Genomic DNA, 95,660 nt, shown 5'->3' with positions numbered 1-95,660 from the left:
GCAAATCCGCCGCATAATCAAACCAACCAGATGAGCCACATCCTCTCTTAGATCAGAGCGCCATCTGTCCCAAAATCCCTGACGACGGACAATCTTCAAAAACCTGGGCCCCTTTCCGAGCCAGCGCCACTGCTCCAGCGTCCGCGGCGACATGTGCCACCGCTCCGCCAGCTGATCTTGTGTCAACTTGGGCATACCAACCTCAATTGCTCACTGCGGCACGAGGAAGTTCGGTCCGCTTCTGTTGAACAAAGTGAGGGTTCGGATCTCTAAAATCTGTGGCCGCCGCCGAAAAAGGCGTGACACATGCCAGGTCTAAGTCATTGATATTATGTGACTTGAATCAGAAAGGTGTGACCCATCCGCAAAATGCGTAACCTTGCCACCCAAATCGCAGGGAGTCAGCGGCTGCAAACGACCCGAAAGCTGACGTTAATCCAAAATGCTTGGAAGACGGCTTCGAGCCCAAAGCAGACTACGTCAGTCGGGATCAAGTCACCGTAGTTCGGCACGTAGTTTCCGAAGGGCTGCGAACGTGAAATTCGTTGGCGGCTAATATGTTAAAACTAAAAACACCGTTGAGACTCACGGGCGAAACGGATGCAAGAAAACTCGCCGATTTAATGAAATTGTTTCGGCTCTTTGTTCGCATAGAAAATCCTAATAAAGCGGGTTCAGAAATTGCGGGCGTGTTCAAATTTTAAATTGGCACGCCGCCGAATTATTTGGGATGATCAATGGTAAGCGGCGCTACTTGCGGCGCGCAATTGATAACGAAGGCGAAGAGCTATCAGCCGTGTTCAAAAAATATCGCATCAAGCAGGCGGAACTGAAATTACTCGCAAAATTTATGAAACGGCGCGGTACTGTAGGTCTGGATAGCTTCGCGTAGTATCAGGCCACGCTAAAAGAGCTTGCAGCCGAGGAAAAACAACGGCGGGTTAGGTCGCTCAATGACCGGGTTGAGAGTTCACACCTTCCGTCCCGAAGACGAAAGCACGTTATGCAACGCTTCAGGCGGATGCGACATTTAAAGAAGTTCGACTTCTTAAATTCCTAAGAATACAACCAATTGAACCGGGAAAGATCGCTCGATGGCAGGCACACCTTCAAGTTGACACGCATCGCCGCTCTTGCTGAGTGGTGCGAACTTCGTACGGCATAAAATGCGGCGTCACCGGCGTGACAAAAAGGGCTCGAGTTTTTCTGATAAAGCCAAACACCGCCGCAATAAATACAGTTCTAATGGCATAATTGAAGCGGGTACGTATTTTCGGGCAGCGCGATTATTGAAGCCTCTATATTAACCAAGCATTAATGAGTGGTTTTTTATCGTAAAAAATAAACCCTCCAAATGGCCAGTGGGCCGCCGCATTTTTGACATATTCAAATCACACATTTTATAGAGATGAGTTCGGTTAAAAATGAACTTAATTTCAGATCCTTAGAGGGATTCTGAATCAGTGCCCTAGTAAATGTTTCCGTAGTTGCAATACCTGCAATTACGAGCCGTTCCCCAATAGAAATGATCTAATGACAGCTTTCCGCCGCTAAAGGAGGTTAATAAATGCCTGTGAATTTTGCGAAATTAGCAAGCTCTATCGTTTCTCCTACATTCGGTGTGTGGAAAGGTGCTCGACGTCTTGCCAGCGACGAGAGTGGCGCGCTTTCTATATTCGCCCTATTTATGTTTGTGGTTATCGTCGCCTTTGTGGGAATTGGTATCGATTTCATGCGCTATGAGAGCGAACGTGCAAATTTGCAGTACACGTTGGATCGCTCTGTTTTGGCTGCGGCGGACCTTGATCAAAAAGCCGAGCCAGAATCTGTTGTTCGTTCGTACTTAGAAAAGGCGGGCCTTCTGCAAAATCTGACCAGCATCGATGTAGTCAACGACACTGGTTACCGCGAGGTGTCGGCGACAGCCCAATCTGAGATGCAGACCCAATTCATGCACCTTTCTGGTGTTGATACATTGATCGCACCCGCGGCAAGTACGGCAGAGGAAAGCGTCGGTTTGGCCGAGATCTCAATTGCCATGGACGTTTCGACCTCGATTGACCTGCCAGCACTGCAAGCTGCCACAAAAAGCATCATTACAAAGATTGGAACGAAAAACGGGACTTGGAGCAACGAGGTTTCATTTTCCCTTATTCCATATTCCAGCCAGGTTAACGCTGGCGCGGATTTGCTGAAATACTACAATGTCGACCGTTTCCATGGCCACTCGCACTGCGTAAACTTTATCGACAATGAATTCAGCAAGCCTGATCTTTCTCTGACCAGAGTGCTGGAACAAACGGCTCATTTCGACCCTTACACCAAGACAAAAGAGCCAATTGGACATCCCGTCTGCCCAATCCGCCCTGGATCAGCGATCTTGCCGTTCCAAAACAACAAAACCGTGCTTCATGATTACGTTGACGGCCTCTCCAAGCTCGCAACCCCAGTGGTGGACGAGGACTCGGGCCTGGACAATGGCGCGAATTGGGGCCTTATCCTGCTGGATCCCGGTACACAACCGGTCATCAATAAACTTGCCACCCCCGTAGCCAAAGGTGGTGACGGCATCGTTCCGGAAACATTCTACGACCGCCCTCTGCCTTACAACAGCAACGTTTTAAAGGTTCTGATCCTGGTGTCCGACGGGGACAATACCGACCAGCACATGCTCAACCCGTCGATGCGCACGACCATGTCGGATATTTGGTACAACGAGGATGCCGATCGCTTCTCGGTCTTCCAGTCCAATGGCAGCCCCATGTACTGGTGGCCGCACGACAATAGCTGGCAAGATCACGCCTACGGCGAAGGAAACTCGCGCTGCACGACCAAAGGCAGTAAAACGGAATGCGTGGAAGAGTTCGAACCCGGCAGCGCGGTACAATTGTCCTACGTTGAGCTGCTGAACCTCGTGTCTTTGGAACATATCGAAGACGAGATCTTCACCCAGTCCCCAAGTGCCTATGGTCAATGGGAAGCCAGCGCGTTCAGCAAGAAAAATGCAGTCGCCAAGGATCAGCGCACCAAGCACGTATGCAAGGCCGCCAAGGATGAAGGGGTGATTGTCTTTAGTGTCAGCGTAAACGCCCCGGCGAACGGGGAAAAGGTACTGCAAGATTGCGCAAGCTCGGCCAGCCATTATTATAAAGCGTCGGCTCCGGAGCTTACAGATGCCTTTACCTCGATCGCGTCCTCGGTTCGTATGTTGAGGTTGACACAATGATGCGCCGGATGTTCTCCGCTCTAACTGAGCTTCGCCGCAAGGAAGACGGCAATGTGACTGTCGAGTTTGTTATCATTTTCCCTGCCGTGTTTTTTCTGGTTCTTTCGGGATTGGAGCTTGGCTTAGTAACATTGAAACACGCGCAACTTGAGCGGGCTGTCGACATGACCGTTCGCGACATTAGGCTGAACACCGGCATTAACCCACAGCATGAAGATATTAAGGCGCTTATCTGCAGCCGAGCCAGTTATATCAGCAATTGTGAAAACAGCTTGCGTCTGGAAATGATCCGTCAAGATCCTTTTGCGTCCATAACAGTACCGACCATCCCTGACTGCACTGACTTGTCCGACGAAGTGCGCCCTGTGCGGACTTTCCAAAACGGCCTTGAGAACGAGTTGATGGTTCTTCGGGCCTGCGCCAAGATCAATCCCACGTTCCCGACATCCGCTATGGGCAAGGCAATAGTTAACGAAGAAGGTCAATACGCTTTGACCGCTACAACCGTTTTCGTACAGGAGCCTAACTAGTATGAGGATTAACCGACTTCCGATACACTTTTCAAAACGATTCCTCGGCCCGGAAAACGGCTCGATTTCCGTCGAAGCCGTTCTTGTCATCCCATTCCTCTTTTGGGCGATCATGGCGGGTTATACATTTTTCGACGCCTATAGGCAGAATGCCTCGAACATCAAAGCAGCACATACGATCGGTGACCTAATTTCTCGGGAAACTCGGGAGATCAATGGCGAATACATTGATTCGATGGTGGAAATGTTCAAATTGATGGTGGCAAATGATACGGATTTGAAAATTCGAATTTCGTTAGTTCTTTATGATGCAGCCAACGACAATCATTCGGTGAACTGGTCTGCAATTCGCGGCGAATATGTTGAAAAGTTAACGGACGACGATATCGGTCAATATAAAGATCTTCTTCCCCCGATGTCGGATCAGAATACGCTTATTCTGGTTGAAACCTCCAACACGCTTGTCCCGGTCTTTAGAGTAGGCTTAGACAATATCGAACTGAAAAACTTCATTTTCACTCGACCGCGCTTCGCAAACAATATTAAAGCGAACGTCTAAGTGCCTGAGCCCGGCACGGAGGGTTCCCCGTAAAGGCTGGCTGCAAATACGATTGCTCCGCTATTGCGGTACTTGTGATATTTGGATTGTTCTTTTCGGAAGTACTTTAGTTGAGGTTGGAAATGGGATTTCGTAGCCGTCTTCCGTGAATAAGCGATCACCCTTCTAGCGCTGTCAAGCCAGCCCCGAGATCATCCTTTTGGCAGAGATGCTGCAATTCCTTTTCCAATTGTCGCTTCGAAAAGTGGTAGACCCATCGCACCAACGGGGAATGGAATTGAAACACGAAACCGTCCAAGATCGATGGGCCGAGTTCGGCTGGATGTTTGCCTCAAATATCGACAAAGCGAGTCCCGAAATGGCGAGCATTCTCGGAATTGAAATGGCGCGTGGATGAGGTTTCTTGAAGGTCAATGGCAAGAGGCACGGCCTCTGGCGGGTCGTTACTCAGGAGGGCGAAGTGAAGGAAGCAGTCGTAACCAAACACCGAAAAGAGCAGGCCGCAAATAGATTCCTCAAGAAATTGATGAAGCGGCGCGGTAACGCGAAAAATACCGTCAAAGATCGTTTCGCGTCACAATTGGCCGAAATCAGAGAGCTTGGTGTGACCATAAAACAGCAGAATGGCAGGTGGCTCAACAGCCGTATCGAGAATTTGCACCTGCCGTTGCAACGAGACTGTTTTGAGGAGAGCGGTCACCTGGATAGGCGAACGGTAGGCAAATGTTTTTGTTTGCTTCATGCGTAAAGCAGTCGTTCACGCCGCATGCAGCCAATGTCTGCTTCGAGCCCAAAGCGGACAATTAGTCCCGCGTGAGTTTCGTTTTGGTGACCCCCAAAATCGTGATACTGCCACCCAAATAGTGGATCAGATTCAATCCAACGGGAGACCGGTATTTTCCAAAATAGCGTCTAAACCCTTGCTCTGGGGCCTCTAACTTTACGTTCAGCCGTTACTTGCAAATTCGCCTTCCGACTCTACACCCGGGGTTTGATCTATCCCCTCCGATTCTCCATCGGCCTCCTGGCCGTCGGCGTAAATGCTTCCGCCGTCCGAAGTGCCAAGTGTGGCTTTTACCAATTCTTCATCGGGATTGGAGGCGCGGACGGCGCCAAGGACGCGGTCTTGCTGTTCCTCCGCGATGATTGTGTCGTCAGAAAAGTCGCCTTTGTAGTGCCCCAACAGGCTGGCTTCCGCGTCATGCACCGCCTCCGCAGCCGCCAACTGATCTTCTGTCGGCTGCCCTATCTTGTTTCCGTCCTCGTCTGTTGTTACGTCGTGCGCATCTTTCACCGCTTGTGCGGTTTCCAAGTCTTCAGGCGCAATCGTACTGGGGGTGGCCGCCTCATCGGCAAGAACTTGTTCAGCTTCCTCCAGCGTCATTGGAGCCGTGTCCAAATAGTCATACGCCGCAGCAATTTCCTTCACTTCTTCTGGGCTCAAGTCGTAGTCTTCACCCATGACATGTTTGAAGTTCGCGTCGGCTACTGCAAGACCTGCAGCCAGGCTTACCGGCCCTGTACCCTTCGCATACTGTCCGTTCGCTATATGAGCGAGTTTTGCATTTATACTGGAGTTAATAGCACCATTCAGTTTGCCAAGGTTGCGCGGGTCAAGGGTACCATCATCAAGTAGTTTTGTTTTTCTGTTTGGTGGACTAAGGGACTGCCTAACACTCGTTTTTTTTGCTTGCGTTGTGGTCGTCCGCGCCTTGTTACCTTTGAATAGGCCTTTGATGCCGTTTTGCTTTAGATTGCGGCCTAAAGCCTGAAAGTCTTTCTTCATAGCCCGACCTAAACGACCGCCGCTCTTTGACTTATGACTTTTGCTGGCAGACTTCGAGTTTGTCCCGTTCAGAGATTTGTCAGAACCCCATCCCCTTTTGGCACCTTTTTCACCGCTTTTGCCGCCCTTTCCGCCACCGTTATCCCCTTTTCCGCCGCCGTTACCTCCACCTTTGCCGTTGCCATTTTTTGCGTATGCGTAATCGGTGGCGAGAACGGTCACGACTGGCGCGACTACAAATGCAGACAGTACGATTGCGGAGACGCTCACTTTAAGGAAGTTCAACACGGTAGAAATCCTTTCGTTTAAAGAAATACCGGTCAGCGGTGGCGAACGAATGCCACCCTTAAAAATGTTGCTCAAACAGGGCCAGAATGAGGCAGCTATTCGACTTTCAGGAGTTGTTATTTTTAATGGAATATTAACAGCTTGACCTCTACCTCCCAAAGAATCACTTGAGAAAATAAAATTGTTAACAATAGCAGTAGTTTTAAGGTTTTTGTCTCCAGCAGAGATCAAAAAAAGCCGCTGAAACGGAATTAATAGGGGCGTTAATACCCGGTTAATGTGAGGTCTGAAAAATATAAAATAGTTTTTACGAGTTGACTATGGTTAAGCAAAGCAAAAGGGAGCTATTCCCGCCTTTAAACGACGCCGAGGTCGAAACATTTGGCCCGGACAAGAATAGCTCCCTAAAGCCTATGATAAGAAAAGCTATATTTGCTGCCCCAATATTGTTGTATTTTCTTCTACTGGCCCTTTTTTTAAATAGAGCGTCTGCCGATAGCTGTGTGTCGATCCTGCAGTAGATGAAGGCTTTTGCCCTGAGATGGGCAATGAGGGTCCGCGCTATCAGACGAGACAGCGAAAGACAGTTCTGTTAGTCCACTCCGCCTGCTGAGCAATCATTCAATTGGTTCTCGAGCTCTGCGCCGCAGCAAACGGCAGCTTCGTCCGCACAGCCGGCATTCGCTCCTTGTCGTGAACTTCGAATGTCCGCACCGAGCCCATTTTGTACCTTTACAGGGGTAGGATTGTGCGACGGCTTGGTTAAAGAGCTACCGTTCAATACATAAATTAGACATAAACAGCATATTCAACATAAATTAAATCGCATTATTTTATTCTGATAATCAGATGTAGTGGTGGAGGCTTCAATTCGGAGATAGGTAGTATGCACGCAAAACGTTTGGATCGAATTCTGTTTGACGATTTTTTTGATGCCGTCGATGAATTTGTTTGGGAGCATGTTGATACTCCCAACGGACCCCAACCGGGTACATCTGCAGATGGCCCGGCATTGCATGCACTCCCTCAGCCAACCGCCCTTGACAGTCATGCTGGTGAGACCTCCGACGTATTTGTCGATGATTACCAAGTGTTAAACACGGGCGACCCGGCCGGCGGATTTAATGTCGAAGGCAGAAAGGGCCTTGATCCAATTATTGAATTTATCTTGGAGCAGGCTGACGCCTCCAACGGGCTTGAACCGGTTGCGCCGGCAGATGGCCAGGCGTTGCGCGCACTCCTTCAGCCCAATGCCTTCGAAAACCAAACCAGCGTAAGCTCCGACGCAACCTTTGTTGACTACCAAGAGTTCAACATGGGCAATCCCTTCGGCGGCGGCGGCGGCGGCGGTGGTGGTGGTGGTCGACCGGGCGGCGGCGATGATGGCGGTGGTGACGGAGGCGGCGGTGGCAGCACTGTGGAAGCTACCTATACTTCGGGCACTCTCGATACCGGGTTCGACGATACTATCACCGTAGATACCAATCGCGGCACTAGTGATCCGTTTAATTTTCAGATCGAATTTGTAGGAAACGGGTCAGATTGGAACACTTCGATCGCGACAACCATACAAGGCTATGTCGAAGCGGCAGCGGAATTTCTTTCTTCGGTCATTGCATATGGCTTTACGGACGATGACAACGGCTTGAAATCAGATGGTACGGAGTTTGTGCTTGATGACCTCTATGTCGAAGTCAAACTTGAAACCGGTGCGCTGGGTGGAGAGGTTGCATCGGCAAATATTTACGCAGCAAACGACTGGGACGGCAATGGCACGGCTGAAACACCGGCTGGCGCCACCCTTACCATCGACCTTGCCGATGCGGCCTCTCTCGATGCACTCGGCGTGCTTGATGACACGATACTTCACGAGATGATCCACGCGCTGGGATTTGGTACCCTTTGGGATGTTGCGGGCAACGATTTGACAACTAAGTCGAAGGGCAATCTTGTATACACTGGGACAGAAGCTACGACTTTGTATGGAGATAATATTCCGGTGGAAGGCGGTGGCGGGCGCGGCACTTCCGGAGGTCATTGGGACGAGGCAGCCCTGGATGCCGAGCTAATGACCGGGATCGTTGAACAGACCGACACCATGTATCTGGCAGACTTTTCGCTCGCGTCTCTAGAAGACCTTGGGATCTATGAACTCGCTGCCGGGTGGGAAGGCGAACTGGCTGCTCTGAATAGCTCAAACGCTACGGGCGACGGAATCGATCTGATGGCCTGGTACGACGGTTTTCTTACAGCTTGAACAGCATCAAGCTAATTCACAGCGGTGCCAGTTAGTTCTGGCGCTTCTGTTTTCTTGGAAGCCAAGTTCGCAGCACATTGCGATAGCCAAAGCTGGTTAGTATACAGCCCCTTATCCGTTTAGCTGCGTAAATGTTACTAATGGTTGCTTTGTCCGCACAGCGGTCACTCGCGACATTTCGGCGAATGACCGCACCGAGCCCTGAGCGGTCATTACCGTGCCAGTTGAATGCTGCGGATGCATTCGGCAGCTGCGCCTCCAGAGCAGACCCCAGATTATTCTGACTAAACTCCCGGTAATTGATCTGTACTCCAATCTCAAATCCCGGTGGTTTAGCCAAGTCTGAAGTATGCCTTTGAGAAAATTCCAAAGCCTCAAGTCAAATTGGTTTTCTTGATATCAATCAGTTATATTCGAATGTGATCACTTGGATGCGGCGGGGGGAGACAGGTGAACAGTTCTATTCCTGATGACGCGATGGCGAGGCTCCCATTTTGGGTAACCCCTCCGGGGGAGACAGATGGTTTTCTGATCGTTGTTGGATTGGTTCTAGTAATAGTGCTGCTGGGTTTTGGCGCACTCTACTTCACAGTACAGGCCATTCCAGACCGGATGGCAGCAGGTGCTCATAAGGTCCAAATGCAGTTGGTCGGTGTACTTGGGTTAATCTCTCTATTCACCCTGAATAACGCTTTCTGGATCGCAGCTATTCTGATCGCCGCCGTGCCGTTGCATGAGATCTTTCCACTCAAGACCGAAGTAGACGTCTCGGAGAGCGACGATGCTTGAGCTAGTCTTCTCTGCACTGATCACAATCGTTCCAGACTATCTTTATCGCCGCTACAAGCAAGGCAAGCGGTGGGGTCACGAAATAACCCTGTTCAATGTCTGGTACGAATTGCGGTGGGGTTTGACAGCCTGTGCAATACTGGCTGTGACGCTGATTACGTTGATCTTCTATTTCCACCCCTCAACGCGGAATGTCTCTGCGGCGTTTCGCACAGTTACCATTCTGTCGGATCGCGCGGGGCGGGTCGCGGAAGTCTACGTTGCCAATAATGACGACGTGAATGCTGGTGATTCCATTTTCCGATTGGACACCACAAGGCAGGAGGCAGCAGCGGAAACGGCTCAGCGTCGTATCGAAGAGATTGAGGCGGCTCTGGGCCTGATCGCAACAGAAGTCGCGAGCGCCACCGCAAGGGTTGAGGCGACGGAAGCTGAACTTGCTCAGGCTACGAGCGATTTGGAGCGACGTCTGGATCTTGCGGAACGAAACAAAACCGTTGTTAGTGAACAAGAACTGGAACGCTTGCAAACAGCAGTGACCGGCGCAGAAAGTCAGCGCGCAGCCGCTATTGCCTCGCTAGACGGTGCCAAATTGCGCCAAACTACTCTTCTCCCTGCACAGCTTGAAACTGCGCGTGCGGTTTTGAGAGAGGCTGAGGCCGAGATATCAAAATCCACCGTATTTGCCGAAGTGGACGGGACGGTAACGCAGTTCCTCCTAAAGCCGGGTGATATCGTTAATCCAATACTACGCCCTGCTGGGATCTTGGTGCCGGAGGTCACGGGACAAGGGCGTTTTATCGCGGCTTTTGGTCAGATTTCCGCCAGTGTGCTCAAGCCGGGTATGCTGGTGGAAATTACCTGCGCGTCTAAACCGTTGACCATAATCCCGATGTTTGTGGATGACGTGCAGGAGGCGATTGCTGCCGGGCAGTTTCGACCGGGTGATGCGCTGCTGGATCAGCAGGATCGAGCGCGACCCGGTACAGTGACAGCGTTCCTGGCCCCTATTTTTCCAAAGCATCTTGATAGCATCCCGCCCGGTAGTGCGTGCGTTGGCGTTGCTTATACGAGCCGAGCAAAGGAAATCGACGCTGGTGAGATCACAGGCCTGTCAGCCTTCATTGCAAGGATTGTGGATGGCATGGGTATAGCAAATGCAATTGTCTTGCGGGCACAGGCCATTCTGCTTCCTGTTAAGACATTGGTATTCAATTAGGCCCCCAACTGGCAGAGAGGTAGAGTTTCGCCATGGGTTGCGACGCCAGCTACATTTGCACGTTTTTGTCGGTTTTCCTTTGGGACCTGATTTATCTGTCACCGGTGCTTGTATTCTTGTTGGTCTTGGTGTGCATGCTGGGGATATCAATTGGTCGGATCGAAGGCTGGTCGACCGGACCGAGCGTTTATCATGCTTTCATAAACGCAACTACAGTTGGCTACGGAGACCTTAGGCCGGAGAAACCCGCAAGCCGGGCTTTGGCGGTTATCAACGCATTTGTTGGGCTTATCTTTGCAGGCATTGTCGTAGGTATAGGTGTACATGCTGTCGAGATCTCGATGAATGTCGAATTTTGATTTGTGTAGGTTTCAAAAAAGAGAATGACCGATTTTTCCGCATGGCAGTCGTTCGGGCCATGATCGCTATGCGGCTGCTTTTGCCCAATTCGGTCGATGCTGCTGCAAAAACTACAAAGCACCGACCAAGTGTGTTGTTGCCACTTATTGAAGTGCGGCGAGGCTTCTTGCTCTGTTTGGAGAAAGGTCCAGCGTCGCCTGATAAGCGACCGCAGCTTCATTGGGTTTTCCAAGCTCCATCAGCATGTCCCCGAGAAGTTCTCGTGCCGGAAGGACGTGGCCGGGTGTGACCGGGCTTTTGCCAATCTTATCCTCGAGATCAGCCGCGGCTGCCTGCTTAGCAACTGCGGCCTCAGAGGCCCCACCCGCCAGTTCAATCCAGGCTTCCACCGACATGATCTGTGCTTCGGTCAACTGCGCCCAATAGCCCTGCCCACGCTCCTCCATCACAGCGTGCAAAGACTTGAGCTCGGCAAGCGCGCTCTGCGCTGTATCGACATCACCACTACGGGCCGCGCCGATACCGATCGCGAACCACCGCATGGCTACAGTTTGTGGAAATTTTTCCCATGGAATGACCGGGTGCATCTCAGGCGACAGTGCCGCCGCGACGTCCCATTGACCCTGCTCAAGAGGCAGCCGAACGGGTGCAGCCGCTAACGCATAAGCGCTTCCGAAACTGGCCTGATGATTTTGAATTGCGAGCATTTCGTCGACCAGCCCTGCAGCTTCGTCTGTATTCCCAAGTTGTAGGTGGCCGTAAACCATATAGTCGATCGCATGCGCATAATGGCTTTGTACCACGTCTTTTGATTGCTCAAGAGCTGCTTCAGCGGACCGGCTGTTCAGATCAATTGATTTTTCCCATTCTCCTGTTCGTGTAAAGATATGAGCGGGCATATGCAGCGCATGTGGAGCGCTTGGAGCCGTTTTATCGTAAATCTCGGCGTACGGCCTGCCTCGCTCCTTGAGTGGCGGATTGTCATAGGCGTGGATCGCGTAGTGAATGACGCCAGGATGTTCTGGTGCCTTTTGATGAAGCGCGTCGAGCGTATCACCCACCTGCGACTTTACTTTGGTTCCGTCTGCCCCTCGCGGCGCCGTTGCAAGGCGCGCCAGCGCCGCAAACGCCGCGGCGTCCAAGTCGTCTGCATGTTGGTCCGCAGCTGCCACCTGTTTCTCCGCCCACGATTTAAGCTGAGCGCGGTAGCCTTCCTGGCTTGAGGCGTAGAAGGCAACAGCGGCGTCGATCAATGCTTGTTCAACGGCGCTTTCGGAGGACATTGACGCGAGTCTTTCCGCTGCAGCAGACCCTCTCTCTGTTTCGGCTTCACTGGGAGTGCCCGGCCAAAGAGGGTGAAAGTTCGACATCGCGATGCCCCACTGTGCAATGGCACAAGTTGGATCCGCAGACGCTGCTTTGTCGAACGCTTCTTCGGCTTGAATGTACATCATGTTGTGAATGAGATTCAGACCTTCGTTGAAAGCTTGGTCCGCTTTTGGGTTGCATGTCGTCTGGAAATTAGCCTCCGCTGAGACTGCGGGCGCGAAAACAAAAAACGAGCTAATACAGGCGACAAAAGTATTGCGGGCTTTGGTATGCAAATGCTGCATCTATCGTCTCCATATTAAATATTGTCCGAAATTGTTTGAGCGTATGGCTCCGCGGCATCATACACAAAATTGTGCGATATGTCCGAACTGTCATCTAAGCGGCGATGCGCTCTGTTCGATCGAATATTTTCTTACGCGGCGTGTCCGCGTTATCCGCTGAGCAGTCGTTCAAGCAAAGCAAACGTGCCGCAGCGCAGCTAAGGGCAGCTTAGTCCGCATTGCAGCCGTTGGCCACGCTTTGGTAGATGTCCGCTTCGAGCCCTGAGCGGACATTGATACGTTGAAGCAACTAGCTGTCGCCGATAGAGTTTCATAGAAAGGTTTGCTGCTATGTACACCCTGATTGACACTGTGGTTGTGGGCGGAGGTCAAGCTGGTCTTTCCGTTAGCTGGCACTTAAAGCAGGCTGGTCATGATCACGTTGTTTTGGACCGCGGGCAGATTGGCGATACATGGCGTAAAGGCCACCGCAGAGCGATCTTCAACACGTCACCGGACAAGCAATTTCTGCGTGAGTTTAAGTCCCGCTCCGAATCCGTTGCGGTCATTCGGCTTGACCTGACGCAAGCATTCAAGACAAGCGGCAAAGCAAGGGCCGATCACAGGAAAAATCAGGCGGGGATACCTGCCTTTGCAAGCCCTGCAAGGTAAAGTTCCATTTGATCGTCCCGCTTCAGATAGAACAGCTTATTTTTTGCGAATGACCGCGAGAATTTCGGCTCTTCCACCATTAGGTTACGCACCATCTTGGCCAGATCTTTGTCCCGCCCGAGATTGGCAAGCGCCACGACTGCATGCGCGGTGGCCCAGTATTGGCAATTTGGCACATCGCGAGCCCGCTCTGCCCAGTCCAGAGCTTTCTCGAACTGGTGATCGAAAAGCAGAGTCAGCGCGCCATAGCTCAGAAAGGCCCAAAGCTGTGGATGGTTAGGGCTCATCTCCACGGCTTTCTCGAAATTGGCAATCGCCTCTTCGTATCGTCCCTCATAGGAAAGTGAGTCTCCCAATCCGCAATATGCTGGAGCCAGCGTCGGGTTCAATTTGATTGCAGTTTCATTCTCAGCCAGCGCGCTGCGGTATTCCCGGCGGGCCAGTTGGACTCTGCCCATCAGCATGTAGAGCAGCGCATTCTGGTTATCCATTGAAACGGCGGTGCGTGCGGCAGCCAGCGCTTCGTCCATAAGGGCAGAATCCGGTTCCGTGTCCCAATACACCATCCCGAGAATCGTGGCATAGGCCCACCAGGCATGTGCCTCGGGAAAACTGGGGTCCAGTTCGCGGCTTTGGAGAAACAACCTCTGAGCTTCACGGTTGCTTACGGCAGTAAACTTGTAAAAATGTGCAAGCCCAAGATGATAGCAGTCCCAGGCATGGGGGTTTCGGCGCGGCGTATCTTCTAACTTGCGCCGGATCGCATTTCCGACCTCGGGCTCCAGTCTGCCAACAATTTTTTCCGTGATCTCGTCCTGAACATCGAAGATGTCTTCCAACTGACGGTCATATTTTTCCGCCCACACGTGGTTGCCAGTCGATGCGTCAATCAGCTGAACCGTGACTCGAATGCGCGCGCCCGCTTTCCTGACCGAGCCTTCGACAACGTAGTCGGCGTCCACGTCATCGGCGAGCTGCCGAACATTCGGGGATTTTCCCTTGTAGGCAAAGGTCGTGTTGCGCGCGACGACCTCGAGCCAGTGGTGTTTCGACAGAGCCGTAATTATGTCTTCGGACAACCCGTCCGAAAAATATTCCTGCTCAGGGTCGCCTGAAATGCTGTCAAATGGTAATACGGCGATCGCAGTTCCGTCAGGGGACCCGGGCGGTTCAGAATCATAAAGCGGATCTACAGACTCGGCGTCCCCCCACCACCAGACTGGCACCGGTCGATCAATGTTCTTAAGCTCACGGTTTTCTCCGCCTTGGAAAGCGCAAGCCGTTTTGCTGTCCAGGCATTCATAGGCGGAGCCGGAGATGAGAACCTGCCCGGCTTCGGCAAGCGCTTCCAAACGAGCGGCGACGTTAACGCCGTTACCAAATACATCATCCTCCTCGAAAACGACTTCACCTGTGTGTATCCCAATTCTCAACTTCAGTGTATTCTCGCTGGCCAAAGAGTTCTGAATGGCGACAGCACAGGTCACAGCGTCAGAGACTGATGGAAACTCGACTATCCAACCATCCCCCATGCATTTCACTAAATTGCCGCGATGCGCGACTACAGAAGGGTCAAAAAGCCCAGATCGAAGCTCTCGCAACGCGCTGAGCGTTCCGCTTTGATCCGAGTTCATAAGGCGGGAATACCCAACCAGATCGGCTGCTAGTATGGCGGTCAGCCTGCGTTTCAGAGGTCATCCTCCTCCGAGCAAAGTGCAATTATCAAAGATTATCATGCGCAGGCTTGGAAAGAAACCGAAGGGCGACTTCGTCCGCAAGACGGCCGCCGGATGAGTAAAGTTGCAGCGAAGGCATGAGCAAGGCCATTGGATGTCACAGTCGTGCCGAAGCGCAACAGCAGCGCTACTGGCCCACGCGTAACAAGCTGAATTGGAAGGACTGAGAGCTTCCCCAAGGAGTATGGTGTGTGTGCTTCCGATGCGTGACCAGGGAAAAACGATCGCCTAATACCTCACATAGCCCCTCTGGATCATAGCGAACGATCGGCAAACCGCTGCACTTCTTCGGACCGTCGAGCGCAAACGTTGCGATAATCGCATGGCCACCTGGGAGAAGGCAGCGGTACAACTGGTCCCGGTAGGCGGAACGGTCGTCCGCATCGACAAGGAAATGAAATACGGCGCGATCGTGCCATAGATCATAGCTTCTCTCCGGGCTCCAGGTTGTGACATCGGCTGCGATCCATTCAATCTGCTCGCCTACGGCGCCAAGTTGTCCACGAGATCGATCAAGCGCAGCTTTGGATACATCGAGCACAGAAACGTCGCTCAGTCCTCTTTCGATCAGGCGTTCTGCGAAGTGTGAAGTGCCTCCGCCTATGTCTATCACAGAGGAGGCATTATCGACGCCGACCACGTCGCAGAGCTCCAATGAGATCGAGGGATCATCCTGATGCCAACTCAGCTGGGTATCGTCTTTCTCGCGGTAGACCTCCTCCCAGTGGCTCACTCTCTCGTCTGCCATGGTGTCTCCACTTGATCCCGTCAGGTGGCGATCATGTAACTTTAGGTCAATGACTGCAATGTCCGCAGAGCGCTCATTCGGGGAAAATCGATCAATGTCTGCTATGCGGACAAAGCGGTCTGTGGTTCTCCAATCAAATCGGCCGACCTTGGGTTTACAGTACACGGTTGTGGAGAGTGAGAAGGATTAGTTGTCTTCACTTCCGGAAGTATAGTGTCTCAATTGGCACCCTTATTGCAAGCTGAGCAGGACGTTATGGCTCACGAGCGTCCAGATACCCTCCGGTTAAGCCCTTTTGAGTGTCAGATGGTATCGTCCCAAAATTAGGTTGTTGGTTGTTCGGGTGCATCACCCAGAGCCAGCAGCAAAAGAATAGCCAAAAGGGGTGATCCAACCAGACCGATCAGGAACCAGATCAAACCAGACCGGTTGCGCCGCCCTGCCATCGTGATCGGCAGGATATAAAGCCAGATCACGACAACCAGCAAGATGAGCATAAAAATCAACTGGATAACTGGTGCGTCCATGAAATTTTGCCTTTCGTATCTTGACGCCATGTTTAAAACGGCTGATCCGGTTAGATAGACAATGGCCCGAAAGCGTTTTCGGGTATTAATTTAGCCCAACATGGGTCCCGGGCGTCCCAACCCTCTCCCTTTGGGTTCCTTGGCTATCAGACAGTGCCGTCCAAATGTTTGGTGTTTTCCGGGTCAAGGTAGCAAGGTCGGCAAAACGGATAAAGTGGGTGTTCAAGGAACCTTTTAAAGTGCCTTTTCAATGAACTTTGAAAAAAGCTCACCCTGCGAATTGATCCTAAGTTTCGCGTAAATGTTGCGTCTGTGGATGCGGACTGTGCCTGGAGAGATGCCGAGAATTGTGCCGACAGCTTCTGCCGAATGGCCCTTCAACGTGAACTCAACGACTTCGCGTTCTCGTGGTGTCAGAACGCCATCGCCAAATGCCTGGAAAGCAAGATCGACGCGACGACTAACGCCATTCGCTGCGGCGCCGCGGGCCAGTGTTGGAAAGTCACTCCAATGTTTGCAACAGGCTGCCCGAACGAGCGGCCATAGAGCGTGCAAATGACGAATTTCCTTGGCTGAAAAAGGCTTCACTGATCGCATGAGCGAGACCACAACCATCCCAGTGCTCGGGATATCGATAAAGTAGCCAATCTCCTCTGCTAACCCAGTCCTTTTGTAATAGCTGCGATAGTATTCGCCCTGATAGAATCTGTCCGGTGCGATATCGCGCATGCGGTACAGACCCGGTGTTATCGGTTTTGTCGCGGCCAAAAAAAATGGATCAAGTACGTAGGGCCCTGCTTGGTAATCCTCAACAAAAATACGCCGTTTGCTTTTGGGAAAATCGTCGTGAAGGTCTATAGGCGCTTCGGTTCCGACATGGCCAAACACCACCGTAAAATCGAATGGTGCGACCTGCCGCAAGCCATCTGCCAAAGCACATGGAAATTCTGGGGTTCCGATCTTCTCCACGACCCTGCCGGCCTCTTCCATCCAATCGTACACGCGCCGCTCCAGATTTTCGAAAAGCACCTCTATACCCCAATTGTGGTATATACAGTTATTCCGAGTTATTGTTACTTTTTCCTTGTTTGAGTGGTATGCCAACAAATGCCAAAAAATCAAGCAAAAGGAAAACGGCAGTATATGAGCTTTGACATGAGCGTCACCATGCAGACGATTGCGGAACTCCGAGGAGTGACCAAGACCTTCGGGAATGTGGTCGCCGCCAAAGACCTGAATCTTTCCATTGGGAAAGGAGAGTTCCTGTCGTTCTTAGGCCCATCTGGTTGCGGCAAAACCACTGCGCTTAGAATGTTGGCAGGTTTCGAGAAGCCAACCGAAGGTCAGGTGTTGCTCGATGGAGAAGTCGTCAACGACTTGGATGCGCACCATCGCCCAGTCAACATGGTGTTTCAGCACTATGCTCTTTTTCCTCACCTAAGCGTGTTCGACAACATCGCGTACGGCCTGCGCCAGCAACGACCACGCGTAGACAAACAAACAATCGCGACAAAGGTTGAGCAAGCGCTGGAAACTGTCCGTCTTGGTGGGTTTGGCCCACGTCGCATCTGGGAGATGTCTGGTGGTCAGCAGCAACGCGTCGCTTTGGCGCGTGCGATCGTAAACGAGCCCAAGCTTTTGCTGCTTGATGAACCAATGGCTGCTCTGGATCGAAAGCTTCGAAAAGAAATGCAGTTTGAACTGCAGAACCTGCAACGACAACTGGGAATAACTTTTGTCCTCGTCACGCACGACCAAGAAGAAGCGCTTTCAATGTCCGACCGAATTTGTGTGATGGAAGGCGGCAGTATTGTGCAGGTTGGCAGCCCACGCGAACTCTATGACATGCCCCGCAGCCGCTACGTGGCTGGATTTGTAGGCACCTCAAATTTCTTTGATGCAACTGTGACTGACTCAGCAGCCGACCAAATCACTGTGCGTTTAGCGAGTGGCCAAAAGGTGCGCGGAACTCCGGAGATTCCAATAGATGCAGGGCAGGAAGTGTGCGTTAGTATCCGTCCTGAACAGATCACGCTGACCCGCGCGCTACCCACAGCTGAAATCGCTCTGCCAGTTACCATTCAAAATCGGATCTTCCTTGGGGAGCACACAGAATACCTTGCGCGCAACGAAGCACTGGGTGATTTCCACGTACTTGTGCCAAGGCAAGCGGAATTGAACGAGGGGACGTTCAATGCAGGAGAGCAGGCCTTTGTTTCATGGGGCGAAGGCGCACTGCTGATCCTGGAAAAATAACAAATCCCGCAATCCAACAACAGAGAGGTTCACAATGACCAAGGATAATGGGACTATTTCCAAGCAAAAGTTCATGGAAGAGCTTCGCCGGTACCAAAAGGGTTCGGTTACACGGCGACATTTCTTAGGCGTGACAGGTCTTGGGATGGCAACGGCCGTTCTGGGCACGGCCATTCCTGGGTTGCGTCCACGCCCGGCATTTGCTGCCGGGGACATTGGCGACCGAGTGATCCTCGCCACATGGCCGAACTACCATGACGAGATGAACTTCGAAGCCTTCACGGAAGCCACTGGCGCCCATGTTCAGGTCAATGTTTTTGGCTCGAACGAAGAGATGTTGGCAAAACTACAGGCTGGAGGGTCTGGCTGGGACGTTTTCGTTCCAACCAACTACACGATCACTACGTATGTGGGTGAAGATCTGATCATCCCGCTCGATACGTCCAAACTGCCAAACTACGACGCAGGTTCATTCGAACAGCGCTTTTCCGATGCCGGTTCTGTCGATGGCCAGCTTTACGCGGTGCCAAAAAACTGGGGCACGACTGGCTTTGCAGTGAACACCAGCAAGCTTGACGGCGCTCCGACTCCAACCACATGGAAAGAGTTCTGGGACCTTACTATGGAAGGTTACTCAGGCCGGACAATGGTGCATGATTACCAACTCACCACCATCGGTAATGCCCTGAAATACTTCGGCTACTCCTTCAACTCGGTCGATGAGAAGGAACTGGCGGATGCCGAGAAATTGTTGCTGGATGCCAAACCGCATCTGTTTGCAATCTCGTCGGATTATCAGCCACCGATGCGTAACGGTGACGCCTGGATGACAATGTGCTGGACAGGTGACGGCAAGCAGATGAATGTCGACATGCCTGAAATCGCCTACGTTCTGGGAACTGAGGGCGGTGAGCTCTGGTCCGACTACTACGCTATTCCTAAGGGCGCACCCCATATGGATGCCGCTTATGCCTTGATCGACTTCCTGCTGAACCCGGAAGTTAATGCGAAAGAAGTCCTCGCTCACGGCTATCCATCGGCTGATGCTCGCACCAATGCGTTGCTGCCGAAGGAACTACTGGAAGATCCGATCCTTTATCCGGCAGCTGACCTTCTGAATGCACTCGAGTTCGGCGCGGCGGCTACACTAACCGATCCAAACCGTGCCGAGTTGCTCGCCCGCTTCAAGTCGGCCTAAGCGGCAAGGCCGCCAATATCGGAAAAGACGAGGACAAAATGACCGAACGAGGCAGAAAAGCACTGTTGCTGGCTCCAGCAGGAATATGGCTTTTGGTAATGCTAGCCCTTCCTCTGCTGGTCGTCTTCGTCTTTTCCTTTGGCGAACGGGGTGCCGCCGGAGGCTACGTTCCAGCGTTCACGTTGGAACAATATGCCAACCTTCCTGCGCGATGGACGGCGTTTAAGAACACTTTGATCCTTGCACCTCTGGGGACTATCGCTGCGTTGGTAATTGCCTACCCGCTCGCCTACTTTCTTGCGGTGCGTTGTTCACCAAAGTGGAGAACTTCGCTGTTGATCCTAGTGATCGTGCCGTTCTGGACATCGATCCTGATCCGGTCATACGCTTGGATTTTCATCCTTGGGGGGCGTGGCTTGCCCGCTTTACTGGAGTCGATCGGCATCGATGATATCCGCCTGATAAATACGCCGTTCGCTGTGCTTGTCGGGATTGTCTATGGGTATCTACCTCTGATGGTTTTCCCGATTTTTGTAAGCTTAGACAAACTGGATAAACGCCTTCTGGAAGCATCGGCTGATCTCGGCTCTACCCCATGGCGTACGTTCCGTCAGGTGACACTTCCTTTGTCGGTACCTGGTATCGCAACTGGCTGCATGCTGGTCTTCATCTTGCTGATGGGCGAGTTTCTGATCCCAGCGATCTTGGGCGGCGGAAAGGTCTTTTTCGTCGGAAATGCGCTGGTGGACCTGTTCCTGCAGTCTCGGAACTGGGCGTACGGATCGGCGGTCGCAATGACTCTGGTTGTCGTAATGCTTGTCACTGTCTCAATTTACATGAAATTCATCTCGCGCCTGGGTGGCCAGCGCGAAGATGTCTCGCTGATGTGAGGGTCCGATGCGCTTATACGCGATTTGCGTCTACCTTTTTCTCTATATTCCAATCGGCATCATCGCGCTTTTCAGCTTTAATGCCGGACGACACGCAAGCCAGTTCATGGGGTTCTCGACCCAATGGTATGGTAAAGCGCTGAACAACCCATTTGTAATGGACGCGCTCGAGACCAGTCTGCTTGCGGCATTCATAACTGCTTGCCTCGCATCCACTCTCGGAACCATGGCGGCCATCGCTTTACAAGGGGTTAAGGGATGGCTCCGAACTTTGTTTGATGCGATGATTTATATTGCAATAATGATACCCGGTATCGTCATCGGCATCGCGACACTCATTGCCCTGGTCACCGTATTCGGCTGGCTAAACCCGCTTCTTGCAAGCCTATGGCCCGATGGAGCAAATCCCCCGCAACTTTCCATGGGGATGCCCACGCTTGTCGCCGCACACACCATGTTCACAATGGCGCTGGTCATAATCATCGTACGTGCAAGGCTATCGGGTATGGACCGCGCGCTCATGGAAGCTTCGGCTGACCTCTTTGCGACGCCCTGGGGCACCTTTCGACAGGTGACCCTGCCGTTGATAGCACCGGCAATTTTGGCAGGCTTCCTGCTCAGCTTCACTTTCTCATTTGATGATTTCATCATCGCGTTCTTCGTAGCTGGCTCAGAAACAACCCTGCCAATCTACATATTCTCATCCATCCGGCGCGGCGTAACACCCGAGATCAATGCCATCGGCACTATGGTTATGGGCGCGTCGCTCTTGTTGCTCGTAGCAGCGCAGCTGCTTTTGCGCCGAGGCGCCTCAAAATCGAATAATTAAATAAAGGAGCCAAGTGACATGCGGCTTGCAGGTAAGGTCGCGCTCGTGACGGGCGCGGGATCAGGAATTGGTCGGGCGGGTTCAATGGCAATGGCACAAGAGGGTGCGCATGTTGTGGTAACCGATCGCGATGCAACCCTTGCTGAAGCCACTGTGGCCGCGATCGTAGCGCAGGGAAATCAAGCATCTGCCATACAGCTTGATGTGACCGATGACGATGCCCTTACCAGAACCATAGACGAAGCAGTTAAAAACTTCGGTCGGCTTGACGTGTTGCACTCTCACGCTGGGTTGCAGATCGAAGGAACGCTGGAAGAAGTGGAACCAGATGGAATGGATGCTTCTTGGGCATTGAATGTCCGCGCTCACTTCATTGCCGCGCGTGCAGCCGTCGCCCATATGAAATCACAAGGTGGAGGCAGCGTGATCGTCACGGCCTCCAATTCTGGGGTTCAATATGACCGGGGTATGATCGCCTATGCGACTACAAAGCACGCTGCTGTTGCGATGGTCCGGCAGATGGCAGCCGACTACGCTGTCCATGCAATCCGTTTCAATACCCTATGTCCAGGATTTGTAGACACCCCTTTCAATGCAGGCTTCGAAAAGCAGATGGGAGGCCGTGCCAAACTGGAAAGCTACATCGAGCAGGCGATCCCCATGAGTCGATGGGCGACAGTTGAAGAGATTGGCCATGGGATCGTCTATTTAGCTTCAGATGAATCCGCTTTTATGACGGGGCAAGCCCTGGTTATCGATGGCGGTGAATGCATTTAGTGATGGGTTAGACCGCTCAAGAGAATGTCTATCGCCGCAATTCATTTTGGCGAGCACATTTAAGTCCGCTTTGGGCTCGAAGCGGAAGATTAACGAGAGATTCCGAAAGTCTGCTTGGGAGCGGCGAGCGGACGATCCCGCCCGCCTAAAAGGTTAAAGATCGATGCGTTCGGCAATACTAAGCGCGTCTTCAAGCTCGACGCCAAGGTAACGCACCGTACTGTCCACTTTGCTGTGACCGAGCAGAAGTTGAACGGCACGTAGGTTTCCGGTCTTTCTGTATATCAAAGCTGCTTTGGTGCGCCTAAGCGAATGCGTGCCGTAGCTGGACGGATCGAGACCAATCGCTGACACCCATTCCCGGACAAGCCTAGCGTATTGCCGGGTCGAAAGATGCGGCAAAGCATGCATACGACTTGGAAACAGATACCGTTGTCCATGCATATATTGAGAAGAGACCCATTGCGACACGACTTCACGTGTATTCTCCGTCACTTCAAATTGCACTGGCTTCGCAGTTTTACGTTGAACAACGGATACCCGATCGCGAACAGAATTGCCGACGGCGAGATCGTTAACCCTCAGGCGGACGAGATCGCACCCGCGCAACTTGCTGTCGATGGCAAGATTGAACAATGCTAGGTCTCTCAGCTTGTTTGCAAGTTCGAGCCGAGCGCGAATGGCCCAGACTTGCTTTGACTGCAATGGTCGCTTCTGTCCGACTAGTCTGCCTTTGTTCCAAGGCGGACGACGCGTTGTGACAACGGGAAGTAGAGATTTGGGCATCTTATATCTCCGTCCATTCCCTTCCGTCCCAAACATCGACACTGTGCCGACAGCTGCAGTCTAATTGCCGCTCGCGTGTCTTCAGCACAGGAAATTCTCAGGTTTCAGGAACTGTCACCGCTGATCTTCTTACCCATCACATCCGCTGCCTGCCGCAACGGGTCATCTGCGAGATGCGCGTAGCGTTGCGTGGTAGACGGGTTCGTGTGTCCAAGCAATCGACCAACTATAGGCAGACCCAGACCGCTGGAAACGAGATGCGACGCATGCGTATGCCGATTGTCGTGGATACGGTAGTCTTGAAGGCCTGCTGATGTGGTGACCGAGCTCCAAAATTTCTTCAGATCTTTGTACGGTTGGTCCGGAGAGCGTCCCGGAAACAACCAGCGACTCTTAGGAGAATCCCCTGCGCTCATTGCCGCAAGCAAATCACAGGTTGCTGACGATATTGGCAGGTGCTCTCGTCGCTTTTGCTTTGTGTGGTGCGACGGCTTTGTCCAGACCGCTCGATCCAAATCGAAGTCTTCCCATTTTGCCGTCAGGATTTCGCCGATCCGTGCACCTGTCAGGAGTTGCAGTCGGATAGCGTTGGCTGCAACCTGATTCGGATGCTCTGACAGAGCCACCAACAGCCTTTGCAGCTCATCGTCCGACAGCCAGCGGTCCCGCTTTTCCTCGGGAAACTTTTCTATGCCGCGCGCCGGATTGTCAGAACGCTGACCCCAGCGCACAGACAGTTCAAACATTTTCGACATGAGGGCCAGAGTGCGATTGGCTTGATATGGAGTATCACGCATTTGATTGTGAAGCTTCTGAACATGCTGATGCGTCACTTCAATGACTTTAAGGTCACCAAGCTTGGGGAGAATGTATCGGTCCAGCATTGACCGATCATTCCGAACACTACCGGGACGTTTCTTTGGCTCCGCATGTGCGGTCATGTATTGCTCGGCAAGTAAGTTCACCGTTGGTGAATGCCTGAGCGTTTGAGCGTCCGCGACAGGGTCTCCGCCACGCACCACGTCAGCAAGAATCGCGCGTGCCATTTCGCGGGCGGCGCCCAATGACAAGGTCGGCCCATATCGCCCAAGTGTCTTGCGTTTCGACCGTCCGGTTTGTTTGTTGCGATATTGAACTACGAAGCTTTTGACACCGGTTGTTTTCACGCGGAGTCCAAAACCCGGCAGACCGTCATCCCAATAGATCGTGTCCCGGTTTGTTGCTGAAAGGCGATCGACACTTGATTTTGTTAATCTGACGTTGGGCATATTGGTCTCGGACGGATTGGGTAAGCACAAGGTAAGCAAAGTGCGGAGGGTTGGGAAGGGACTTTAAGAAACCTCTGCACGCTAAAAATTCTGTTATTCAAGAGAATATACTGTTCAATCGAATTGGCTATAATGCTATCGAAAATGGGGTAATAAGACTTTTAATCAGTGGGTCGCAGGTTCGAATCCTGCACGGCTCACCACTTTTTTGGTTTCCTTTGCCCATATGGGCTTGGTTCCGAAATTGACACACACTTCTGAAAATCGCACTCAATTAACTCCGCTTCTCGGGCGGGAAAATGCTCTGTTGCATGTGACATTCTGACCAGACGTCGAGCAAATCTAACGGGCCATGGTGCGCGGGAAAAACGGCGAGCGGCGGCACGAAGTGTCTCATTAGAGAATTGCGCTAATTGTCGTAGTGGATGCGAACGTTGACATTTCCGGGCCAGACCGATGCAGCTTTGAAATCAGGTAGGTCCTGAGCGTTTGGCGCGCCGGATGAGCCAACGCCTTCCAGCAGCTCTGTAGTGGTCAAATTCAGTTCTTCGTCATTGTTTTCGTCATGAAACAACAGCACCGCATATGGGCCTTCGTCCAGGTCGGCGAACTTGTGGCTGACACTGCCTTTCTTGGATGGGATCTGCGCGTAGTCGATGGCGCTCCAGACATCCAGGCTGTCAAAAGCTCTTGCATCGTCAAACACGAGGATCACGATGTTTCCTTTGGCGTTGCGTATGCCATCCACACTCACCTTCAGGCCATCGGCACCTGCGGGAATGACCATTGCCGAAAGGGCGAGAGAAGCGGCCAGTAGGGTGTGTTTCATATCTTTGTCCTCTCATTTGCTGAAGGTTGACGAGCGGGTTTGAAAACCGCGATGACGTCTTCGGAGATGGCGATCAGCACTGGCACCAGGAGAAGCATCAGCGCGGTGCCGAAAAGCTCACCGAATGCCAGTGAGATTGCCGCAGGGATCAGGTACTGAGCCTGTTCTGACGTTTCGGTCAGCAAGGGCAGCAGGCCGATCACCGTTGTTGCAGTCGTCAGAAAAATCGCCTTGAAGCGGCCAACGCCCGCGCTTTTTAGAGCCTGGTTCACGGGTTGACCTTCCTCACGCGCCTGATTGTAGCGGGTGATCATGACCAGGCTGTCATTCACAATGACACCGGTCAGCGCCAGCATCCCGAAGAACGAGAACAGCGACAGAGAGACGCCCATGATCAGGTGACCAACAGCGGCCGCGATGAAACCAAAGGGGACGATCGCGAGAATGACGAAGGGTTGCCAATAGCTTTTCAACGGCACAGCCATCAGCACATAGATAAGGACAGCAGCCAATAGCAGCGCGCGTTTCAAGCCGTCGCTGATCTCGGACATTTCTTCGAGCTCACCGGCAGGCAGGACCGTCACGCTGGGGTATTTTGTCCGAAGCTGCGGCGCCAGCTGCTGGAACACTGCCTGCCCGACCTCTTCGGGGGACACCAGGCTGCGGTCGATCGAGGCCGCCACATTATTCATGCGTTTCCCGTCGCGGCGGTAAACGACTCCAGATGCGTAAGTGCCTTCGATCTCGGCGACCGTTTCCGGCGGTACCCATTTGCCCGAAGCGCTGCGCAAGCGGGTCTGCATCAGATCAACGAGCGTATCCCGGTTTTCCCGCGCGTTCTGAACGACCACCCGAATTTCGGATCCGTCACGTCTGATTTTGGTGACCTCGGCCCCGCCAAACCCGTAACCAATCTGCCTAGCCAGCGTTTCGGTGTTAAACCCGAGGTGCCGCGCATCCGGGCGCAGGCGGAGTTTCAGCTCGGGTTGTCCGCCAGCCAATCCATCCCGAACATTGGCGACGCCTTCGATATTGGACAGAAAGCTCTTCATCTCGGCGCTGGCCTGCCGCAGCAAGTCTTCATCTTTCGACGCTAGACGGATACGGAACCCTCCGGCGAGGGCCTCTGATCCAGTGAACTCAATCTCGGTTGCGCCTTCGACGGCCCCCACCTGTTCGCGCCATTGGCGCACCACGCTGAGGATCGGAACGTCTGGACGTTCGGCTACCGGTATCATCTCGGCATAAATCTGTGCGCTGCCTGCGCTGTCTACGGTCGTGAACAAGGTCTGTATGGGCGGCGTGGGCATGCCTGTGTCTTCGGCAAGCTCTGCATTCAATTCGTTCAATGCAGCTTCGATCCGGTTCACATTTGACCGGGTCAGTGCGAAGGGCGCGCGGGCGTCCATTTCAAGGTTCATCGTGATGATCTGGCCGGGTACCTCAGGGAAGAACACCGTCCTGACTTTGCCCTTGTACATCAGGCCAAGCCCCAGCGTTGCGGCAGAAACAAACAGGATCAACACGGCGTAGCGCTGGTTCACCGCTGCGACCAACATCGGCTGGTAGATACGATCCCGGACCCAGTAAAGTCCGCCTTGCGCGGCATCCTGTACACGTCCCCAAAGGCGCGTCAGCAGGTATCGGCGCTCTTGTCCCATCGACACCTGCGCCAGATGGGCGGGCAGGATGAACTTGCTTTCGATGAGTGAAAAGATCAGCGTCAGGATCACGATGCCGGAAAACCCGGCCAGCACCTTGCCCAGAGGATTGTCGATCAGCAGCATCGGAAAAAAGGCCGCAATCGTGGTGAGTACGCCAAAGACGGTGGCGACGGCCACGCGATGCACGCCGCGTTCAGTGTCTTTTATGGGGTCCTTACCCTGGCGGCGTTCTTCGAAAACGCTTTCGCCTACCACAACCGCGTCATCGACCAGGATACCCAGCGCAATAATCAGGCCAAACGTGGTGACATCGTTCAACGAGTAATCCACCCATTTCGAACCCGAGACCGCAATCGCCCCCATGACCGAAACGGGAATGCCCATGGCAACCCAGAATGCCAACCGCACATTCAGGAACACCGACAACATCAGGGTCACCAGGATCAATCCCTGCACCCCGTTCGAGCGCAGCAACGCTAAGCGGTCCGAGATGTAACCCGCGCTGTCCCCCCAGACCTCGACTTGAACCTGCGAGGGCAGTTGGCGGCTGAATTCATCCACAGTGCTGCGCACCACATCGCTGATTTCCAGCAGGTTTTCCTTTTGGCCGACCAGAACCTCCATTCCGACTGTCTGTTTGCCGTTCAGGCGAAACAGGTATTCGCCATCCTGAAATCCGTCTTCAATCTTGGCGATATCGCCGAGGGGAACAAATGACCCGTCGTCGCGTTCAATCACTGGCAGGGCCGCGTATTCCGGCGCGTATTTGGCCCGATCGTCTGCCCGCAGAAAGATAGTGCCCCCCTCGGTCCGCAGCCGGCCGGCCTGAAACGTCAGCGAGTTTTCCTCGATGGCGCGGGTCACGTCCGAAACGGTCAGGCCATAATGGCGCAACAGGGCGGGATCGATTTCGATCCGCAGCTCTCGTGGGATCAGCCCCCAGATTTGAAGACGTGACAATTCCGGCTGTGCCAACAACTCTTCCTTCAGGCGCTGGGCAAGGCTCTGCAACGTGGCTGGATCGGTTTCGCCGTAAAGGTTCAGATAAAGAGCCGGGAAGTCAAAGCCTGACGCCTCGATCACTGGGCGGCGCGCAGTTTCCGGAAGGTCGGTCAGCCCGTCGATGCGGATACGGACGCGATCCAGAACGTCCTGCAGTTTCTGGCCGCCTGCACGCCGGACCGTGACAACACTCAGGTCGTTCTGGGATTGCGAGGTAACGCTGCGCACGCCTTCCAACCCCTCGAGCGCCTGTTCGACCTTCTGTGTCACAAGCTCGTCGACCTGTTCGGCCGTCGCGTCCGGAAAGCCGATGGAGACTGTGACGCTTTCGGGTGGAATGCGCGGGAAGCCTTCGATCCTGATGTTCAGAAGCGTCTGAACGCCGAGGAAAAGGATCAACGCCATCATCAGGTTGGCAGCGACTGGGTTGCGGATGAACCATGAGGTCAGGGCGTGCATGGCTTATCCCTCGACCGACTTCGGCATGACTCGTTGCCCCGGCAGGAACGATGCCAATGGGGTCCGGACCACGCGCCACGGGCCAAGGCCCTCGGGTGCCGGGATCGTGAACGTGCCTTCGCTGCGGAATAGAATCTTGGGGCTGATCCTTTGCAGGTGGTCGTCGACACCGACCAGCCAGACATACCCGGCGCGGGTCAGGGCGCTTTCCGGTAGCGTTACCGTATCTTCAATGTGGCGTCCCGGGATTTTGACCCGCAGAAAGTCGCCGGCAATGATACGTTCATCTGGTGCGGTGACGTCCAGAAAGACGCGCATTTGCCGGGTATCCTGATCCAGAAACCCACCTCCGCGCCGAACCTGAGCTTGGCCCAGGGTGCCTCCGGAATGTTGGCTCAGATCGGCAATGGCACCCGAGATCGGATGATCCAAAAGGGCCCAATCCGCCTGGCTGAGCTCGGCAACAAGTTCAAATTGGCGATTGTCCGAGAGATGTATCAGGGCATCACCCGGGCTGACCGTTTGTCCAAGGCTGGCGAAGCGGCGGGTCACATAGCCGGAAAAGGGGGCGACGACTTCGGTGTCTGCCAATTCGCTTTTCGCCGCGTTCAGGCGGGCATGAGCGGCAGCGACGCTTTTCTCGGCAATACGTAGCTGAGGCAGGTTCACGGCCAGATCGTTGGGGGGCTCTTTGTCATCCCGGTCAAACTGGCGCTGCGCAACGGTTACGTTGTTTCGCGCGCGCAGCAGCACCAGTTCGGCCTCTTCAAGCTCCATCTCTGCCGCGGCTACGGCGCTTTGGTAAGGGGCGCTTTCGATTGAGAATAAAGGTGCACCCCGTTCCACCTGCGCCCCGTCCAAAGCGGCATCATGTACAGCTGTGATGCGACCGGTGACAGCGGATCGCAGTTCGGCATCCCAACGGGGCCGAACTTCGGCAAACGCTGACACCTGCGCCTGAACTGTTTCCGGGGCGACGGTAACAACAGTTACTGTCTGTGGCGGGGGAGGGGTGCTTGTTGCCTGAACATCGATTGTGTCTTCGGTATCGAACAGCACCATGACGATTGCGATGAACAGCACCAACGAAAGCCCGATCCAAAGCCATCGGCGGCCCGGTCTTTGCGTCGCTTCTAAGGATTTATCGACCATAAATCTGTCTTTCCCTGTGTCGTCGAATCAATTGCACCTTGTGGCGCGTATCGAGATGTCATAAAATATGAACGATCGTTCGTTCGTTCAACGAGAAAAAATAAAATGTCAAAAGATGCAAAAAGCCCGGGCTCAGTCCGGGAAAGGTCGACGGCCAAGCGGCGCAACCAGATTTTGGAAGCCGCAGTCATTTGTTTCCTTGAGCAGGGCTATCATCAGACTGGTGTTCGGGAGATTGCCAACAAGGCTGGCGTGAGCCTTGGAAACCTCTACAACCACTTCCGCGGCAAGCATGACGTACTTGTCGAGATTGCGATGCTCGAGCGAAGCGAGTTGGACCAATTCCTTGTCATTCTGGGTTCAAAATCACCCGCGCCCACGGTCCTGAAGAAGTTCATGAGGGCCTATGCCAGGTACCTTGCAGCGGCGGAAAACGTCATTCTAACCTTGGAAATCTCAAGCGAAGCGCTGCGTCAGCCTGACATTGCACAGTTGTTTGTCGAGAACCGGGCAAAGCTGACCTACGCGCTTGAGGCAGTGGTAAGCCGTGGCATTGAAGACGGTGATTTGCGTGCGGTTCCGGATACCTTTCAGACGTCGCAATTGGTGATAGAAGTCCTGGAAGGCAGCGCTTATCGCAGCGTGTTGTCCGAAACGCCAATGACCCGGATAATTGGTTGTCTGGAGGACTTCGTTTTCAGCTCACTTTTGGCCCGCTGACGGCACATACTTTGTTTGGCTAGCCATTCAGCGGTTTCTTGATGATTTCCGGCAGGTCTGTCACTTTTCAAGTCATCCGATAATGACCAATCGTGAGATCAGGACATTGCCACTGAAATACGCCGATATCTATCCTTCTGCGCCGCTGCTGAACAGCGACGCGATGGAGCGTCAGTCGGCAGCCGGATTGATGTCCGTTCGGTATTTTCAAGCCGAGCCGGATCGCATGCCTGAAGAGGTGTTCGAGGAACACCATGTCCTCTTGAACCTGCAGACCGAAGAACATCGCGTTCAGAATTGGCGGGATGGCAAATTGCGGGATTTCATCTTTCGCAAGGATGAGGTTATCGTGACACCAGCCGGGGTCCGTTCGGGGTGGCAGTGGCATGGGCCATCCGACGTGATTGTCATCACCCTGGACCCTGCGAAAGTCGAGCGGTTTGCGCAGGCCGAGCTTGGCATGCTGCTTGATCCACAGCAGTTCAAGGATTTGCCCCAATTTTCAGACGCCGATCTGTGTGCCGCCGGTGTGATCCTGCGGGATGCGCTGGCGTCAAATGACATGTCATCGGCGGTAATGTTCGAAGCCATGAGCCGGGTGCTTCTGGTCAAAATGCTGCAGAAGTTTGGAAAACGCCGCGCGGAAGATGTTGAGCTGTCTGCGCGTTTCACCTCGCGGCATTACCAGCGTGTTCTTTCATATATCCAAAGCCGTCTGGATCAGACAATCACCGTGGATGAGCTGGCTGCGGAAGCAGGCATGAGCTCTTCACATTTTGCCCGTGTCTTCAAGGAAACGCTTGGCTCGACGCCGATGCAATACGTGATGGCCTATCGGATCGAACAGGCCATGAAAATGATGGAGAATGAGCAGCGGCCGCTTGGTGATATCGCGCTTGCGTGCGGTTTTTCGGATCAGGCGCATTTTACGCGCAGTTTCAAACAGGTCGTCGGGATGACACCCCGCGCCTATCGGGGGTCGAACCCTGTCTGACGCAGGGTATTTGATCTTTGACCAAGCGCCTGGAGAGGACCCGGATAGCTTTGCCCCGAAAGTCAGGAGACCTGCCGCACGAAGTTAATGAACCTGGATGGGGCGCCCCGTAGGAAGATGGCAGTGCTTCCAGCTATCCTTGCCGTTCAATACTGCGCGCTCGTATTGCCCCCTCCGAACCCAGGAGCGATGCCAGTACGATTGAAGAGACCTGATTTCTGACTCGGCGGAATATGCGAGGTTGGACGATGGCGCGGCGGGCACCCAAGTCTGCCAGCTGAGTCCAAGGTACGATCTTGCGCTGGTTGGTAGTCCTGCTACGCCGCCAATTATTCTGCTGCAGGTATCTGCTGGTCGGCCAGCGACAGACGCGCAGAAATCTGCAACAGGGTTTCGGCACGCTTCGCCATTCCTTCGGAATGTGGAATATTCAGGTGGTCCAGCAGCTGAGCCCAGCGATGCAGCCAATCATGCTTTGCCAGGGCTCCGGCCAGGTTGATCCGGCGCATCCTGTCCAACTCGGTCGGGTTGTCCAGCAACGCGACGATCTGGGTGATGGCCTCGTCCGGGTCTTCAGACAGCCGAACGACAGAGTCCGGCCAGTCAAAATAGCGGCGATAATCCTCGGATTCCGGCGCGTATCCGATCTGGGCCGCCCCGCCCGCAATGCCTTCGACATGCCTTGGACCCCAAGCCACGTTGCCGCGCTTTTGATCGGCGTGACCGATCTTGGCGATGTCGACCATGAACAGCTTGGAATGTTGAACCAGATTGGCCAGCAGATCGCGGTGAACCTTGTGATCCGCCGCGATCGGAGGCTTGGTTGCTGAATCGTACAGGTAGAAACCGGCTCGCTCTTTTATGACCTTGAGCAGACGGTCGTGGATTTCCGGGCGCCGCCGTCCCATGCAATAGACGTCAATTGGCCGGTCCGCGGTCAGGCTTTCCGGGGCAAAACGCACCATATCCGCTGCGCCGGGCAGGTGAATGACGGGTTTGCCGGTGATGCGCTGCAATGCCTCGCAGGTTTCTGCGAAAGCGCAGCCGATCAGGTCAAAATCTGCCAGTGTTCGAACCAGCGGCATGTGACGTTCCAGATCGCTGGTCCAGACCTCTTCGAGAACGCAAATGGCAAGGCCGCAGCGTTCCCGCCAATTGGGGATCGCATCCAGCGCCAGCAATTCTTGCGGTTTCTGTGCGTCGCAAAAGAAAAGGTCATAATCCCGATCCAGCCGCGTTTTCCGCACGCCCGAAGGCCAATGCCGAAACAATTCCGTTCGCTTGGACAGCCAGCGCCTTGGATTATATGGCAACCGGTGTTCTTTGGCGCGTCGGGGCGCGATGAGCTGCGCGGTTTCGATCTCGGCAATTACATCCTCAAACTCGAACCCGGAACAGCGCGAGACATTGTCGTTTAGGTTGCGCTGGGAAAAGATCAACAGCTCTCGGGACGCTGGTACGGACACGGCTGGGCTGGTCAAACGCATAATCCTTTAAGAAAAATCAAATTCGAACACATTACACACTCCGAACGGTCACGTTTCAAAGAATTTCCGACCGGGCACCTAGTTTGAGTGCGAACCGTTTGCCGGTTTGGGCAAGTTTTTGGCACGCGGCGAAGGCTAACTGTTGGCAGGGTCGAAAACTATGGAAAACGCGCCCCGTGTCTGCTTTAGTTTTTGGGTCAGGCGTATTCTTTAAGATCCTTGCAAAGCGGCGAACCAGCCGGGACGTCTTTGCCCGATTTCAAGGCTGCCGACTGGCGTAGTTTTTTGCGTGCCGTTGAAAAAGGCGGGAGTTTAATGATTTTCACCGAAACCCCTTTGAAGGGTGCATTTGTCGTTGATCTCAAGGAAATCTCGGACGACCGCGGTTTTTTCGCGCGCGCTTTCTGCGCGAATGAGTTTGAGGAACACGGGCTGAAGCCTGCCATCGCGCAGATAAACCTCTCATTTAACGAGAAAAAAGGAACAATCCGCGGGCTGCATTATCAGCAGGCCCCGGCGGCTGAGGCCAAGTTCATGCGCTGCATCACCGGCGCGATTTATGATGTGATCGTGGACCTGCGACCTGAAAGCCCGACCTTTCGGCAGCATTTCGGGATCGAGCTTTCGGCGCAAAACCGACGGGCGTTGTACGTGCCCGAAATGTTTGCGCATGGCTACCTGGCCCTGTCTGATGGCGCACAAGCGTTTTATTCTGCGAGCGAGTATTACACGCCGGGCGTCGAACAGGGGATTCGATATGACGATCCTGCTTTGGGCATACAATGGCCAATTCCTGTAACAATTGTTTCCGAAAAAGATGCAAGCTGGCCTTTGCTGGAGGCCTGACAGCGAAACAGATTCTCAGAACGGTAGACCTCTGAATGACGGGTACGAAGACGGATAAAACAAAGGTTCTGGTAACGGGGGCGGCAGGCTTTATCGGCCGCGCTTGCGTTCACCAGTTGGCCCGCTCCGGTCACTCCGTAATCGCCACCTATCGAAACGATCCGCACCCTGAGGTTGCGGGCGATATGCACTGGGTTCGTGTCGATATGACCGACGCAGAGGCGGTTTCGTCGATCATGCAAAAACATCGGCCCAGCCATCTTTTGGCGCTGGCCTGGTATATGGGGCCGGGCAACCAGCAGGCTTTGGATAACTTCCGATGGGTGCAGCATTCGATCGACTTGCTGTTCGCCTTTTCTGAAGCCGGCGGTCAGCGCGTGACGTTTTGCGGGTCTTGCATGGAGTATGACTGGAGCAAGCCGGAAAAGCTGTGTGAAGGTGTCACCCCACTGACACCGGCCACCGAATATGGTGCGGCAAAGGCGGGGCTGTCGGTGGCCTATGACCGGATGTGCGCCGCGCTGGGCTTGTCAGGCGCTTGGGCGCGTCCCTTTTTCTTGTACGGGCCGGGCGAAAACCCCCGGCGTCTTGCAGCGGACGTCATTGTTTCGCTGCTTGAAGGGCGCGAGGCCCTGTGCACCCATGGACGGCAGAAACGCGATTTTCTGCATGTCGATGACGTGGCCAGCGCCATGGTCGCCTTGCTGACCAGCGATCTGGAAGGTCCGTTCAACATTGGCAGCGGCACGGCCATTCCTTTGGCTGACCTGATCACCGAAATCTCCCGTCAGATTGGGGCCGAAGATCTGGTGCGCCTTGGCGCCCGCGAGGCGCGCGAAGGTGACCCGCCATTGGTCGAGGCTGACACAACGCGCCTGCATGAGATGTTGGGCTGGTCCCCGAAGTATTCATTGGAAACCGGAGTTGCGGATACCATCGCCTGGTGGCGCCGCGAAATTGCGAAAGAAAACTGATATGAGCAACGAAAACATAGTCATTCTTGGGTCCGGTATGGCCGGATTGGGCGCGGCCCATCAGCTGCATGGTCAGGGCATCCCGTCGCGGATGTATGACAAGAATTCCTTCCCCGGCGGCCACACGGCCACGTTCGTTCATGACAGCGGTTTTATCTTTGACGACGGCCCGCATATCTCATTCTCGAAGGACCCGCGTATTCAGGATCTGTTTGCCGAGAACGTCGGGGGCGAATACGAAAAGCTGCAGGCTTATGTAAACAACTACTATCACGGGGCGTGGGTCAAACATCCGGCACAGGCCAACCTGCATAACCTGCCGGACGAGTTGAAAACGCAGTGTATTCTCGACTTTATCGAAGCGTCGAAGAAAGAGGTCGTTGAGAAACCGGCCAACTATCTGGAATGGCTGATCTCGGTTTTTGGAGAGACCTTCGCCACACATTTCCCAGCGGTTTATGGCAAAAAGTATCACACCGTTGACGCCGATCAGATGAGCACGGTCTGGATGGGACCGCGGCTCTACCGCCCGTCGATGGACGAGGTGATCCGCGGTGCAATTTTCGCGGAAACACCGGATGTCCACTATATCACCGATTTCCGCTATCCGACGGAAGGCGGCTTTATCTCATACCTGAAGCCCTTCCTGGAAAAGTCCGAACTGCATCTGGATCACAAGGTGGTCGAGATCGACCCTGTCGCAAAGACCGTTCAGTTTGAAAATGGCGTGATCGAGCAATACGGCCAGCTGATCTCATCCATTCCGTTGCCGGACCTGATCCCGATGGTCAAAGGTGCGCCGCAGCATGTGCTGGACGCAGCCGCCAAGCTGGCCTGTACGACATGTGTCACCGTCAACCTCGGGCTTGCGCGTGATGACTTCACGCCCGCGACCTGGACCTACATTTATGACGAAGACATCGTGTTCACGCGCCTCAGCTTCCCGCACAAGATGTCGACCAAAACTTGCCCGCCGGGATGCGGCTCTATTCAGGCGGAATGCTACTATTCGCACAAGTACCGCCCGCTGGATGTGTCACCGCAGGATTTGATCCAACCGGTGATCGACGATCTGGTCAAGATCGGCCTGATCAAAGAGGACGAGAAGATCCTGCACACCGATGCCCGTCTGATCACCCATGCCAACATTATCTTTGACCTCGACCGGGAAGTCGCGTTGCCGATCGTTCACAAATGGCTGGATGAAGTTGGGATCACCTATGTCGGCCGGTTTGGCGAATGGGGCTACCAATGGACAGATGAGGCGTTCAAATCCGGTGAACGGGGTGCCCGGACCGTTACGGGAACGCTCCAGGCCGTTTAACTCAGTGCGTGCCGATCACGATGCGACCGGCACGGTTCTGCGGAAATCCTGATCCAGTTGGTCTTCCTGCAAAAGGGCTTCCAACTGGGCGAGACGCTTGTATTTGCGGCCCTCGAAATCTTCGACTTTGAGGTCGCAAGCTTTAACCGCTTCGTACAGCTGCTGCGCACCGCGGGCGGCGTCCCATTGGGGTTTAAACCCGGGAATGCACTTTTCGATCTTGGCAGAGCTCACGCGATAGGACCGGTTGTCTGGCCCCGCATCGGCGGCATAGTCGATTTTCGCACCGGGTACGGTATCGGCGACGATTTCCGCCAGATCGCGGATCTGATAGTTGTTCTCGGTGCGGCACACGTTGAATGCCTCGCCCGAGATCACCTTTGGGTCGGCCTCTAACGTCGCAAGGAAGGCGCGGGCCATATCCTCGACATGGATGATCGGCCGCCAAGGGGTGCCGTCCGACATCATCAGAATGCGGCCTGACGTGTAGGCATGCGCGATCAGATTGTTCAGCACGATATCGAACCGCATCCGTGGGCTTGCGCCATAGGCCGTGGCAAAGCGCAGGAAGGTCGGCGTGAAGGTCTCATCCGCCAGTGGCTTCAGATCCCGCTCTGCCAGCACCTTCGAAACACCATAGTCGGTCTGGGGATTGAGTTTTCCGTTCTCGTCGACGAAATCCTCGCCCGCGCGGCCGTAGTTCGAACAGGACGACGCAAATACGAACCGGGACACACCAGCCGCCTTGGCCTGTTTGGCCACGTGGATCGTACCTTCGTGGTTGATCTGTTGCGTCAGACCCGGTCGCAGCTGGCCCAACGGGTCGTTTGACAGCGCAGCCAGATGAACGACGGCATCGAACCCTTTCAGGTCTTCGACTGTCAGATCGCGGATGTCTTTACCGATGTTCGGAACGTCGGGAACGTCCCCTCCGGGCGCGAAATCTGCCCGGTCAAAGAGATTTATATCGCACCCAGTCACCTGGATTCCCGCCGCGGCCAAGACCGGGGCGGTGACCGTCCCCACGTAGCCGAGATGACCCGTTAACAGGACCTTCTGAATGTTCCCATGATGCCCACGGACGGTTGCCATTTTTCCACATCTCCTCAAGCCGGCGTTTGTCCGCCAGGTGATCCATACAATACCAGAATCCGGGATGGCGGTATGCCATCAGCTGCCCCAGTTCCATCAGTTTGGGCAGGGGGCCTTCTTCCCACATGATCTCGTCGCCATTGACGCTGGCGACGGCATCGAACACTTCGGGCTCCAGCACGAAAAAGCCGCCATTGATCCAGTCGGCGGCCGTTTCCGGCTTTTCCATGAACCCTTCGACCAATCCGTCCTCGCGCACCTGCAAGTGCCCAAAGGTGGTCAGCGGTCGAACCATGGTGATGGTCGCCAGTTTGCCATGCGACCGGTGAAAGGCCAGCAGCGCATCCAAATCGACATTCGACACCCCGTCGCCGTAGGTCAGCATGAAGGTCTCGCCACCCAGATAAGGCTCGAGCCGGGCCAGGCGCCCGCCAGTCATCGTGTCCATTCCGGTGTCGATCAGATCAACGGTCCAGGGCGGCGTTTCGACGTCATTCACGCCGTTGGAATAGTCCGGCTCGCCGAACAATTCACGCTTGGCAAAGTCGATGCGCAGGTTGCCATCATACTGGCACAGGTCGGAAATGTACCGCTTGATCAGATCGCCCATGTATCCCAGCGCCAGCACGAACTCATGGTGACCATAGGTCGAATAGTGCTGCATTATGTGCCACAGGATCGGGCGGTTGGCGATTTCAACCAGAGGTTTGGGGCGTACACGGGTTTCCTCGATCAGGCGTGAGCCCTTGCCGCCTGCGAATATTGCTGTCTTCAATTGTGCCTCCCCAAAGGATTGGACGTTCAGAAAAAGACTCAAAGAATGGATGCTGAAAGTGCACACCACGGGGGCTACGACTGTCAATTGTCCAGCCGGTTTAGCATCGGCAGAAAAGCGTTATTTTTGGAAACAATGTGCGCTTTTTTGGCTTTTTGGGTTACATGGGGCAACCGCGTATCGGTTTGAGGCTCAGCTCATTTGCCCATCTCTGGTTCTTGCGCTGCGCCGTAGTGCTTTAGCGACAAGGCTGATCTTTGTTCCATACGCAACGAAGAACATCCAACTATCGCTTAGCCTACTCAGGATAGAGCTTTCCGTAATGTTTGAGAAAAAATAGAGCATCGCCAAAACGAAGACAAATACGAAAGCGTCCCGCTGCGGAATGAAGCGCATGCAGTAGAACAACGAGAAAAACAGGCGAAAAAACGCACAAAACAAAAGTACAACGCCGATGAAACCGGTATTCAGAAACGTCTCTAACAAACCGTTATGCGAATAGTGGGGCGGGTATTCCAACTTCATTGCATAGTAGAGGGCGTAAGTTCCTTCCTCGTACCAATGGGCCGCATACCCGTAACCGATCCAGAAACGGTCGGTCACGAAGGGCCAGACCAACTCCCATGTCGGGATTCGATCCGACAGAGTTGGCTTACGGCCAATCAATCCAAAAATTGGCTCGGCTATGGGTGATGCCAGAATGAACGTCACTACTCCGACCAAGAAAGCTGAGGACAATATGTAGCTGATCGCCCATATTGTTTCCCTTCTGGGCAGTGTTTGGCTGGCGAGCATGGCGGACATCGAAAGTACTGCAACAATCTGTGACGTGCGAGATTGGGACATCACCAAGAGAAACAGCGAAAGTAAAAGTCCCGCGATAAAGAGCGCTTTGATGCGGCCGGTGAATTGCCAAGACGCGTAATAGCACGACACCATGCCCAAAGCGGCAGCAAGGCCAAATCCGTTTTTATGCACGTAGATGCCATTCCAAACGTCGTCCCATGGAGGGATGCCGCGGGCCTGTGGCAGTGCAATAATAGCCCCCATGGAAAGGACCATTGTCGCGGCAAAAAAGATCGAAACAAACAATAGCAGTCCCCGAAGGGACATCATGCTGCCCAACGCCAAGGCAAAAGCCGATGTTACGACCAATGGGATGCACCGCTGTATCGTATGTCTTGGGTAATCGCTCCAAACGATTGATAAAATGGCAAATAGTACCAGAAGAGATATCTCAGGTGAGGCAAAGACCCCGCGAATGAAGTGTTTGAAATACAAAAGCGTAATTGCCAGCAGCGGGATGAGCAGTACGATCTCTACTTTTTTGGCCAGCGGATGCTGCCATAACACGATAGAAACGAAGTCGGTACCAATCATCAGCATGACGACAAGTGCTACCGCCAGAACAAGGTGGTGAAACAGAAGCCCCGAAGACGGCTGAGCTGGAATGTTTACATTGGCAAGCGTCATGACGTTATTGGGTGGCCAAGTGCTCTGACTAAGAGCAAGGGCACGAACTGGTGAACATAGAAATACTAACTTAAGAGCGAAAGGCTGACTGAGTCTGAAGCGCCAAGCCTATTCGAGCCACCGTCTCATGATAACAACAGAAAGCCTTTTGTGAAGCGTTGTCTCTTAAGGAGCAACCCTCTGAATCGACAACAACGGGGTACTATGCCTAAAAAGACATCAAGCAAACTTGGATTGTGTTCCAGAAAAGTTAGAACAATGGCACGCCGAGAGGCGCTGAATTATTGTTAAGCGCATTGCGCTCTTGTGGTTTTAGTTGGTTTAATCGCTCGCGTTGGGTGATTTGGTGAGTTGTATGAGTTTAATAGAGCCGAAAACGGCAGATGATTTCCGATGACTTGGTACTTTGCACCCAGAATGCTGTCTGCGGTGATTGCAATCGCAATTTTAATAGTACTTACCCGGGTGTTGGGACCAGCAGATTTTGGGCGATACAACCTCACGCTCCTTTTGGGAAACCTAATTTTCTCCTTTACTTTTCATTGGCTTGCTATTGCGATCGGTAGGTTTCATCACTCGAAGGAATTCGAAGGCAGGACCATTGCATCGGTGCTTGGAACTTCTGTTGCCTTGGCATTCTTGCTGCTGATTGTTGCCAGTCTGGTTCCACTGATATTGCCCGGATCTTGGATCGACAGTCTGTTTTTTGCGTCAATCTACTGCATCAGCCATGCGATGCATGAGTTGGGAACGGCCTGTTTGCGACAATACAATGAGGGGCCAAAATACGCTGGCGTCACTCTGTTGCGGCATCTACTTGGGGTTGCGCTTGCCGTCGTATTCGTAGTGAACGGAGGCGGCTACCAAAGCGCTCTGATCGGTATGTCTCTGGGCGCGGCGCTACCGGGTGCGTATGCTTTGATAATCGCGCTTCGCAGGTCAGGCATCCAGCTTCCGAGCATTCCTGCTCTCAAAGCGTACCTGCTATTTGGGTTTCCAGTTGCCGTGGTTTCTTCGACAGCAACTTTTTTTGCAATGTCCACGCAGTCGTTGTTGGCCATTTTTGCAGGTATGGAGTTCGCAGGATATTTTGCGGCAGCACAGTCGCTTGCCTCACGAACACTTAGATTACCAATGGATACCCTCTCACGCGTTGTGGGACCATCAGTTTTCGAGGAACTAGAGGTTCGTGGAACCGCCTCTTCGGATGCGATGCTTGAGCGTTACTTCTCATTTCTGATGCTGATTGCAGTGCCGATCGTAGTTGCACTGGTCTGCGCTGCTGACGTTTTTGCCAACTTAATGTTTGAGCCCGCATTTGCGTCACAAACAGAAGGATACTTACGGGTTTTGGCGTTGGCCTCCTTGGTTTTCGGTTTACAAGGTGCTTATTTGAGCTTTTCGTTCTCTCGATCTAAAAAAACCGGGCTGCAATTGGGCATCACTATCTGTTCATTGGTCGCGCACGTGTTTTTGTCTTTTGTTTTCATATATTTGATTGGAGCGACGGGGGCCTCACTGGCTTTTTTAGTAAGTGGTGTACTTGGGTTTATCGCTTATTATCACTTTGGGCGCAAAATCGACCCGATCACCATTCCCGTCTTCGAAGTGGTTAAGGCGTTGGTAGGTGCGGCTGCGTTCGCGCCTTTCTGTTTGTGGGCCGGCGCTTTGAACGATGTATTTGCGCAGTTTGGAATTATGACGCTTGGTGCTGTGGTTATGTTTGCAGTCATGGTGACTATTCGACAGACGGCTGCCGTGTCAGTGGTTCGCAAAGTGACTCTTCGATTCGGTTCAAGCGGATTTTCTTCTTAGTTTAAAACTATGGCGGATCGACTTTGATTTGTTTTGGCACTGTTAGGTGGTCTGGCCCAGAAGTGTCTTGGCAACACTCCGCCGATCGCATGTCGAACACAAATTTAAGTCAAGAAATCAATTTCTGCTGCACAGGTTGCCAAGCTCAAGGTGCGTATTGACCGATTGTATCGGTTCTCCCAGATCCGAAGTTTTGGCTGATATTGCTGAGACGGGTTCCTTGGCCGATCAGTTTAAGTAACGAAAAAAACACGAAATGTCCTTTTAAACTAGCTGATCAAAGTTCCTTTGACAGCTTTAAGGCATGACCAAAAAAAGCGACCTGATTCACTTAGAACGAACTGCCACGGCGTTCACAATAGGCTGAGGCGCAGCGACATACATCAGGGCTACTGATAAGACTTTGAATGGGATGGTATGTGATGGTGTGCACAAATGCCCTTATACTCTTGAAGACTTGCCCCAAAATGTACACATTCTGAAACTAGAGTAGGCAGATACAAAACCGTCACAGAAGAACCGAGAGCAAGAGCTAACAAATAATGCTGGTCGTTTATTTACTGTCGGGTCCCTTGATTTCCGTGCTGTGCTTCATGGCTTTTTTGCTGCGAGGCGCCGGTGTAGGCGAAGCTATTGTCTCAAGTCTAGTCATAGGTTGCCTAGCGCCTCTTTTGATCGCATGCTTACACGTCGCGTTGAACAGCGAACTTCGCCTAAGGATCATAGACAAACTGCCAGTGAAGTCCCGCAACTGAACACCCGCCCACGAGACGGTTTTCAAGCAAACACTGGGCTGAATGTTGAAGTGATGGCTTTCTGCCAAGAAAGCGGTCAATTTTTAGGCGGGACCAGTGCTGCCAATCCATTTCCCAACAAATATGTTGTCACATAACGCTAGAAGTGCAATATTTTCAAAGGTTATGAGCACCCAGAGTATTGTTCTGCGTGAGTCGTGCCAAAATTCTTGGGTAACCGCAATTATAAGCGTCCAGTCTCAAGTCTATCGAGCTAAAAGTAGATGAACATTGCCCGATGTGCCTATTGGGGCGGGCAAGTTAGGAATGTTAGCGACGGGCGCGGTTGGTGCCCCGGCGCTGTTTATGTTGTGTGCTGTGTTAGTTTTTGGGGGTTGTTATGAACCAAATCCGAGGTTCTTTTGAGTTAGAAGACACTAATATTTACCAACCAAGTCAAAGCTCTGGAAAGAATAGCGACGAGTATTTTAATCTGAGTAGTGGCTATGCTGTTAAAGGCAAGCGCTTTTTGGACGTATCTTTGGTTCTAATCGGTGCGCCATTTGTGCTGCCACTGATGTTAGCGATTGCGGTTCTTATCAAATTGGACGGCGGGTCCGTAATTTTTCGGCAACCGCGTGTCGGACTAGGTGGTTCCGAATTCGGTTTTCTAAAATTTCGTTCAATGATTCCCGATGCAGACCGATTTCTGGCTAAACACTTAAGTGAAAACCCAGCTGCTGCTGCCGAATGGGAGTCAAAGCAAAAACTGGATAATGATCCACGTGTCACAAAATTAGGTCGTTTCATCCGAGCAACCTCGCTGGACGAGTTGCCACAGCTTTGGAACGTGCTCGTCGGAGACATGAGTCTGGTCGGTCCGCGACCAATGATGCCTGAGCAGAGACACCTCTATCCTGGCCGCGACTATGATCTGATGAAGCCGGGTATTACAGGGTTGTGGCAAGTGTCCAAAAGGAATGAGGTCGAGTTCTCACATCGTGCAATCTACGATAGCGAGTATGCCCGAAACATTGGCTTTTGGTTCGATCTCAAAATTCTGTACCGCACCATCGGGGCCGTTTGCAACGGAACCGGTCGTTGAAATGGTAGGCAAATGGAACTCAGACAAAATAGCGGTGTGACGGCTGCATCGATTGTGCACAAACTGATTCCACAGGTATTCGGAATTTGGATATTCTTGGCCGCATTGTTCCTAAGTGCTGGCCCTTCAGTTGCGGATTTCAATTTGGAACCGGGCGACGAAGTGCGCGTATCCTTGACGGGCCTGGACGATCTGTCCTTCGAAGCGACGGTCGATGTGCACGGTGACCTCAACCTGAATTGGTTAGGGCACTTCAAAGCGCAAGGGCTGTCGACCGAAGAACTAGAACAGCTGGTTCGGCAAGACGCTGCCGGAAAGATCGTTAAGCAGTACGACCTTCAGGGCGAAATTTACATTATCCAGCTCGATGGTGATGAGATTGAAATTGCGCGGACAGGCTACCGTCCAATCGTAGTCGGTGGAGATGTAGCGCGCACAGGCGTGATTGACTATCGCCCGGCGATAACGGCACGGGAAGCAGTTGCGCTGGCGGGTGGTGTCAGAAGTCAACTGCTGTCGGATGATGTGACGGTCGATCCAATCCAGTTGGTACGCTATCAGACGGCATATGGTCAGGCTGCTGTTCAACATGCTCAAGCCATGGTTCAAGTTTGGCGTGTCACAACGGAATTGGCGGATAATATGGATATTGCTCCGCCCAAGCCTGATGACGTTATTATTTCCCATAAAGTTCTGCAGGAGCTGTTGGCGGAGCAGATAAAGATCCGAACAATCAACCGGGACAACGAAGCCGGAGAACGCGAATACTTTGAAAATGCGAGAAAACAGGCCGCAGAACGGATCAGAATCCTGGAAGAGCAAAAGTCTGAGCTTGCCAAGGCCCTGGCGGCTGATGAGGAAGAAGAAGCGCGGGTTGTAAGCCTTGTAGACAAGGGGTTGGCGCCAGGTTCAAGGCTTGCTGATACGCGCCGCACGACTGTTCTTTCGGCAACCCGCTTACTTGATGTTGAAGAAGACTTAGCCGCGACGGGTCTGATCCTAACGCGCCTTAGCCGCGATCAAGAGCAATATGAGCAAGAGCGGTCGCTCCGTTTGTTGCAAGAGCGCTTAGCTGCAAGTCTTGAAATTCGGGATGCGAGCGTTCGCATGGACACCATCTCAAAGTATCTGGCCGGAGCTTCGAGCGAGATTGGCACCGAGTCTCTGATTTCCGATATCGACTATTCCGTAACGATTTTTCGGGTAGTGGACGGACAGCTTCAAACGCTACCCGCTGACAAACTGACAGAACTGCTTCCCGGTGATAGCTTGGAAGTATCCGTTCAGGAAACTCTGTCGGAGATACCGCTTACAGAGTAGTTCTTAAACTGTACCCTTTGAGGAAGTTGTTTGCCGAAGCTAATCATTTTAGCGATGCAAAGTTGAGTTTGGCGGGCGCATGACATGAAGCGTATTCAAAATTTGATTCCTTACACTCTAATTCGCCTTGCAGCATTTATGGGATCATCCCGACGCCGAAGTGGCAAACCTATTTTTGTCGTTTCAATGCCACGCAGTGGTTCAAGTTGGATCGGCAGCTTGTTAGGGCTAGGCCCGGATATCCAGTACCTTAGAGAACCTTTCACACGAACATATGTAACGCGGAATTCAGGCGATTCCTTGGTAGAATTCGATGTTTCGGCGCCGCCAGAAACCTACCTTGATGTTCAAAGGCGAATCCGGACTGGTTCTGCAGCGTTCAGGCCCAGCGTACTGGCTCATGTGTCGCAATGGCCCCCTTACTCAAGTGGGCCAGCTAGGATGGTTGTAAAAGAAGTGAACCCCTACGCTTGTGGATGGTTTCTACGGGAATATGACCCAGTATTGATTTTCCTGACCCGGCATCCGGCGGACATAGCGTTGAGTTTTCGGGATCGGGGGTGGTGGGAAACGGACGGAGACCAATTGCAACGCTGGAAAGAATTTGGCCTGCGAACCGCGAGATCTTGGCGTGCCGCAATCGAGCATTCCGACGAGTACGACCAGTTTCTGCACGTAAAGTATGAGGACTTGTGCCTGAATACAGAAGGGGTTTTGGAGAAGATTTATGCGTTCTGTGGCCGTGAAATGAGACCAAGTGTTCGGGCATCGGTACAAGAACTGTCTTCCGCGTCCGTCAAAGACACGGACGATCCGTACAATATTCATAGAAACAGCCGAAATCAGATAGATAAATGGCGCAACAAGTTGACCGATGAAGAAGTCGCGTCTCTGCGCGCCGGTTTCGAAAGTGTTCCATTGCCCAACGCTTACAGGTACGAGTTTGATTGCCAAAAAGCGGCGCTGAAAGATGAAAGGCGTCGTGAGCTTGGATGACAAAGGCCGGGACTCAGTTCAGATTGCGTTTAGTGAGATCTTCGCTAACAAAAACGCCTGCGTTCATACCCGTGGCGCCTCAGTGCTACCGCAGAATCGGATCCGAATAATGTCTGACATGATTCATGTCGACACGCGTGGCAACAAGCGCTGAAGGTTTTACACCCGCGTTTTCCAGTTCGCGCATCGCTTGCAGAACCGAATTCTTTTCTGTGCTGTTCCACCTTGCAAACAGAATGACCCGCTGCGAGATCTGCGACAAGTATGCCGACTCCACAGATCTGAGAAGTGGTGGTGTATCTAGTAAAATAACCTCGTATGAGTTTGAAAGGACGTACAAAAGGTTAAGAAATGCCGGAGAGCAAAAGAAGTCTTCTACTGCCTTGATACGAGCCGCATCATCTTGAGATCCAATCAAAGGCAAAATGTCCAAGCCCTCTTGTGGTGTTCCGACAATGAAGTCCTGGATGAATTTGGGTTGGTTTTCCGCGTCTTTGAGATCTTTGGACGTAATTTGCGACAAATCCCGGTACGTCGAAGTAACGGTGTCGCAGTCAATGATAAGTGTTCGATATCCAGCCTGAGCGCAACCGGAACCGATCAATAACAGTGACAGTGTTTTTCCCTCATCGGGCACTGAAGAAGCGCCTGAAAAAATGATGCAACCTTCTTCTGATAAGCGTTGTGCAGGTTTCCCATCTAAGCTTTTTGAAAAAAACTCTACAGCTTGCGGGGCGGCCGGAGAGACGTCATTTCTGAGTGTGCGAAGGCCGATATCACTGCTTGCCAGAAGCTTTCTGCCAAAATGGGAAAGTTCGTGGTCGAACTTCCCGTCATTTGTAAAGAAGGTTTCGAACGGTTGGTCGTTTTTGATTTCAGGTATTATCGCAGTAAGCTTTGTGCCAGTTGTGCTTTCGTACTCGAACGTAGTTCTGAGACGGTTTTGGATGAGCTCTCTTATTACGCACCAAGCCATTCCTGAAAAGAAAACCAGGAATAAAGCAACGATAGCGGTCTGTGATCGCTTTGGTTCGGAAGGATCAACAGAAACGCGGGCCGTTTCGATGATGTGGGCACCCGCGTCCAGGTAGTTTCCTTGTTCTGTTCGCCGGCCTAGCTGTGAAACAAAGTCACGGTATATCTCTTCAGCAACCAGGATTTCGTTTTCGATTCTCTTAGTAACCGAGTCGTGCTGAACTTGTTGAACCTGTTGTTCTCGCAGCGTATTTATCGTCAGGTTTAAGGCGCTAAGTTGCCCTTTTAGAACCTCAATCTTTTGCTCGGCAGCCATCTGTGCGGCATCAAGTGTTTCAAGTTCGCTTTGCAAATCTGATTGCGCCGATGAACCTTGGGGCATCATCCCCACTTGCTGTGCAAGTAATACAGCGTCCTGACCTTTTCCAATTTCTCTGAGCTTCCGGACGGCGGCAAGATCATCTTCGATGACTACCAAATCATCCGCCACCAACTTCGCTCGCTTTTCAGCCTTGATCCGTTGCGCCTTAATCGTCGCATACTCATCAGGAGTATAGGGAGTCTCGATTGAATGCGCTTCGAGATCCGAACTTAATTGGTTCAAGTCTTCGCGTATCTGACCAATTCTAGTCGCCAGCCATTCCTGAGACTGGATAAGGTCGTCACGCTTCATCTTCGTAAGAACCGACAGGTATTCGGAAGCCAGGCTGTTCGCGACATTTGCGGCTTTGTACGGTGATTGGGATGTCACCTGGATTTGATACACGGCAGATGTCTCACCGATCTGTTCGATGCTGCTCGATTTCAAAAGGTTTTCAATAGTCATTTCGCGCAAAAGATCTTCTTCAGACTGTGCGCCGCTTGCCGTCGGTTCGGGATTATCGCTTCCTGTGAACAAGCTTACCGTGCCTTTGACAAGACTTCGCAACAAAGCAATTGGCGACAGCGAAAAGCCGGGTTCTTCTCCCGAAAACTCCGGATCGGACGTCAATTCCAAACGATCTACGACGTTTTCGATCAAATCGGTAGAGCGCAGCAGCTCGAGTTCACTCTCCAAAGATGTCAATGATAGCGGAAGACCTGAAACTTGAGGAGTGAACTCGGTTTGTGTTTGTACACGAGTCTCGATCATCACCTTTGCACTGGAGGTGTATTTTTTGTCAGCAGCATACGTTAGGAGATATGCCAGCACCGCACCAGCAAAACTAAAAAACACGACCCACAAAAATGAACGCCTGATCGCCCAAGCAATGTTTGACAACACTCTAAGCTCCGGGTCGCCGGTTGGTGATGTGCCCAACCCGGAGAGTTCAACATCCAAACCTCTGCGGTATTGATCAGTCATAACAAAAAACACTCGAAAAAAAGACTATTGCAAACATAGGCACTCGCCGTCTTTTTCAACAGAGAAAACTGCACTAAGCCGCGACAATGTGCTAGGATTGAGCTGATTGGTTTTAAAAGTGAGGCTTTATGTGGCCAGTATCGCCTGTTTCTGAGTGAATTTGCCCCACGTTTGAGTTTTTAGACGTAACTTCACAATGAGAATCGCTTCGTTTTGTTTTTGTAGGTGCCTAGCTTTGCCGCTGGGAGGTTGGTGGGAAAATAGGGATGAATAAGACAGTTGATATGCGATTGCCGCACATACTGGTTGGAGGAATGCCTGTTGCACTTGCAAGTGATGAACAACTCAACGCGGCCATGCTTGAAGATGTCGAGCGTCGAAAATGCGGAAGCCTACATCGCGCAGTAACTGTTTTTGACTCCAACGCACATGCGATCTCCTCTTACGCGAGTGATGAGAGCTTCGCGAAAGTGATTAACTCGGCAGACATTGTCCATGCAGACGGCCAGATCGTGGTCTGGGCATCCAAGATTGCACACGATGGGCCGGGAATTCCGGAACGAACCGCAACAACTGATTTCATCCATACTGCGGCAAAAGTTGCTCAGGAAAACGGGCTGAGTTTCTATCTGTTGGGGGGAGTGGAAAACATCAACCGGGACTGCGCTGAAAAGCTCACCGAAATGTACCCTGGTTTGAAAATTGCGGGTCGGCGGAACGGTTACTTCAGCGATGCAGAGGAAGACGATGTTGTCGCTGATATTAATGCCAGCGGCGCCGACATTCTTTGGGTTGGCCTTGGCAAGCCAAAGGAACAATTTTTTTCAGCCCGGGTCGCGCCTAAACTAGAAAACTGCGCATGGGTCGTTACCTGTGGTGGGTGCTTCCATTACATCGTTGGGGACTATCCGCGCGCTCCTCTTTGGATGCAAACTTGCGGATTGGAATGGGTTCATCGCATTGCAACCGGTCCAAGGTATCTCTTCTCAAGATATTTGGTAACTCTGCCGCATGCTTTGAGCATCGTTTTGAAGAAGGATGTATCAAGGTTTTTTTCGCGCCGCTAAAGGCAATTAGCTGACATTGGCGGTGCCTTATGTGGCTTTAAAGGTGTTTCGCGTCATGACGTTGAACGGTTTGTTTGGAAAATCTGTTGCTCAGCAATTTAGACGTGTGTTGATCGACGTTCAGGCCTGGTGGTTCGGAGAACGACCGTACATTTTTTGTGTTCACCCAGAACGTCGCGCAGTACATGAGCTGCGATCAGCCAAGTTGGTGAACCGTCTAGTCACTAAAAATGCGGTCTCACTTGAGAGTGAATGGCACAAGTATCAGTATTGGTCCGTGCAAGTTGCCTACAGCTCCACCTTTGTCGCGAAAGGTGTGTAAGACATGAGCGCTTCAAATACGGTAAAGATGGCTGGGGATCTTCGCGTCAATCAAATTTTCCGAATGACAAAGCGTGCGCTTGGCGCCCGGTTTCTGAACGACAAAGACTTCATGCCCCCTGTTTCGCAGGAACAGGGTCAGCACTTGGCTGAACTAGCGCGGCGGGCACGGGGCAACATTAATACTCCAATTGTGGTTTTGGGTGTTATGCCAAGGTCAGGTACAAATTTCGTCCGCGACCTCATGTCAAAGCATCTCGACGTGGCGGCAGATCCCGGTAGGCTTTATGAGTTCCCTTTGCTGCATGCAGCCGGAGATGCAGCAGCTTTTACGCGTGATTTTCTTAGGTATTTTCCGAGGAACCAAGAGGTGATGGGGAAGCATGATATCCTAGCGATGCTGGCTGGGGCATGGTTTCGTGAACTTCAAGCGCAAGACGAGACAAAACACATACTGCTAAAATGCCCGCATGTTCAGGACCTGTCCCTTGCTCGCCATATATTTCCCGACGCAAAGATCGTCCTTTGCCTAAGAGACGGAAGGGACGTGGTAGAGTCCTCTCTTAAAACGTTCTCTCGTTTCTCGCTTACGAGTAAGAATTTTCGCCAATTGGCTGACGAATGGCGCCTTGGAACAGAGGCGATCATGACCTTTGATAGCGTTGCTGGAGCAAATGCCAACGAAGACACGATGATCATCAGATACGAAGATGTTGTAGGTAATACTCATGAAAACGTTCGTAAACTGCTTACCCATGTCGGTTTGGCCGAAGACCGCTATCCATGGGATCAGATTGACAAGATGCCCGTCCGAGGGTCGTCGCAATCAAAAGTGTCAGATGACGATCGTTGGAAACCTGAAGCCAAAACATCGGATTTCAACCCGGTAAAGCGCTGGGCGTCCTGGTCAGACGCCAGAAAGGCGCGATTTGACAAGCTGGCCGGAAGTGCACTGGAGTTGGCTGGATATGAGCGCTGACATCACAGAACATTACCAACCCCATGTCGCGATTTGCATCGCCACCTATCTCAGGCCAAAGGGGCTTCGCTCACTAATCGAGAGTCTGAATGACCAAAATCTCGAGGGCGTGGGTGCGCGCGTTACGCTGGTGATTGTAGACAACGCGCCGGAGACTACTGCGCGGGAAACATTAGGGAATATTCAGAATTTAACACGATGGCACGTTATCTATGTTATTGAGGATGTGCGTGGGATTGTGTCTGCGCGCAATCGTGCTTTATCGGAAGTTCCACTAGACGCAGACTACATCGCGTTTTTAGATGACGACGAAACGGTATCCAAGCTTTGGTTGAAGCACATGCTAGAAACCTTTTCGCTTCCCGATACCGTTGCTGTGCAAGGGCCAGTTGAGCCCAAGTATCGACAGGACCCTCCGAATTGGATCGAGGCGTTAAACCTGTTCCGCATGGGGCCTTACACTCAAGGTGCCAGACTGCCATCGGCTGCTACTAACAACTCGATGGTGAAGGCAAGTGTCGTTCGACATCTCGGACTCCGGTTTGATCCGCGTTTCAACATCACTGGAGGCGAAGACGAAGAGTTCTTTACCAGGCTCCGTCAAGCAGGCGGCACAATCCGTGCATCGTCCGATGCCTTAGTATGGGATGACGTTCCAGAGAACCGTATCTCGATGCGCTGGCTCGCACGCCGTTGGTTTCGAAAAGGAAACACATTAGGTCGCATTGCATTGATGCATCGCAGGGGGGTCACAATGCGCGCCATCAAGGGATTTGGCGCTATCGGCTGGGGTTTCCTGAACTTTGTCTGTTTGGGATTTGGTTCGAGTGCAAGATGGCACCGAGGCGTTTTGGAGATTTTCCGCGGAACAGGGATGCTAGCGGCACTGCTGCGGTTCGAATTCGCCGAGTACAGTGCCTCGGCCGTTCAGGTCGACCGGGTTGGGGGCCGATGAGATGCAGCAGAAGCCTGCCCCGGAATTCTCGATAATTATCCCGGCTCGAAACATGGAGCGGTTTATCGAGGAAACTTTGGAAAGTGTCGGCCAACAAAGCCTGTCTGATTTCGAGGTTGTTTGCATTGATGACGGTTCGACAGATAGAACTCGAGAAATTCTTGATGGATTTGCAAGTAGAGACCATCGGTTTTCAGCAGAGTCAGGGCCAGCAACAGGAGTAAGTGCAGCCCGAAACCTTGGATTGCAACTGGCACAGGGCAAGATGGTTCTGTTTCTAGATGCCGATGATGTGCTGCATCCTGAGGCATTGGAAAGTTTCAGTTTGGCCATGGCTGATCCGAGCGTGGTAGGCGCCGTCGGTGGTGTGCAACGAATTAACGTGGACGGCGAAGAACTACTGGGTGTCGACAATCGTTTGCTTGTCCCGCAGCATAACCAACTGGAAGCATTGCTGCGAAAGAACTACATCGTGAACGGTGGCGCACTCGCACTTCGCACTGAAGTTGCGAGGCAATCCGGAGGATTTGACGAAGACCTCAAAAATGGTGAGGACTGGGAGTTCTGGTGCCGCGTAGCACTGATTGGCCCGTTTGCGGTGGTCGATGGGCCAGCGCAGTTGTTCTATCGACAGGTCGCCAGCGGTGCCAACTATATGACCCGAGGTCCGGTGTTTTCGCGTAGGGTTCCGTGCATAGATAAAGTGGCTAACAACACTGCAATGCAAAATGAATTCGGTTCGCGTTTGCGGCGTCTACTGCGCGCGAGACAAATTGACGTATTCTGGACTGGTGTTAGGAATCAATACCAGTATGGGCGTAGACCCAAAGCGCTCTTTGAAGGGCTGTGCGGAATGCTTATGTATCCGGACAGCCTGTTTCGCCCTAGACTAATCTGGCGGTTTGTTCGCAGCCTGGATCGAAGAGCTTAAGTATTGCAAGCATGCATGGGTGGGCTGTGCGGAGGATAGAAGGCAATGGCGCTATCACGACGCGTATTGTTAAAGCACGGAACCGCGTTGGCGGTTTTGGTTCCGCTTGTCCCTTGTCTTGCTGCCTCAACTGACAATCGTGAATCAAAAGATGACATCGTCGGATTTGCGGGCGACAGCACAGTCCATTTAACCGTTTTAGACACTGTTTTTAAGCTTGCCGAACCTGTTGCGGTCTCTGCAGCTGATCGCGTGAGATGGTCTCCAGACGCCGAGAACGCTTTTGGATCTACGGGAAAGTTAAATGGTCAGTCGGGGTTTTTCTCAGGGAACAAAAATCTAACTGAGCCGCAGCTGTTTATGGCATGGCCGGAAGTGGTCCCAGATAGCCGTCTCAGCGGATTTAGGCAGAAAAGAAATGCTTCAAGCAAACAAGCGCTAGCCGACCATCCGGATAACTGGACCATTAGCGTCGGTGGGGAACCAGCAAAAATCGTCGCACTGTATCGAAGATCTAGCCCGATTGGCACCTGGGCCGTAGGGGTAAGGCGATGGGAAAGCAGTAAGCGCCATTATTTAACGTTCAATTTAGACCGAACTATCCCCAACGGTGCGACCATCACAATTGAAGGGCCTGCGTTTTCCAAGTCCGAGTATCGCCGCAATCCGCAGGTTTTCAGCGAGGCAATCCATGTGTGTCAGGCGGGTTATCCAGTGGTTGGCTCTAAGATTGGGTATGTCGGCAATTGGTGGGGGCACGACAAAAATGGTCAAAGCGCTAACACTGATTTCCTTTTGTCCGAAAACACGGGTTGGCAGCTGGTTTCAGCAGAGGACGGCTCTGTTAAAAAATCAGGGCTACTGGCGTTGGCTAAGCCGGTAACCGAAGCGCATCAGAATGACGCAAATTTCAACGGCTGCGACATATATGAAGCAGATTTTTCAGACGTTGAGCTCGCTGGTCGGTATCATTTGCAGATCGAGGGTTTGGGACGATCATTTCCTTTCGAGGTGTCAGCCCAACCCTATGAAAACGCTCTGAGACTGGCGGCGCGTTGGTATTTTCATCAAAGGTCAGGTTGCGAGATTGCTGAGCCGCATGGTGAAGGTAGGATACGGCCACGTAACGGACATCCGGACGACGGGTTGACCGTCTGGCAAACTCAAGTGACCATAGGTCAAACGATTGAGGGATATGCCAAAGCTGATGCCTTCAAATTGCTCTCTGAATATGCAGCGACTCATCCGGTCAACAGTTCGACTGAACAGTCGGGCATGACTGCAAACCCAGCAGCATGGGGTGGCTGGCATGACGCTGGAGATTGGGATCGGCGCATTCAGCACATGGATGTAGTTTTTCATATGGCCGATATCATCGAGACTTTTGAGCACACGCGTTCAATCTCGCTTAACCTACCTGAGAGCAAGAAGCCGTTCGCAGATCCTGCAGTCGCTGCGCGCAAGAACGACCAGGATTTGGGCGACGGGAAAACGGTTCTGCCTGATCTCATACACGAAGCGCTTTGGGGCGCTTCGTTGTGGCGAAGAACCCAAGGTGATGACGGGTCAATAATTGGTGGAGTTGAGTATTCAAGTAGCGGAATAGTCGGCTCGGTTTCTTGGAACCCGGTCCAAACCACCTATGCCTACGGCGCGGAAGATTGGGCCGCTTACCGTTTCGCTTTTGGTGCTGCCAAGTTGGGTCATGTTATCAAGACGGTTTGCGGCGATGCCGTTTTGGGGGATGACATTGTCGATGAAGCGGTTCGAGCATGGCATTGGGCCGAGAGCCAGCAGGTGCCAGTTCAGCAATACACTGACAACAGCCGAGATAGCGTGCTGAGAGCACGTGTCGCGTCTGCAGCGGTCGTTTTCCGCGCCAGCGGCGATGAGGCTGCCCGGGTCCTGTTCGAAAACAACAACCCTTTTGCACCACAATCCGACGATCCGATAAAAGCAATCGTGCCTGAAAGGTATCCCAACAGTTATCTTGAGTATGTGCGGGCGTCTCTTGAAGGTAGGCCGTCGAACCCAAAAATTGTCGCGGCAATTAAAGGTTGGATCAAGTACCGGGCTTTCCAGTTGAAACGCATGGGCCGCGATTTTGGGCTGCATACGACCGAGGCCTACCCGTGGAGCCGGGCTTGGATGCGGTTCGGACCCGGTTCTAACTGGCGCGCCAGTCAGTGGATGATGTATTATGCCGCAAACGGTGAGTTGCCGGCCGAACTGCGAAATTCTGCAATCGAAGGGATGTGGTTCGGGCTGGGGTGTAACCCTGCCAATGTTTCATTCGTTCAAGGTCTCGGGTCTCGGGATTTCGCAGATCCGCTGATGACTGAAAGATACGCGGCGGCGACTATTCCAGGTCAGATCAGTTTTGGCGTGACCGGGGGCAAGATGCACGAATGGGAACTTAGAAAGATAGGTGGTTCGATTTACCCGCCGAACCAGGAAGACTGGCCCATCTATGCTCAGATTTTTGAAAGCAGGAGTGTCGTCATTTCCGCCGAACACGGTATTAAATCGAATGCACTGGAGTGGTTGATTGCCTGTGCGGTTGCGACGTCGTAAGAACTAAAGGGTGTTCGTTGCTCACAAACCCGGTGGCACCTCTTTCGCCAACCCCTCACATTGACTATGTCTAACGGAACGCCAGCGGAGCTTCGCCGGCCCTTGATGTCCGCGTTGAACAAACGGGAGCGCGCCAATGTTGTTTCTCCGCTCAGTTTCTGCTGCCCTGTCACTCTGCTCTGTGCCGATCGTAGCCGTCGCGCAATCTGAGGCGGCGGGCGGGTTGCAGGTTGAATTGAATACCGTTCAGGATGTCGGCTCGTCTTGCCGACTGACCTTTGTCGTGGAAAACCAAACCGGGACGGCCATTGACGAAGCCAGCTTTGAGACGGTGATTTTTGACGCCTCCGGCAGTGTTGTCAGCTTTTCGCTTTTCAATTTCCGTGATCTTCCCGCCGATCGGCTTCGGGTGCGCCAATTCGACTTGCCGGGCATGGCGTGCAGCGCCGTCGGCAGGGCGCTGATCAATGGCACCAACACCTGCACCGTGGCCGGTGAGGACAGTTCGATCTGCGAGGACGGGTTGAAACTGCAAAGTCGTACAGATGTGGAGTTGATCGGATGAGCCCCTTTGACGCCTTGCGCGAAATTCTGGATCTGGGCGGGCCGGTTGTTGCCATCCTGATCGCAATGTCGGTGGTGACTTTGTCGGTCACGCTCTACAAGTTCTGGCAGTTTGCGGCATCCGGCGTCGGACGGCACCGGGTTTTGTCCGAGGCGTTGGCCGCCTGGGACGCAGGCGACGCCGCGACTGCGCGTGCGCGTCTGGCCCAAAGCCGCAGCTATTTGGCCCCGCTGGTCCAAGTTGCGATGGAGGCACCCGATACACCCGGATTGGATCAGCGGCTGGATGCCGAAGCCGGTCTGGCGCTGGCCGGTCTGGAACGCGGATTCCGTCTGTTGGACACTGTGGCCCAGCTTGCACCTCTGCTCGGGCTGTTCGGCACTGTTCTGGGGATGATCGAGGCGTTTCAGAGCCTGCAATCAGCAGGATCGTCCGTTGATCCTTCGCTGCTGGCGGGTGGGATCTGGGTGGCGCTCATGACAACCGCTGTGGGGTTGGCCGTAGCGATGCCGACCTCGATGGTCTTGTCCTGGTTTGAAAGCCGCACCGCGCGCGAACGGGTCTTTGCAGACAAGGCGCTGCGTACAATTCTGGTGCCGGGTCAGGCCGTTCCGCAGGCCGATGAAAACCGGGCGATGGCGACTGCGCCTGGACATGCGTAACGCTGCACCCTTTGTCAGACGTCCGATGTCGATGACGCCGCTCATCGACGTGATCTTTCTGCTGTTGCTGTTCTTCATGCTGTCCTCGACCTTTTCGAAGTACGGCGAGATTGAGCTGAGCAACGCGGTTGGCGGCAGCGCCAGTTCGGACACGCCGACCGAGCGGCTGTTTTTGCAGTTGGGAACTGAGCGGCTGGTGCTGAACGGGCAACCGGTGTCCCTGAGCGATCTTGAGACGCAGCTAGAAACCGGTCAGGTGCTGGTCAGCCTGGACCCGGACACGACCGCTCAGCGTGTCATCGATGTGCTTGTCCGGCTGCGCGGTCGCGAAGGGCTTAGCGTATTGGTGCTGGAATGATCAGGTATAGGCGGCCCAAACGCAGACGCGACTCGACGATTGCGCTGATCAATGTCGTGTTTCTGATGCTGATCTTTTTTCTGCTGACCGGCACGCTGGCACCGCCGCTGGATCCAGATCTCGAATTGGTCAATACGGTCGAGCTGGAGGGGCGAGAACCGCCCGACGCCCTGATCCTGCATGCGGATGGAACGCTGAGTTTTCGCGGCACTCCAACCGATCCCGAAACCCATATGCAGGGCCGTGGATCGGAAGCCGTGCGTATTGTCCCCGACCGGAATGCCCCAGGATCTCGGCTCATTGAGGTGACTGGAGCGTTACGCCGTTTGGGGGCCACATCGGTCCTTGTCGTGACCGAGAAGGCTCTGGAATGATCCGGCGGTCGGCCTTCATTGCGGCGGTCGCCATTCTGGTGTCGCTGGCCCTGCACCTGATGGGGTTGAGCTTTACTGCCCCGCGACCTTCCAGCGATCTGTCAGGTTCGCCGGGGAGTGAGTCCGTCGAACTGAGCACGACGTTCGAAGATCTGGCCGAGGTTATAGCCGATCCGGTTGAGCCTGAACCGGCCGAAGAGCCCGAACCGCCGCTGGAAACGCCACCCGAAGAACCCGAGATTCCGGTCAGCGAAGCGCTTGTGGCCTCTGAGAACCCCGAGCAAGTGTCCGCGCCTGATCTTGGAGAGGCCGAGGTTGTCGATCCAGTGGTCACCGAACCGGTCGAACCGGACGTGTTAGAGACTGAAAACACCTCCGAAGGCGCTGCCGTCGCCAGTGATGAGGCAGAAGAAACCCCCGAGGTGGAGCCGGAAACCGTAACGGAGTTGCCCGAAGGAACCCCTGAAGCGGACGTCAGCCAGCCCGAGGTCGCAACCGAGGTTCAGCCGGTGGCCCCCGAGCCGCAGGAGCTGGCGGCCCTGCCTGTTGCACCTTCGCCCGAAACAGCAATTCCGGTCGTGCCGCTGGAAACCGAGGCGATTGACCCCGAGAGCCCCGAAGCGTCGCCGGAACCAGCGCCAGAAGCCGCGACGGATGGGACCGAACTGGCAGTAACCTCTTCGATCCGGCCCCAACGCCCCGAACGCCAACCGACACCTCAACGCAGAGGCGTGCAGGGCGGCGCACGGGATTTCAGCGCGCTGCAATTCCCGTCCGAAGAGGTCGAGTCGCCGCTCTATGCCTATAGACGTGAAGGGCTGGATGCGTTTTCGTCCGGCAATAGCGGCAGCCGTTCGGGCGGGCGTGGACCCGGTAACTCGGACACGACCAACTATGCCGGTGAGGTTCTGGTCCATCTGAACCGGGCCCCCGTGGTCTTTGTATCTGCCCGCGGGTTCGCAAAGGTGTTTTTCGAAATAAACCCGGATGGAACATTGGCCTGGGTCGATATCGTGGACAGTTCCGGATCGGCTGAAGTTGACCGCGCCGCCCGTGCGCAAGTCCAGGCCGCATCGCCGTTTCCGCTGCCGCCAGGGGGTGTCAGCCGCAAGCTGTCCTTCTTCTATACCAGCAACTGATCGGGATACCCGATACGCCATTTCACGCTTAAAAATAAGGCCTTTGAGCGGAAATCCGCCTGAATCTACAGGTGAATCCGATCAAGCAGTGAGGCCGCCTTTAGCCGCAATTGCCGACATGTAAAAAATTTGGCATTTAAAGGGGTGTCGTCGCATTTCTGTGATCAATTCTTTGTAATGAAATACAGCTGACTACGAATTACGCGTAATTGCTTGAGAATTTGGGTTTCGGCTGTTTTCCCGCATTTGCAAAGATGCCACAAGTATCAGTGTGATCCCAATGAAATTCGGCGAAACCATTGCAGGCGCACGGAAATTATCCGAATAGGCCCGCAGCCGCTTCGGTGGCTGCACTCCTCTCAAAACTTATGGGTTTACCATGAAAAAACTTCTCATTGCATCGACGGCACTGGTCGCAACCGCAAGCGTTGCAGCAGCTGACGTCCGTTTCAGCGGTTACGGCCGTTTTGGTATTGGTTACCAAGAAGACCGTACCGGCACCGTAACAAACATCGATACCGCGACTGGTACAACTGGTACCGCGACCGTTGATACCGACAACACCATCCTGGTCTCGCGTTTCCGCCTGAACATCGACGGCACCGCCGAAACCGATGGCGGCGTTGAGTTCCAGGCGCGTGTCCGCCTGCAGGCTGATGACAATTCCGGCAACGGCGAGCAGGAACGCGCCGGTCTGAACGGTGCGCGTTTCTCAGTCATCTACGGTGGTCTGCGTGTTGACGCGGGTAACGTTGCTGGTTCCTTCGACAACCTGGCAAACTACTTCGGTAATGAGCCCGGTCTGGAAGAGTTCCTGGGTCAGTATTCGGGCGTGAACTACGAGTTCCTCGAGTACACCTCGACCGGTTCGGGTGCCAACGCTGTGTTCTTCCAGTACGCAGTCGGCGACTTCGCCTTTGGCGCATCGTATGACCAAGCGACTTTCGCAGTCGATGGTGTTCCGCAGGATGGCGACCGTTGGGACGTAAGCGCAACCTACACCTTCAACAACATCACCGCTGCATTGGCCTATGGTGAAACCAAAGCAACTGTGAACAGCAACAGCGAAAAGCAGTCGCTGACCGTTCTGACCCTGGGTGCGGAATTCGGCGACTTCTCGGGTACTCTGTTCGTCGCGGACGATGACGTTGTGAACGCTGCCGAGAACGGCACGGCTTACGGTCTGTCGCTGGCCTACAACCTTGGCGCTGCTACCACCCTGCAATTTGCTTACGGTGACGGTTCGGCTGACGAAGATGAGCGCAACATCGGTGTGGGCGTCATCTACGATCTGGGCGGCGGTGCATCGCTGCGCGGCGGTGTTGGCGAAATCAAAACGGGTGATGCCGACGGCCGCATCCGCGCTGACTTTGGTGCTCAGTTCAACTTCTAAGTTGATCTGAACCTGAGTGTTCAAAGGGCGGGCCATGAGGTCCGCCCTTTTTTACTTCTTTTCGAAGAACAAAATGACCTCGCCCAGCCGGACTCCAAAACGCGAGACATAGGCGCGGTTCAACAGGCGGTCGTCTTCCAACAGCCACATCCAGTCGTCAAAGTTGACCCGCATGGTCCCCTCTTTCACCGGTAGGTCAATCTTGTACTTCCAGTTGAACGTATCGCCGCGCTCGACGCCATTTGCCGTGCCCAGTACACCGGGGGCAGTGCCAGTCCAGGTGTCCTCGCCAGTTTTGGTCAGGGTCCATATACGCTGTTCCGTGGCGCCGTCATCGTAGACAAAATCTTCGACCAGGGTCAGTGTTTTGCCATCCCATGTGCCGTCGATATCCACCGTAAAGCGGCGGGGGACATTGCCCAACACATCCTGGAACTGACCATAGGCGACGGTTTTACCTTCGAAGAACTCTTCTAGGTTCAATTGCCGGTCTGACAGGAACGTTTTGGGCACGCGCGGCTTGGCCGAGCAAGCGGTCAAAACGGCAAGGCCTGCGATCCCAAGCCCCGCGATAAGGAACCGACGCCGCATCATTGGATCGGCCTTTGGTCGGCATCCGCATCGTACCCGTTTGCGCCGCTGACATGGGCGGTTTGTACCTCGGGCGCGGGGCGCATGGTGGCGATGAGTTCGGCGACCTTAATGCCGAATTTGCGCATTTCGGATCTGTTCATGATCACGCCGTTTTCAGTGAGATACATCCAGTCCGTGACGTCCAAAGTATGGCCACCCGCGTCTTCGGGCAGGATGATGCGGTAGGTCAGCTTGACGGTCGATCCCGATATTGTGCCCTTGCCTTCGCCAACGATGTCGTCCGCCGTTGCGGTGAACGTATTGCCGGCGCCCAGTGTCAGGTACCATTTACGGGTCATCTGTTTGCCGTTGGAGTAGGTGAAGTATTCGGCCAGCGTGCCGGTGTTGCCGTCCCATTCGCCCACCATACGGGCGACGAAGCTGTTCGACATCTTTCCGTTTGGCCCATAGATCAAGCCCTCGGACAGGATCTCTCCGTTCAGGGCTTCTTTCATCTTAAACGCGGGCCCGGTGCCGGTATAATCGGACGGGGATTGCGAGCGAAAGCTCAGAAACCTGTTCTTGGCCACAAATACGGCAAGGACAGCGAGCAGTATTACAACAAGCGTTTTCATTTGGCTGAGACCTCCGTTGGCAGCGTCAGGACCATGCCAAACGCGCCGAGTTTCAGGATGCAGGGCAGCACCGCATAAGCCAGGTTGAGTGTGTCCAGGGCTTGTGCAGAGTTTGTCTGTCCGGGTGTAAACCCGCTGCGTTCCAGCAGGGGTAGAGTGAAAAAGGCAGCGAGCGCGAGGCCCAGCTTGCCGGCAAAAGACCAGAACCCGAACGCGGCCGAGGCGTTGAGGCCCGCGCGGGTCAAAACAACCGAGAACATGGCGGGCAAAACCACCATATCAGCCCCTAATGCCGCGCCGGATGCAAGGCAGATCAGGGCAAAGCCCAACAGCTCGCCCGCGGGCAGCATCGCAGCGCCGATGAAGCTGGCGATCGACAGGGGCATGGCGATGATCAGAGTCTGTTTCGGGCCAATTCGATTGCTGAGACGCGCCCAAAGCGGCACCGAGGCCCCCGCACTGAGGAAGAACAGGATCAGCAACGGACCGGCTTTTCCGGGCAACTGCAGGCGATCTTCGACGAAAAACAGAAACAGAGTCGACGTGATGGCAACCGGCAGGCTGTTCACCAGCGCCAGCGCCAGAAGACGCAGCGCCCCGGCCTGTCCTAACCCGGTAAAGGACAAACCCTCACCCGTGATCGGCGTGCGCCGCCACATTGGGAAGGTTATCACAATGGTCACGATGGAAAGGACGCCTAGGAACAAACCAAAAGCGGGATATCCTTGCGCGCCTGCGCCCAAGGCAACGAACAAGGCGGGCGCGCTGGCTGCGATGATAACGCCCGCCAATTGGCCTCCTTCCCGGAAAGCCGCCAACGTCATCAGCTCTTTTGCGTCAGCTTTCTTGGCCAGGGTGGCGCTGCGGCCGTATAGCAGGATGGTCCCGAGGCTGTAGGCCGAGAATAGCAAGATCAGGATGAGAATCAGAGAGGTCACGCTTGCACCCTCGGGCAAGGCGAAAAGCAGCGGGAATCCCACTGCCAGGCCAACTGCGGCCAGAGCAGCAAACAGCAGTTGGCCCCCTGGCCAGCGGTCAATCGCCCAACCAATTAGTGGGTCTTGCACCAGATCCACCAGCCGGATCACCAGCAAAACGGTGCCGATCACTCCAAGGCTGATGCCAAGGTTCACCGCCGCAAAACGCGGAAGGTGGATGTACAGTGGAATACCCGCGGCCGCGAGCATCAGCGCATAGAGGCTGACCCGTGGATACAGCATCACTGGCCCTTTAACTGCCGGGTAAAGCTTGCGGATCTGGTATTGTCGCCAAGAAAGATCGACATGAACGTCTTTTTGACCCCGGGGCTCGACAGGGTGCAGGTCTTGCGCCCATTACGCCAGAATCCGACCTTGTTCGGCCCTTCGGACACCGCAAGATAGCTGTCGCCTTTGTTCACGGTCTGAAAGCACGTCTCCAGCTGCGCCTGCGTCATTCCGCTGTTGCCCTGTCGTGTCATCTCATCCAGCGTCGATTCAACCAGTGCTTTCTGTTTGATGTTGCGCCGGTAGGTCAGCTGCAGGCCAAAGTCTTCGCCCCAGCTGAATGGCGCGCCGCCGGGCGTGTAAAGCTTGGCGTCATAGACCGGCAGTCCCAGATAGCGGAACGTTGCGGTTCCGCGCAGTTCGGCGTTCGGCAGTTGCGCCGCCACCGTGGATGCAGCCAGCCCGCCGGGGGCCAGCAGCATCACGGCGAACACCGCTGCGCGCCAGAAGGGGTTATTCGGCCGGGACAGGGATGGCCGGGTCTTTTGCAAGATTGCCATTGTCAGCTCCGATGGTTTGCGGGGTGCCCTTCAACCGCTCGACAACATGCATCGCGCTGGCAATCCCGTCTTCGTGAAAACCATGCCGGTTGTACGCACCGGCAAACCAGGTGTTGTTCTGTCCCTGCATCCCGCGGATTTGTCCCTGTGCTTTAAGGGCAGCGTGATCGAATACCGGATGCGCGAATTCGACCTCGTCGTAGATTTTGTCTTCCGGAATCTGGGCCTGAGTGTTCAGCGTCACAAACATCGGATCACTGTCCGGAATGTTCTGCAGGCGGTTCATCCAGTAGGTCACACCAACGTTTCCGGCCTGCGAACGATAGGTCCAGCTGGACCAGCAGGCCCGTCGTTTCGGCATCTGACCTGGATCGCAATGCAGAACGGCTTTGTTGGGTTGGTATTTGATGGCAGCAAGGGCGGCTTTTTCCTCGTCCGTGGCGCTGTTGCCCAGAATGGCCAGCGTCTGGTCTGAGTGGGTCGCCAGAATGATCTCGTCATACAGATCCGCCTGACCCTCGCTGTGGACGGTGACGCCCAGATTGTCCCGGTGAATGTGTTGAACCGGAGAGGCCACGCGAATTTCACACCCGCGGGCGCGCAATGCAGCTTCGATCCGGCGGACATATTCGATGCTGCCGCCTTTGACCGTCCACCATTGATGTTGCTTTGATCGATCTCCGGCCAGCAAAGCGTGGTTCTGGAAAAACTGCACCAGTGATCGGGCCGGGAAACGGTCGATGAATTCGACCGGTGTTGACCAGATCGCGCCGCACATCGGCATCAGATAGTTGTGGCGGAACCAATGGCCCAGACGAAGCTGGTCGATCAGTTCACCGATTGTGGTTTCGTCGTCTTTGGCGGCCTGCGGGGCCTCTTTGCCAAAGCGCAGGATGTCCGAAATCATTTTGTAATAGGCCGGACGCATCAGATTGCGTTTCTGCGCTGTCAGGGTGCGCAGATTGTTCAGGCCGTATTCAAGGCGACCATCGTCGATCGTGGCACCAAAGCTCATTTCGCTTTTGATGACGGGAACGTTCAGTTCGTCGAACAGCTTGGTCAGGTTTGGATAGGTGGCATAGTTGAACACGATAAACCCGGTATCGACCGGTTGATCGCCATTCTTGCCCGCCATCACCGTCCGGGCATGACCGCCCAGCCGTGGTTCAGCCTCATAGACCGTGACATCGTTGTCTTCGGATAGGTAGTAAGCTGCGGATAGACCTGAAATGCCTGCACCTACAATTGCGATTTTCTTGCGTACGCCCCGCGGTTCGTCGAACATGTGATCCTCTTAGTGCGACATTTTACAAGGATTACGCAGCAAGGCCGAATGCGGATCAATCACGTTTGATTATTTTTTTCATTGCTCTAGCTGGTTTAGGCTGACCCGAGTTTAATGTTGCGCTGACATGATCCAGCTGAGCACCCGGTCCGTAAAACCTCCAGAACCTTTAATGGAAATCGAAACCAAAGCCGGCTTGCTATACCCGGCGTCCCGGATACCCCGCGCATGAGCAGTTTTGACGGAAGAACCTATTGGATCATCGGTGCCAGCGAAGGCCTGGGCCGGTGTCTGGCCGAGGCGCTCAGCCGTCAGGGGGCCAATCTGGTGCTCTCGGCGCGCAATGCGGCGCGTTTGGCCGAGATCTGCGAAGCATTGCCGAACACGCGTGCTGTCCCCTTTGACGTCACCGATCTGGACGCTGTGCGCCGTGCGGTGGCAGAGGTCGGGGCGGTGGACGGGCTGGTCTATAACGCGGGTGCCTATGAGCCAATGAAAACGGCCGATTGGGATACCGAGACTGTCTTGTCGATGACCGACGTGAATTATCTGGGTGCGCTGCGGGTTCTGGGTGAGATCGTGCCCGGTCTTGTCAGCGTCGGTCGCGGGGATATCACGTTGATCGGGTCATTGTCCGGCTATCGTGGTCTGCCTGCTGCGGTGGGCTATGCGGCCAGCAAGGCGGCGCTGGTCTCGTTGGCTGAGACGATGCGCTTTGATCTGGCGGGAACGGGTGTAACGGTGCGTATCGTCAATCCCGGCTTCATCAAGACCCGGCTGACCGAAAAGAACAACTTCAAGATGCCCATGCTGATGACGCCCGAGGATGCGGCGGATCGGGTGCTCAAAGCCATGTCGCGCCGTCGGTTCCGTACCGATTTCCCGGCCCCGTTTTCCTGGGTCGTTCGATTGATCGATTACTTGCCGGATTGGTTGGTGTATCGTGGAAAATAGAGTCTAATCAGGCTCTTTATCCGAACTGTCCCTGACAGAACCAACCAGCCGACATGGTGCCGCCGTGGCCGTAGAACAGCCATAGCCGCTCGCCCTGTTCCGTCACCACCACCCAGTAATCGCGCACGCCGCTGCGCCAGTTGGGGTCGTCCAGCCACCATTCCGGGGCGATACGTTCCGGGCCGGTGGCCTGCGCCAGTTGCCAGTCGCGCCCACGCCAGCGAAAGGCGGCGGGTACATCCGGGGTTTCGGGGGCCATCACAGGTTCGGGCTGCCACATCTGCAAAGGGCGCGGGCGCGGCGGAGCGGGCCAGTCGCGGGCCGGTTCCGACCACGCCGCTGCCAGCGTCTGCGCCGTTTTCTCGGGGATATGCGAGGCCGCCGGGTGGCGACGCGTGATGACGTCCAGTCCGACCCGCGCGCCCAGCTTGCCGATCAGGTCTTCGACGGCGGTATTGCCCTCTAACCGCTCGCGGGCGACGCGGCGGGCCTCGGCATGACCGGCTAAGGTGCGGGCGTGGATGGGTTCGGTCTGCACGGCTTCAAGCCGTATCATGTCGATGCCATAGCCCGCATCGATTTTGTCAATTTTCATCTCTAACAAAGGCCGAATGCGGTATTTGTCATAGGTTGGACGAGCCAGGCCGACCTCGATGACCTCGGCTGCTTGATCGGCGCGATGCGCCTCGAGCCGCAAAGTTCGCACCCCGCGCCCTTTCTCTTCCAGCTTGGCGCAGAGTGTTGGCAGTACCCGGTCGATGGCGGCCATCACATCTTCGGTCAGCCCAATCGGGTTGGGCAGGGTCATCCGTACTGCAAAGTTGTGCGGCGGACGGGCGGGTGAGACCGGCTCGGGCGCGCTGCCCATCGCCTGATCCAGCCGCAGCACCAGCCCACGTCCGAAACGGCGGGCCAGTGACGCACGCGGTTGCCCCAGCAAATCCCCGATCCGGCGCAGGCCCAGACGGTTCAACTGCGCGACGACCTGATCCTCAAGCCGCAGCGCCGCGATGGGCAGGGGGCTGAGCGCGCCATAGGACTGCCCCGGTGCCGCGATACGCGCGCCACCGCCCAAAGCCATCACTTGTGGCGCAGCCCCCCCTTTGGTCCAGTGCCGCCGCTTGGTTGCCCGGGCGCGGGTGGCGCGCGCCTCTTGGCTGATGGCGTCGCCGTTGCGGTCAGACGTTGCCTCTTGCCCCGCATAGCGCGCCAGCGCCCAGGCCGCGCCCAGCGTATCGGCAATGCCCATCTGCACGCTGAGACCCATATCGGCGCAGTCGGTCTCGATCACGCTCAGCAGCGCTTCTTCCCCACCGAACAGGTGCGCACAGCCCGACAGGTCGACGACCAGCCCATCCGGGGCCTCTTCGGCGACCCAGGGGCTGAACTTGCCTGCCCAGCGGCGCAGCGCGGTCAGAAACGCGGCCTCGGCCGGGGCGTTGCGGTGGCGGGTGATCAGGGCCGCGCACATGGCATGGGCATCGCGTACAGGCTGACCCACACGCAGCCCGGCGGCCTGTGCCTCGGTGTTCAGCGAAGTGATCACTTGCATGTTCGACTGTTCGGCCACGACGGCCAAAGGGCCAGTATGCAGCCCCCGCGCAGCGCGGATCAGCCGTTCAGCCCCCAGACGGGGAAACCACAATGAGAGTATTCGGCGTTTTGGCATCGGCAGACATCAAAATGTTCCCATTTTGTTCTTACCAGAGAATCACGCCCCGAGTCCACGCTTACCCGCAGGTCAGGCGCTGAATGATCCCCGACCCGGTTACATAAACGTTCAGGCGGTCGATGCGGTAATCCTGTGTGGCGATGTCATCGGGGCCCAGAACACGCGACCGTTCGGGCAGCTGGGCCTGGATGGTCGAAACGGGCTGACCAATGGAGTCGGCAAAAGCTTCGCCCTGACAAAAGGCCAGATCAACCGGGGCGGCGTCCGTCGATGCCAGCGTCTCGACCGGCGCGGTTGTCTCGGCGCAGGCTGCCAGCAGGGCCAGGGCGGGAATAAATCGGAACATTGGCGTTTCTCCTTCTGACAACGTCGTTACTGCAATATCAAATAATTAGCCAACCTGTCACCAAAGCGCAGTTGAAAACGCCCTGTAATTGACGCAGGGTCGGGCAAACAGGACAGGGAGACAACGATCATGCGTACCCGTGCCGCCGTCGCCGTTCAGGCGGGCAAACCTTTGGAAGTGATGGATGTGAACCTCGAAGGCCCCAAGGCGGGCGAGGTTCTGGTCGAAATCAAGGCAACCGGCATCTGCCACACCGATGAATTCACCCTGTCAGGTGCCGACCCCGAAGGTCTTTTCCCGGCGATTCTGGGCCATGAAGGCGCAGGTGTCGTGGTCGAGGTTGGCCCCGGCGTGACCAGCCTGAAGCCCGGCGACCACGTGATCCCGCTTTACACTCCGGAATGTCGCGAGTGTGAATACTGTCTGCACCCCAAGACCAACCTGTGTCAGGCGATCCGCGAGACGCAGGGTAAGGGTCTGATGCCCGACGGGACATCCCGGTTCTCGACGCTGGATGGCGACCCGATCCTGCACTACATGGGCTGCTCGACCTTCTCGAACCACACGGTTCTGCCTGAAATCGCGCTGGCAAAAGTGCGCGAGGACGCGCCGTTCGACAAGATCTGCTATATCGGCTGTGGTGTGACCACCGGCATTGGCGCGGTGATCAACACTGCCAAGGTGGAAATCGGCAGCCGGGCCATCGTCTTTGGTCTGGGCGGTATTGGTCTGAACGTCATTCAAGGCCTGCGTCTGGCCGGAGCGGACCAGATCGTCGGCGTCGATCTGAACCCCGCCAAAGTGGAAATGGCCACCAAGTTTGGCATGACCGACTTTGTGAACCCCAAAGAGGTCGAAGGCGATCTGGTTCCTTACCTGGTCAATCTGACCAAGGGTGGCGCGGACTATACTTTTGACGCCACGGGCAATGTCGGCGTGATGCGCGATGCGCTGGAATCGGCACATAAGGGCTGGGGTGAATCGATCATCATTGGCGTGGCACCTGCGGGGGCCGAAATCTCGACCCGTCCGTTCCAATTGGTCACCGGCCGGTCATGGCGCGGCACCGCCTTCGGCGGCGCGCGTGGCCGGACCGATGTGCCCAAGATCGTCGACTGGTACATGGAAGGAAAGATCGAGATCGACCCGATGATTACCCACACTATGGGCCTGGACGACATCAACCACGGGTTCGACCTGATGCATAAGGGTGAGAGCATCCGGTCTGTGGTTGTTTACTGACCCACGCATTTCAGCTTGAAAGGGCGGGCTTCTGCTCGCCTTTTTGAGTCTATATTCAAGAAAAAGGCTCTTTTTTTTGTATTGAGGGATGGTTTTGTCTTCGAAAACAACAGGTCGATTGGCGGTTTTGATAGACGCGGACAATGTATCTGCGAAGCACGTAGCCGAAATTTTTGAAGAAATAGCCAAGCTCGGAGAAGCCAGCTTGCGGCGCGTTTACGGAGATTTCTCAGGCGACGCGTCACAAAACTGGAGTGCGGATGACCTGGCGGCTTACGCCATCGTTCCGCAGCAGCAATTCGCCAACACCAAAGGTAAAAACGCCAGTGACATCGCATTGGTTATCGATGCGATGGACATCCTGCATTCCGGACGGTGCGATGGCTTTGTGTTGGTTTCGTCGGACAGTGATTTCACCCGTTTGGCCAGCCGTATTCGTGAGCATGGGTTGGAAGTGATCGGGATCGGAGAACGTAAAGCCCCAAAGGCCTTTGTCGCAGCCTGTAACCGTTTTATTTACATAGAAAATATTCAAAAAGAGGCCAATAAGGCGCAAAAGTCACCTAACTCAGAGTCGGCCGGTCACAGGCAGAGGCTCAATCACGCGTATCAACTTATTCGCAACGTTGTGTTGGACACGAGCGAGCCAGATGGTTGGGTGCCTCTAGGTTATGTCGGCAGCCAACTTGGGAAAATTTACCCAGATTTTGACGCGCGTACATATGGTCAGAAGCGGCTCAGCGATCTGGTTCGAGCCATCGACCGGTTTGACGAAAACGGTGAAAATGGCGGCCTTAAAATCCGATGTAAGGACACCAAATAGACGTCGGTTATTCTGATAGGTTTCGCGTGGGTCGTGCCGAAGCACCCGTGTCTGCGCGCGGAGACCGTACTTTGAGAACCGGTTTATTCGATGAAACATCTGTCCGGCTTTCCCGCCAGACGACGAACACGCCGGACGCGATGATGATACTGGCACCCACCGCGACCCAGATGTCCGGGCGCTCGCCAAAGAAGACCATGCCAAAGATCGTGGCCCAGATGATCTGGCTGTACTGGCTGGGGGCAACAACTCCGGCAGGCGCGGCGCGATAGGCCAGAATGATCAGGTGCTGCGCGATCACGGAAAACAGACCGACCAGCGCCATCATCGCCAAATGCAGCAGGGACGGGGCTTGGTACACGGCGGGTTGAGCGGCGCTCATGACGACGATGGCCAGAAGCATCGGATAAAGGATCAGGACGGCGGAGCGCTCCTCGTTCCCGATTTTACGCACCAGAACCGATCCGAAGGCGCTGCAGAATGCGGCCGTCAGCGCGGCCAGATGGCCCAGCGTGATCTCGGTCGCGCCGGGGCGCAGAACGATCAGGACGCCGATCAGGCCAACGCCGACAGCGGCCCAACGCTGGGCGCGGACGACCTCTCCGAGAATCGGGATCGACAGGACGGTGACGATCAGGGGGAACGAGAACAGCAGCGAATAGACCTCGGCAAGGGGCAGGACCGAAAAGGCGTAGAAGGCACAGGACATGGCCGTCACCACGAGGGCTGAGCGTAACATTACCAGCCACGGATGATGCGGGCGGAAATTGCTGGGCGTCCTGTCGGCCAGCATGGACACGGCCATGGGCACAAAGGAAAACAGCGTGGCAAAGAAAATGATCTGCATCACCGAATAGGTGGCACCCAGCGCCTTGATCAGCGCATCATGGCTTGCAAAGACAGCAAAGCCCACAAATGCATAGCCAAGTCCCCGGAGGGTGGAGTTCTGAGTGCTCATCGGTGCGGCCTCGGGTGATGTATCGGTGTTGTGATGTGCCACCACATCGCGGGTGCTGCGGCTGGCTTGCCCTTGAGTAAACCCATTTTGGCGGCGCGCATAGCCCCTAATTTACCGCTAACATCGCATGGCTGCTATGACCGCTTGTCATCGCAGGATCGGGGGCGCGTCCTTGGGTTGGCGCGCCGATTGCACGCCGGCCTTCATGGCTACGCCAATGCGCCGTGCCAGAGCGACCCATGGGGTCGCGGTGTCTTGGGGCAGCGTTTGGGCCGCGACCTCCTCAAACAGGTCCAGCCAATGGGCGAACATCTCGGGCTGTACGTCGGGCCGTTCGATATGGGTCCGCTGTGGATTTCCGTCATAGCTGCGTTCGAACAGGATCGCATTGCGCCAGAAGGCGGCGATCTTTTCCTCATGCGCGGGCCAGTCGGTGACGTGTTTGTTGAACACAGGTCCTAGTACCGTGTCCTCGCGCACACGCGCGTAAAACGCTCGGACCTGCGCGTTGATCTGATCTGGCGTTGCAGGAAAGCGTGGCGGCAATGTGGGTCTGGTCATTTTGGGTCCGATTTCGACTCTGTATTGGGCGGATAGCCGTTTCGGGCGTCAGGCAACAGGCGTGGTTTTGTCGCGCGGCTCGGGCGTCAGGATATGCCGCAGCAGGGCCACGGGGTGTGCCCGCAGGCTGAGGCGGGTGGAGACGTAATCCTCGACCACCTGTTCACCCAATGTCATCTGGGGCAGATAGGCCTCGGGTTCATCCAGCGCCTCGCCCTCCAGATCCTGCGAGAACAGGGGCAGAGGTTTTGCGGTGGCAATCGCCTTGGCCTGCCACAACGCCTCGCGCCGGGTCAGGTCGCAGGCGGCAAAGGCGTCAGCCTCAGCCAGCCGCTCGATCACCGAGGGGCCAAGCCCTGCCCGGCGCCAGACATCGTCGACCTGATGGTAGCCGTTACCCCGCGCGGCGGTGAGCCAGCTGGCGTCTTCCTCGCTGAGGCCTTTGATTTGGCGGAACCCCAGCCGCAGGGCCAAACCGCCATGGCCGTCAGGCTCCATCACGTTGTCCCAGAAACTGGCATTGATGCAGACCGGGCGCACCTGAACGCCGTGTTCCCGTGCATCGCGCACGATCTGGGCGGGTGCATAGAAGCCCATCGGCTGTGAGTTCAGCAGGGCGCAGGCGAAGATGCCGGGATGGTGGCATTTGATCCAGGCCGAGGCATAGACCAGCAGCGCAAAGCTGGCCGCGTGGCTTTCGGGGAAGCCATAGGAACCGAACCCTTCGATTTGCGAGAAACAGCGCTCGGCAAAATCGTCCTCATAGCCGTTGCGCTTCATGCCGCGCAGGAACAGGGCGCGAAACTCGCTGACGGACCCGTGTTTCTTGAAGGTCGCCAGAGACCGCCGCAGCCGGTCGGCCTGTTCCGGAGTAAACCCCGCGCCGACGATAGCGATCTGCATCGCCTGTTCCTGAAACAGCGGCACGCCCAGCGTTTTGCCCAGCACCTCGCCCAGTTCGTCCGAGGGGAAGCTGACCTCCTCCTCTCCGTTCCGTCGGCGGATATAGGGGTGGACCATGTCGCCCTGAATGGGGCCGGGGCGGATGATAGCGACCTCGATCACCAGATCGTAGAAATTGCGCGGCCGCATCCGGGGCAAAAAGTTCATCTGTGCACGCGATTCCACCTGAAACACGCCGACCGAGTCCGCTTTGCACAGCATGTCATAGACCGCCGGGTCCTCGGGCGGCAGGGTGGCCAGCGTATAGCCGGTTTGGTGGTGCTGGCTGATCAGGTCGAACGCCTTGCGGATGCAGGTGAGCATGCCGAGGCTGAGGACATCGACCTTGAGGATACCAAGCGAGTCGATGTCATCCTTGTCCCAGCAGATGACCGTGCGATCCTCCATCGTGGCGTTTTCGATGGGGACAAGCTCGTCCAAACGCCCCTCGGTGATGATGAAGCCGCCCACATGCTGTGAGAGGTGGCGGGGGAAACCGTCGATCTCATAGACCAATGATAGAGTCTGTTTCAGGCGGCGATCCTCGGGGTCGAGGCCAATCTCGCGCATCCGGTGCGCCTCGAGCCCGACTGTCGAGAAGAAGCCCCAAAGCTGCGATGAGAGCGCCGAGATTGTGTCCTCGGTCAGACCCATCGCGCGCCCGACCTCGCGGATGGCACGCTTGCCGCGATAGTGCACGACCGTGGCGCAGAGGCCCGCGCGTTCGCGGCCATAGCGGTCGTAGATGTGCTGGATCACCTCTTCGCGGCGTTCATGTTCGAAGTCGACATCGATATCGGGCGGCTCATCGCGGGCTTCCGAGACGAAACGTTCGAAGACCATTGTGCCCAGCTCGGGGCTGACCTCGGTGATGCCGAGACAAAAACAGACGACTGAATTCGCCGCTGACCCGCGCCCCTGGCACAGGATATCGCGGGACCGGGCGAATTTGACGATGTCGCGGACCGTCAGGAAATAGGGTTCGTATTTGAGCTTGCCGATCAGGGTGAGCTCATGCGCCAGCATCTTCTTGGCCTTTTCCGACGCGCCTGCGGGGTAACGCCATTTCAGCCCTTCATGCGCCAGTCGGTGCAGGCGTTGAGACGGGGTTTCCTGCTCGCTACCCTCGCTGGGATATTCATAGCGTAACTCGTCGAGCGAAAAGGAGAGTTCTTCGCTGAGCGCATGGGCGCGGGCAACAGCGCCCTCGTGTCCTTTGAAGATACGCAGCATCTCGGTCTCGGACCGCAGGCGCTGTTCTCCATTGGTCAGCGCGTCACGGCCCAGATCGTCGACCTTACGGCGCAGGCGAATGGCGGTCACCACATCGGCCAGTTTGCGACGGGCCCCGTGGTGCATCATCGGCGTGGCGCTGGCGAGGGTGGGGATGCCGAGTTGTTTTGATTCAGTCTCTAATAAAGAGAAATAGTTGCTATCCGCACCGTCATAGCGGGGATGCATCAACAGGTGCATTCGCCCGGCAAAGCGGCGCGTCATCTGTTGCGCCTGTGTCCGCCACGCGCTCGCGCCGCCCTGGGACCGGTCCGCTTGTGGCCAGAGGAGCAGGTGGAGGCCGTCGGAAAACTCCATCAGGTCGGACAGGTGCAGGATGCAGTGGCCTTTCTCGGCACGCAGGCGGCCCGCTGACAGGATGCGGCACAGGTTGCCCCAGCCCTGCCGGTTCAACGGCAGGGCGGTGACGGTGGGCGCGTCGGTGAAAATCAGCCGCGCGGCTGGGATCAGGCGGGGCACTGCGTGGATCGGATAGGACGGCGGTTTCGGGATGTGGTTGGGGCAGGGTGGGCCGATGGAGGTGTTCTGCCCCTCCCACTCGAGCCGTTCGCGCACCTTGCGGGCGATCTCGCGCCCTTGGGTGTGGGCGCGGACGATCCCGGCGACCGAGTTGTCATCGGCAATCGCGATGGCAGGCAGGCCGAGGGTTACGGCACGCTCCATGTACTCCTCGGGGTGGGACGCCCCGGTGAGGAAGGTGAAGTTCGACGTGATCGACAGCTCGGCATACATGACGATTCCATATTATATTCACGTTTTGTTCTTTTTCGAGTCCTTTGCGCAGGAAACGGGTCGATTGAGTTTGCAGCGCTGGGCATGGTCGGGAAAAAGGAGATCCGAGATGTTCAAGATCACTGCACTATCAACCGAGGAGGTTCGCGCCCTGCAGGCAGGCGGGCCGGATGCCTATGGCGCCGTGCCAGAACGCGCTGTTTCGACCGGCGCAGGCAATCCTTGCCGCCATTGCTTGCAAAACATCCCCGAAGGCGAAGAGATGCTGATATTGGCCCACAGACCCTTTTTAGAGTCTCATCCATATGCCGAAACCGGCCCGATCTTTCTGTGTGCGGCCCCCTGCAATCGGTATAGCGGGGACACGATGCCCGAGATTTTGACCTCATCACCCGACTACCTGATTAAGGGGTACGGAGAGGATGATCGCATCGTCTACGGAACCGGGGCCATCACGCCCACAGATCAGATCAGTGCGAAGGTTCAGGACATCTTTGCCCGCCCAGATGTGGTCTATATCCACGTCCGGTCCGCACGGAACAATTGCTATCAGGCGCGGATCGACCGGATCTAAAGTTTGATCCGGTGCATGCCTCTGCGCGGCTGGTCCAGATCCTCGGCCGGTTCTTCGTTGCGCGAGGATGTCAGGGCGAGGAACACATCCTCTAGGTCAGCCTCTTCGGTGCGCACGTCGCGGATGCGGATATTGGCGGCGCGAACGGATTCCAGCACTTGTTCAGCACTGGTCTGGGCGCTGCGGTATTGCAGTACCAGACTGCCATCGTCGCGCAAGGCAGCCTCGACACCGTCTGTTGCGGGCAGATCGGTGACCGGGCTGTCCGGAACGATGACCATCGTACGGCTGTCCATGCGGCCCAGCAGGTTTGCCGTGCTGTCCTGCGCGATCTTTTCACCGTGGTTGATGATTGCGATCTCGTCACACATTTCCTGCGCTTCTTCCAGGTAATGGGTGGTCAGGATAATGGTCATGCCCTGTTCGTTCAGCTTGCGCACATTGGTCCACAGCATTTGTCGCAGCTCGATATCCACCCCTGCAGTGGGTTCGTCCAACACCAGAATCTTGGGATGGTGCACCAGTGCTTTGGCCAGCAACAAGCGCCGGCGCATGCCGCCCGACAGGGTACGGGCATAGGCCTCGGCCTTGTCGCTGAGGCCGACCAGTTCCAGTATCTCATCGCTGCGTCGCTGAGCCTTGGGGACACCGTACAGCCCGGCCTGAACCTCCAAGGCACCTCGGGGGGTGAAGAAAGGGTCCAGATTCAGCTCTTGCGGCATCACGCCAATTGCGGATCGGGATTGGCGCGGGTTGCGATCCTGATCGAAGCCCCAGATCGAGACGGACCCCGCCGATTTCACGACCAGGCCGGCAAGGATGTTGATCAGTGTCGATTTTCCGGCACCATTCGGTCCCAGCAGGCCAAACACCGACCCGCGTGGAATGGTCAGATCGATGCCCTTCAGCGCCTGTTTCTCGGGTTGGCCTTTGCCGCCCCGATAGGTTTTTCGCAGTCCACTGATCCTGATTGCCGCATCGGTCATGAGACCCTTGCCCCCGGTTTGCTCATCGCTCATAAACGCACCTAATGCATGCCCGCGAGGCCGACAACCAGTGAAGGATCGCCAGCCGTGACAATCGAAGCGCCGGAAACCAAGATCGTCGAGACCACCCGCGTCGCCTGTGACGGCGGTGAAGGTGCATTGGGCCATCCGCGCGTCTGGCTGCAGATCCCCGAAGATACCGGTTGGGTCGAATGCCCTTACTGCGATTGCAAGTATGTCCTGAAGGGCGCAGAGCAGGGCTGAGTGCCTGCTCGAATGGCCAGCCGTCAGATTTCTTCGCGGCGCTGTTTAGTGCTTAAGGCACGTTCCTGACTGGTCTCCTGCGCGACCCTGTGGCAGAACCATCCCTGACCGATAGGGAGCGCGCGCATGAGCAATTTCGGAAAAGGCTGTCACCTGCATCTGATCGACGGATCGGCCTTTATTTTCAGGGCCTATCACGCTTTGCCCCCGCTGACGCGCAAATCTGATGGACTGCCGATTGGGGCCGTATCCGGTTTTTGCAACATGCTGCAGAAGTATGTCGAGGGGAATGCCGGTCCCGATGCGCCGACCCATGTGGCGGTGATCTTTGACAAAGGCTCGCACACGTTCCGCAATGATCTGTATGACCTGTACAAGGCCAACCGCGAGGCAATGCCCGAAGACCTGCGCCCGCAGATGCCGCTGACTCGTGAGGCGACAAAGGCCTTCAACATCGCTTGTAAAGAGCTTGAGGGTTACGAGGCCGACGACATCATCGCGACCCTCTCTGTGCAGGCGCGCGAAGCCGGTGGGCGTGTGACTATTGTGAGTTCCGACAAGGACCTGATGCAACTTGTCGGCGGCGGCGTTGAAATGCTGGATGCGATGAAGAACAAGCGCATCGACCGGGATGGCGTGGTTGAGAAGTTTGGCGTTGGCCCGGAACGTGTGGTCGATGTGCAGGCATTGGCCGGGGACAGCGTGGATAACGTGCCGGGCGCTCCGGGCATCGGGGTCAAAACGGCAGCCTTGTTGATCAACGAATATGGCGATCTGGAAACGCTGTTGGATCGGGCCGAAGAAATCAAGCAGCCCAAGCGTCGTCAGACCTTGATCGAAAAACGCGATCAGATCGAGCTGTCGAAAAAGCTGGTGCAACTTGACGAAAACACACCGCTGGATTTCGGCCTGGATGATCTTGAGGTCAAAGACCCCGACCCGGACACCCTGCTGAGCTTCCTGGCTGAGATGGAGTTCCGCACCCTCACCAAACGCATCGCGGACAAGCTGGGGGCCGAAGCTCCGGTGATTGCCGACGCGCCCGCGCCGGTGGCCGAGGTTGAAGAGGCGGCCGCAATTCCGTTTGATGCGTCCAAATATGAATGCGTGCGCGACGCAGGTGCACTGCAGAAGTGGATCGATCAGACCTATGAGCGTGGTTGGGTCGCCGTCGATACCGAGACCACCGGTCTGAACGAAATGATTGCCGATCTGGTCGGGATTTCTCTGTGTGTGGAGGCCGGAGAGGCCTGTTACATCCCGCTGACCCACAGGGATGGGGCGGCGGATGATCTGTTCGGGTCGGACGCACTTGCCGAGGGGCAGATGCCATTGGAAGAGGCTCTGACCCTGCTGAAACCGATGTTTGAGGACCCGTCGATCCTCAAGATCGGGCAGAACATGAAATACGATGCCAAGATTTTCGCGCGCTATGGCGTGAACGTTGCACCGATCGATGACACGATGCTGATGTCCTACGCGATGCATGGTGGTGAGCACGGGCATGGTATGGATACGCTGTCGGAACGCTACCTGAGCCACACGCCGATCCCGATCAAACCGCTGCTGGGCTCGGGCAAATCGGCGATCACCTTTGATAAGGTGCCGATTGATGAGGCCACCGCTTATGCCGCCGAGGATGCGGATATTACCCTGCGCCTGTGGAAGCTGTTCAAGCCGCAACTGCATCAGGTGCAGGTGACGACGGTTTATGAAACGCTCGAACGTCCGCTGGTGCCGGTTCTCAAGGAAATGGAGATGCACGGCATAAAGGTCGACCGCGATGTGTTGAGCCGTATGTCCAATGCTTTTGCCCAGAAAATGGCCGGATTAGAGGCTGAAATCCATGAATTGGCCGGTGAGAACTTCAATGTCGGCTCCCCTGCGCAACTGGGGGAAATCCTATTCGACAAGATGGGGCTGGAAGGCGGCAAGAAGGGCAAGACCGGGAAATACTCGACCGGGGCTGATATCCTCGAGGATCTGGCGACCGAACATGAGCTGCCCCGCCGGGTGCTGGACTGGCGGCAGCTTAGTAAGCTGAAATCGACCTATACCGACGCGCTACAGACCCATATCAACCCGGATACAGGCCGAGTGCATACGTCTTATTCGATCACCGGCGCGAACACTGGCCGCTTGGCTTCGACCGATCCGAACCTGCAGAACATCCCCGTGCGGACCGAAGAAGGGCGGCGCATTCGTGAAGCGTTCATCGCCGAGCCGGGGAACGTCATGGTCAGCCTCGACTACAGCCAGATCGAGCTGCGCATTCTGGCGCATATTGCAGAAATCCCCGCCCTGAAACAGGCCTTTGCCGACGGTCTGGACATTCACGCCATGACCGCGTCCGAGATGTTCGACGTGCCACTGGACGAGATGACGCCGGATATTCGTCGTCAGGCCAAGGCGATCAACTTTGGTGTGATCTATGGTATCTCGGGCTTTGGCCTCGCGCGCAACCTGCGCATTCCGCGGGCCGAGGCGCAGGGGTTCATTGATCGGTACTTCGAACGCTTTCCGGGCATCCGGAAATACATGGATGACACGGTCGCCTTTGCCAAAGAACACGGTTATGTACAGACCCTATTCGGGCGAAAAATTCACACGCCCGAGATCAATGCCAAGGGGCCGCATGCGGGCTTCTCGCGCCGTGCGGCGATCAACGCACCGATTCAAGGGACAGCTGCGGATGTGATCCGGCGTGCCATGGTTCGGATGCCGGATGCGATCAACGGGTTGCCGGCCAAGATGCTGCTGCAGGTGCATGACGAATTGCTGTTCGAAGTGGCCGAAGATGCAGTGGATCAGGTGATCGACGTCGCGCGCGATGTCATGGAAGGGGCATCCGATCCTGCGGTGAAACTGGATGTGAAGCTGAGCGTTGATGCCGGGCAAGGGGCCAATTGGGCGGAGGCACACTAAGCAAGGCGCTGCTCATCAGGCCCGGCGGGCCCTCTTCGCAGCGGGTCAGTCCTGCGGTCTGACCCACCCCTCGACCATACGTTTTACTGTTGGTCCAAGGGTCAGGATGACGGCGAAAGCGATGGGCCAGCAAAACGCCCAGGACGCCATCCAGTCACCTAGTGTGCCAGGGCCAAAGCCTACCGCTTTGACCGTGGCGATGCCGGTGACGATACAGGACATCAGACCAGACATGATCAGGCCAAACACGGCATGGGCAAAACGGGCAGGGATCATATCGGGCATCCTTCGGGTCGCGATGACCCGGTTTTAGGGATTTTCGCCTCGATTGCCAGATCGAATAGGCGCGCGGGCGCTACATCCAGCCAAGGGAGTGTTCGGTTCTGCGCGTGGACGGCGTGTACTCGGCACTGACCCAACCGGAATAGCCGGAGGCGTCAAATGCTGCGAAAAGCTGCTTGAAGTCCGTTGGTCCTCGGCCGGGTTCGGATCGGTCAGGGGCGGCACCGATCTGGGCGTGCACCACTTTTGGATGATACTCTTCCCAGACCGCCAATGCGTCGCCATGGATCATGTGGGCGTGGAAGCTGTCGAATTGCAGGCCGACATTCGGGCGGTTCACGCGATCCAGAACCTGAACGGCCAGATCGTAATCGTTCAGGAAGTAGTCGGGTTGCGAAACGGGGTTCAGCGGCTCGATCGTGAACTGCTGCCCCGGCGCGACATCGGCAGCCCATTGTAGGTTTCGCACCATGCTGTCAAACGCATCCGGGCCCGAGGCATAGCCGGACATGATATGGATCAGCCCCGGGCGCAACACCTCAGAATAGCGCAGGACGCGGCGAATATCGGACTGAAACCGGGCCTCGCCACCGGGAATGGCGGCGTAACCGGGCGAACCGCCGGTGTAATTGGGTGGCGGAGCGTTGATCAGAACCAACTCGAGCCCATTGGCCAGCAGGGCGCGGCGGGTTTCCTTGGCGGCCACGTCGTAAGGAAACAGAATTTCGACGGCCTGAAACCCGGCTTCTGCCGCAGCCTGAAACCGCTCGAGATATGGAAGCTCTGAGAAAAGCAGGGAAATATTCGCTGCGAATTTTGGCATGTGGGGCCTTTGCATAGCTGACGGGTGAACCTTATCTGCGCGAAGATTTCAGGGAAAGCGGCTGAAAACGACAGTTTGTCGAAATTCGACCAGATCGCATCGGTTGAATCAGAGACGTTGCCAGTATCGCGGCGAATCATTTCTTAGGCGCCGTGCCAACAGAAGGTTTGAACACGATGGCGATGAGCCCGAACCCCGTGCGCGGGAACACCATCTCTGTGTCCGCAGGGCAGAATTCTGCGTTGCCCGGCAATGGTTTGGCCGTAGCCTCCATGCTGACCTGGGCGGCTGGTTTTCCGGCGGCCGAGGTTCTGTTGCAGACATGGCCACCAGTCGCGTTGTTTGTGGCACGGCTGGCGCTGGCGGTGGCGGTGATGGTGCCGATCTGGTTTCTGATCGACGGACGGCAAAGAGTTTTGCGGGCGCGATGGAGGCACGCCCTGCTGGTAGGTGGGGTTCTTGGGGCGGGGATGTTCCTGATTATTCTGGCGCAAAAGCTGACTGATCCTGTGACCGTGGCCATCATCGCATCCTGCGCGCCGCTTTTTGCCACTCTCATTGAACTGGCCACTGGGACGCGACGGCTGCGGTGGAACTTTGCCGTCGGCGTTCTTGTGTCGATCATTGGCGGCCTGATCGCCACCAGCGCTGTGGCTCCGGCCCAGCTGGGGCTGGGTGCGGTCTGCGCCATCGTGTCTACGGGCTTGTTCTGCTGGGCCAGCATGGCGACAGCGCGGGACTTTCCCGAGCTCAGCCAGACCGGGCGTAGCACTATCACCTTTGCGGGCGGACTTGTGATGGCGCTTGTTTTGTTCGGCGTCGCGGCGCAGATGGGGATGGACGTGATGCCGACCGCCGCGTTTGATGCGCAACAGGCCGGTATGCTGGTGATCTATGCTCTGATCGCGATGGGGTTGAGCCAGGTGTTCTTCATCGCCTCTGTCGGAAAGCTGGGCGTCGCGCTGGCGTCCTTCCATATCAACATCGCACCCTTTTACGTGATGCTGATCATGCTGGTGTTGGGGGACGAATGGAACTGGACCCGTGCACTGGGGGCCGCAATCGTAGCGGTGGCAGTTGTACTGGCGCAGGACCGCAGGTCCCCAAAAGCCGCCTAGTCCGGTAAATCCTCGGAACGGATCAGAGGAAAAAACTGTCCGTCAGACCAGACCCCGAACCATCCATCTTTGTGGGTGGCGATGTCCACAAGCCGATAAAAGCTCTTGCGGTCGATGCGGGCCTCAAGGTTTGCGCGAACCAATACGTAGGGTGACGGTTCTTCTGTCGTTGAATCAATGACAATACGGATCGGATGGTCCGGCCCGGCTGTCGCGGTGTCGCCGACATGGGTCGTGAAGGTCAGGCTTTGCGCCTCATCTTCGCCCGCAGCATCAAAATCCACGGCGACAAATGGCGCATCCTCGACGGTGATTCCCACTTTTTCGACCGGGGTCACGAGGTAATATTTCTCGCCTTCTTTCTTAAGAATTGAGGAAAAAAGCTTCACAAGCTCGAACCGGTTGATGGGTGAGCCTAGATAAGACCAAGACCCATTTTTTGCTATTCGAATGTCCAGATCGCCGCAAAACGGAGGATTCCACAGGTGAACAGGCGGCAAACCCTTTGTTTTGGCTGCTTTGACTGATGCTGCAATGCCATCAGGGGAAGGTGTCACAGGTTTTTGTCCGCTCATTACTTTTGCCATTTCCTTTTCGCGCGATACACTTCAATCATATTAGTCCACGGAAGGGAAAGTCATGACCGAACCTGCCGACCTCGTGTCCGAGATCGAAGCGCTGGAAGCCAAACTGCAAGAGGCCAAGGCCTCGATCACCCGTCGCTTTATCGGACAGGAAAGGGTCGTGGACCTGACACTGACCGCGCTGCTATGTGGTGGGCACGCCCTGCTGATCGGTTTGCCCGGTCTGGGCAAGACCCGATTGGTCGAAACGCTGTCGACGGTGATGGGCCTTCATGGCAATCGCATCCAGTTCACGCCAGACCTGATGCCCGCCGACATTCTGGGGTCCGAGGTTCTGGACACCGCCGAGGATGGCAGCCGCCATTTCCGCTTTATTTCCGGCCCGATCTTCTGCCAGTTGCTGATGGCGGACGAGATCAACCGCGCCAGCCCGCGTACTCAATCGGCTTTGCTGCAGGCGATGCAGGAACGCACCGTGACTGTGGCTGGTGAGGACCGGTCTCTGGGAGAGCCATTCCACGTGCTCGCGACGCAGAACCCGATTGAACAGGAAGGCACCTATCCGCTGCCTGAAGCCCAGTTGGATCGATTCCTTGTACAGATCGACGTAGAGTACCCGGATCGCCAGACCGAGCGTGATATTCTGCTGGCTACAACCGGTGTTGAAGAAGAAGAAGCGCACGGGATTTTCACCAAAGAAGAGCTGCTTGCCGCACAGGTGCTGTTGCGCCGGATGCCGGTGGGGGATTCGGTTGTAGAGCTGATCCTTGATCTGGTGCGCGCCTTCCGCCCCGAAGAGGCGGGCGTATCTGAACGCGTCGCCGAAACCGTGGCCTGGGGCCCCGGCCCTCGTGCGGCGCAGGCGTTGATGATGACGGTGCGGGCGCGGGCGATGTTGCAAGGGCGGCTGGCCCCAAATGCCGAGGATGTGCTGGACATGGCGCGCCCCGTTCTCAGCCACCGGATGGCGTTGAACTTCGCAGCGCGCGCGCGGGGTGACAGCTTGTCTGATCTGATCGAATCCACAGCCGCCGGCCTTGTCCGCACCGAGGCTGCGGCGTGAATGCCGCGCTGACCCTTCGCGAAAGATCCGAAGCCGAGGCGTCTCGGCTGCCGCCGCTCTTGGCGCGGGCCGAACATCTGGCAGGAACGGTTCTGCTGGGCGACCACGGTCGCCGTCGCGCAGGGTTGGGCGATGATTTCTGGCAATACCGCCCCGCGCAGATCGGGGACAGCCGCAGGATGATCGATCACCGCCGCTCGGCGCGGGGCGATCAGCAGTTCGTTCGCGAACGCGAATGGCAGATCGCGCAATCGGTGATGCTGTGGGTGGATCAGGGCGCCTCGATGCGCTTTGCGTCCGACAAAAATCTGCCCTCCAAGGCTGACAGGGCCCGTCTGCTTGGCTTGGCGACCGCGATCCTTCTCGTGCGCGGAGGAGAGCGTGTGGGTCTGACCGGCACAACGCTGCCGCCGCGACGAGGAAACGCACAGATCATTCGCCTTGCGCAGGCCTGGTCCGAGGATGCCGAGACTGATTACGCGCCACCCGAACACCGTGCCATGATCCCGCATGCGCGGGCGGTGTTCATCTCTGATTTTCTGGGGCCGATGGAAGAGGTCCGGCTGGCCCTGACCAAAGCCGCTGACCGGGGCGTGCGCGGGCTGGTGTTGCAGGTTCTGGACCCCGGCGAAGAAACATTTCCCTATCGCGGACGCACGATCTTTGAAAGCGTCGGCGGGTCCGTCCGTCACGAAACCCTCAAGGCTGGGGACCTGCGGGACCGCTATCTGGAGCGGCTTGCCGAACGCAAGGATGCAATGACGCAATTGTGTCGTGCAACGGGGTGGCAACTGGGGCTTCATCACACCGGCGAAAGCGCTCAAGCGGCTCTGTTGTGGCTCTATCGTGCGCTTGATGGGGGAACGGCATGACGGTTCTGGCTGGCATCGGCTTTACCGCGCCATGGGTGTTGCTGGGTCTTCTGACCCTGCCGATCCTGTGGTTGATTCTGCGTGCCGTGCCGCCTGCACCAATCCGCCGGTTGTTCCCTGCAGTGACGCTGTTGTTGGGGCTGAAAGACGACGAAAGCGTTTCTGACCGCACCCCATGGTGGCTGCTGCTGCTACGGATGCTGGCTGCCGCCGCTATCATAATCGGGCTGGCTGGCCCCGTATTGAATCCTTCACGGGATCAAGCCGGATCGGGACCCTTGTTGTTGGTTTTGGATGCGAGTTGGGCTGGGGCGACGCGCTGGTCCGCCACGCTTGATCAGATCGACGCACAACTTACCGAGGCTGGCCGCGCGGGGCGCACGGTCGCCATTCTCAGTCTGACCGAGCCCGAACCGCCAGTGTTCCAAGCGGCCGAGGCATGGCGCGGTCGCCTGCCCGGACTGGCTCCGATGCCGTGGCAACCCACCGGCGCGCAGATAGACCAAACGATTGCAGCCCTGAATCAAGTCGAGGGCGGTTTTGACACCCATTGGTTCAGCGACCGCCTCAGCTATGACGGGCATGAGACCGTCCTGTCTGCCTTGCGTGGGCGCGGCGAGGTGACGGTGTATCAAGCCCCGACACCCGCCGTGGCGATCCTGCCCGCCACATACCAGGACGGGGTCATTCAATTGGCCGCACAGCGGGCAGAGCCCGGCCCTGCGGAACGCATCACAATTCTGGCTCAGGGCCGCGACCCGGCCGGAGCGATGCGCATTCTGCAATCCGTCGACATGGAGTTCACCGGTGGCGAGACCCAAGCACAGGTGGAACTGGCCCTGCCGTCAGAGCTGAGGGCGCGCATCACGCGGTTCGAAATTCAGGGCCAGCGCTCGGCCGGGGCAGTGACGCTGACCGATGACAGCCTGCGTCGGCGCGAGGTTGCCCTGATTGCTGGAACGCTGAATCGCGAGGGCCTCGAACTGCTGTCGCCACTGCACTACCTGACGCAGGTTCTGATCCCCACGGCAGATTTTGTTGAAGGCGGCTTGTTAGAGGTTCTCCCGGCCAACCCCGATGTGATTGTGCTGGCCGATGTGGCAAAGCTGTCCGGGACAGAACAGGCGGCGGTGGTCGAATGGGTCGAACAGGGTGGCCTGCTGCTGCGCTTTGCCGGGCCGCGCATGGCCGCCAGCGATCTGGGTCGTGATGCCGAGGACGCGCTGCTGCCGGTACGCCTGCGCAGCGGCGGACGTTCGGTCGGCGGCGCGATGAGCTGGGGTGAGGCCAAGGGTCTTGCACCATTCCCCGAGAACTCGCCCTTCTATGGTTTGCAGGTTCCTGAAGACGTGACGGTCGCAACTCAAGTCATGGCTCAACCAGACCCTAATCTGGCGGATCGGGTGATTGCTTCACTGTCGGACGGTACGCCTTTGGTGACCCGCAAAGCGTTGGGTTTGGGGCAGGTGGTGCTGTTCCATGTGACGGCAGATGCCGAGTGGTCTACTTTGCCGCTGTCAGGTCTGTTTGTCGAAATGCTGGACCGGCTCGCGGTGGCTTCGGCGGCAAAATCCCGACAGGAATCGCAGCTGCAGGGCACCACTTGGGAGCCGATTCAGGTCATGGACGGGTTCGGTACCTTGTCTGACGCGGGCACCTTGGCGGGTGTCGACGGGGTCGAGCTGGTATCGGGTGACATTGGCCCCGAACTGCGACCGGGATTGTACGAAAGCGGCAAACAGAAACTGGCCCGCAACGTCCTGAGCGATGAGGCGGTGCTGACCCCTGCGGTCTGGCCCTCGGACGTGCCGATCAAGGGGCAAGAGGTCAGCACTGAAACTCCAATCGGGGGTATTCTGCTGAGCCTTGCGTTGTTGTTGTTGACCGTGGACGTGATCGCCTCGCTTGCGTTGTCGGGACGACTTGGGTTGGCCAAGGCCGCTGCGGTGGCGCTGGGCGCGGTGCTGCTGGTCCCCGAGGCGCAGGCGCAGACGCCTGAAGATACGGATTTTGCGCTAAACGCGACCAAGGAATTGGTTCTGGCCCATGTGCTGACAGGTGACGCGCAAGTTGACGACATAGCCGCCGCTGGTATGCGCGGGTTGGCGCAGACGCTGTTCTATCGAACCTCGGTTGAACCGGCAGAACCTATCGGCGTTGATTTGGAGCGGGATGAGCTTGCGTTCTTTCCTCTGCTCTATTGGCCGATCTCGCCCAACCAGCCGCAACCGTCCGACGAGGCGTATGCCAAGCTCAACGCCTATCTGCGCTCGGGCGGCATGATCCTGTTCGACACCCGTGATGCGGATGTCGCGCGGTTCGGGGCGGCCAGCCCGAATGGGCGCAAGCTGCAACAGATCGCAGCACCGCTGAATATCCCCGCGTTAGAGCCTATTCCCGGTGACCATGTTCTGACCCGCGCCTTCTATCTGCTGCAGGACTTCCCGGGCCGATACGCGGGCACCGAAGTCTGGGTTGAGGCTGCGCCAATGGATGCAGAACAGATCGAAGGCATGCCTTTCCGCAACCTCAACGACAACGTGACGCCCGTGGTGATCGGCGGAAATGACTGGGGTGCGGCCTGGGCCGTTGATCGCAACGGTCAGGCGCTGCTGCCCGTGGGCCGTGGATATGCAGGTGAGCGGCAGCGCGAACTGGCCAATCGTTTTGGTGTGAATCTGGTGATGCATGTGCTGACCGGGAACTACAAATCCGATCAGGTGCACGTGCCTGCGCTTTTGGACAGGTTGGGGCAATGACTGGAACCGTCATATTTGATCCGCTGATCCCCTGGCCCGTTCTGGCCGTGGTTGCTGCGATTGCGGTGGCCGGTGTTATTCTGGCGCTCTGGCGCGGGTTGTCCGGCTGGGCATTGCGTGGATTGGCGGCTCTGGTCGTGATCGCGGCGTTGGCTGGTCCTGTCTATCAGATTGAGGATCGCGCCCCGCTGACCGATATAGTCCTGATGATCGAGGATGAAAGCGCCAGCCAAACCCTTTCGGACAGGGCAGAGCAAACGGCGCAAGCGGCAGAGGAACTGGCCGCTGAAATAGAATCCCGCGACAATACGGAATTGCGTCGCATCCGCGTCGGCGATGGCGACGGTGACGAAGGCACGCAGGTCATGGCAGCGCTGAACGAGGCACTGGCCGAAGAGCCGCGCGCCCGGATCGCGGGTATTCTGGTTGTCTCGGATGGCATTGTGCACGACGTTGATCAGGCACCGGACCTGCCTGCGCCCATGCATCTGTTGCAAACCGGGCGCGACGCTGACTGGGATCGTCGCCTGATCGTCCGTAATGCGCCCGCATTCGCGATTATCGGAGAGCCGGTCACACTGACGTTGAGGGTCGAAGACAGCGGTGCCGCCCCTGCCGGTGCCACGTCTGCGCCGCTGGAAATTTCGGTCGATGGGGGCGAGGCTCAGGAATTCACGATTCCGATCGGCGTGGACGTCGAACTGCCCGTCACGCTGCCCCATGGCGGGCGCAACGTGCTTCAGTTCACGGTTCCGCAAGCCGAGGGCGAGCTGACCGACCGCAACAACACCGCTTTGATCCAGATGAACGGCGTGCGCGACCGGCTGCGGGTCCTGCTGGTCTCGGGCGAGCCGCATCCGGGCGGTCGGACATGGCGGAACCTACTGAAATCTGACAGCTCGGTTGATCTGGTGCATTTCACCATTCTGCGACCGCCGGAAAAGCAGGACGGTGTACCGGTGGACGAGCTATCCCTGATTGCCTTCCCAACGCGCGAGCTGTTTCTGGAAAAGATCAACGACTTTGATCTGATTATCTTCGACCGTTACAAGCGTCGCGGCATTCTTCCTGCGATCTATCTGGACAACGTCACCAACTATATCAACGACGGTGGTGCTGTTTTGGTCGCTGCCGGACCTGACTTTGCCAGTGCTGACAGCATTTTCCGTTCGCCACTTGCGCCCATTCTGCCTGCCCAACCCACCGCCCGCGTAATTGAAGAACGCTTTGTTCCCATGGTTACCGATCTTGGGCACCGCCATCCGGTCACGACGGATCTGGGCGACTCCGAGGATTGGGGCGCATGGCTGCGCCAGATCGACGTCAACCATCGCACGGGTGAGGTGTTGATGACCGGCGTTGATGACCGGCCGCTTCTGGTGCTGAACCGCGTAGGCGAAGGCCGCGTCGCGTTGCTGGCCTCGGATCATGCCTGGCTCTGGAGCCGCGGCTTTGAAGGCGGCGGCCCGCAATTGGAGCTGCTGCGCAGGCTGGCGCACTGGATGATGAAAGAACCTGAGCTTGAGGAAGAGGCCCTGTGGGCCGAAGCCAATGGTCAGGTGATGCGCATCATTCGCCAGACGCTTGGTGATGAGGTTGGACCCGTAACCGTGACCCGTCCGAATGGTGAAACGGTCGAGGTTACGCTGGAAGAGGTCTCGCCGGGTCGGTTCGAGGCAATGTATTTCGGGCCTGAAATCGGGCTGTATCGCCTTGAAGAGGGGGATCAGTCTACGGTCATAGGGTTAGGCCCCGCCGCGCCCAAAGAGTTTGAGCGCACGATCGCGACCTCTGACATTCTGGACCCTGTCATGGCAGAACTACGCGGTGGTGCTGTGCGTCTGGAGGAGGGGCTGCCCTCGATCCGGAACGTGCGCCCCGGGCGCCCGGCGTCAGGTCGCGGCTGGATCGGCCTGACCCCGCGCGACGCGTATGAAACGCGCGATGTAACGCAGGCTGGCTTGTTGCCGCCTTGGCTTGTCTTGCTGCTGGCGGGTGGCTTCCTTCTGGCAGGGTGGCTGCGCGAAGGGCGGCGCTAGCGCGGTCCGTTCGATTGCCCTTATCTCTGGTCAATGGCTTAAGCAGTTCTTCACGCTCTGCCCGGATGCTGTGTGCAAAGGACCCCGGGATCAGCAAAGATGAGTCTTGCAGGAAAACTGGCACAGGAACGGCGCGCGCGGCTTGCGGCTGAGCGGCTGCTTGAAATGAAACAGGCCGAACTGTCGGCTGCGAACCGCAAGTTGGGCTTGCACGCGATGGCTCTGACCAAACGCATCGGCGAAACCCAGGCCGAGGTGGAGACGGTTCGCGATGAGAATGCAAAGGTCAAATCTGATCTGACGGTGGCAAATGCCAAGATCGAAGTGGCCGAGCGCCGGCTGTGGCACTCGATCCAGACCATTCAGGACGGGTTCGCGTTCTTTGATGAAAGCAGCTGCCTGATCGGGGCCAACGCTGCATATCTGAGCGTGTTCGAAGGGCTGGAAGAGGTTGCGCCGGGCGTAACATATCCGCGAATTCTGGAAATCATGATCACAGAAGGTCTGGTCGACATCGGCTCAGAAGCCCCCGATGATTGGCAGCAAAGGCTGTTGAAGCGCTGGGTCATACCGCACCCACAGCCCGAGGTTATTCGCTTGTGGAATGGACACTATATCAAGCTCATCGATCAGCGCGGTAACGGTGGTGACGTTGTCAGCCTGGCGCTGAACATCACCGCCTCTGTCCGGCATGAGGCCGAGTTGACCGCCGCGCGCGAAAGGGCCGAGGCGGCAAACCGAGCCAAATCCGCCTTTCTCGCCAACATGAGCCACGAAATCCGCACGCCTATGAATGGCATCGTTGGGATGACCGAATTGCTGTCCGAAACGCCCCTGGACGAAGAACAGCGTTTGTATCTCAACACCATCCGAAACTCGGGTGAAGCGCTGCTGGTGATCATCAACGACGTTCTGGATTACTCGAAGATCGAAGCTGACAAGTTGACTCTGCATCCCGAACAGTTTGATTTCGAACGCTGCATTCTTGAGGTCGCGATGCTGCTGCAGCCCAGTGTGCGCGATAAGGGTCTGACACTGTTGGTGGATTATGATCTGTTCCTGCCGACGTTGTTTGTGGGCGACCCCGGACGGGTGCGGCAGGTTCTGACCAACCTTGTCGGCAACGCAGTCAAGTTTACGTCCGACGGGCATGTTCTGATCCGTGTCACCGGAGTGCCCAATCACGATGCGAATTCCTGCGACGTACACGTCGCCATCGAAGACACGGGCATCGGCATCGACAAGGACAAGATCGGGCACATTTTCGGTGAGTTCAATCAGGTAGAAGACGAGCGGAACCGCGCTTTTGAGGGGACAGGGCTTGGGCTTGCGATCACCAAGCGTCTGATAACGCTGATGGGCGGGACCATTTGGGTGGACAGCGAACCGGGGCAGGGGTCATGTTTCGGTTTTCGTATCTCGTTGCCCACCGCCGAAGGCCCACAGCCCGAGCCGCCGGATCTGGATGGCCGCCTGCGGCACGTGATGGTTGTCGAGGATCTGGCAGCTAATCGCGCAATCCTGTCCAAGCAGCTTGGGCGATTGGGCTCGCAGGTTACCGTTTGCGCATCGGGGGGTGAGGCTTTGGCCGCATTGGACGACAGTGTTGATCTGATACTGTGTGATCATGATCTGCCGGACATGGACGGGCTGGAACTGGCCGTCACCTTGAAAGAGCGAGGGTGGAGTGATCTGCCGGTGGTTGTGATGTCGGCCAATCCCGGTGTTATCCACGCACATCCTGCCCGCAACCTGATCGACGGGGTTCTGCAAAAGCCAATCCCGCGGGCCGAGCTGTATGCGCGCTTGATGGCGCTGGGTCAGTCGAAGCCGACCGAGAAGCAGTCGGCCGCTGCCCCGTCCAACGAGCGAGCCGAACCCACTGCATCCGACGTAGAGCAACGCGTCATGCGCGTTCTTGCGGCCGAGGATAACCGGACCAACCAGTTGATCCTCAGGAAAATGGTCAAGGATCTGAACATCGATCTGCGCTTTGCCGGAAACGGGCTTGAAGCGGTGCAGGCGCATCTGGAATTCGAGCCCGATCTGATCTTCATGGATATTTCGATGCCCCAAATGGATGGCAAACAGGCAACTGGCGAAATCCGGCGTCATGAGATCGAAACCGGGCGGCATGTGCCCATCGTTGCTCTGACAGCCCATGCGATGGCGGGCGACGATCAGGGAATTCTTTCAGCCGGGTTGGACCACTACCTGACCAAACCGCTCCAAAAGCAGAAGATTTATCAGATGGTTCAGTCTCATAAGCCATCGGATTGCGCGCCGCTTATTGCCCCGGATGCTTCCCTTGAATAGGGTCGGGTCATGAATGAAAATCGTGGATTTCGGCCCCGCGCCCTGGGTGAGATTGCTATCCGCTGCGCCGATATGGGCGCGATGGTTACGTTCTATGAAGACGTTATTGGCTTGACGCGCCTGAGCGGCGACCACAACAGCGCGATCACCTTTTTCCAGATCGCGCCCAGTTTTGGTGGTCACACGCAAGTTCTGGCTCTGTTTCACCATTCGGCAGCGCCACGGCCCGGGCTGCATCCGACAGGGCCGCAGAAACCGGTGACGGGTGGCGGATCGTCCCTGCATCACATCGCCTTGTCGCTGCCTTTTGAAGAGCAAGACGCGGTTATGAAATGGTATGATCGCCTCGGCCAACCCTACCGGGTTGAGCAGTTTGGCTGGATTGGTTGGCGGGGAATTTTCACCGAAGACCCCGAGGGAAATACCGTCGAACTGGTCGCCTACGACCCGTCCATGCTGGATCAGGCCTGATAGGGGCGTACGAAAACCGGTTTGTCGTCTTCCGACAGCTCGGGACGGTATTCATAGCCGCCACTGTCGAAATCCAACAATCCTTTGGGGTCGGTCAGACGATGCTGGATGACAAACCGCGCCATCGCACCGCGTGCTTTCTTGGCGAAAAAGCTCACGATCTTGGGCGCACCGGCTTTGTCCTCCATGAAAACGGGGGTGATCACGCGCAGCTTCAACGCTTTGGGGTCAACTGCGCCGAAGTATTCCTGACTGGCGCAGTTCACCAGAACGTCTGACCCGATCTCGGCTCCTTGCGCATTCAATGCCTTGCTGAGCTGATCCCGCCAGTATTCGTAAAGGTTCTTGCCGCGGCGGGTTTTCAACTTGCTGCCCATTTCCAGACGATAGGGCTGAATTGCATCCAAAGGGCGCAGCACGCCATAAAGACCCGATAGAATGCGCAGATGATCCTGCGCCCAAGTCATTTCATCGGAATCCAGCGAGGCAGCCTCGAGCCCCTGATAGGTGTCGCCCGCAAAGGCCAAAGCGGCCGGGCGAGTCATCTCACCCTCGGGTGTGTCTGAGAACGCGCGGTACCGGTCGCGGTTCAAACGGGCCAGATCATCGCTCAGGTCCATCAGCTTTTTCAGATCGCCCAACGTCAGATTGCGGGCGGTTTTCGACAGGCGGATGGCATCGTCCTGAAAGTCGGGCTGTGTGACGTCAACATCCCGTTCTGCCCAGTCCAGCCGCTTGGCCGGGGAAATAACTACCAGCATATCCGCCCTCGTTCCTTGCCTGATCCGGGATACTTAGTCCGTCTGCCGCAGCACGTCCAGAAAGGCGGCCCCAAACCTTTCGTGACGGCGATCACCCAGCACGTTTTCCATGGACCGAGGGTCGTCTGATCGCAGCTGCGCAACCTTGGCCAGCTGCGATGCCGAGCAGGTCAGCGGCTTGTCGATCCCGTCCGGGCCACGTGACAGTTGCGACTGTACTTCGAGCAAACGGTCGTAGATTTCGCCCTGATCCCGACCGGCCAGCTTGCGACGTGCGGGATGCAAAACTTCGACCTCGCCCGCAATCACCTCAAGGAAGGTATCGCCATACCGTTCCAGTTTCTTCGCGCCTACGCCCCCAATCCGGGCCATGTCATCCAGCGTGGCGGGGCGTTTCTCGGCCATTTCGATCAGCGTGCGGTCTGGGAAAATGACATAGGCCGGAACCCGAGCGGATTCTGCAAGGGCACGCCGCTTGGCTTTCAGCGCAGACAGCAGTGGGGCGTCTTCCTCGGACACCATCATTTTGACGGCAGGTCGGCGACCAGCTTTACGCAGCGTATCCTTTCGCAGGTTAATCTGCGCCTCGCCCTTCAGGATGGGCTTGGCGGCTTCGGTCATTTGCAGCGCGCCGTGGCGTTCGGGGTCAGGTCGGACCAGATCATGGCCCATCATCTGTCGGAAAATCGCCTGCCATTGTGGCCGCGACCAGTCCTTGCCGATGCCATAGGTCGACAGCTCATCGTGACGCCGCGCGCGGATTTTGTCGGTCTCGTTACCCAACAGGATGTCGATCAGATGACCCGCGCCGAACCATTCCTCGGTCCGCAGGATCGCGGACAGGGCCATGCGGACTGGGGTGGTGCCATCGAACACCTCGGGCGGGGTGTCGCACAGATCGCATTTTCCGCAGGGCTCGATCAGTTCGCCAAAGTAGCCAAGTAGGGTCTGACGGCGGCATACCAGCGCCTCGGCCAACCCGAGCAGAGCGTTCAGGCGTGCGTGATCTGCCATACGTCGTTCAGGTGGGGCCAGCCCTTCGTCGATTTGCGAGCGGCGCAGGCGGATATCGTCGGGGCCGAACAGGGTCAGCGTTTCGGCGGGACCGCCGTCACGACCAGCGCGACCGATTTCCTGATAGTAGGCTTCGATCGACTTTGGCAGGTCCGAATGGGCAACCCAACGGATATCGGGTTTGTCGATCCCCATTCCGAAAGCGACGGTAGCGACGACGATAAGGCCGTCTTCGCGGGCAAAGCGGGTTTCGACGATCCGGCGATCCTCCGCCTCCATCCCACCGTGGTAGTGGCAGGCCGAGTGCCCCTCGGCCCGCAGGGCCTGCGCCAGAACTTCGGTCTTGTTGCGGGTGCCGCAATAGACGATGCCGGATTGCCCTTTACGCGCTTCGGCGAAGTCGAGGATTTGCTTACGCGGGCCGTCCTTGGCGGCAAAGGCCAGGTGGATATTGGGTCGGTCGAAGCCGCGCAGGAACTTGTTGGGGGCTGTGCCGTCGAACAGTTTCTCGACAATCTCGTCCTGAGTTTCGGCATCCGCAGTCGCGGTGAAAGCGGCCAGCGGTACGTTCAGAGCGCGGCGCAGCTCCCCGATGCGCAAATAGTCGGGGCGAAAATCGTGGCCCCATTGGCTGACGCAATGGGCCTCATCAACAGCGATCAGGCTGACATTGATCCGCCGCAGCATTCCCAATGCGGACCCGGCGGCCAGGCGTTCTGGTGCCATATAGAGCAGCTTTAGCCGCCCGGCCTCCAACGCTTCCCACACCGCGTCGGTTTCTTCTTGGGTGTTGCCCGAGGTCAGCGCGCCAGCCTCAACGCCTGCTTCCTGCAGCCCGCGTACCTGATCGCGCATCAGGGCAATCAGCGGTGAGATCACCACTGTCACGCCGTCCCGCATCAGGGCAGGCAGTTGATAACACAAAGATTTACCGCCACCCGTCGGCATGATCGCCAGCACATTTTCGCCCAGCGTGACGGCATCGACAATCTCCTCCTGCCCGGGGCGGAAGTCGTCGAATCCAAAGACATCTCGCAGCATCGGTGCGGCGTCGAACATGTGCGGGGTTGCCTTGCTTTAAGGTTTATCTGCTCTTAAGACAGGACAATCACATACTAAGATTCGGTGAACAAGGCCTCAGACGAAATAGGCCACATTGTTGATCAGGATGATCCGCAGGGCGTACACGCCGATCAGCACCACCAGAGGGGTCAGATCAAGCCCGCCCATATTGGGCAGGATGCGGCGGATGGGGCCGTAGATCGGCTCTAACAAGCGATTCAGCCCGTACCAGATTTGCGCGACCAGCTGTTGGTGCAGGTTGAGCACCTGAAAGTTGATCAGCCAACTCATGATCACATGGGCCAGGATGATGAACCAGACAATGTCCAGGATCAGCAGAAGGATTTGGATCAGCGACAGCATGGGCACTCCGTTTGCACGTTTGCTGAGACGTAAGCGCCTGCGCGGCAAAGAGCAAGTGCAGGCCAACAGAACGCTTGCGAAATAACTGAAACAACCGTCTTATTGACCTAACAATAAATTGGGGCGGTCATGGCAGAGATTTCCAAGCGCAAGCGCATCTGGGGCTGGTGGTTTTTTGACTGGGCCAGCCAGCCGTATCACACATTGCTGGTGACCTTTGTGTTTGGCCCCTATTTCGCAGGTGTGGCGGCAGAGTACTATCTGACGTCCGGTCTGGATGCCGATGCGGCCGATGCGCGGGCGCAGACCGTCTGGGCGAATTGCATGACCATTATCGGGCTGATCATCGCCTTTGGTGCGCCGTTGATGGGCGCGATGGCCGATGTCTCGGGCCGTCGAATGCCGTGGATTTTTACGTTTTCGGTGATGTACGCCGTGGGTTCGGCTGCGCTGTGGTACACGATGCCGGACGGGTCGAACATGTGGCTGATGTTGTCGGCCTTTGGCCTGGGCTTTGTGGGCGCGGAATACGCGCTGATCTTTATCAACTCGCAGCTTCCCGATCTGGGCGATGACAACGAGGTCGGAGAGATTTCGGGCTCGGGCTTTGCCTTTGGCTATTTTGGCGGTCTGATCTCACTTGCGATCATGCTGGCGTTGTTCGTCGAGCAGGGCAACGGCAAGACGTTGATCGGAATGGACCCGATGTTCGGGCTGGATGCCTCGACCCAGCAGGGCACGCGTTTTGTGGGACCGTTCACGGCGGGGTGGTTCATCCTGTTTATGATCCCCTATTTCCTGTGGGTCCGGGATGAGGCCTCGACCGACAAGAAGGGAAGTGTAAGCGAAGCCCTGAGCCTGTTGGTCAATTCGATTTCCAATCTTCGCCACAGGGTCAGTTTGGCCAGCTACCTAGGGTCGTCGATGTTCTATCGCGATGCGCTGAACGGGCTTTACACCTTTGGCGGCGTGTATGCGCGGCTGGTGCTGGAGTGGGACCTGATCAAGATCGGTGTTTTTGGTATCGTCAGCGTTCTGGCCGCCGCCGCGTTTTCCTGGGTTGGCGGCAAGCTGGACAAGAAATACGGCCCTAAACCAGTAATTTTGGTGGCCATCTGGGTGCTGATCTTCGTCTGCACCACCATAGTGTCGATGGATCGGACGCAGATCTTTGGAATCTCACTGCCCGACGGGTCCGGCCTGCCGGATCTGGTGTTCTTTGGCTGCGGCGTGTTGATCGGCGGGATGGGTGGTATTTTGCAATCTGCCAGCCGTTCGATGATGGTACGCCATACCGATCCCGAGGCCCCTGTTGAAAGCTTTGGCCTCTATGGCCTGTCCGGCCGTGCCACTGCATTCGCGGCCCCTTTGCTGATCGGAATTGCCACAACGGTGACCGGCAGCGCCAGACTGGGGGTGTCACCCATCGTTCTGTTGTTTATTCTGGGATTAATCCTGATGCGCTGGGTGAAACCGGAAGGGGATCAGAGCAGATGATTTTATTACGTTTTTTAGCAATACTGGCCGTCATGTCCCTGGCGAATACAGCGACGGCGCAACCGCTTGCCAAGCAGTTATTTGGGGCACAGAAAGCAAGTTCACAGCAAAAACCAGCGGCTTTCGGCAGTTATTCGCGCGGATGTGCTGCCGGGTCGGTGCAACTGCCCGAGACAGGGCCCACATGGCAGGCGATGCGTTTGTCGCGAAACCGTAACTGGGGGCATCCGGTTGCGATCGACTATGTGCAGGACCTGAGTAAGTTTGCAGCCAAACAACCGGGATGGAACGGTCTCTATATTGGGGATATCAGCCAACCCCGGGGTGGGCCGATGACCTCGGGCCATCGATCGCACCAACTGGGGCTGGATATTGATATCTGGATGCTGCCCGGCGACAACATGCGTCTCAGCCGTAAGGCGCGCGAGAATATCTCGTCGATTTCGCTGCGCCGGTCCAACGGGGCTTTCGTAAACCAGAACTGGACCAAACAGCACCATGCCGTGCTGCGTCAGGCGGCCAAGGACAAACGCGTTGCGCGGATTTTTGTCTTTCCCGGTGCCAAGGTCGAAATGTGTAAAAACGAAAAAGGCAATCGTGCCTATCTGCGCAAGATCAGGCCGTGGTGGGGGCATCACTACCATTTTCACGTACGGCTGAAGTGCCCGCGGGGCTCTGGTGGTTGCGTTAATCAGGATCCTCCGCCAAAAGGCGATGGTTGCGCCGAGGCGCAGCAATGGGTGAACAACATTCTAAACCCGCCCCCGCCCGACCCGAACGCCCCTGCACCCAAGCCACGACGGGAATACCGATTGGCCGACCTTCCTCAGCAATGCGCACAAGTTCTGCAATCCAACTGATCGCCGCCCTTTTGGTGGCTGGAGCGGTCTGGGCGGTCGATCACAAATCGGCCGCCCATCTTTCGCGCCTCACCTGGAGCCATCAGGCCGATTGGTTTGGCGGGTTCTCGGCCATTCATGTCTCGGATGACGGCAGCAAAGTAACCGCCATGAGCGATCGGGCAACCGTGGTCACCGCGCGGATTCAGCGCGACGGGGATCAGCTTTCGGGTGTGCAGATCACCGCGCACTGGCCTTTGCTGTCCAGCACAGGCCGACCATTGACCGGCCCCGCCGGAGATTCCGAAGGCCTCGCCATGGCGCCGGATGGTGGTTTGTTTGTGTCGTTCGAGGGCGTCCATCGGGTGGCGTTCTATGCCTCTCCCGGTGCGAGGGCGCGGGTTCTGCCGCGGCCCAAGGCGTTTGATGGCTTTGAAGACAACGGATCGCTCGAGGCGCTTGCGATTGACCGACAAGGTCGCCTATACACGATGCCCGAGGAAAACCGGACCGCGCAGGGCGACATCCCCGTCTATCGCTGGGACGGCCAGAAATGGTCTACGCCTTTCGTCTTG

General features: G+C 55.9%; 84 protein-coding genes and 1 pseudogene (1 of these 85 only partly in view). 51 read left to right on the top strand and 34 right to left on the bottom strand.

From position 1 onward, the window contains the following. A pseudogene (locus tag ACR0MV_RS14590) lies at positions 1–195 on the bottom strand (hypothetical protein); the annotation flags it as partial. Positions 196–730: 535 nt separating this feature from the next. Here ACR0MV_RS14590 and ACR0MV_RS14585 point away from each other — a divergent pair. The 5 genes from ACR0MV_RS14585 to ACR0MV_RS14565 all read left to right on the top strand — a co-directional run bounded on the left by ACR0MV_RS14585 (position 731) and on the right by ACR0MV_RS14565 (position 5,063). Next, a complete protein-coding gene (locus tag ACR0MV_RS14585) occupies positions 731–892 on the top strand; it encodes a DDE-type integrase/transposase/recombinase (protein ID WP_480702558.1) in 162 nt (53 codons plus the stop codon). 675 nt (positions 893–1,567) lie between these two features. Beyond that, a complete protein-coding gene (locus tag ACR0MV_RS14580; protein WP_480702557.1) occupies positions 1,568–3,226 on the top strand; it encodes a TadE/TadG family type IV pilus assembly protein in 1,659 nt (552 codons plus the stop codon). Beyond that, positions 3,223–3,756, top strand: coding sequence for a TadE/TadG family type IV pilus assembly protein (locus tag ACR0MV_RS14575; RefSeq protein ID WP_480702556.1), 534 nt, complete (start codon positions 3,223–3,225; stop codon positions 3,754–3,756). The genes ACR0MV_RS14580 and ACR0MV_RS14575 overlap by 4 nt, the downstream gene beginning before the upstream one ends. A gap of 1 nt (position 3,757) precedes the next feature. Continuing rightward, a complete protein-coding gene (locus ACR0MV_RS14570; RefSeq protein ID WP_480702555.1) occupies positions 3,758–4,315 on the top strand; it encodes a TadE/TadG family type IV pilus assembly protein in 558 nt (185 codons plus the stop codon). Positions 4,316–4,718: 403 nt separating this feature from the next. Further along, positions 4,719–5,063, top strand: a complete 345-nt coding sequence (locus tag ACR0MV_RS14565) for a DDE-type integrase/transposase/recombinase (RefSeq protein ID WP_480702554.1) — start codon at positions 4,719–4,721, stop codon at positions 5,061–5,063. A 198-nt stretch (positions 5,064–5,261) separates the two neighbouring features. Here ACR0MV_RS14565 and ACR0MV_RS14560 read toward each other — a convergent pair whose 3' ends face one another. Continuing rightward, complete coding sequence (locus ACR0MV_RS14560) at positions 5,262–6,620, bottom strand: hypothetical protein (protein WP_480702553.1); 1,359 nt, start codon at positions 6,618–6,620, stop codon at positions 5,262–5,264. 655 nt (positions 6,621–7,275) lie between these two features. Between ACR0MV_RS14560 and ACR0MV_RS14555 the strand changes: the two genes are divergently transcribed. The 4 genes from ACR0MV_RS14555 to ACR0MV_RS14540 all read left to right on the top strand — a co-directional run bounded on the left by ACR0MV_RS14555 (position 7,276) and on the right by ACR0MV_RS14540 (position 11,013). Then, positions 7,276–8,646 (top strand): leishmanolysin-related zinc metalloendopeptidase, encoded by a 1,371-nt coding sequence (locus ACR0MV_RS14555; protein WP_480702552.1) that lies wholly within the window; start codon positions 7,276–7,278, stop codon positions 8,644–8,646. 450 nt (positions 8,647–9,096) lie between these two features. After that, the gene (locus ACR0MV_RS14550) at positions 9,097–9,435 is read left to right on the top strand and encodes a hypothetical protein (RefSeq protein WP_170425666.1); all 339 of its coding nucleotides are present in this window, start codon (positions 9,097–9,099) and stop codon (positions 9,433–9,435) included. Further along, complete coding sequence (locus ACR0MV_RS14545; protein ID WP_480702551.1) at positions 9,428–10,654, top strand: HlyD family secretion protein; 1,227 nt, start codon at positions 9,428–9,430, stop codon at positions 10,652–10,654. Before ACR0MV_RS14550 ends, ACR0MV_RS14545 begins: the two co-directional genes overlap by 8 nt. Positions 10,655–10,686: 32 nt before the next feature. After that, the gene (locus tag ACR0MV_RS14540) at positions 10,687–11,013 is read left to right on the top strand and encodes an ion channel (RefSeq protein ID WP_170425670.1); all 327 of its coding nucleotides are present in this window, start codon (positions 10,687–10,689) and stop codon (positions 11,011–11,013) included. Between the two features lie 144 nt (positions 11,014–11,157). On the opposite strand, the gene ACR0MV_RS14535 is transcribed toward ACR0MV_RS14540, so the two are convergent. Beyond that, complete coding sequence (locus ACR0MV_RS14535) at positions 11,158–12,627, bottom strand: tetratricopeptide repeat protein (RefSeq protein ID WP_480702550.1); 1,470 nt, start codon at positions 12,625–12,627, stop codon at positions 11,158–11,160. A gap of 330 nt (positions 12,628–12,957) precedes the next feature. Here ACR0MV_RS14535 and ACR0MV_RS14530 point away from each other — a divergent pair, with 330 nt between their 5' ends. Continuing rightward, entirely contained in the window at positions 12,958–13,278 is a 321-nt protein-coding gene (locus ACR0MV_RS14530) for an FAD-dependent oxidoreductase (protein WP_480702549.1), read from the top strand. On the opposite strand, the gene ACR0MV_RS14525 is transcribed toward ACR0MV_RS14530, so the two are convergent. The 4 genes from ACR0MV_RS14525 to ACR0MV_RS14510 all read right to left on the bottom strand — a co-directional run bounded on the left by ACR0MV_RS14525 (position 13,239) and on the right by ACR0MV_RS14510 (position 17,291). After that, positions 13,239–14,948: an adenylate/guanylate cyclase domain-containing protein gene (locus ACR0MV_RS14525; RefSeq protein WP_480702566.1), complete on the bottom strand. Its 1,710-nt coding sequence runs from the start codon at positions 14,946–14,948 to the stop codon at positions 13,239–13,241. The two genes, ACR0MV_RS14530 and ACR0MV_RS14525, sit on opposite strands and share 40 nt — an antisense overlap. 193 nt (positions 14,949–15,141) lie before the next feature. Continuing rightward, positions 15,142–15,762, bottom strand: a complete 621-nt coding sequence (locus tag ACR0MV_RS14520; RefSeq protein ID WP_480702548.1) for a class I SAM-dependent methyltransferase — start codon at positions 15,760–15,762, stop codon at positions 15,142–15,144. A gap of 323 nt (positions 15,763–16,085) precedes the next feature. Continuing rightward, complete coding sequence (locus ACR0MV_RS14515) at positions 16,086–16,289, bottom strand: hypothetical protein (RefSeq protein WP_058283652.1); 204 nt, start codon at positions 16,287–16,289, stop codon at positions 16,086–16,088. A 234-nt stretch (positions 16,290–16,523) separates the two neighbouring features. After that, positions 16,524–17,291, bottom strand: coding sequence for a helix-turn-helix transcriptional regulator (locus ACR0MV_RS14510; protein ID WP_348539544.1), 768 nt, complete (start codon positions 17,289–17,291; stop codon positions 16,524–16,526). Positions 17,292–17,444: 153 nt separating this feature from the next. Between ACR0MV_RS14510 and ACR0MV_RS14505 the strand changes: the two genes are divergently transcribed. The 5 genes from ACR0MV_RS14505 to ACR0MV_RS14485 are packed head-to-tail and all read left to right on the top strand — an operon-like array spanning position 17,445 to position 22,239. After that, positions 17,445–18,545, top strand: coding sequence for an ABC transporter ATP-binding protein (locus ACR0MV_RS14505; RefSeq protein ID WP_245218179.1), 1,101 nt, complete (start codon positions 17,445–17,447; stop codon positions 18,543–18,545). 34 nt (positions 18,546–18,579) lie between these two features. Beyond that, on the top strand, positions 18,580–19,743 hold the full coding sequence (locus ACR0MV_RS14500; protein WP_093962198.1) for an ABC transporter substrate-binding protein: 1,164 nt from the start codon (positions 18,580–18,582) through the stop codon (positions 19,741–19,743). 38 nt (positions 19,744–19,781) lie between these two features. Next, the gene (locus ACR0MV_RS14495) at positions 19,782–20,633 is read left to right on the top strand and encodes an ABC transporter permease (protein WP_093962199.1); all 852 of its coding nucleotides are present in this window, start codon (positions 19,782–19,784) and stop codon (positions 20,631–20,633) included. 7 nt (positions 20,634–20,640) lie between these two features. Next, positions 20,641–21,462, top strand: a complete 822-nt coding sequence (locus ACR0MV_RS14490; RefSeq protein WP_010442232.1) for an ABC transporter permease — start codon at positions 20,641–20,643, stop codon at positions 21,460–21,462. Between the two features lie 18 nt (positions 21,463–21,480). After that, the gene (locus tag ACR0MV_RS14485; RefSeq protein WP_480702547.1) at positions 21,481–22,239 is read left to right on the top strand and encodes an SDR family NAD(P)-dependent oxidoreductase; all 759 of its coding nucleotides are present in this window, start codon (positions 21,481–21,483) and stop codon (positions 22,237–22,239) included. A gap of 153 nt (positions 22,240–22,392) precedes the next feature. On the opposite strand, the gene ACR0MV_RS14480 is transcribed toward ACR0MV_RS14485, so the two are convergent. From ACR0MV_RS14480 to ACR0MV_RS14460, 5 genes are all read right to left on the bottom strand, one after another. Next, positions 22,393–23,025: a tyrosine-type recombinase/integrase gene (locus tag ACR0MV_RS14480; RefSeq protein ID WP_480702546.1), complete on the bottom strand. Its 633-nt coding sequence runs from the start codon at positions 23,023–23,025 to the stop codon at positions 22,393–22,395. A gap of 104 nt (positions 23,026–23,129) precedes the next feature. Further along, on the bottom strand, positions 23,130–24,293 hold the full coding sequence (locus ACR0MV_RS14475; RefSeq protein WP_480702545.1) for a tyrosine-type recombinase/integrase: 1,164 nt from the start codon (positions 24,291–24,293) through the stop codon (positions 23,130–23,132). A gap of 409 nt (positions 24,294–24,702) precedes the next feature. After that, positions 24,703–25,122, bottom strand: coding sequence for a DUF2141 domain-containing protein (locus tag ACR0MV_RS14470; protein WP_480702544.1), 420 nt, complete (start codon positions 25,120–25,122; stop codon positions 24,703–24,705). After that, positions 25,119–28,247, bottom strand: a complete 3,129-nt coding sequence (locus ACR0MV_RS14465) for an efflux RND transporter permease subunit (protein WP_480702543.1) — start codon at positions 28,245–28,247, stop codon at positions 25,119–25,121. The genes ACR0MV_RS14470 and ACR0MV_RS14465 overlap by 4 nt, the downstream gene beginning before the upstream one ends. 3 nt (positions 28,248–28,250) lie before the next feature. After that, positions 28,251–29,399: an efflux RND transporter periplasmic adaptor subunit gene (locus ACR0MV_RS14460; RefSeq protein WP_480702542.1), complete on the bottom strand. Its 1,149-nt coding sequence runs from the start codon at positions 29,397–29,399 to the stop codon at positions 28,251–28,253. A gap of 105 nt (positions 29,400–29,504) precedes the next feature. Between ACR0MV_RS14460 and ACR0MV_RS14455 the strand changes: the two genes are divergently transcribed. Further along, the gene (locus ACR0MV_RS14455) at positions 29,505–30,119 is read left to right on the top strand and encodes a TetR/AcrR family transcriptional regulator (RefSeq protein ID WP_480702541.1); all 615 of its coding nucleotides are present in this window, start codon (positions 29,505–29,507) and stop codon (positions 30,117–30,119) included. 82 nt (positions 30,120–30,201) lie between these two features. Further along, on the top strand, positions 30,202–31,113 hold the full coding sequence (locus ACR0MV_RS14450) for a helix-turn-helix domain-containing protein (RefSeq protein WP_480702540.1): 912 nt from the start codon (positions 30,202–30,204) through the stop codon (positions 31,111–31,113). A 329-nt stretch (positions 31,114–31,442) separates the two neighbouring features. On the opposite strand, the gene ACR0MV_RS14445 is transcribed toward ACR0MV_RS14450, so the two are convergent. Next, on the bottom strand, positions 31,443–32,594 hold the full coding sequence (locus ACR0MV_RS14445) for a glycosyltransferase family protein (RefSeq protein WP_480702539.1): 1,152 nt from the start codon (positions 32,592–32,594) through the stop codon (positions 31,443–31,445). Between the two features lie 321 nt (positions 32,595–32,915). Here ACR0MV_RS14445 and rfbC point away from each other — a divergent pair, with 321 nt between their 5' ends. From rfbC to ACR0MV_RS14430, 3 genes are read left to right on the top strand one after another with little or no spacing between them, the layout of a single operon-like run. Further along, the gene (rfbC, locus tag ACR0MV_RS14440) at positions 32,916–33,446 is read left to right on the top strand and encodes a dTDP-4-dehydrorhamnose 3,5-epimerase (RefSeq protein WP_480702538.1); all 531 of its coding nucleotides are present in this window, start codon (positions 32,916–32,918) and stop codon (positions 33,444–33,446) included. 35 nt (positions 33,447–33,481) lie between these two features. After that, a complete protein-coding gene (locus ACR0MV_RS14435; protein ID WP_480702537.1) occupies positions 33,482–34,420 on the top strand; it encodes an NAD-dependent epimerase/dehydratase family protein in 939 nt (312 codons plus the stop codon). Position 34,421: 1 nt separating this feature from the next. After that, positions 34,422–35,744, top strand: a complete 1,323-nt coding sequence (locus tag ACR0MV_RS14430; protein ID WP_480702536.1) for a protoporphyrinogen/coproporphyrinogen oxidase — start codon at positions 34,422–34,424, stop codon at positions 35,742–35,744. A gap of 15 nt (positions 35,745–35,759) precedes the next feature. Here the strand turns inward: ACR0MV_RS14430 and ACR0MV_RS14425 are convergent, their stop codons facing one another. From ACR0MV_RS14425 to ACR0MV_RS14415, 3 genes are all read right to left on the bottom strand, one after another. Beyond that, on the bottom strand, positions 35,760–36,770 hold the full coding sequence (locus ACR0MV_RS14425) for an NAD-dependent epimerase/dehydratase family protein (protein WP_480702565.1): 1,011 nt from the start codon (positions 36,768–36,770) through the stop codon (positions 35,760–35,762). Continuing rightward, positions 36,697–37,611, bottom strand: coding sequence for a sugar phosphate nucleotidyltransferase (locus ACR0MV_RS14420; RefSeq protein WP_217359071.1), 915 nt, complete (start codon positions 37,609–37,611; stop codon positions 36,697–36,699). The genes ACR0MV_RS14425 and ACR0MV_RS14420 overlap by 74 nt, the downstream gene beginning before the upstream one ends. 192 nt (positions 37,612–37,803) lie before the next feature. Next, a complete protein-coding gene (locus tag ACR0MV_RS14415) occupies positions 37,804–39,084 on the bottom strand; it encodes an O-antigen ligase family protein (RefSeq protein WP_170426021.1) in 1,281 nt (426 codons plus the stop codon). A 393-nt stretch (positions 39,085–39,477) separates the two neighbouring features. On the opposite strand from ACR0MV_RS14415, the gene ACR0MV_RS14410 reads away from it, so the two are divergent. The 4 genes from ACR0MV_RS14410 to ACR0MV_RS14395 all read left to right on the top strand — a co-directional run bounded on the left by ACR0MV_RS14410 (position 39,478) and on the right by ACR0MV_RS14395 (position 45,054). Continuing rightward, a complete protein-coding gene (locus tag ACR0MV_RS14410) occupies positions 39,478–40,899 on the top strand; it encodes an oligosaccharide flippase family protein (RefSeq protein ID WP_170426019.1) in 1,422 nt (473 codons plus the stop codon). A gap of 1,134 nt (positions 40,900–42,033) precedes the next feature. Next, positions 42,034–42,738: a sugar transferase gene (locus tag ACR0MV_RS14405; RefSeq protein ID WP_170426017.1), complete on the top strand. Its 705-nt coding sequence runs from the start codon at positions 42,034–42,036 to the stop codon at positions 42,736–42,738. Between the two features lie 12 nt (positions 42,739–42,750). Next, entirely contained in the window at positions 42,751–44,058 is a 1,308-nt protein-coding gene (locus ACR0MV_RS14400; protein ID WP_170426015.1) for a polysaccharide biosynthesis/export family protein, read from the top strand. Positions 44,059–44,142: 84 nt separating this feature from the next. After that, complete coding sequence (locus tag ACR0MV_RS14395; RefSeq protein WP_480702535.1) at positions 44,143–45,054, top strand: sulfotransferase family protein; 912 nt, start codon at positions 44,143–44,145, stop codon at positions 45,052–45,054. Between the two features lie 85 nt (positions 45,055–45,139). Here the strand turns inward: ACR0MV_RS14395 and ACR0MV_RS14390 are convergent, their stop codons facing one another. Then, a complete protein-coding gene (locus ACR0MV_RS14390) occupies positions 45,140–47,374 on the bottom strand; it encodes an exopolysaccharide transport family protein (protein WP_480702534.1) in 2,235 nt (744 codons plus the stop codon). 266 nt (positions 47,375–47,640) lie between these two features. On the opposite strand from ACR0MV_RS14390, the gene ACR0MV_RS14385 reads away from it, so the two are divergent. The 11 genes from ACR0MV_RS14385 (at position 47,641) to ACR0MV_RS14335 (ending at position 58,692) form a co-directional block, all read left to right on the top strand. Then, a complete protein-coding gene (locus ACR0MV_RS14385; protein ID WP_480702533.1) occupies positions 47,641–48,441 on the top strand; it encodes a WecB/TagA/CpsF family glycosyltransferase in 801 nt (266 codons plus the stop codon). A gap of 325 nt (positions 48,442–48,766) precedes the next feature. Continuing rightward, positions 48,767–49,741, top strand: coding sequence for a sulfotransferase family protein (locus ACR0MV_RS14380; protein ID WP_170426005.1), 975 nt, complete (start codon positions 48,767–48,769; stop codon positions 49,739–49,741). Further along, entirely contained in the window at positions 49,731–50,696 is a 966-nt protein-coding gene (locus tag ACR0MV_RS14375; RefSeq protein ID WP_480702532.1) for a glycosyltransferase family 2 protein, read from the top strand. Before ACR0MV_RS14380 ends, ACR0MV_RS14375 begins: the two co-directional genes overlap by 11 nt. A 1-nt stretch (position 50,697) precedes the next feature. Next, entirely contained in the window at positions 50,698–51,627 is a 930-nt protein-coding gene (locus ACR0MV_RS14370; RefSeq protein WP_170426001.1) for a glycosyltransferase family 2 protein, read from the top strand. Between the two features lie 45 nt (positions 51,628–51,672). Beyond that, complete coding sequence (locus ACR0MV_RS14365; RefSeq protein WP_480702531.1) at positions 51,673–54,201, top strand: glycoside hydrolase family 9 protein; 2,529 nt, start codon at positions 51,673–51,675, stop codon at positions 54,199–54,201. Positions 54,202–54,337: 136 nt separating this feature from the next. Continuing rightward, complete coding sequence (locus ACR0MV_RS14360; RefSeq protein ID WP_480702530.1) at positions 54,338–54,766, top strand: hypothetical protein; 429 nt, start codon at positions 54,338–54,340, stop codon at positions 54,764–54,766. Next, the gene (locus ACR0MV_RS14355; protein ID WP_170425995.1) at positions 54,763–55,428 is read left to right on the top strand and encodes a MotA/TolQ/ExbB proton channel family protein; all 666 of its coding nucleotides are present in this window, start codon (positions 54,763–54,765) and stop codon (positions 55,426–55,428) included. The genes ACR0MV_RS14360 and ACR0MV_RS14355 overlap by 4 nt, the downstream gene beginning before the upstream one ends. Then, complete coding sequence (locus tag ACR0MV_RS14350) at positions 55,421–55,786, top strand: ExbD/TolR family protein (protein ID WP_480702529.1); 366 nt, start codon at positions 55,421–55,423, stop codon at positions 55,784–55,786. Before ACR0MV_RS14355 ends, ACR0MV_RS14350 begins: the two co-directional genes overlap by 8 nt. Next, complete coding sequence (locus tag ACR0MV_RS14345; protein WP_480702528.1) at positions 55,783–56,160, top strand: ExbD/TolR family protein; 378 nt, start codon at positions 55,783–55,785, stop codon at positions 56,158–56,160. Before ACR0MV_RS14350 ends, ACR0MV_RS14345 begins: the two co-directional genes overlap by 4 nt. Then, positions 56,157–57,299, top strand: coding sequence for an energy transducer TonB family protein (locus tag ACR0MV_RS14340; RefSeq protein WP_480702527.1), 1,143 nt, complete (start codon positions 56,157–56,159; stop codon positions 57,297–57,299). Before ACR0MV_RS14345 ends, ACR0MV_RS14340 begins: the two co-directional genes overlap by 4 nt. A gap of 379 nt (positions 57,300–57,678) precedes the next feature. Next, positions 57,679–58,692, top strand: a complete 1,014-nt coding sequence (locus tag ACR0MV_RS14335; RefSeq protein WP_170425989.1) for a porin — start codon at positions 57,679–57,681, stop codon at positions 58,690–58,692. Positions 58,693–58,743: 51 nt separating this feature from the next. Here the strand turns inward: ACR0MV_RS14335 and ACR0MV_RS14330 are convergent, their stop codons facing one another. From ACR0MV_RS14330 to ACR0MV_RS14310, 5 genes are read right to left on the bottom strand one after another with little or no spacing between them, the layout of a single operon-like run. Beyond that, complete coding sequence (locus tag ACR0MV_RS14330; protein ID WP_170425987.1) at positions 58,744–59,286, bottom strand: DUF3833 domain-containing protein; 543 nt, start codon at positions 59,284–59,286, stop codon at positions 58,744–58,746. Beyond that, complete coding sequence (locus tag ACR0MV_RS14325) at positions 59,283–59,900, bottom strand: DUF3833 domain-containing protein (RefSeq protein WP_170425985.1); 618 nt, start codon at positions 59,898–59,900, stop codon at positions 59,283–59,285. The genes ACR0MV_RS14330 and ACR0MV_RS14325 overlap by 4 nt, the downstream gene beginning before the upstream one ends. Next, positions 59,897–61,120, bottom strand: coding sequence for an MFS transporter (locus ACR0MV_RS14320; RefSeq protein WP_170425983.1), 1,224 nt, complete (start codon positions 61,118–61,120; stop codon positions 59,897–59,899). Before ACR0MV_RS14320 ends, ACR0MV_RS14325 begins: the two co-directional genes overlap by 4 nt. Further along, on the bottom strand, positions 61,120–61,665 hold the full coding sequence (locus ACR0MV_RS14315) for a hypothetical protein (RefSeq protein ID WP_170425981.1): 546 nt from the start codon (positions 61,663–61,665) through the stop codon (positions 61,120–61,122). The genes ACR0MV_RS14320 and ACR0MV_RS14315 overlap by 1 nt, the downstream gene beginning before the upstream one ends. After that, positions 61,619–62,950, bottom strand: coding sequence for an NAD(P)/FAD-dependent oxidoreductase (locus ACR0MV_RS14310; protein ID WP_170425979.1), 1,332 nt, complete (start codon positions 62,948–62,950; stop codon positions 61,619–61,621). Before ACR0MV_RS14310 ends, ACR0MV_RS14315 begins: the two co-directional genes overlap by 47 nt. 228 nt (positions 62,951–63,178) lie before the next feature. Between ACR0MV_RS14310 and ACR0MV_RS14305 the strand changes: the two genes are divergently transcribed. Continuing rightward, complete coding sequence (locus ACR0MV_RS14305; protein WP_170425978.1) at positions 63,179–63,904, top strand: SDR family NAD(P)-dependent oxidoreductase; 726 nt, start codon at positions 63,179–63,181, stop codon at positions 63,902–63,904. 16 nt (positions 63,905–63,920) lie between these two features. Here ACR0MV_RS14305 and ACR0MV_RS14300 read toward each other — a convergent pair whose 3' ends face one another. Both ACR0MV_RS14300 and ACR0MV_RS14295 read right to left on the bottom strand, forming a co-directional pair. Further along, on the bottom strand, positions 63,921–65,573 hold the full coding sequence (locus tag ACR0MV_RS14300; protein ID WP_480702526.1) for a DUF6504 family protein: 1,653 nt from the start codon (positions 65,571–65,573) through the stop codon (positions 63,921–63,923). 61 nt (positions 65,574–65,634) lie between these two features. Next, positions 65,635–65,922 carry an I78 family peptidase inhibitor gene (locus ACR0MV_RS14295; protein ID WP_480702525.1) on the bottom strand — a complete coding sequence of 96 codons (288 nt, stop codon included), beginning with the start codon at positions 65,920–65,922 and terminating at the stop codon, positions 65,635–65,637. 129 nt (positions 65,923–66,051) lie between these two features. Between ACR0MV_RS14295 and ACR0MV_RS14290 the strand changes: the two genes are divergently transcribed. Next, entirely contained in the window at positions 66,052–67,164 is a 1,113-nt protein-coding gene (locus ACR0MV_RS14290) for an S-(hydroxymethyl)glutathione dehydrogenase/class III alcohol dehydrogenase (protein WP_170735689.1), read from the top strand. An 88-nt stretch (positions 67,165–67,252) separates the two neighbouring features. Beyond that, the gene (locus tag ACR0MV_RS14285) at positions 67,253–67,987 is read left to right on the top strand and encodes an NYN domain-containing protein (RefSeq protein ID WP_480702524.1); all 735 of its coding nucleotides are present in this window, start codon (positions 67,253–67,255) and stop codon (positions 67,985–67,987) included. Positions 67,988–67,994: 7 nt separating this feature from the next. On the opposite strand, the gene ACR0MV_RS14280 is transcribed toward ACR0MV_RS14285, so the two are convergent. From ACR0MV_RS14280 to ACR0MV_RS14270, 3 genes are all read right to left on the bottom strand, one after another. Then, positions 67,995–68,945, bottom strand: coding sequence for a DMT family transporter (locus tag ACR0MV_RS14280; protein WP_480702523.1), 951 nt, complete (start codon positions 68,943–68,945; stop codon positions 67,995–67,997). Between the two features lie 147 nt (positions 68,946–69,092). Beyond that, the gene (locus ACR0MV_RS14275; protein ID WP_480702522.1) at positions 69,093–69,506 is read right to left on the bottom strand and encodes a group III truncated hemoglobin; all 414 of its coding nucleotides are present in this window, start codon (positions 69,504–69,506) and stop codon (positions 69,093–69,095) included. 48 nt (positions 69,507–69,554) lie between these two features. Beyond that, complete coding sequence (locus ACR0MV_RS14270) at positions 69,555–72,473, bottom strand: error-prone DNA polymerase (RefSeq protein ID WP_480702521.1); 2,919 nt, start codon at positions 72,471–72,473, stop codon at positions 69,555–69,557. Between the two features lie 109 nt (positions 72,474–72,582). Between ACR0MV_RS14270 and ACR0MV_RS14265 the strand changes: the two genes are divergently transcribed. Further along, positions 72,583–73,047, top strand: coding sequence for a DUF1203 domain-containing protein (locus tag ACR0MV_RS14265; RefSeq protein WP_480702520.1), 465 nt, complete (start codon positions 72,583–72,585; stop codon positions 73,045–73,047). Here the strand turns inward: ACR0MV_RS14265 and ACR0MV_RS14260 are convergent. Beyond that, positions 73,044–74,033, bottom strand: a complete 990-nt coding sequence (locus tag ACR0MV_RS14260; protein WP_480702564.1) for an ABC transporter ATP-binding protein — start codon at positions 74,031–74,033, stop codon at positions 73,044–73,046. The two genes, ACR0MV_RS14265 and ACR0MV_RS14260, sit on opposite strands and share 4 nt — an antisense overlap. A gap of 87 nt (positions 74,034–74,120) precedes the next feature. Here ACR0MV_RS14260 and ACR0MV_RS14255 point away from each other — a divergent pair, with 87 nt between their 5' ends. Together ACR0MV_RS14255 and polA are read left to right on the top strand one after the other, a co-directional pair. After that, positions 74,121–74,297, top strand: coding sequence for a zinc-finger domain-containing protein (locus ACR0MV_RS14255; protein WP_480702519.1), 177 nt, complete (start codon positions 74,121–74,123; stop codon positions 74,295–74,297). A 126-nt stretch (positions 74,298–74,423) separates the two neighbouring features. Further along, positions 74,424–77,222, top strand: a complete 2,799-nt coding sequence (gene polA, locus ACR0MV_RS14250; RefSeq protein WP_480702518.1) for a DNA polymerase I — start codon at positions 74,424–74,426, stop codon at positions 77,220–77,222. Between the two features lie 45 nt (positions 77,223–77,267). Here polA and ACR0MV_RS14245 read toward each other — a convergent pair whose 3' ends face one another. After that, the gene (locus ACR0MV_RS14245) at positions 77,268–77,498 is read right to left on the bottom strand and encodes a DUF2798 domain-containing protein (protein ID WP_170425954.1); all 231 of its coding nucleotides are present in this window, start codon (positions 77,496–77,498) and stop codon (positions 77,268–77,270) included. 79 nt (positions 77,499–77,577) lie between these two features. Beyond that, positions 77,578–78,327 (bottom strand): hydroxypyruvate isomerase family protein, encoded by a 750-nt coding sequence (locus ACR0MV_RS14240; RefSeq protein WP_170425952.1) that lies wholly within the window; start codon positions 78,325–78,327, stop codon positions 77,578–77,580. 182 nt (positions 78,328–78,509) lie between these two features. On the opposite strand from ACR0MV_RS14240, the gene ACR0MV_RS14235 reads away from it, so the two are divergent. Continuing rightward, entirely contained in the window at positions 78,510–79,445 is a 936-nt protein-coding gene (locus tag ACR0MV_RS14235) for a DMT family transporter (RefSeq protein WP_480702517.1), read from the top strand. On the opposite strand, the gene ACR0MV_RS14230 is transcribed toward ACR0MV_RS14235, so the two are convergent. After that, entirely contained in the window at positions 79,442–80,020 is a 579-nt protein-coding gene (locus tag ACR0MV_RS14230) for a DUF1285 domain-containing protein (protein ID WP_170425950.1), read from the bottom strand. The two genes, ACR0MV_RS14235 and ACR0MV_RS14230, sit on opposite strands and share 4 nt — an antisense overlap. Before the next feature lie 64 nt (positions 80,021–80,084). Between ACR0MV_RS14230 and ACR0MV_RS14225 the strand changes: the two genes are divergently transcribed. From ACR0MV_RS14225 to ACR0MV_RS14200, 6 genes are all read left to right on the top strand, one after another. Then, positions 80,085–81,092 (top strand): AAA family ATPase, encoded by a 1,008-nt coding sequence (locus tag ACR0MV_RS14225; protein ID WP_170425948.1) that lies wholly within the window; start codon positions 80,085–80,087, stop codon positions 81,090–81,092. Then, positions 81,089–81,964 (top strand): DUF58 domain-containing protein, encoded by an 876-nt coding sequence (locus ACR0MV_RS14220; protein ID WP_170425946.1) that lies wholly within the window; start codon positions 81,089–81,091, stop codon positions 81,962–81,964. The genes ACR0MV_RS14225 and ACR0MV_RS14220 overlap by 4 nt, the downstream gene beginning before the upstream one ends. Then, positions 81,961–84,723 (top strand): DUF4159 domain-containing protein, encoded by a 2,763-nt coding sequence (locus ACR0MV_RS14215; RefSeq protein WP_480702516.1) that lies wholly within the window; start codon positions 81,961–81,963, stop codon positions 84,721–84,723. Before ACR0MV_RS14220 ends, ACR0MV_RS14215 begins: the two co-directional genes overlap by 4 nt. Then, on the top strand, positions 84,720–86,762 hold the full coding sequence (locus ACR0MV_RS14210) for a hypothetical protein (protein ID WP_170425942.1): 2,043 nt from the start codon (positions 84,720–84,722) through the stop codon (positions 86,760–86,762). The genes ACR0MV_RS14215 and ACR0MV_RS14210 overlap by 4 nt, the downstream gene beginning before the upstream one ends. 99 nt (positions 86,763–86,861) lie before the next feature. Further along, positions 86,862–89,078: a response regulator gene (locus ACR0MV_RS14205; protein WP_480702515.1), complete on the top strand. Its 2,217-nt coding sequence runs from the start codon at positions 86,862–86,864 to the stop codon at positions 89,076–89,078. Positions 89,079–89,087: 9 nt separating this feature from the next. Further along, a complete protein-coding gene (locus tag ACR0MV_RS14200; protein ID WP_480702514.1) occupies positions 89,088–89,549 on the top strand; it encodes a VOC family protein in 462 nt (153 codons plus the stop codon). On the opposite strand, the gene yaaA is transcribed toward ACR0MV_RS14200, so the two are convergent. From yaaA to ACR0MV_RS14185, 3 genes are all read right to left on the bottom strand, one after another. Next, positions 89,540–90,310, bottom strand: coding sequence for a peroxide stress protein YaaA (yaaA, locus tag ACR0MV_RS14195; protein WP_480702513.1), 771 nt, complete (start codon positions 90,308–90,310; stop codon positions 89,540–89,542). The two genes, ACR0MV_RS14200 and yaaA, sit on opposite strands and share 10 nt — an antisense overlap. Before the next feature lie 33 nt (positions 90,311–90,343). Next, positions 90,344–92,383, bottom strand: coding sequence for a DNA helicase RecQ (recQ, locus tag ACR0MV_RS14190; protein WP_480702512.1), 2,040 nt, complete (start codon positions 92,381–92,383; stop codon positions 90,344–90,346). 78 nt (positions 92,384–92,461) lie between these two features. After that, entirely contained in the window at positions 92,462–92,749 is a 288-nt protein-coding gene (locus tag ACR0MV_RS14185; protein ID WP_170425931.1) for a YggT family protein, read from the bottom strand. A 129-nt stretch (positions 92,750–92,878) separates the two neighbouring features. Between ACR0MV_RS14185 and ACR0MV_RS14180 the strand changes: the two genes are divergently transcribed. The 3 genes in view from ACR0MV_RS14180 to ACR0MV_RS14170 are tightly spaced (each overlapping or abutting the next) and all read left to right on the top strand, a layout consistent with a single transcriptional unit that may run on beyond the window. Continuing rightward, a complete protein-coding gene (locus tag ACR0MV_RS14180; RefSeq protein WP_480702511.1) occupies positions 92,879–94,246 on the top strand; it encodes an MFS transporter in 1,368 nt (455 codons plus the stop codon). Next, positions 94,243–95,106, top strand: a complete 864-nt coding sequence (mepA, locus tag ACR0MV_RS14175) for a penicillin-insensitive murein endopeptidase (RefSeq protein ID WP_480702510.1) — start codon at positions 94,243–94,245, stop codon at positions 95,104–95,106. Before ACR0MV_RS14180 ends, mepA begins: the two co-directional genes overlap by 4 nt. Further along, positions 95,079–95,660: the 5' portion of an esterase-like activity of phytase family protein gene (locus tag ACR0MV_RS14170; protein WP_480702509.1), read on the top strand. 303 nt of this gene lie beyond the right edge of the window; 582 of the gene's 885 nt are visible here — the first part of the coding sequence; the start codon lies at positions 95,079–95,081; the stop codon falls past the right edge of the window. Before mepA ends, ACR0MV_RS14170 begins: the two co-directional genes overlap by 28 nt.

The organism is Ruegeria sp. BC3, assembly GCF_056539265.1.
This window is presented reverse-complemented; position numbering and strand designations above follow the sequence as displayed.

Bases quoted from the DNA above. Each gene is read 5' to 3' on its own strand.
- yaaA (WP_480702513.1), bottom strand. From the start codon at position 90,310: ATGCTGGTAGTTATTTCCCCGGCCAAGCGGCTGGACTGGGCAGAACGG.
- ACR0MV_RS14350 (WP_480702529.1), top strand. From the start codon at position 55,421: ATGCGTAACGCTGCACCCTTTGTCAGACGTCCGATGTCGATGACGCCG.
- ACR0MV_RS14240 (WP_170425952.1), bottom strand. From the start codon at position 78,327: ATGCCAAAATTCGCAGCGAATATTTCCCTGCTTTTCTCAGAGCTTCCA.
- ACR0MV_RS14390 (WP_480702534.1), bottom strand. From the start codon at position 47,374: ATGACTGATCAATACCGCAGAGGTTTGGATGTTGAACTCTCCGGGTTG.
- ACR0MV_RS14530 (WP_480702549.1), top strand. From the start codon at position 12,958: ATGTACACCCTGATTGACACTGTGGTTGTGGGCGGAGGTCAAGCTGGT.
- ACR0MV_RS14580 (WP_480702557.1), top strand. From the start codon at position 1,568: ATGCCTGTGAATTTTGCGAAATTAGCAAGCTCTATCGTTTCTCCTACA.
- ACR0MV_RS14375 (WP_480702532.1), top strand. From the start codon at position 49,731: ATGAGCGCTGACATCACAGAACATTACCAACCCCATGTCGCGATTTGC.
- ACR0MV_RS14490 (WP_010442232.1), top strand. From the start codon at position 20,641: ATGCGCTTATACGCGATTTGCGTCTACCTTTTTCTCTATATTCCAATC.
- ACR0MV_RS14535 (WP_480702550.1), bottom strand. From the start codon at position 12,627: ATGCAGCATTTGCATACCAAAGCCCGCAATACTTTTGTCGCCTGTATT.
- ACR0MV_RS14400 (WP_170426015.1), top strand. From the start codon at position 42,751: ATGGAACTCAGACAAAATAGCGGTGTGACGGCTGCATCGATTGTGCAC.
- ACR0MV_RS14545 (WP_480702551.1), top strand. From the start codon at position 9,428: ATGCTTGAGCTAGTCTTCTCTGCACTGATCACAATCGTTCCAGACTAT.
- mepA (WP_480702510.1), top strand. From the start codon at position 94,243: ATGATTTTATTACGTTTTTTAGCAATACTGGCCGTCATGTCCCTGGCG.
- ACR0MV_RS14465 (WP_480702543.1), bottom strand. From the start codon at position 28,247: ATGCACGCCCTGACCTCATGGTTCATCCGCAACCCAGTCGCTGCCAAC.
- ACR0MV_RS14410 (WP_170426019.1), top strand. From the start codon at position 39,478: ATGACTTGGTACTTTGCACCCAGAATGCTGTCTGCGGTGATTGCAATC.
- ACR0MV_RS14570 (WP_480702555.1), top strand. From the start codon at position 3,758: ATGAGGATTAACCGACTTCCGATACACTTTTCAAAACGATTCCTCGGC.
- ACR0MV_RS14485 (WP_480702547.1), top strand. From the start codon at position 21,481: ATGCGGCTTGCAGGTAAGGTCGCGCTCGTGACGGGCGCGGGATCAGGA.
- ACR0MV_RS14470 (WP_480702544.1), bottom strand. From the start codon at position 25,122: ATGAAACACACCCTACTGGCCGCTTCTCTCGCCCTTTCGGCAATGGTC.
- ACR0MV_RS14355 (WP_170425995.1), top strand. From the start codon at position 54,763: ATGAGCCCCTTTGACGCCTTGCGCGAAATTCTGGATCTGGGCGGGCCG.
- recQ (WP_480702512.1), bottom strand. From the start codon at position 92,383: ATGTTCGACGCCGCACCGATGCTGCGAGATGTCTTTGGATTCGACGAC.
- ACR0MV_RS14205 (WP_480702515.1), top strand. From the start codon at position 86,862: ATGAGTCTTGCAGGAAAACTGGCACAGGAACGGCGCGCGCGGCTTGCG.
- ACR0MV_RS14215 (WP_480702516.1), top strand. From the start codon at position 81,961: ATGACGGTTCTGGCTGGCATCGGCTTTACCGCGCCATGGGTGTTGCTG.
- ACR0MV_RS14495 (WP_093962199.1), top strand. From the start codon at position 19,782: ATGACCGAACGAGGCAGAAAAGCACTGTTGCTGGCTCCAGCAGGAATA.
- ACR0MV_RS14540 (WP_170425670.1), top strand. From the start codon at position 10,687: ATGGGTTGCGACGCCAGCTACATTTGCACGTTTTTGTCGGTTTTCCTT.
- ACR0MV_RS14385 (WP_480702533.1), top strand. From the start codon at position 47,641: ATGAATAAGACAGTTGATATGCGATTGCCGCACATACTGGTTGGAGGA.
- ACR0MV_RS14480 (WP_480702546.1), bottom strand. From the start codon at position 23,025: ATGCCCAAATCTCTACTTCCCGTTGTCACAACGCGTCGTCCGCCTTGG.
- ACR0MV_RS14275 (WP_480702522.1), bottom strand. From the start codon at position 69,506: ATGACCAGACCCACATTGCCGCCACGCTTTCCTGCAACGCCAGATCAG.
- ACR0MV_RS14380 (WP_170426005.1), top strand. From the start codon at position 48,767: ATGAGCGCTTCAAATACGGTAAAGATGGCTGGGGATCTTCGCGTCAAT.
- ACR0MV_RS14520 (WP_480702548.1), bottom strand. From the start codon at position 15,762: ATGGCAGACGAGAGAGTGAGCCACTGGGAGGAGGTCTACCGCGAGAAA.
- ACR0MV_RS14370 (WP_170426001.1), top strand. From the start codon at position 50,698: ATGCAGCAGAAGCCTGCCCCGGAATTCTCGATAATTATCCCGGCTCGA.
- ACR0MV_RS14555 (WP_480702552.1), top strand. From the start codon at position 7,276: ATGCACGCAAAACGTTTGGATCGAATTCTGTTTGACGATTTTTTTGAT.
- ACR0MV_RS14585 (WP_480702558.1), top strand. From the start codon at position 731: ATGATCAATGGTAAGCGGCGCTACTTGCGGCGCGCAATTGATAACGAA.
- ACR0MV_RS14505 (WP_245218179.1), top strand. From the start codon at position 17,445: ATGAGCGTCACCATGCAGACGATTGCGGAACTCCGAGGAGTGACCAAG.
- ACR0MV_RS14310 (WP_170425979.1), bottom strand. From the start codon at position 62,950: ATGTTCGACGAACCGCGGGGCGTACGCAAGAAAATCGCAATTGTAGGT.
- ACR0MV_RS14360 (WP_480702530.1), top strand. From the start codon at position 54,338: ATGTTGTTTCTCCGCTCAGTTTCTGCTGCCCTGTCACTCTGCTCTGTG.
- ACR0MV_RS14475 (WP_480702545.1), bottom strand. From the start codon at position 24,293: ATGCCCAACGTCAGATTAACAAAATCAAGTGTCGATCGCCTTTCAGCA.
- ACR0MV_RS14285 (WP_480702524.1), top strand. From the start codon at position 67,253: ATGGTTTTGTCTTCGAAAACAACAGGTCGATTGGCGGTTTTGATAGAC.
- ACR0MV_RS14245 (WP_170425954.1), bottom strand. From the start codon at position 77,498: ATGATCCCTGCCCGTTTTGCCCATGCCGTGTTTGGCCTGATCATGTCT.
- rfbC (WP_480702538.1), top strand. From the start codon at position 32,916: ATGATTTTCACCGAAACCCCTTTGAAGGGTGCATTTGTCGTTGATCTC.
- ACR0MV_RS14455 (WP_480702541.1), top strand. From the start codon at position 29,505: ATGTCAAAAGATGCAAAAAGCCCGGGCTCAGTCCGGGAAAGGTCGACG.
- ACR0MV_RS14415 (WP_170426021.1), bottom strand. From the start codon at position 39,084: ATGACGCTTGCCAATGTAAACATTCCAGCTCAGCCGTCTTCGGGGCTT.
- ACR0MV_RS14210 (WP_170425942.1), top strand. From the start codon at position 84,720: ATGACTGGAACCGTCATATTTGATCCGCTGATCCCCTGGCCCGTTCTG.
- ACR0MV_RS14515 (WP_058283652.1), bottom strand. From the start codon at position 16,289: ATGGACGCACCAGTTATCCAGTTGATTTTTATGCTCATCTTGCTGGTT.
- ACR0MV_RS14200 (WP_480702514.1), top strand. From the start codon at position 89,088: ATGAATGAAAATCGTGGATTTCGGCCCCGCGCCCTGGGTGAGATTGCT.
- ACR0MV_RS14460 (WP_480702542.1), bottom strand. From the start codon at position 29,399: ATGGTCGATAAATCCTTAGAAGCGACGCAAAGACCGGGCCGCCGATGG.
- ACR0MV_RS14300 (WP_480702526.1), bottom strand. From the start codon at position 65,573: ATGCCAAAACGCCGAATACTCTCATTGTGGTTTCCCCGTCTGGGGGCT.
- ACR0MV_RS14230 (WP_170425950.1), bottom strand. From the start codon at position 80,020: ATGAGCGGACAAAAACCTGTGACACCTTCCCCTGATGGCATTGCAGCA.
- ACR0MV_RS14225 (WP_170425948.1), top strand. From the start codon at position 80,085: ATGACCGAACCTGCCGACCTCGTGTCCGAGATCGAAGCGCTGGAAGCC.
- ACR0MV_RS14185 (WP_170425931.1), bottom strand. From the start codon at position 92,749: ATGCTGTCGCTGATCCAAATCCTTCTGCTGATCCTGGACATTGTCTGG.
- ACR0MV_RS14365 (WP_480702531.1), top strand. From the start codon at position 51,673: ATGGCGCTATCACGACGCGTATTGTTAAAGCACGGAACCGCGTTGGCG.
- ACR0MV_RS14235 (WP_480702517.1), top strand. From the start codon at position 78,510: ATGAGCCCGAACCCCGTGCGCGGGAACACCATCTCTGTGTCCGCAGGG.
- ACR0MV_RS14315 (WP_170425981.1), bottom strand. From the start codon at position 61,665: ATGGCAATCTTGCAAAAGACCCGGCCATCCCTGTCCCGGCCGAATAAC.
- ACR0MV_RS14270 (WP_480702521.1), bottom strand. From the start codon at position 72,473: ATGTATGCCGAGCTGTCGATCACGTCGAACTTCACCTTCCTCACCGGG.
- ACR0MV_RS14305 (WP_170425978.1), top strand. From the start codon at position 63,179: ATGAGCAGTTTTGACGGAAGAACCTATTGGATCATCGGTGCCAGCGAA.
- ACR0MV_RS14450 (WP_480702540.1), top strand. From the start codon at position 30,202: ATGACCAATCGTGAGATCAGGACATTGCCACTGAAATACGCCGATATC.
- ACR0MV_RS14180 (WP_480702511.1), top strand. From the start codon at position 92,879: ATGGCAGAGATTTCCAAGCGCAAGCGCATCTGGGGCTGGTGGTTTTTT.
- ACR0MV_RS14295 (WP_480702525.1), bottom strand. From the start codon at position 65,922: ATGTTCCGATTTATTCCCGCCCTGGCCCTGCTGGCAGCCTGCGCCGAG.
- ACR0MV_RS14320 (WP_170425983.1), bottom strand. From the start codon at position 61,120: ATGCTGTATCCACGGGTCAGCCTCTATGCGCTGATGCTCGCGGCCGCG.
- ACR0MV_RS14325 (WP_170425985.1), bottom strand. From the start codon at position 59,900: ATGAAAACGCTTGTTGTAATACTGCTCGCTGTCCTTGCCGTATTTGTG.
- ACR0MV_RS14430 (WP_480702536.1), top strand. From the start codon at position 34,422: ATGAGCAACGAAAACATAGTCATTCTTGGGTCCGGTATGGCCGGATTG.
- ACR0MV_RS14265 (WP_480702520.1), top strand. From the start codon at position 72,583: ATGTTCAAGATCACTGCACTATCAACCGAGGAGGTTCGCGCCCTGCAG.
- ACR0MV_RS14340 (WP_480702527.1), top strand. From the start codon at position 56,157: ATGATCCGGCGGTCGGCCTTCATTGCGGCGGTCGCCATTCTGGTGTCG.
- polA (WP_480702518.1), top strand. From the start codon at position 74,424: ATGAGCAATTTCGGAAAAGGCTGTCACCTGCATCTGATCGACGGATCG.
- ACR0MV_RS14335 (WP_170425989.1), top strand. From the start codon at position 57,679: ATGAAAAAACTTCTCATTGCATCGACGGCACTGGTCGCAACCGCAAGC.
- ACR0MV_RS14405 (WP_170426017.1), top strand. From the start codon at position 42,034: ATGAACCAAATCCGAGGTTCTTTTGAGTTAGAAGACACTAATATTTAC.
- ACR0MV_RS14260 (WP_480702564.1), bottom strand. From the start codon at position 74,033: ATGACCGATGCGGCAATCAGGATCAGTGGACTGCGAAAAACCTATCGG.
- ACR0MV_RS14575 (WP_480702556.1), top strand. From the start codon at position 3,223: ATGATGCGCCGGATGTTCTCCGCTCTAACTGAGCTTCGCCGCAAGGAA.
- ACR0MV_RS14435 (WP_480702537.1), top strand. From the start codon at position 33,482: ATGACGGGTACGAAGACGGATAAAACAAAGGTTCTGGTAACGGGGGCG.
- ACR0MV_RS14290 (WP_170735689.1), top strand. From the start codon at position 66,052: ATGCGTACCCGTGCCGCCGTCGCCGTTCAGGCGGGCAAACCTTTGGAA.
- ACR0MV_RS14330 (WP_170425987.1), bottom strand. From the start codon at position 59,286: ATGATGCGGCGTCGGTTCCTTATCGCGGGGCTTGGGATCGCAGGCCTT.
- ACR0MV_RS14500 (WP_093962198.1), top strand. From the start codon at position 18,580: ATGACCAAGGATAATGGGACTATTTCCAAGCAAAAGTTCATGGAAGAG.
- ACR0MV_RS14395 (WP_480702535.1), top strand. From the start codon at position 44,143: ATGAAGCGTATTCAAAATTTGATTCCTTACACTCTAATTCGCCTTGCA.
- ACR0MV_RS14345 (WP_480702528.1), top strand. From the start codon at position 55,783: ATGATCAGGTATAGGCGGCCCAAACGCAGACGCGACTCGACGATTGCG.
- ACR0MV_RS14280 (WP_480702523.1), bottom strand. From the start codon at position 68,945: ATGAGCACTCAGAACTCCACCCTCCGGGGACTTGGCTATGCATTTGTG.